General features: G+C 60.1%; 76 protein-coding genes and 7 tRNA genes. 55 read left to right on the top strand and 28 right to left on the bottom strand.

What is annotated here, in order from left to right:
* Window positions 1–1,020, bottom strand: a 1,020-nt coding sequence (locus DKK75_RS06135) for a hypothetical protein (RefSeq protein WP_219997319.1), incomplete at its 3' end; no start/stop codon positions are given.
* A 366-nt stretch (window positions 1,021–1,386) separates the two neighbouring features.
* Here DKK75_RS06135 and DKK75_RS08055 point away from each other — a divergent pair.
* Window positions 1,387–1,596 (top strand): hypothetical protein, encoded by a 210-nt coding sequence (locus DKK75_RS08055; RefSeq protein ID WP_146208622.1) that lies wholly within the window; start codon window positions 1,387–1,389, stop codon window positions 1,594–1,596.
* Window positions 1,597–1,677: 81 nt separating this feature from the next.
* Here DKK75_RS08055 and gdhA read toward each other — a convergent pair whose 3' ends face one another.
* On the bottom strand, window positions 1,678–3,024 hold the full coding sequence (gene gdhA / locus DKK75_RS06130; protein ID WP_110452540.1) for an NADP-specific glutamate dehydrogenase: 1,347 nt from the start codon (window positions 3,022–3,024) through the stop codon (window positions 1,678–1,680).
* Between the two features lie 382 nt (window positions 3,025–3,406).
* On the opposite strand from gdhA, the gene DKK75_RS06125 reads away from it, so the two are divergent.
* The 9 genes from DKK75_RS06125 (at window position 3,407) to DKK75_RS06085 (ending at window position 8,476) form a co-directional block, all read left to right on the top strand.
* A complete protein-coding gene (locus tag DKK75_RS06125) occupies window positions 3,407–3,868 on the top strand; it encodes an Hsp20/alpha crystallin family protein (RefSeq protein ID WP_110452539.1) in 462 nt (153 codons plus the stop codon).
* Between the two features lie 184 nt (window positions 3,869–4,052).
* Window positions 4,053–4,271 carry a translation initiation factor IF-1 gene (infA, locus tag DKK75_RS06120; protein WP_015022331.1) on the top strand — a complete coding sequence of 73 codons (219 nt, stop codon included), beginning with the start codon at window positions 4,053–4,055 and terminating at the stop codon, window positions 4,269–4,271.
* Between the two features lie 25 nt (window positions 4,272–4,296).
* Complete coding sequence (gene rpmJ, locus DKK75_RS06115) at window positions 4,297–4,410, top strand: 50S ribosomal protein L36 (protein WP_015022330.1); 114 nt, start codon at window positions 4,297–4,299, stop codon at window positions 4,408–4,410.
* Between the two features lie 132 nt (window positions 4,411–4,542).
* Window positions 4,543–4,920 carry a 30S ribosomal protein S13 gene (rpsM, locus tag DKK75_RS06110; RefSeq protein ID WP_015022329.1) on the top strand — a complete coding sequence of 126 codons (378 nt, stop codon included), beginning with the start codon at window positions 4,543–4,545 and terminating at the stop codon, window positions 4,918–4,920.
* An 80-nt stretch (window positions 4,921–5,000) separates the two neighbouring features.
* Entirely contained in the window at window positions 5,001–5,399 is a 399-nt protein-coding gene (gene rpsK / locus DKK75_RS06105) for a 30S ribosomal protein S11 (protein ID WP_015022328.1), read from the top strand.
* Between the two features lie 75 nt (window positions 5,400–5,474).
* Window positions 5,475–6,470 (top strand): DNA-directed RNA polymerase subunit alpha, encoded by a 996-nt coding sequence (locus DKK75_RS06100; RefSeq protein WP_110452538.1) that lies wholly within the window; start codon window positions 5,475–5,477, stop codon window positions 6,468–6,470.
* A 126-nt stretch (window positions 6,471–6,596) separates the two neighbouring features.
* Window positions 6,597–7,241, top strand: a complete 645-nt coding sequence (gene rplQ, locus DKK75_RS06095; RefSeq protein WP_110452537.1) for a 50S ribosomal protein L17 — start codon at window positions 6,597–6,599, stop codon at window positions 7,239–7,241.
* A gap of 78 nt (window positions 7,242–7,319) precedes the next feature.
* The gene (locus tag DKK75_RS06090; protein ID WP_110452536.1) at window positions 7,320–8,282 is read left to right on the top strand and encodes a tRNA pseudouridine synthase A; all 963 of its coding nucleotides are present in this window, start codon (window positions 7,320–7,322) and stop codon (window positions 8,280–8,282) included.
* A gap of 108 nt (window positions 8,283–8,390) precedes the next feature.
* A tRNA-Ser gene (locus DKK75_RS06085) sits at window positions 8,391–8,476 on the top strand.
* A gap of 494 nt (window positions 8,477–8,970) precedes the next feature.
* Here DKK75_RS06085 and DKK75_RS06080 read toward each other — a convergent pair.
* Complete coding sequence (locus tag DKK75_RS06080) at window positions 8,971–9,855, bottom strand: hypothetical protein (protein WP_146208621.1); 885 nt, start codon at window positions 9,853–9,855, stop codon at window positions 8,971–8,973.
* Between the two features lie 71 nt (window positions 9,856–9,926).
* On the opposite strand from DKK75_RS06080, the gene nusA reads away from it, so the two are divergent.
* The 5 genes from nusA to ribF all read left to right on the top strand — a co-directional run bounded on the left by nusA (window position 9,927) and on the right by ribF (window position 16,900).
* Window positions 9,927–10,985, top strand: coding sequence for a transcription termination factor NusA (nusA, locus tag DKK75_RS06075; RefSeq protein WP_110452534.1), 1,059 nt, complete (start codon window positions 9,927–9,929; stop codon window positions 10,983–10,985).
* A 183-nt stretch (window positions 10,986–11,168) separates the two neighbouring features.
* Window positions 11,169–13,937: a translation initiation factor IF-2 gene (gene infB, locus DKK75_RS06070; RefSeq protein ID WP_110452533.1), complete on the top strand. Its 2,769-nt coding sequence runs from the start codon at window positions 11,169–11,171 to the stop codon at window positions 13,935–13,937.
* Between the two features lie 129 nt (window positions 13,938–14,066).
* The gene (gene rbfA, locus DKK75_RS06065; protein ID WP_110452573.1) at window positions 14,067–14,570 is read left to right on the top strand and encodes a 30S ribosome-binding factor RbfA; all 504 of its coding nucleotides are present in this window, start codon (window positions 14,067–14,069) and stop codon (window positions 14,568–14,570) included.
* Window positions 14,571–14,607: 37 nt separating this feature from the next.
* Window positions 14,608–15,639, top strand: coding sequence for a tRNA pseudouridine(55) synthase TruB (gene truB, locus DKK75_RS06060; protein ID WP_110452572.1), 1,032 nt, complete (start codon window positions 14,608–14,610; stop codon window positions 15,637–15,639).
* Window positions 15,640–15,757: 118 nt separating this feature from the next.
* On the top strand, window positions 15,758–16,900 hold the full coding sequence (gene ribF / locus DKK75_RS06055; protein WP_110452532.1) for a bifunctional riboflavin kinase/FMN adenylyltransferase: 1,143 nt from the start codon (window positions 15,758–15,760) through the stop codon (window positions 16,898–16,900).
* 12 nt (window positions 16,901–16,912) lie between these two features.
* Here the strand turns inward: ribF and DKK75_RS06050 are convergent, their stop codons facing one another.
* From DKK75_RS06050 to radA, 4 genes are all read right to left on the bottom strand, one after another.
* Window positions 16,913–17,680, bottom strand: coding sequence for an amino acid ABC transporter ATP-binding protein (locus DKK75_RS06050; RefSeq protein ID WP_110452531.1), 768 nt, complete (start codon window positions 17,678–17,680; stop codon window positions 16,913–16,915).
* The gene (locus DKK75_RS06045) at window positions 17,677–18,534 is read right to left on the bottom strand and encodes an amino acid ABC transporter permease (RefSeq protein ID WP_110452530.1); all 858 of its coding nucleotides are present in this window, start codon (window positions 18,532–18,534) and stop codon (window positions 17,677–17,679) included. Before DKK75_RS06045 ends, DKK75_RS06050 begins: the two co-directional genes overlap by 4 nt.
* Before the next feature lie 25 nt (window positions 18,535–18,559).
* Window positions 18,560–19,423, bottom strand: a complete 864-nt coding sequence (locus tag DKK75_RS06040) for an ABC transporter substrate-binding protein (protein ID WP_110452529.1) — start codon at window positions 19,421–19,423, stop codon at window positions 18,560–18,562.
* Between the two features lie 124 nt (window positions 19,424–19,547).
* The gene (gene radA, locus DKK75_RS06035; RefSeq protein WP_110452528.1) at window positions 19,548–20,957 is read right to left on the bottom strand and encodes a DNA repair protein RadA; all 1,410 of its coding nucleotides are present in this window, start codon (window positions 20,955–20,957) and stop codon (window positions 19,548–19,550) included.
* Between the two features lie 90 nt (window positions 20,958–21,047).
* Between radA and DKK75_RS06030 the strand changes: the two genes are divergently transcribed.
* Both DKK75_RS06030 and DKK75_RS06025 read left to right on the top strand, forming a co-directional pair.
* On the top strand, window positions 21,048–21,698 hold the full coding sequence (locus tag DKK75_RS06030; RefSeq protein ID WP_110452527.1) for a hypothetical protein: 651 nt from the start codon (window positions 21,048–21,050) through the stop codon (window positions 21,696–21,698).
* Window positions 21,699–21,765: 67 nt separating this feature from the next.
* A complete protein-coding gene (locus tag DKK75_RS06025; protein WP_004268639.1) occupies window positions 21,766–21,855 on the top strand; it encodes a 30S ribosomal protein bS22 in 90 nt (29 codons plus the stop codon).
* Window positions 21,856–22,010: 155 nt separating this feature from the next.
* On the opposite strand, the gene rpiA is transcribed toward DKK75_RS06025, so the two are convergent.
* From rpiA to DKK75_RS06005, 4 genes are all read right to left on the bottom strand, one after another.
* Window positions 22,011–22,709: a ribose-5-phosphate isomerase RpiA gene (gene rpiA, locus DKK75_RS06020; RefSeq protein ID WP_110452526.1), complete on the bottom strand. Its 699-nt coding sequence runs from the start codon at window positions 22,707–22,709 to the stop codon at window positions 22,011–22,013.
* Window positions 22,710–22,815: 106 nt separating this feature from the next.
* Window positions 22,816–23,922 carry a ribonuclease H family protein gene (locus DKK75_RS06015; RefSeq protein WP_110452525.1) on the bottom strand — a complete coding sequence of 369 codons (1,107 nt, stop codon included), beginning with the start codon at window positions 23,920–23,922 and terminating at the stop codon, window positions 22,816–22,818.
* An 87-nt stretch (window positions 23,923–24,009) separates the two neighbouring features.
* Window positions 24,010–25,683 (bottom strand): phosphoglucomutase (alpha-D-glucose-1,6-bisphosphate-dependent), encoded by a 1,674-nt coding sequence (gene pgm, locus DKK75_RS06010; protein ID WP_110452524.1) that lies wholly within the window; start codon window positions 25,681–25,683, stop codon window positions 24,010–24,012.
* Between the two features lie 65 nt (window positions 25,684–25,748).
* On the bottom strand, window positions 25,749–26,843 hold the full coding sequence (locus DKK75_RS06005; RefSeq protein ID WP_110452523.1) for a diacylglycerol/lipid kinase family protein: 1,095 nt from the start codon (window positions 26,841–26,843) through the stop codon (window positions 25,749–25,751).
* Window positions 26,844–27,063: 220 nt separating this feature from the next.
* On the opposite strand from DKK75_RS06005, the gene DKK75_RS06000 reads away from it, so the two are divergent.
* The 7 genes from DKK75_RS06000 to DKK75_RS05970 all read left to right on the top strand — a co-directional run bounded on the left by DKK75_RS06000 (window position 27,064) and on the right by DKK75_RS05970 (window position 33,246).
* Window positions 27,064–27,741, top strand: coding sequence for a serine dehydratase beta chain (locus tag DKK75_RS06000; protein WP_110452571.1), 678 nt, complete (start codon window positions 27,064–27,066; stop codon window positions 27,739–27,741).
* A gap of 12 nt (window positions 27,742–27,753) precedes the next feature.
* Window positions 27,754–28,629 (top strand): L-serine ammonia-lyase, iron-sulfur-dependent, subunit alpha, encoded by an 876-nt coding sequence (sdaAA, locus tag DKK75_RS05995; RefSeq protein ID WP_110452522.1) that lies wholly within the window; start codon window positions 27,754–27,756, stop codon window positions 28,627–28,629.
* Window positions 28,630–28,798: 169 nt separating this feature from the next.
* On the top strand, window positions 28,799–30,085 hold the full coding sequence (gene serS, locus DKK75_RS05990) for a serine--tRNA ligase (protein WP_110452521.1): 1,287 nt from the start codon (window positions 28,799–28,801) through the stop codon (window positions 30,083–30,085).
* Window positions 30,086–30,178: 93 nt separating this feature from the next.
* Window positions 30,179–30,263, top strand: a tRNA-Ser gene (locus DKK75_RS05985).
* Between the two features lie 189 nt (window positions 30,264–30,452).
* Window positions 30,453–30,950 (top strand): hypothetical protein, encoded by a 498-nt coding sequence (locus tag DKK75_RS05980; RefSeq protein ID WP_110452520.1) that lies wholly within the window; start codon window positions 30,453–30,455, stop codon window positions 30,948–30,950.
* Between the two features lie 10 nt (window positions 30,951–30,960).
* The gene (locus DKK75_RS05975) at window positions 30,961–31,560 is read left to right on the top strand and encodes a YbaK/EbsC family protein (RefSeq protein ID WP_110452519.1); all 600 of its coding nucleotides are present in this window, start codon (window positions 30,961–30,963) and stop codon (window positions 31,558–31,560) included.
* Between the two features lie 192 nt (window positions 31,561–31,752).
* Window positions 31,753–33,246 carry a ClC family H(+)/Cl(-) exchange transporter gene (locus DKK75_RS05970; protein ID WP_258333174.1) on the top strand — a complete coding sequence of 498 codons (1,494 nt, stop codon included), beginning with the start codon at window positions 31,753–31,755 and terminating at the stop codon, window positions 33,244–33,246.
* Window positions 33,247–33,256: 10 nt separating this feature from the next.
* Here the strand turns inward: DKK75_RS05970 and DKK75_RS05965 are convergent, their stop codons facing one another.
* Window positions 33,257–33,868 (bottom strand): Type 1 glutamine amidotransferase-like domain-containing protein, encoded by a 612-nt coding sequence (locus DKK75_RS05965; RefSeq protein WP_110452517.1) that lies wholly within the window; start codon window positions 33,866–33,868, stop codon window positions 33,257–33,259.
* Between the two features lie 172 nt (window positions 33,869–34,040).
* Between DKK75_RS05965 and DKK75_RS05960 the strand changes: the two genes are divergently transcribed.
* The gene (locus tag DKK75_RS05960) at window positions 34,041–34,760 is read left to right on the top strand and encodes a hypothetical protein (protein WP_110452516.1); all 720 of its coding nucleotides are present in this window, start codon (window positions 34,041–34,043) and stop codon (window positions 34,758–34,760) included.
* Window positions 34,761–34,768: 8 nt separating this feature from the next.
* On the opposite strand, the gene DKK75_RS05955 is transcribed toward DKK75_RS05960, so the two are convergent.
* The gene (locus tag DKK75_RS05955) at window positions 34,769–35,491 is read right to left on the bottom strand and encodes a LuxR C-terminal-related transcriptional regulator (RefSeq protein WP_110452515.1); all 723 of its coding nucleotides are present in this window, start codon (window positions 35,489–35,491) and stop codon (window positions 34,769–34,771) included.
* Window positions 35,492–35,590: 99 nt separating this feature from the next.
* Window positions 35,591–36,877 carry an ATP-binding protein gene (locus DKK75_RS05950; RefSeq protein WP_110452570.1) on the bottom strand — a complete coding sequence of 429 codons (1,287 nt, stop codon included), beginning with the start codon at window positions 36,875–36,877 and terminating at the stop codon, window positions 35,591–35,593.
* Between the two features lie 140 nt (window positions 36,878–37,017).
* Between DKK75_RS05950 and DKK75_RS05945 the strand changes: the two genes are divergently transcribed.
* Window positions 37,018–38,922 (top strand): PspC domain-containing protein, encoded by a 1,905-nt coding sequence (locus tag DKK75_RS05945; protein WP_110452514.1) that lies wholly within the window; start codon window positions 37,018–37,020, stop codon window positions 38,920–38,922.
* A gap of 346 nt (window positions 38,923–39,268) precedes the next feature.
* On the opposite strand, the gene DKK75_RS05940 is transcribed toward DKK75_RS05945, so the two are convergent.
* The 4 genes from DKK75_RS05940 to DKK75_RS05925 all read right to left on the bottom strand — a co-directional run bounded on the left by DKK75_RS05940 (window position 39,269) and on the right by DKK75_RS05925 (window position 44,254).
* Complete coding sequence (locus tag DKK75_RS05940; RefSeq protein ID WP_110452513.1) at window positions 39,269–40,825, bottom strand: alpha/beta hydrolase family protein; 1,557 nt, start codon at window positions 40,823–40,825, stop codon at window positions 39,269–39,271.
* Window positions 40,826–40,869: 44 nt separating this feature from the next.
* A complete protein-coding gene (locus tag DKK75_RS05935) occupies window positions 40,870–41,526 on the bottom strand; it encodes a DUF4125 family protein (RefSeq protein ID WP_110452512.1) in 657 nt (218 codons plus the stop codon).
* A 12-nt stretch (window positions 41,527–41,538) separates the two neighbouring features.
* Window positions 41,539–43,578: a DUF4037 domain-containing protein gene (locus DKK75_RS05930; protein ID WP_110452511.1), complete on the bottom strand. Its 2,040-nt coding sequence runs from the start codon at window positions 43,576–43,578 to the stop codon at window positions 41,539–41,541.
* 602 nt (window positions 43,579–44,180) lie between these two features.
* Window positions 44,181–44,254 (bottom strand) — tRNA-Pro (locus DKK75_RS05925).
* A gap of 126 nt (window positions 44,255–44,380) precedes the next feature.
* Here DKK75_RS05925 and lysS point away from each other — a divergent pair.
* The 4 genes from lysS to DKK75_RS05905 all read left to right on the top strand — a co-directional run bounded on the left by lysS (window position 44,381) and on the right by DKK75_RS05905 (window position 48,818).
* Window positions 44,381–46,009 carry a lysine--tRNA ligase gene (gene lysS, locus DKK75_RS05920; protein WP_110452510.1) on the top strand — a complete coding sequence of 543 codons (1,629 nt, stop codon included), beginning with the start codon at window positions 44,381–44,383 and terminating at the stop codon, window positions 46,007–46,009.
* Between the two features lie 24 nt (window positions 46,010–46,033).
* On the top strand, window positions 46,034–47,014 hold the full coding sequence (gene menA / locus DKK75_RS05915) for a 1,4-dihydroxy-2-naphthoate octaprenyltransferase (protein WP_110452509.1): 981 nt from the start codon (window positions 46,034–46,036) through the stop codon (window positions 47,012–47,014).
* A gap of 65 nt (window positions 47,015–47,079) precedes the next feature.
* Entirely contained in the window at window positions 47,080–48,027 is a 948-nt protein-coding gene (menA, locus tag DKK75_RS05910; protein WP_110452508.1) for a 1,4-dihydroxy-2-naphthoate octaprenyltransferase, read from the top strand.
* Between the two features lie 50 nt (window positions 48,028–48,077).
* A complete protein-coding gene (locus DKK75_RS05905) occupies window positions 48,078–48,818 on the top strand; it encodes a phosphoglyceromutase (protein ID WP_110452507.1) in 741 nt (246 codons plus the stop codon).
* Between the two features lie 187 nt (window positions 48,819–49,005).
* Here the strand turns inward: DKK75_RS05905 and phoU are convergent, their stop codons facing one another.
* The gene (gene phoU / locus DKK75_RS05900; protein WP_110452506.1) at window positions 49,006–49,683 is read right to left on the bottom strand and encodes a phosphate signaling complex protein PhoU; all 678 of its coding nucleotides are present in this window, start codon (window positions 49,681–49,683) and stop codon (window positions 49,006–49,008) included.
* Between the two features lie 202 nt (window positions 49,684–49,885).
* On the opposite strand from phoU, the gene DKK75_RS05895 reads away from it, so the two are divergent.
* A complete protein-coding gene (locus tag DKK75_RS05895) occupies window positions 49,886–51,136 on the top strand; it encodes a sensor histidine kinase (protein ID WP_258333172.1) in 1,251 nt (416 codons plus the stop codon).
* On the opposite strand, the gene DKK75_RS05890 is transcribed toward DKK75_RS05895, so the two are convergent.
* Window positions 51,069–51,356: a DUF2530 domain-containing protein gene (locus DKK75_RS05890; protein WP_110452505.1), complete on the bottom strand. Its 288-nt coding sequence runs from the start codon at window positions 51,354–51,356 to the stop codon at window positions 51,069–51,071. The two genes, DKK75_RS05895 and DKK75_RS05890, sit on opposite strands and share 68 nt — an antisense overlap.
* Window positions 51,357–51,531: 175 nt before the next feature.
* On the opposite strand from DKK75_RS05890, the gene manA reads away from it, so the two are divergent.
* The 4 genes from manA to DKK75_RS05870 all read left to right on the top strand — a co-directional run bounded on the left by manA (window position 51,532) and on the right by DKK75_RS05870 (window position 56,134).
* Window positions 51,532–52,917, top strand: coding sequence for a mannose-6-phosphate isomerase, class I (gene manA, locus DKK75_RS05885; RefSeq protein WP_110452504.1), 1,386 nt, complete (start codon window positions 51,532–51,534; stop codon window positions 52,915–52,917).
* A 291-nt stretch (window positions 52,918–53,208) separates the two neighbouring features.
* Window positions 53,209–54,120, top strand: coding sequence for a CHAP domain-containing protein (locus tag DKK75_RS05880; RefSeq protein ID WP_110452503.1), 912 nt, complete (start codon window positions 53,209–53,211; stop codon window positions 54,118–54,120).
* Window positions 54,121–54,191: 71 nt separating this feature from the next.
* Window positions 54,192–54,917, top strand: a complete 726-nt coding sequence (locus DKK75_RS05875) for a C40 family peptidase (protein ID WP_110452502.1) — start codon at window positions 54,192–54,194, stop codon at window positions 54,915–54,917.
* Between the two features lie 170 nt (window positions 54,918–55,087).
* Window positions 55,088–56,134: a universal stress protein gene (locus DKK75_RS05870; protein WP_110452501.1), complete on the top strand. Its 1,047-nt coding sequence runs from the start codon at window positions 55,088–55,090 to the stop codon at window positions 56,132–56,134.
* A gap of 90 nt (window positions 56,135–56,224) precedes the next feature.
* Here the strand turns inward: DKK75_RS05870 and DKK75_RS05865 are convergent, their stop codons facing one another.
* Window positions 56,225–56,638 (bottom strand): OsmC family protein, encoded by a 414-nt coding sequence (locus DKK75_RS05865; protein WP_110452500.1) that lies wholly within the window; start codon window positions 56,636–56,638, stop codon window positions 56,225–56,227.
* A 142-nt stretch (window positions 56,639–56,780) separates the two neighbouring features.
* Between DKK75_RS05865 and DKK75_RS05860 the strand changes: the two genes are divergently transcribed.
* From DKK75_RS05860 to DKK75_RS05850, 3 genes are all read left to right on the top strand, one after another.
* The gene (locus DKK75_RS05860; protein ID WP_110452499.1) at window positions 56,781–57,656 is read left to right on the top strand and encodes a thymidylate synthase; all 876 of its coding nucleotides are present in this window, start codon (window positions 56,781–56,783) and stop codon (window positions 57,654–57,656) included.
* Between the two features lie 89 nt (window positions 57,657–57,745).
* Window positions 57,746–58,414, top strand: coding sequence for a dihydrofolate reductase (locus DKK75_RS05855; RefSeq protein ID WP_110452568.1), 669 nt, complete (start codon window positions 57,746–57,748; stop codon window positions 58,412–58,414).
* Window positions 58,414–58,953 carry a low molecular weight protein-tyrosine-phosphatase gene (locus DKK75_RS05850; protein WP_110452498.1) on the top strand — a complete coding sequence of 180 codons (540 nt, stop codon included), beginning with the start codon at window positions 58,414–58,416 and terminating at the stop codon, window positions 58,951–58,953. The genes DKK75_RS05855 and DKK75_RS05850 overlap by 1 nt, the downstream gene beginning before the upstream one ends.
* 73 nt (window positions 58,954–59,026) lie before the next feature.
* On the opposite strand, the gene DKK75_RS05845 is transcribed toward DKK75_RS05850, so the two are convergent.
* From DKK75_RS05845 to galE, 3 genes are all read right to left on the bottom strand, one after another.
* Window positions 59,027–59,102: transfer RNA gene (locus DKK75_RS05845), tRNA-Phe, on the bottom strand.
* A gap of 46 nt (window positions 59,103–59,148) precedes the next feature.
* Window positions 59,149–59,222, bottom strand: a tRNA-Asp gene (locus DKK75_RS05840).
* Between the two features lie 72 nt (window positions 59,223–59,294).
* Window positions 59,295–60,305 (bottom strand): UDP-glucose 4-epimerase GalE, encoded by a 1,011-nt coding sequence (gene galE, locus DKK75_RS05835; protein WP_110452567.1) that lies wholly within the window; start codon window positions 60,303–60,305, stop codon window positions 59,295–59,297.
* A 149-nt stretch (window positions 60,306–60,454) separates the two neighbouring features.
* On the opposite strand from galE, the gene trmB reads away from it, so the two are divergent.
* The 4 genes from trmB to DKK75_RS05815 all read left to right on the top strand — a co-directional run bounded on the left by trmB (window position 60,455) and on the right by DKK75_RS05815 (window position 65,403).
* Window positions 60,455–61,267, top strand: a complete 813-nt coding sequence (gene trmB / locus DKK75_RS05830; protein WP_110452497.1) for a tRNA (guanosine(46)-N7)-methyltransferase TrmB — start codon at window positions 60,455–60,457, stop codon at window positions 61,265–61,267.
* A gap of 66 nt (window positions 61,268–61,333) precedes the next feature.
* On the top strand, window positions 61,334–63,316 hold the full coding sequence (locus DKK75_RS05825; protein ID WP_110452566.1) for an elongation factor G: 1,983 nt from the start codon (window positions 61,334–61,336) through the stop codon (window positions 63,314–63,316).
* Between the two features lie 113 nt (window positions 63,317–63,429).
* Complete coding sequence (locus DKK75_RS05820) at window positions 63,430–63,816, top strand: VOC family protein (RefSeq protein WP_110452496.1); 387 nt, start codon at window positions 63,430–63,432, stop codon at window positions 63,814–63,816.
* Between the two features lie 66 nt (window positions 63,817–63,882).
* Window positions 63,883–65,403, top strand: a complete 1,521-nt coding sequence (locus DKK75_RS05815; protein WP_181414485.1) for a xylulokinase — start codon at window positions 63,883–63,885, stop codon at window positions 65,401–65,403.
* Window positions 65,404–65,694: 291 nt separating this feature from the next.
* Here the strand turns inward: DKK75_RS05815 and DKK75_RS05810 are convergent.
* Window positions 65,695–65,766 (bottom strand) — tRNA-Glu (locus DKK75_RS05810).
* Window positions 65,767–65,826: 60 nt separating this feature from the next.
* Complete coding sequence (locus DKK75_RS05805; RefSeq protein ID WP_110452565.1) at window positions 65,827–66,720, bottom strand: glycosyltransferase; 894 nt, start codon at window positions 66,718–66,720, stop codon at window positions 65,827–65,829.
* A 90-nt stretch (window positions 66,721–66,810) separates the two neighbouring features.
* Between DKK75_RS05805 and DKK75_RS05800 the strand changes: the two genes are divergently transcribed.
* From DKK75_RS05800 to DKK75_RS05755, 10 genes are all read left to right on the top strand, one after another.
* Window positions 66,811–68,250, top strand: a complete 1,440-nt coding sequence (locus tag DKK75_RS05800; protein WP_110452494.1) for an AI-2E family transporter — start codon at window positions 66,811–66,813, stop codon at window positions 68,248–68,250.
* Window positions 68,250–69,476: a glycosyltransferase family 2 protein gene (locus tag DKK75_RS05795; protein ID WP_110452493.1), complete on the top strand. Its 1,227-nt coding sequence runs from the start codon at window positions 68,250–68,252 to the stop codon at window positions 69,474–69,476. Before DKK75_RS05800 ends, DKK75_RS05795 begins: the two co-directional genes overlap by 1 nt.
* A gap of 78 nt (window positions 69,477–69,554) precedes the next feature.
* A complete protein-coding gene (locus DKK75_RS05790; protein WP_110452492.1) occupies window positions 69,555–70,400 on the top strand; it encodes an ABC transporter ATP-binding protein in 846 nt (281 codons plus the stop codon).
* The gene (locus DKK75_RS05785; RefSeq protein WP_110452491.1) at window positions 70,397–72,028 is read left to right on the top strand and encodes a hypothetical protein; all 1,632 of its coding nucleotides are present in this window, start codon (window positions 70,397–70,399) and stop codon (window positions 72,026–72,028) included. The genes DKK75_RS05790 and DKK75_RS05785 overlap by 4 nt, the downstream gene beginning before the upstream one ends.
* 32 nt (window positions 72,029–72,060) lie before the next feature.
* Window positions 72,061–73,596: a D-alanyl-D-alanine carboxypeptidase/D-alanyl-D-alanine endopeptidase gene (dacB, locus tag DKK75_RS05780; RefSeq protein ID WP_110452490.1), complete on the top strand. Its 1,536-nt coding sequence runs from the start codon at window positions 72,061–72,063 to the stop codon at window positions 73,594–73,596.
* A gap of 19 nt (window positions 73,597–73,615) precedes the next feature.
* A complete protein-coding gene (gene tilS / locus DKK75_RS05775; RefSeq protein ID WP_110452564.1) occupies window positions 73,616–74,725 on the top strand; it encodes a tRNA lysidine(34) synthetase TilS in 1,110 nt (369 codons plus the stop codon).
* Window positions 74,712–75,305, top strand: a complete 594-nt coding sequence (gene hpt, locus DKK75_RS05770; protein WP_110452489.1) for a hypoxanthine phosphoribosyltransferase — start codon at window positions 74,712–74,714, stop codon at window positions 75,303–75,305. Before tilS ends, hpt begins: the two co-directional genes overlap by 14 nt.
* Window positions 75,302–77,416: an ATP-dependent zinc metalloprotease FtsH gene (gene ftsH, locus DKK75_RS05765; protein ID WP_110452488.1), complete on the top strand. Its 2,115-nt coding sequence runs from the start codon at window positions 75,302–75,304 to the stop codon at window positions 77,414–77,416. The genes hpt and ftsH overlap by 4 nt, the downstream gene beginning before the upstream one ends.
* A gap of 82 nt (window positions 77,417–77,498) precedes the next feature.
* The gene (locus DKK75_RS05760; protein ID WP_181414484.1) at window positions 77,499–78,581 is read left to right on the top strand and encodes a dihydroneopterin aldolase; all 1,083 of its coding nucleotides are present in this window, start codon (window positions 77,499–77,501) and stop codon (window positions 78,579–78,581) included.
* Window positions 78,578–79,126, top strand: a complete 549-nt coding sequence (locus DKK75_RS05755) for a DUF3180 domain-containing protein (protein ID WP_110452486.1) — start codon at window positions 78,578–78,580, stop codon at window positions 79,124–79,126. The genes DKK75_RS05760 and DKK75_RS05755 overlap by 4 nt, the downstream gene beginning before the upstream one ends.
* A 120-nt stretch (window positions 79,127–79,246) precedes the next feature.
* Here DKK75_RS05755 and DKK75_RS05750 read toward each other — a convergent pair whose 3' ends face one another.
* Window positions 79,247–80,152 (bottom strand): acyl-CoA thioesterase, encoded by a 906-nt coding sequence (locus tag DKK75_RS05750; protein WP_110452485.1) that lies wholly within the window; start codon window positions 80,150–80,152, stop codon window positions 79,247–79,249.
* Between the two features lie 37 nt (window positions 80,153–80,189).
* The gene (gene ettA, locus DKK75_RS05745) at window positions 80,190–81,866 is read right to left on the bottom strand and encodes an energy-dependent translational throttle protein EttA (protein ID WP_110452484.1); all 1,677 of its coding nucleotides are present in this window, start codon (window positions 81,864–81,866) and stop codon (window positions 80,190–80,192) included.
* 304 nt (window positions 81,867–82,170) lie between these two features.
* Between ettA and DKK75_RS05740 the strand changes: the two genes are divergently transcribed.
* The 3 genes from DKK75_RS05740 (at window position 82,171) to DKK75_RS05730 (ending at window position 84,661) form a co-directional block, all read left to right on the top strand.
* Window positions 82,171–82,797 (top strand): ECF transporter S component, encoded by a 627-nt coding sequence (locus DKK75_RS05740; RefSeq protein ID WP_110452483.1) that lies wholly within the window; start codon window positions 82,171–82,173, stop codon window positions 82,795–82,797.
* A gap of 88 nt (window positions 82,798–82,885) precedes the next feature.
* Window positions 82,886–84,514 (top strand): peptide ABC transporter substrate-binding protein, encoded by a 1,629-nt coding sequence (locus DKK75_RS05735; protein ID WP_110452482.1) that lies wholly within the window; start codon window positions 82,886–82,888, stop codon window positions 84,512–84,514.
* A 70-nt stretch (window positions 84,515–84,584) separates the two neighbouring features.
* Window positions 84,585–84,661: transfer RNA gene (locus DKK75_RS05730), tRNA-Ile, on the top strand.
* Window positions 84,662–85,123 lie beyond the last annotated feature (462 nt).

Raw genomic sequence — 85,123 nt, 5'->3', positions numbered from 1 at the left:
CAGATCGCCGTCCTCGACATCAGTGGCAGTGACCGGGTCCAAAAGCCACTGGGTGAGGTTCATGGTTTCCCCCTGCTTGAGGGCGCGGTCGGGGCCTGCGTTCAGCTGGGGTATGAACCCGAGGTTGCCGAGATTCTGGTAATATCCCTCGAGGTATTTCACCTGCTTCTGGATTTGAGACGACTTGTAGACCATGGTCAGCTTCCCTGCAGCCGTCGCATCGCGTACCTGGACTTTGATGCCCATGACGAACCAGCTCATCTGGAATCCGTCAGGGATGATCACCTCGAGGGTCTGGGGATCGATCTGGCGCGTGGTCCAGCCATGGTCGGCAAGTGGCACATAGTGTGTGAAGGTATTAGGCCACCCGCCCGTGTCTGACAGCATGACGTCATCGGGGGAGATGGATGAGGAGTCTCCCGACGTGCTCAGCGTAATGGTGCGGGACTTCTCCTGATCGGGCTTCGACAGGTAGCCCGGATCGACCACGATGTTGAAATCCATAGTCGTTCTGTCGGGTAGGTAGCATTGCTTGCCCTGAATGGGGCCGATGTAATTGTCTCCCAAGCCTTTGATGCTATAGCTGCCCCATGAAGGGATCATGCGGTTATCGCCATAGCCTCCGCCAGGGTCAGGACTGGGCTTGTCCAAATCGTATTGGTTGGCGCCCTTCAGCTCTATATTTTCACCGTTGAAGGTGGCGCTGACCTTGTTGTTCTTGCTGGGGTTGCCGCTGGGGTGGAAATTGATGATGAATGTGATGTCAGCCTGGGAAATATCCATGGCGAAGGTGAGGGTGGCGGTGCCTTTCTGGGCATCGTAGGACCACTTGCCGTATCTCTCGTCGCCGTTGGGCTGTATGTTTTTCCAATCCAGGGAATCAGGGTTTGAGAACGTCAGAGTGAGCGTGGATCCGCTCTTGATTGAAGCGCTCCGGTCGATCTTGACATTGAAGGCCAGGACCTGACCCCACATGTTGCTGCCCTGATCAAACAGTGAAGTCACCGTGATCCCCTGCATCGATGCAGGTTCAGACCGTGTGGACCGAGCGTTTGACGGCTCTGCATTCAGCCCGTATGCCCCGTTCGCTCCCGCAGCAGTCTCAGGCTTTCCTCCCTGGCTAAGCGCATAGCCAGTGGTAGGCATGGCTAAAATCACCGCTACCGCAAGTCCCAGCGCGGCTTTCATTGGTTTTCGCAATTGCTTCCTCTCAATTTCTACGTCTAGGTGTAGTTACCCCCGCTGAATTCCATGCTAACAAAGGTGGACAAAAGGTGTGTCGGCAGAAGACAGGCATGAGTGGAAGGCGAAAATCATCTCATCGCTTCCCTCCTTGGCGACACCGTCAAGGTCTTTGAAAATAAGGGAGGGAGAACGTAAATCAGGGTGAATGCCGAACGGCAGATTTTAGATCACCAAAAGCTCTACCCGTCATATACGCAAGTGCCAGGAATCACCTGGGTGATCAACTATGGGGAAGCGCCGATCCAAGCCCATCAGGCGCTGGGCCACGACTGCACACGGGTGCCGGGCAGCATCGATGTTCGATTGCTGCAAAAGAGGGAGCGCTCCATCATCGGTCCGATACGACGCTGAGCCGGTGATGGAGCGCTCCCTCAATATGGTTGGATATATAGCGACAATATCCTGCGGCGGATTACCGCGAGGGTGGTTCCTTTACAGGATGCCTTGGGCCACCATGGCATCGGCCACCTTGGTGAAGCCGGCTACGTTGGCGCCCAGCATCAGGTCGCCCTCATGCCCGTATTCCTTGGAGGCCTGGTAGGACTTCTGGAAGATTCCAGTCATGATGTCCTTGAGCCGCTGGTCCACCTCGTCAAAGGTCCACTGCAGGCGAAGGGAGTTCTGGCTCATCTCCAGTCCGGAGACGGCTACGCCGCCGGCATTGGCGGCCTTGGCGGGCCCATAGAGCACCTTGTTGTCCTGGTAGACCTGAATGGCCTCGGGGGTGGAAGGCATGTTGGCGCCCTCGCAGACTACGGTGCATCCGTTGGCGACCAGGGTCCTGGCGGACTCCTCATCGATTTCGTTCTGTGTGGCGCAGGGCAGGGCGATATCGCAAGGCACGGTCCAGACGCCCTTGCAGCCCTCGTGGTATTGTGCGGAATCCACGCGGTCTGCATACTCGCGAATTCGGCCACGGTGCCCCAGTTTGATGTCCTTGACGACATCGAGGTCAATCCCGTTGGGATCATAGACGTATCCGTCGGAGTCGGATGCCGTCACCACCTTGGCGCCCAGCTGTTGGGCCTTTTCGGTGGCGAAGATGGCCACGTTGCCCGAACCGGAGATGACGACGGTCTTGCCCTGGAAAGAGTCCTTGCGCAGCGTCTGCAGGGCCTCCTGAGTGTAGTAGCACAGGCCGTATCCTGTGGCCTCGGTCCGGGCCAGGGAACCGCCGAAGGTCAGATCCTTGCCGGTCAGAACGCCCGAGTACTCGTCCCGCAGTCTCTTGTACTGACCGAACAGGTAGCCGATCTCGCGTGATCCCACATTGATATCGCCGGCGGGCACATCGGTGAACTGTCCGATGTGGCGCTGCAGTTCAGTCATGAAGGCTTGGCAGAAGCGCATGACCTCGGCATCCGAGCGGCCCTTGGGGTCGAAGTCGGACCCGCCCTTGCCTCCTCCCATGGGCAGTCCAGTCAGCGAATTCTTCAGAATCTGCTCGAAGCCCAGGAACTTGATAACCGACTCGGTCACGGTCGGGTGGAAACGCAGGCCTCCCTTGTAGGGGCCGATGGCCGAGTTGAACTGAATCCGGTAGCCGCGGTTGACCTGCACGTGGCCCTGATCGTCGGTCCAGGCCACGCGGAACTTGACTGTACGCTCGGGCTCGACCAGACGCTCCAGCACGCCGTTGGCCTCATACTCGGGATGCCGCTCCACCACGGGCTCCAGGCTGGAGAAAACCTCTCGAACAGCCTGCAGGAATTCCGGCTGGTCGCCGTCGCGCTTCTCAACTTGCTGATATGCGCGCTTGATGTATTCGTTGGTGAGCATCTGAGCTCCTTTGATTAGGGATGGCCGGTCCGTCCGGTCCAAATGCGATTGGGTCCGCCCTCAAGTGCCTGCGGGGCTGGCGGAATCTCATCTTATGGTAAATGTTTCAAAGTCGTGTCACAAGAATTTTGGCTTTTAATGTCTACCATGTGGTCATTCAAGGCCCGAAGAATGAGAGAGCAAGGATGAATAGCATGCCTATTTGACCAAAGTTGAGTCGCTATGGCTCAACTTTTATTCCTTGGGTGAACATTGGGCATGGAACCCGGAGCCTGCGGTTTGGACAAAGTGAAGGGCAGGAAGCCCGGGAGGACAGGTCAGGATGTCCGCCTGGGGTTCCGGTCCACGAAAACTATTGACTTAGAGAATCAGGAGATGCGTTATGGCTATGTTTCCCGCATTGATGAACAATTCGATCTTCAGCGACTTCTTTGATGATCCCTTCTTCAACAACTGGCGTGATGGGCGTCGGCAGGTCCAGGGATCCAAGAACGCGCTGAACAGCCCGCTGATGAACACGGATGTGCGTGAGAAGGACGGGCAGTATCAGCTCTCCATTGATATGCCCGGCTTCGATAAGAACGACATCGGTCTCCGTCTGGAGGATGGCTACCTGATTGTTTCCGCCCAAAAGAACAGTGATCAGGGCGACAAGGACGACCAGGGCCGGTGGATTCGGCGTGAGCGCTACACCGGGTCCTGCTCCCGCAGCTTCTACGTTGGCGACAAGGTCCGCCAGGAGGACATTCATGCCCACTATGCCAACGGCACCCTGGAGGTGACCCTGCCCAAGGCCAGCATCGAACCGGCCGACAATACACAGACCATCGCCATTGAGGACTGACGGATTATTATCCTCTTTCAGACCGCCTGCACGACTGCTATACTGATAAAGCGACAGTCGTTCAGACGGCCCTTTTGTCGTATCAACACGCTATTGCCCAATTTGGGTCCATCAATGCTATACTGATCATTTGGCGTGTCTTTCGGCGCGCTGTGTAACCGGCCGAGGATCGGATAGAAGGTTTATGGCAAAAGATGGTGTGATCGAGGTGGAAGGGCGTGTAGTCGAGGCTCTCCCTAATGCGATGTTCCGCGTCGAGCTCGAGAACAAGCACCTGGTGCTGGCCACCATTTCCGGCAAGATGCGCAAGAACTACATCCGCATTCTGCCTCAGGATCGGGTGGTGCTCGAAATGAGTCCCTATGATCTGAACCGCGGACGGATTACGTACCGGTATAAGTAACAAGGTACACAAGCAAAGGAAAACCATGAAGGTCAGCCCTAGTGTGAAGAGAATCTGCGAGAACTGCCGCGTGATTCGTCGTCACGGCCGCGTCATGGTGATCTGCAAAAACCCACGCCACAAGCAGCGCCAGGGCTGAGCGGATTCCCAGCGGCAACGAACACCAAAGGCGCTGAGTCACAGCCGACAGGCTGAACCCCGGGTGCGCAGGCCCGGGCCGGGAGACCGGAAGACTCGGTGCACGACCTGCGTAGAGCAAAAAGGAATCGCAATGGCACGTCTTGCCGGAGTCGACATCCCCAACGAGAAGCGCATAGAGATAGCCCTCACCTACATCTTCGGTGTGGGGCGTACTCGCGCCAAGGAAACACTTGCCGCGACCGGAGTGAATCCGGACACCCGCGTCAAGGATCTCACGGACGAGCAGCTCATTACGCTGCGTGATTACCTCGAGGGAAACTACAAGATCGAGGGTGATCTGCGTCGTGAGATCGACGCTGATATTCGCCGTAAGATCCAAATCAATTGCTACCAGGGCCAGCGCCACCGCCGGGGCCTGCCCGTGCGCGGCCAGCGGACCAAGACCAACGCCCGCACCCGCAAGGGACCCAAGCGTACCGTCGCCGGAAAGAAGAAGGCGACCAAGTAAGGCCGAATGCGAAGCGGGGATGAGGGTCTCCGATGGTTCGCACTAGCAATCAGTTATTCGTGACAAGGAAACGAGGATCAATGGCAGCAGCAAAGCAGGCCGCGCGCAAGCCTCGTCGTCGGGACCGCAAGTCGGTTCCGGTCGGGCAGGCGCATATCAAGTCAACATTCAACAACACCATCATCTCCATCACCGATCCCTCCGGTGCTGTAGTGGCATGGGCTTCGGGCGGCGACGTAGGCTTCAAGGGCTCCCGCAAGTCCACTCCTTACGCAGCGGGCATGGCTGCTGAATCCGCAGCCCGCAAGGCCATGGAGCATGGGGTCAAGAAGGTGGATGTCTTCGTCAAAGGCCCGGGTTCGGGCCGTGAGACCGCTATCCGTTCCCTGCAGTCCGCAGGCCTGGAGGTCGGTTCCATCTCCGATGTGACCCCACAGGCACACAATGGCGTTCGTCCTCCCAAGCGCCGTCGCGTCTGAGCACTAGAAAACCCATGAATCCACCCGCGAAGACCGGTGAGTGCACCACCGGTCGGAGCTGAAAGGATAGCAACAGTGCTTATTGCACAGCGTCCGACTCTTACTGAAGAAGTCGTCAATGCCCAGCGCTCCCGTTTCACCATCGAGCCCTTGGAACCCGGATTCGGGTACACCCTGGGCAACTCCCTGCGTCGTACCCTGCTGAGCTCCATACCAGGTGCGGCTGTAACCTCGGTCCGCATCTCGGGAGCTCTGCACGAGTTCACCACGCTACCTGGTGTGGAGGAGGACGTCACTGAGATCCTGCTCAACATCAAAGGCATCGTGCTGACCAGCGAATACGACGAGCCAGTGGTCATGTATTTGCGCAAGAGCGGCAAGGGCGAGGCCACCGCCGGAGATATCACTCCGCCGGCTGGCGTCACCGTGGCCAATCCTGATCTGCATATCGCGACCCTGGCTGAGGACGGCGAGCTGGAGATCGAGTTTACAGTGGAGCGTGGTCGTGGATACGTCCAGGCCCAGCTCAACAAGCAGGATAACGATGAGATCGGGCGTATCCCGGTTGATTCCATCTACTCTCCGGTGCTCAAGGTCAGCTACAAGGTCGAGGCCACACGTGTCGAACAGCGTACGGATTTCGACAAGCTGATCCTGGACGTGGAGACCAAGCCGGCTATTTCACCGCGTGACGCGGTGGCGTCAGCTGGGTCGACCCTGGTTGAGCTCTTCGGCCTCTGCCGCGAGCTCAACACCCAGGCTGAGGGCGTGGAGGTCGGACCAGAGCCTGTGGCGGAAGAGACCGATCCGCAGATGTCCGTGCCGATTGAGGATCTGAACCTGACGCAGCGTTCCTATAACTGCCTCAAGCGCGAAGGAATCCATACTATCGGTGAGCTGGTCTCGCATACTGAGCAGGATCTGCTGGATATCCGCAACTTCGGCATGAAGTCCATCGACGAGGTCAAGGAGAAGCTCGAGGGCATGGGGCTGTCGCTGAAGGCCTCACCGCTGGGCTTCGACACCAATAATCTCGAGGGAGGCACCTTCTTCTCGCCCGACGACGAGTGAAGGATCGCAGCCTTCGTATGAGCGGGCGAAGGGGAAGGGTTCCCTCGCTTGCTGACAGCAATTCCGGGAAGTCGGATGTTCGGGCGTATGCCCACCTGTCCTCCCGGGCCGTAAGGAGATAATCCAATGCCAAAACCTAGCAAGGGCCCACGTCTGGCCTCCAGCCCGGCGCACGAGCGGTTGATGCTGGCCAACATGGCCACCAGCCTCTTCGCCAATGGCCGTATTACGACCACTCTGCCCAAGGCCAAGCGTCTGCGTCCGCTGGCTGAGCGGTTGATCACCTTCGCCAAGCGAGGGGATCAGCCCGCCCGTCGCCGTGTCATGCGCGTCATCCGCGACAAGTCTGTGGTCCACATCTTGTTCACGCAGATTGCCGAGCAGATGCAGCAGCGTGAAGGCGGCTACACCCGCATCACCAAGATCGCACCCCGTCGCGGAGACAACTCACCGCAGGCTGTGATCGAGCTTGTCACCGAGCCTCTGTCGGCCAAGAAGGCCGTCGTCAAGGAGGCTGAGTCTGCAGCAAAGGTGGCCGCTAAGGAGGAGAGCGCCGAAGTGGCTGCAGCCACTGATGCCGCTGTCGCAGAAGGCGCTGCCGAGGATGCTGTCGGCCAGGCCGTCGAGGCCAATGAGGCCGATCAGGACGTGGCCCAGGCCGACAAGGCTGCAGAGGATCTGGAGCAGGCCGCTGACAAGGCGGATAAGGCCGAAGCCCAGGCTGAGGAAGATGCCGACGTGGCTGAGGATGCCGAGAAGGCCGCTGAGTAATCGATCATTGCATCAAGTGACGGGGTCGGGGAGCATGGCTCTCCGGCCCCGTCACTCATTTGCATCAGGGAGGCCTTGATGGAGGAAGAGGAGGGGAGGATGTCCCTTACCAGGCTGCGCATGGACCTGGCCTATGATGGTGGAGGCTTCCATGGCTGGGCCCGGCAGCCTGGTCTGCGCACGGTCCAGGGCTGCATCGAAGATGCGCTGACCCTGATCGCAGGAGGTCACGGACAGGCTGGCTGTGCCCACGGTGATAGGAGTCCTTGGCGACCCAGGCTGGCCGTGGCCGGCAGAACCGATACCGGGGTTCATGCGTCCCATCAGGTGACTCACTTGGATATTCCCGAGACTGTGCTCGAATCATGCAAGGGGCACATGGGTGTGGATGGCGTACAGGCCCTGGAGCGTCGCCTACGACACCTGTTGCCTTCCGACATCGTTCTGCAAAGACTCAGCACGGCGCCTGAAGGCTTTGACGCACGTTTTTCAGCACTGGAACGGACATACGTCTATCGGGTCAGCCAGGGCGGTCAGCCAGGTGATCCGCGCATGCGAGGCTATGTGCTGAATCTGGAGGGGAGCTTGAATCTGCAGGCCATGAACGAGGCAGCGGCGCAGTGCGTCGGCTTGCATGACTTCGGGTCCTTTGCTACGCCAAACACTGGCGGCACCACCATACGAAAGGTCCTGGCCGCGCACTGGGACCTGGTTCCGACCGTGAGTTTACCGGGAGTGCAGCCTGGGCAGAATTCAGTCGGATACATTCCGGTCTTCATGGAGTCCGGGCTGACGGTCTTTCGTATTGTGGCTGACGCATTCGCCCATAGCATGGTTCGTTCCCTGGTGGCGGCCTGCATCCAGGTAGGCTTGGGCCGTCGGTCCGTGCAATGGTTTGCCGACAAGGTGGCCCATCCTTTGCGCGAAGGATCAACAGGCCCCATAGCCGCCCATGGGCTGACCCTGGAACATGTGGCCTATCCGCCTGATGAACAGCTTGCAGAACGTGCGCAGGCCATCCGTGCCCGCCGCACCCTGTAAGGTCCCTGGTTATTTGGAGCAGCTGCGGTTGCGCCACGCCGCTTGCCAGGTAGGGACTCTGTGGCATAATAGAAAAGTTGTTGTTCGGCAGTGTCGGGCAACGACCATGGTTGAGTGTCCGAGCGGTCTAAGGAGCACGCCTCGAAAGCGTGTGAGGGCAAATCCCTCCGCGAGTTCGAATCTCGCCTCAACCGCCCTAAGGGTCCCGGCCTGACGGTCGGGACCCTTGTATTTGATTCTGTTGCGGCATTGCAAAGTAGCAGCGCTTCACCCCTTGAGTTGGGTTTCGTGACCGCTTTTTATATGTAGTATTCCCTTATGCCCTCTTTGGCTGTACGGGTTTGACACGGCACTGTGTCTTAATGCTGAGCAAACGCAAATGCCGTGCAATGCAGGAGGCGATGCAGTGGCAAACACTAGGTCGCCTCCTACATTGCACGGGTTCATACCCCCCGCGTTCCAAGGAAATAATCCCGTGGAACACGTTCTATGGTAGCACTGTCCGTGCTTATATCGCCACTCGCAACGTCCTCTTATGGTTGAAGATTTCGATGAATTCGAAATGTTTGATCACTGATAATGTCTGATCGTTGCTGCTGACCTTTGCTAACGCTGTGGGCATCCACTGGCAGGGAACGCTCGCGCATAAGAAAGAGATAACGTCGTGAGAAACGATTCAGGTGAGCTGTCAGTGCTTGGAGGTGTGCAGCAGAGCTGATGAAGCGGTTGGATAGCCAAGGTTCATGGCCATGGATATGTGGGCTACGATCATGTCGACCAGGGCAGATGCGGCTTCCTGGCGGCTTTTTGCGTTCTGGCTGGCGTCGGTGCGTATCGTGCCTGAGGAACCGTTCAGTTTTCTCCCCACATCCAGAAGAGTCCGGGCCGTGTCCATCTCGATAAGAGCGGGAGTAGGGATTTGTATTCCGTTGGCGGGGTCGACTCGATCATCGGGGTGCGCCAGAAGATCAGTGGTGGGATAGACTCCCTGTCGGGGATCGTGTTTGGAGCGGCCGACCAGAATCTGCGCGGCCGTTGTGTGCGCATCGGCTAGGGTCAGCATCCATGTGGCATCAGTTTTGCGGGCTGCGAGGACCGATAAGTAGAACCCGGAACGGTCTTCGCCCGTGACTGCCTGATCGTGCAGTTCGGTGGGCAGCATCCTGGACAGCGGATCTAACCGCTGCGCAGCCTGGACCAGTCTGAGCGTAGCTGCTCGACGATTGGTCTGCCCGCCCTGGGAGGCCGATAAAGCCTGGGCTGCGTGTACTGTAGCTTCATCCAGCTGGGAAGGGCACTCGCGAGCCGCTTGGATCCAGGCCTGGGCCCGGCTGTCTGCCTGATCCTTCTGCTGGAGCTGATCCGACCGCCGGGCTCGGGTCCATGCCTGCTCGCAGGCGGTGGAACGGAGATTGTCGGGGTCGTGCCGACTGACGTGCACCGCTGAAGGCGCGCATCCGGACATGGAGACGGCCAGTAGAAGTGCCCCGATGCCGGCGACCATACGTCGTGCCAGGATCGTCAGTCGACGACGCGCCCGCATTTGGTATTCAGGAACCGGCTGTGTCTGCATGAAAGGTTAGAATAGTAGGCATTGCAGACCAAAAGAAGCGCGGTCTGAATAACTTCATAGGAGGTCTTGACATGGAACTGGACCTGGCTGAAATTCATCAGCTGGCACACGAACAAGGGATTGATGCCGAGACCTTGGATCAAGCACTGAGCGAGGCTCTTCTTCTGGCCTATCAGAAGTCACCTCATGCAGCCAGACACGCACGGGTGGAGCTGGACGAGCGAGCAGGCACTTTTACCATCTGGGCACAGGACGAGATCGCACGTGATCCCACTCCTGAAGAGCCCAATCCGGGATACGATCTGGGCGAGGAATACGACGACACACCGAAGGACTTCGGACGGCTGGCGGCTTCCACTGCCCGCCAGGTCATTCGACAGCTCTTCCGTCAGGCCGACGATGAGCGCGTCTTTGGAGCTTTCTCCGGTCAGAAGGGCCATCTGATCACCGGAGTAGTCCAGCAGGATGCCAGCGATCCAGGCAATGTGCATGTGGCCGTAGATAATGTCGAGGCCATCCTGCCGCGCCGCGAGCAGGTTCCTGGAGAGCATTACCGGCACGGTCAGCGTATCCGCGTCTACGTGGTCAATGTCTCCCGAGGGCTCAAGGGGCCGGAAATCATCGTATCGCGTTCTCATCCGGAGCTGGTTCGCCGCCTCTTCGAGCGGGAGGTGCCCGAGCTGGTCTCGGGCGCAGTGTCCATCATGGCCATCGCCCGTGAGGCCGGGGCCAGAACCAAGATTGCGGTCCGAGCCAACAGCAAGGGGGTCAATCCCAAGGGTGCGCTGATCGGTCCGGGTGGCGCGCGCGTTCGTGCAGTCATGGAAAATCTGGGACCTGAGAAGATCGACATTGTGGACTGGTCCAAGGATCCTGCCGAATTCGTGGCTGCAGCCCTGTCACCGGCCGTGGTCCGGCAGGTGCAGATCGTCAGCGAGTCCAACCGCACGGCCATCGCCTTCATCAAGGACGCTCAGCTCTCCTTGGCAATAGGCAAAGAGGGCCAGAACGCCCGTCTGGCCGCCAAGCTGACGGGCTGGAAGATCGGCATTGAGTCCGAGGAGGCGCATCAACAGAAATTGCGTGAACTGCAGGCGCAATCTGCTTCGGCTGCTGGTGAAGACGACTGAGAGCAAACATCCGACGACGCGAGTATGCTGAATCCGGTATCCCGAGTCCGGTGGTCTATGCCGTCGGCCCCGGCACAGAGACGAGGTAACACGATCATGGTCGCACGATGAGACAGGATATGTTCGCCGTCATGAAAGAGTGATCGCGCCGGTCATATGCGCGGTCCGGTAAGGAGAAAGTAAGTGCCCAAAGCACGCGTGTATGAGCTGGCCAAGGAATTTGGCGTAGACAGCAAGACTGTTCTGGCGAAATTGAAGGACATGGGCGAGTTCGTCAAGTCCGCATCTTCCACTGTCGAAGCCCCAGTGGTTCGTCGACTTAAGAGCGCTTTCCCCCAGACTGGACAGGGTGACGCTGGTCAGGCCGCTGCACGAAATGCACGCCCTGGCAGCCCTAGTCATGGAAGCGGCCAGGGTCAGCATGACCGCCCGCAGTCCGGTAGCAGACAGAAATCCATGCCTGGGCCCAAGCCCGGGCAGAGCCCTCGGCCCTCAGCCGGCGGCAACGTGTCACGGGGGCAGCAGCATCCCGCAAATCACTTCCCCAAGCCCGGTGCCTCCCAGGGTAACCGCAATGAACATGCACAGCGCAGCCAGTCCCGTGGGCCCAAGCCTTCAGTCATGGGCAGGCCCGGCCCCCAGGCATCGCGCAACAACGGTCGTCCCGGAGGCTCCGGCGCTTCGGCGGCACGTCATGGAGCACGGTCGGGAGCTTCAACGCCTCGTCCAGGCAACAATCCTTTCAACCGCAAGCAGGGGATGAAGGCTCCCATGCCTTCAGACATCCCCAGGCCGCACCCCATGGCCAGGCCTACTGTCAACGATTCACGCAGAGGCCGTGGCGGATTCCGCAACGGCAGAGGCGGTCGCTCCGGGCAGCCCGCTCGTCCAGGACAGTGGGGCCATAGCCGCCCCGGTCAGCAGTCGCATCAGGGCGGCAGCAGCCGTTTCGGTGGTACCTCGGCACCCTCAGGCGGTTTCCGCAGCGGTTCGGGCCGTGGCGGTCGTGGTCGTGGCGGTGCTGCTGGAGCTTTCGGCCGCCAGGGGGGCAAGTCCTCCAAGGCTCGCAAGAACCGGATGGCTAAGAGGCATGAATTCCAGGAGATGAAAGCACCCGTCATCGGCGGCGTGCGCATCCCCGCAGGCAACGGCCGTACCGTTCAGCTTCGTCAGGGCGCGACCCTGGCCGATCTGGCTGACAAGATCAACGTCAACCCTGCTGCCCTGGTCACAGTGCTCTTCCACCTGGGTGAGATGGCCACGGCTACTCAGTCCCTGGATGAGGCCACTTTCCAGATCCTGGGCGACGAGATCGGGTGGAAGATCCGCATCGTCTCCGCCGAGGAGGAAGACAAGGAGCTTCTACAGCAGTTCGACATCAATCTGGACGAAGAACGCAATGGCCAGGATGACGAGAACCTGCAGCCCAGGCCTCCGGTGGTCACGGTCATGGGACACGTCGATCACGGCAAGACCCGCTTGCTGGACACCATCCGCAAGACCAACACGACCACCCAGGAGGCCGGCGGCATCACCCAGCGCATCGGTGCCTACCAGGCCACGGTCACCCTTGACGGGGAAGATCGAAAGATCACATTCCTGGACACCCCTGGCCACGAGGCCTTTACGGCCATGCGCGCCCGCGGCGCCGAGCTGACCGATGTGGCCATCCTGGTAGTGGCCGCGGATGACGGCGTCATGCCGCAGACCGTCGAGGCCATCAACCACGCGCAGGCCGCTCATGTGCCCATCGTGGTGGCTGTCAACAAGATTGATGTGGAAGGAGCCAATCCCGAGAAGGTGCGCGGTCAGCTGACCGAATTCGGCCTGGTCTCAGAAGAGTATGGCGGCGATACCATGTTCGTCGATATCTCTGCCAAGCTGGGCACCAACGTGGACAAGCTCCTGGAGGCGGTCCTGCTGACTGCCGATGCTGATCTTGACCTCCGGGCCAACCCCGACATGGACGCTCGCGGCGCCACGGTTGAGGCCCGTCTGGACAAGGGACGCGGAGCTGTGGCCACTGTGCTGGTCCAGCAGGGAACCCTGCATGTGGGCGATGCCATCGTGGCTGGATCGGCTTATGGCCGTGTGCGCGCCATGCTTGACGAGAACGGTCAGCAGATGGATGCCGCCGGTCCTTCCACGCCTGTCCAGGTGCTGGGGCTTACCTCGGTACCCACCGCTGGCGACCTCTTCCTGGTCGCGCCCGACGATCGCACCGCTCGACAGATTGCCGAGAAGCGCGAGGCTTCGGCCCGTGCCGCTCAGCTGGCCAAGCGCCGCAAGGTGGTCTCTCTGGAGAGCCTGAAGGAGCAGTTCGCCAAGTCCGAGGTGGACATGCTCAACATCGTCATCAAGGGCGACTCTTCAGGTTCAGTCGAGGCGCTGGAGGACTCCTTGATGAAGATCGAAGTCTCCGACGAAGTCGGAATTCAGGTCATCCACCGAGGTGTGGGCGCCATCACCCAGAACGACGTCAATCTGGCCACGGTCGACAAGGCCGTCATCATCGGTTTCAACGTCCGGCCCAACAGACAGGTCCAGGATCTGGCCGACCGCGAGGGTGTAGAGATCAAGTACTACTCGGTCATCTACAACGCCATCGAGGATATTGAGGCCGCGCTCAAGGGAATGCTCAAGCCGGAGTACGAGGAGGTCACAACCTCCCACTCCGAGATCCGCGAGATCTTCCGCTCCTCCAAGTTCGGCAACATCGCGGGCGTCATGGTCCAGGACGGCACCGTCAAGCGGGGCACCAAGGCTCGCATCGCCCGCAACGGGGTGGTCACTGTCAACGACCTGGAGATCTCCTCCCTGCGCCGGTTCAAGGACGATGTCAACGAGGTGTCCGAAGGCTACGAGGCTGGCATCAATCTCGGCTCCTTCAACGACATCGAGGTGGGCGACATCATCGAGACCTACGAGATGCAGGAAGTGGAACGCAAGTAAAGCCAGCAGGCCACCTGAGTGCCCGTCAGAGGGCCTGTGGCGATCCGCCCCGGTCCGGGTACTCCCTGACCGGGGCGGATGTTCATGAAGGCGAAGATTGGTCATGGGCGATTCGAGAAAGGAATCATGATGGCAGGAAATCCCCGCGCCGTACGCATAGCGGCCCTGATACAGCGGGTCGTGGCCTCTGCGCTGGAGTCCCAGATGCATGACAAGCGCTTGGCAGGGGTCACCGTCACTGAGGTTCGGGTCACCAACGACCTGCAGATAGCCAAGATCTACTGGACCCAGCTGGGCCGGTCCGGACACGAGGCCGGGGAACGCAAGCGGGCCCAGCAGGCCCTGCGACAGGCATCCGGGCGGCTGCGCAGCCTGGTCGGCGCTCGGGCCGGTCTGCGGCTGACGCCTACCTTGCGCTTCATCTACGATGAGGTGCCTGCCGAGGCGACCGAGATCGAGGATGTACTGACCGCAGCCCGACACCGGGACGAGGCTATGGCCAAGGCCCGGGTCAATGCCAGCTATGCGGGCGACCCCGATCCGTACAGGCATGACGACGAGGAGGAGCCCGAGGAGCCGGACTCCGTTCCTGATGAATCTGCAGCAGAGGATGCGGATGAAGCCGAGCGCTGAGGGCATCAGTGAATCAGCGGCTTCTAAGCCGTCGGACATGATCGATTCTGGTCATGGTGAACCGACTTCGGGCATCATCCTTGTTGACAAGCCGAGCGGTGTGACCAGTCATGACGTGGTGGCAGCTGTTCGGTCAAGTCTCGGCATGCGACGCGTGGGCCACGCCGGGACTCTGGATCCCATGGCCACCGGCCTGCTGGTGATCGGTTTCGGCCAGGCTACACGGCTGCTGACGGTCATCGTCGGTCATGACAAAACATACCGCGCCACCATGCGTCTGGGGCTGGGCACCACCACGGACGACGCGGACGGGGATCTGCTGCCGGTGCGTCCCGGAGCTGCGCCGAGGGCGGACGAGCTGACGGCTCATGGTCTGCAGGGTTTGATCGATCGCTGCTTCACCGGCTGGATCGACCAGGTGCCTGATGCTTTCTCTGCCATCAAGGTCAAGGGCAGGCGAGCCTATGACCTGGCTCGCGCAGGCCAGGAGGTCAGGCTGGAGCCCCGTCGAATACGGATCGCATCTTTCCATCTGCTCGATTTTCGCCGCGTGGTTTTGTCTGACGAGGATATCAGGGTGGTCGATGCAGATGTGGAGGTGACCTGCTCTAGTGGCACCTATATCCGGGCACTGGCCCGCGATCTGGGTGAGCAGCTGGATCTGGGCGGCCACTTGACTGCCTTAAGACGGATTCGCGTGGGCCCGTTCGATTTGGAGAATCCTGACTTGGCGTCTAAAGCTTTGAGCGGCCAGGTGGTTCCTAATACCTACCAGAACCGTCATGGTCAGACGGTAGTTCGCAGTCGTATGGCCCTGGACTGCGACAGACAGGGGATGTTGGACGCCTCTCTCGACCTGGCGCAGGCAGCACGCATGACCATGCCCGTCATGAGCCTGGATGCTGACCAGGCCGCCAGAGTGGCCAACGGCGGATTCTTGGATCTGCCCGTCGTCAGGCCCACAGCCGCTTTGGCTGGGCCTGCAGGCAAGCAGCGTCTGGCTGCTATCCTAGTGCCCGGTCCACGAGGCGGGGCCAAGCCGGATGTGGTCTTCCACCCCGAGGACTGAGTGCGCAGGTGCGGGTTTAGTCTGAGGGTCTTGCCAGAGTGCGACGGGGGGAATACAGTGCTTAAGGAATTTTCGGCGCCCGGGTTCGGGATAGTCGTGACTAAGTGATGGGAAGCGGATGAAGGTCAGTCAGGTCAGCCCGAATGAGTCGGGCATTGTCAGGTGGCCGGGAACCTTGGGCGCCCGGTCCAGCGTGGTCACTGTCGGTGTCTTCGATGGCATGCATCGGGGTCATCAGGCTCTCCTGCACCGGGTGGTCGCACTTGCTGCCAAGGGCAAGGACCGGCCTATGGCCCTGGTTTTCGACCCCAGCCCCAAACTGGTTCACAGCTACGCTGACAGCCATGATATGGATGAACCGTCCTCGGATCTGATTCGCCATGACCCTGATCAGATCATGCCCTTGGAGGAGCGCCTGCGGCTCATGGCCCAGCTGGGGCTGGAACAGGTTGTGGTGGTCCGATACACAGTGGCCTTTGCAGCCAAGTCCTATCGGTTCTTTCTCAAGCAGCTCACCGAACAGCTGGCCATGCGGACTCTGGTTTTGGGCCGCGATGCACAGATGGGTGCGGGGCGAATCGGCGACATCGAAGCCATTGGCGACCTGGCAGACACAGGATTGTTCAATTTGGAAGTAATAGACGACCAGGGCCCCGGCGACTGCACGCTGCCTGACGCTGACGGCCTTGAGCGACATCAGGTAAGGGTTTGGAGCAGTTCTCATCTTCGACAACTGATCCAGGACGGTGACGTGGATGCGGCTCTGGATATTTTGGGCCGACCGCATATGGTTCAAGGTACAGTGGTTCATGGGGAGCAGCGGGGCCGCCGCTTGGGATTTCCGACTGCCAATCTTGCGCCCGACAGCCAGGGAATGATGCCTGCGGATGGAGTCTATGCGGGCTGGCTGGTCGACCTGGGACTGCCTACGGATCCCATGGCGACTCCGGAGGGACAGGAGGGTCGGCTGGCCCAGGGTTCGCCCTGGCGGATGCCTGCTGCTATCTCCATAGGCACCAAGGAGACCTTCTTGGCCCCGGGCGAGCATATGCCCAAAGTCCTGGAGGCCAATGCAGTTCGGAAGGATTGGGTGGACCTGTACGGTCACCGGGTCCGGGTGGAGTTTCTCAGCCGTCTGCGCGGTCAGAAGCGGTATGCGGGCGAGGAACCCCTCAAACGACAGCTGGCTCTGGATGCCGAGCGAACCTTGGATTTGACCAAGGCCGCAGAAAAGGGCTCCTCGTCAGCTGAAGGCTTGTAGGGATTATGGAACTCACAGCCCTCGGAAGTGGCTGAAGAACTCCCTGGTGCGCGGATTCTCCGACTCGTCCATAACCTCTTGCGGCGTTCCATTCTCGGCGATGACGCCGTCCAGCAGCAGGACGACCCGGTTGGCTGCGTGATGGGCGAAGCTCATTTCGTGGGTGGCCATGAGGATGGTGGTGCCTCCAGCGGTCAGCTCGGAGACCATGGCCAGGACCTCGCCCACCAGCATGGGGTCCAAGGCTGACGTGATCTCATCCAGCAAGAGCAGTTCCGGGTCGGTCATCAGGGCGCGCACAATGGCCACCCGTTGCTGCTGGCCGCCGGAGAGCTGGTCGGGGTACGCTCCTGCCTTCTTCCTCATGCCGATTCGATCAAGCAGTTCCAAGGCCCGCTCCCTGGCCTGGTCCTTGGGCATGCCGTGGACCTTGATGGCTCCCAGGGTAACGTTTTTCAGGACGTTCATGTGGGGGAAGAGGTTGAACTGCTGGAAGACCACGCCGATTCTGGCCCGGCAGACATCCTGGTCGATCCTGGGATCGGTGATGTCGGTGCCGCCCAGCCAGATCCTTCCGTCGTTGACGGTCTCCAGCAGGTTGATGCACTTCATCAAAGTGGATTTGCCCGACCCGGATGGGCCCAGCAGGGCCACGGTCTCATGAGGCATGATGGTCATGGAGATGTCACGCAGGACCTGGTTGCCCCCAGGGTAGGTCTTTCGAACATTCTCCAGACGGAGCACCGGCTGGTCCTGTTCGGCCCCTGCCTGTTCGCTCATACCATGCCTCCGCTCTGTTCGCGCTTGCGCAGCCGGTTGGAATACCAGTCGTTGAGAAGAATGAAGGGGACCGATGTGGCGATGAAGAGCACCGAGGCCACCACGTATGGAGTGAAGTTGTAGGAGGTGGCCACGATGATCTGGGCCGCTCTGACAGCGTCAACGGCTCCCAGAACCGAGATCAGTCCTACGTCCTTCTGCATGGAGATGAAGTCGTTCATCAGCGCCGGAGCCACTTTGCGCAAAGCCTGAGGGATGACGACCAAACGCATGGTCTGCCCCGAGGTCAGGCCAAGCGAGCGTGCTGATGCCCTCTGAGAGGGGCCGACGTCCTGGAATCCTGCCCTCAGCACCTCGGCGATGTAGGCCGAATAGGAGAGGATGATCGCCACAGTGCCTAGCAGGGCTGCCGGAATCCGGTTGAAGATAGCCAGTCCGGGAATGCCGAAGCCGATCAGGTAGAGAACCACAATCATGGGGATGCCTCTCATGATCGTTGTGTAGACCTGGGCCAGCACCCGCAGGGGGAAGAACAGCGGGTTTCGGCTGGTGCGGATCATGGCCAGGAGGGTGCCCAGCAGCGCTACGCCGATGACTGCAAAGAAAAGGACCTCCAGATTGAGCCAGAGTCCCTGGAGGACCTTGGGGAAGGATTGAGCGAAGTAGGCACCGGAGAAAAACGACTGCTTGACTCGGGGCCAGCCAGGTGAGGCGTGCAGCCCCAGAGCGATCAGCAGGGCCAGCACCAGCGTGCTGGCGATGCTGACCGCCACGGAGCGCAGATTCTGTCGACGGCCGTAGCGTTCCCGTTCCCGTTGGATATCGCTGACCGCGTCCTGTGCCGAGGTGGCCATGAACGACAAGGTTTCCTTTCTTTTCTCAGCCCAGCGTAGGCAGAGAGGTGTAGACGTGCAGCCATTGCTTTTGCAGCTTGTCCAAGGTTCCATCCTTCTTCAGGGCCGTGACAGCCTTGGAAGCGGCCGGGGTCAGTTTGGATCCCTTGGGCAGGACCATGCCCATGCCCTCCGGGTCCTGTGAACCCTTGATCTGCCCGAGGATTTTGGCGTTCTTGACCTGCCCGGAATCGACCATGGTCACGGCTGAGGGAGTGTCCACGACAAGCGCGTCGATCTGATTGGCATCCAAGGCTTGGGATGAAGCCACGTCGTCGTTGAAGGTGTCGATGTCAGGCTTGACCAGCTTGTGGGCCATCTCGTAGGAGGTGGAGCCGACCATAGCTCCTATCTTGGCGTCCTTGATCTGGGCCAGAGAGGTTGCGGAAGCATATGGAGAGCTGCTTTTGACGACTAACGACTGGGTGGAGTTGTAATAGCTGGGAGTGAAGTCCACAGCCTGTCGGCGCTCCGAGGTGATGGAGAACTGCTGGATGTTCAGGTCGTAGTCCTTGCTTCCCGGAGCGATGGCGGCATCGAAGGTGGTCCTGGTCCAGGTGACGTGCGCCGTGTCAAAGCCCATTTTCTCTGCCACTGCGTAGGCCACGGCTGCCTCGTAGCCCTTGCCGGATTCAGGCTTGTTGCCCACCACGTAGGGGGCGTAAGCCGGGTCTCCGGTGGCAATGGTCAGGGTGCCGGGATGGATGGTCTGCTGAGTGATGTCCTGTTTGGTTGCTGACTGCCCGCCGCTGCTCGATGAGGAGCCGCAGGCTGCGCCGGCCATGAGCGTGACTGCTGTGAGTGCGGCCGCCGTTAGCCTGCGTATGGTTTTCCTAGTGAAGATGGTCATGCTGATCTGCTCCTCGCGATGATGATGGGTGTCGGTCTTCCGGCGACTCCATCCTAGTCCGGCAGGTTAACGAGTCGGCAGGATGGCGCCGTATTGTGCGACATGGGACGAGCCGTCGCTGGGCTCAGCCCAGTCCCAGAGCAGCCAGGGCCTCGGATAGATTGGTGGTCTCGACCACTTCCAGGCCCTGGATGGGCTTTCGGTCTCTTGAGCGCCGATCAGGCGGGATCAGCGCTCGGGTGAATCCCAGCCGAGCCGCCTCCTGCAGCCGGTGGTTGAGTTGCGGCACCGGCCTGACCTGCCCGGTCAGAGATATCTCGCCCATGGCACAGGTCGTGCGCAGGATGGGCCGGGACTTGGCTGCACTGGCCAGGGCGGCCACGATGGCCAGATCACATCCGGGCTCCTTGGCCAGCCCGCCGGCGATGGTGGATACATACAGATCCTTTGTCAGCAGGTTGACGCGGCCGTGGCGATAGAGCACTGCAGCCAGCATGGCCAGGCGGTTGGCGTCGATCCCGTTGGTGTTGCGACGGGGAGTGGGCAGAACAGAGGAGGTGACCAGAGCCTGGATTTCGATGGGCAGGCTGCGGTGGCCGTCCAATGTAAAGGTCACGCAGGTGCCCTCCACCTCCTGTCCAGCCGTGGACAGGAAGAGCCCGGTGGGATCGCTGACCTCCTCAATGCCCTGTTCGCTCATGTCGAAGCAGCCCACCTCGTCGGTGGGGCCGAACCGATTCTTGACGGCTCTCAGCAGGCGCAGGGCGGTTTGGGGATCGCCCTCGAACTGGCAGACCACATCAACCAGATGCTCCAGGGTCCGCGGCCCGGCTATGGAGCCGTCCTTGGTTACGTGGCCTACCAAGAGGATGGGGATATCGTGCGACTTGGCCATGTCGATCAGGCTGATGGCTACCTCGCGTACCTGCGTGGAGCCTCCGGCGATGCCGTCGACCTGGCTGGAGACGATGGTCTGGGCGGAGTCCACAATGGCCAGTGCCGGCTTTTCGCGCTCAATCAGCCCCAGCACCGTGGCCAGGTCGGTAGTTGAAGCCAGCAGCAATGAATCCTTGAGCGCATCCACTCGGCTGGCCCTCATCCGCACCTGGGCCTGGGACTCCTCGCCCGACAGGTAGAGCACCTTGCCTCTTTCGCCGCCCCGGTCGGCCACACGGCCGGCGGTCTCCAGCAGGAGGGTGGACTTGCCGATGCCTGGCTCGCCGGCCAAGAGGATGACCGACCCGGGTACGATCCCCCCGCCCAGGACTCGGTCGAACTCCTCGAATCCTGTGGGAATGCGCTTTACCTGATCCGTGCTTACACGGGTGATGGGCCGGGCCAGCCCGGTCTTCGGGGGCGCAGGTGCCGTATGGCTGCCGCCAGAGGAGGACAGACCCCCGCCTGCGCCTACGACACGTGCCTCGTGAAATTCCTCGATGGTTCCCCACTGGCCGCATTCCGGGCAGCGTCCGAACCACTTGCCGCCGGTCCACCCGCACTCCGTGCACACGTATTGCGTTGTCGTCTTGGCCATACCTGCACGCTATCGGGATTCAGGGACGAGAAGCCAGGCTTTTACGCCATCTTCGCAGTGCCGACACCCTGCTCATGAGAGAATGGGATCATGGCTGAGAATCCTTCTGCACCCCTGTCCTCTTCATCCGACTCCTCTGCGCATGCCAGGAAGCGTCGTCAACGGATCGGTCTGGTTATTGCCCTGGCGGCGGCGGTGGTCCTGGTGCTCTTATCGGCCTTCGTCTGGCCTCACTGGGCGGTGCGCAGCCAAGAGCCCGGTGCTCAGACTTCGGCCTCCGCTTCCTCCCGACCCTCGCAAGCCAGTCCCAAGGCCACGGCCGTTCCTCTGCCCGATTCGGCTTCCGAGCTGCTCAAGGCCATGCCTGATACGGTGGGCGATTTCGCCCGTGTCAAAGCGGATTCCGACAGCGAGTGGAGCACCCATACACCTATCGAGGAGTACAACCTGGTCTACTCCTCCGGCAAGTCCGGCGGGGATGTGACCCTCCACCTGGCTCAGTGGTCCAGGAGTGAAGATGCCAAGGCGCTCTATGACAGTCTGTCCACGGGCATGTCCGGCAAGGAGCTGGCCTCAGGCAAGGTTCGCAGCGGCGGCACGGTCACCGGATCCTACTTGGAAAAGGCTGACGGCGACGATGCGCACACAGCCTTGGTCATCTGGCAGAATGATACGGTGGTCTTCCGCGCCCAAGGTCAGCGGACGGCGCTGGAGGCTTTCTACAAGGCCTTCCCGCTCTGATCGTCCCGCAACCGGTGTACGATAAGCAAGTTGGACACTTCCAGGTAACTAAGGATCGGAGGCTCGGATGGGTTCTGTCATCAAGAAGCGCCGCAAGCGGATGAGCAAGAAGAAGCACCGCAAGCTGCTGCGCAAGACTCGTCACCAGCGCAAGTAGCTTTATGACTTATGGGCCTGCTAAGGCCAATGAAGCCTCCCGCACCGGATGGATGCGGGAGGCTTCATATATATCATCGCCAGTCATCGAGGCCAGTAATGCTCTCGACCTGTTTTAGCGTGCCGCCAGCTGAGAGGCTGGATGATCGCTGATCATCACTTGTTGGCGTTGGTCATGACTCGGGGGCCATTGGGATCGCCCACGATGACCGTGTCAACCATGTTGAGGAAGAGGCCGTGTTCCACGACGCCCACGGTGGTGATCAGGTCCTGAGCCAGATCCTGCGGGTGTTCAATCCGGTCCAAATGAAGATCGATGATGTGGTTGTGCTCGTCGGTCAGAACCGGATGTCCCTGGCCGTCCAGCCGCAGTACCGGGTTATAGCCGCGCTCCTTGAAGCGGTCCAGGACGTGGCGCTCGCCGAAGGGGATGACCTCTACTGGCAGGGGGAAGCGGCCGATGGTGTCGACCACCTTGGACTCGTCCACGATCCAGACGATCCTTTGAGAATTGACGGCCACGATTTTCTCCCAGAGCAGGGCTGCGCCTCCGCCCTTGATGCCGTTGAAGTCCTTGTCAACCTCGTCGGCGCCATCGATGGTGATATCGATATGGTCCGCCTGGTCGATGTCGACGATGCGAATTCCATAGCTCTCGGCCTGTTCCTTGGTCCGCCGTGAGGTAGTCACCCCGGTGAACTCCAAACCCTCTTCCTTGACGCGCCGTCCCAGTTCATCCACGAAGAACCGGACCGTCGATCCGGTGCCCAGCCCGGCGGTCATGCCGTTCTCGACCAGTTTGGCTGCCTCGATGCCGGCGGCTTTCTTCAGTCTGTCCTGCTCGGTCTTGTCCATACACGCTCCTTTATGCCCGCATGCGTTTAACCGCTGGTGTCTGCGGGTTTTGTTGGTTCAGGTTCACTCCAGTGTAGATGATGGCCCCTGACGGTTCATGAGTCGCTCAATCCTCCACTTCGATGGCGTGCAGACGGAAAGGCGCCTCCCGTATGGTCACGTAGCCGTCAGGGTCAATGGCCGCGTCCAGATCGATGCTGCCGACGATATGCAGGTCGTGCCCCGTGAACATGCTGCTGCCGGACGGGGGCGGCGTGATGCGGATGCGGCCGCTGGCTCTCAGTCCTCGAGCGCCTGAATTTTTGGCCTCCCGGGCAACCGGGTCGGTGTCCGAAGTGTTGTCGAAAGCAGATGAGACTTCGTCCTCCTGACCATCGGGTAGGTCAGGGGCGGGTGTGCCATCGACTGCCTCAGGTGTCGCATCATCTTCTGCGTCCGCTGTCTGCTGGTAATCCGACGGCTCCGATCCTGTCGCTGCTGTGATTTGGCTCTCTTCGACGTCCTGTGCCTTTGGCGACCCTGGGAATGTTTCTTTCACCGACTCGGCCTGATCGGCATCCACAGCCTCGGACTCGATGGCGGTTTCGGCCAGGTCTTTCTGCTCTTCCTGGTCCAGGCCAGCCTTCTTGCGACCCAGCTTGTCCAGAACTTGGAGTCCTCCGTCCAGTTCAGCCTTGACTGCGGACGGCACCTGCGTGCCCTTAGCATAGGGGGAGGCCAGCAGCGAGCGCCAGCCCTCGATGGGCATACATCCTTCTCGGTCGCCCCTGCCTGCTGCCGTAGCATAGCCACGGGCCAGAGTGTCCACTTTCTCGTTGAAGACGTCGCCGGCATGACCCTTGACCCAGACAAACCTGACTGATCCCGGCCGGATCTGGATCTCCCGGTCGATGGCTTCGATCAGGGGCCTGTTTTTGACAGGCCTGCCTTGGGAGTTCTTCCAGCCTTTCTTCTTCCACCCGGGCACCCAGGTTGTGGAGCAGTTGATAGCGTACTGGGAGTCGGTTTCGATGACCAGCGGGCGCTCGCCTGGGTGGGCTCGCAGCGCCTGCAGCACGGCGCACAGTTCGCCGATCTGATTTGTGCCGTTGCTCGCGCCTCCTGCATCCGCGTCGCCGTCCTCATGATCGGCCCAGGCCCAGCCCATGGGGCCGTTGGGATTGCTCAGTGCGCTGCCATCGGTCGAGACGACCAGATTCTTGCCATTGGTCATGGCTTCCAGCCTAGACAGGGAGATAGAGAACCCCGCGTCAGTGATGACTGATGCGGGGGAGGGAGGGCAGGCGGTCTTGTCTGCAGATCAGCCCAAGGCCTTGGCGACCACCTGGCCGGCCTCGTCCAGGACCTGGTCCAGGGCCTCAGGGGAGACGAAGGATTCGGCGTAGACCTTGTATATGTTCTCGGTGCCGGAGGGGCGGGCAGCGAACCAATTGTTCTGGGTGGTTACCTTGATGCCACCGATTTTGGCGCCATTGCCCGGGGCTTCGGTCAGCTTGGCAGTGATGGGCTCGCCAGCCAGGGTGGAGGCCGCCACATCGTCGCCGTTCAGCTGGGTGAACTTCTGCTTCTGCTCCAAGGTGGTCGGGGTGTCCACCCGCTTGTACCAGCTTTGGCCGAAGCGATCCACCTGCTCCTGGTGGAGCTGGGCCGGGTTCTTTCCGGTCTTGGCTGTAATCTCGGCAGCCAAGAGGTCGGGGATCAGCCCGTCCTTGTCCGTCGTCCAGACATGACCGTCCCGGCGCAGAAAGCTCATCCCGGAACTCTCTTCGCCGCCGAAGGCCACTTCGCCCTTGAAGAGGGGGTCGACGAACCATTTGAAGCCCACAGGCACCTCGATCAGCCTGGCGCCGATGGAAGCGGCCACGCGGTCGATCAGCGAGGAGGACACCAGGGTCTTGCCTATGCCGGAGCCCTGGGGCCATCCGGGTCGGTTGCCCGAGAAGAGGTATTCCACGCAGACGGCGATGTAGTGATTGGGATTCATGACCCCGGTTCCTGGGCAGACGATGCCATGCCTGTCAGCATCCGGATCCGTGCCTCCGACCAGGTCATAGGAGCCCCAGGCTCCTGCATTGAGACGATCCACCAGGCCTTTCATGGCATAGGGGGAGCTGGGATCCATGCGGATCTTCCCATCGTGGTCGATGGTCATGAACCGCCAGGTCGGATCCACCTCAGGGTTGATGACACCGATGTTCAGACCGTACTTTTCATTGATCAGCGGCCAGTAATTGACCGAGGCTCCGCCCAGAGGATCAATGCCCAGGCGGACCCCCGAGGATCTGATCAGGTCGAAGTCGATGACATTGCCCAGGTCGGCCACATAATGTTCCCGGTAGTCGAAGCGCTCCACAAGGTCGGACTTGACGGCATCTTCGAAGGGTATCCGCTTGACCTGCCTATAGCTGCCCAGGAGCTCATTGGCCCGTCGCGCTATGGCGTTGGTGGTTTCGGCCGGAGCCGGACCGCCAGTGGGCGGGTCGTACTTGAACCCGCCATCGGTGGGCGGGTTGTGGGAAGGGGTGACCACAATGCCGTCAGCCAGGTCCTTGCCGGAGAAGCGCTGGGTTCCATCGGCCGCCCGGTTGTGTGTCAGGATGGCCTGGGAGACGGTGGGCGTGGGGGTGTAGTCATCGTTGGCGTCGATGCGCACCCGTACGCCGTTTGCGGTCAGGACCTCGATGGCCGTCTTCCAGGCCGGCAGGGAGAGGGCATGCGTGTCGCGGCCCAAATAGAGAGGTCCAGTGACCCCATCCTTGGTTCTCTGTTCGGCTATGGCCTGGCTGATAGCCACGATGTGGGCCTCGTTGAAGGAGGTAGTCAGAGCGGAGCCACGATGTCCGGAGGTGCCGAAGGACACCCGCTGGGAGGGAGTTGAAGGGTCGGGGATGAGATCGTAGTACTTGCCGATCAGATCGTCGACGTTGATCAGATCTTCTGGGCTGGCGGGCCTGCCCGCGTTCTGTGCTGTCATGGCTCCCATCATGCCACCCCGGCATGAGAAAGATGGCGGGCGAGGGGGGAGGCGGTCGTCCGGTTTCAGTCTGATCGGGGCACGCGAACATTCAGGGCCCGGTGCTCCACGCTGATCGCCAGATGGCGGGTCTCGCCCAGAATGTCGCCGTCCACCTGGGCCAGGGCGGGCTTCTCCAGGCGGATCTCCGCCTTGGATCCCTGCAGCTGAACGATGGTGGAGTTGGTCGACAAAGGGCTCTGGCTGGCCTTGCGGGTGATGGTCTGATGCATCACATCACCAAAGAGGTTGGCCCAGCCGATCAGGCCTGCTGAGGTGTCGATGATCTCGAAGTCCAGGATGCCGTCTTTGTAGGAGGCGTCGGGCATCAGGGAGAATCCTGGGATCTCCCCGCAGTTGCCGGCCATGAAGGTGCGGAAGGTCACTGAGGTGTTGGTCTGTGTGACCTGATCGGGTCGTGTGATGGTGATGTCGGCCGTGTATTTGGGCGCAAACAAATGTTTGGCGCCGCTGATGAAGTAGGCCAGCCAGCTGACTGTCTTCTTCAGATTGGGATCGGTGTCGTCGATCATCAGGGCGTCGAAGCCGATGCCGGCGATGATCAGGAAGGCATGGCCGCGCCGACGCTCCTGATCCTTCTCGTCCAGCAGGGCCATGCGGCCTACGTCGACCTGAGTGGATCCGTGCGAGGTAGCCACGGCCAGGGCGGCGTCCAGATCGCCCACAGGTATGCCCATGTTACGTGCGAAGAGGTTGCCGGTCCCAATGGGGATGATGCCCATGACATGGTCGCTGGATGCCATGGCGCTGGCCACTGTGCGCACGGTTCCGTCCCCGCCGACGGCTACGACTACGTTGACTCCACGGTCCAATGCCATGCGGGCGCAAGCTCTCCCGTCCCTGTCCAGCCGGGTTTCGATGAAACTGAATTCGCGGATGCCCTTGTCGTGGCAGTATTGCTGGATGCGCTCGCGGGCAGCGGCGGCCTGGGGTTTGGAGGGGTTGATGACGAAAGCATAGCTGAGTTGGTCGTCGTCCCGAGCCAGGATCTGCATGGCGAACCTATGCCGCCTTTGGGCACGGACAATCAGCACCACCGCCGTGACGACAATGGCCGCCACCGCTAGGATGCCGAGGATGACGACCGCTGGAATTGGCATGCCTCCATTGTGCGCGCGGTGCCGACCCGATTTTCCTGGGTGTGTCCGACGTGAACGAACCCTCTACAGCAATCACGCTGACAGTATGAGCTGATTGAGTTATGGAAACTGCAAAGTTATGATGTCATTCGGTCCATGTGGTCCCTTCGGTCTGGAGCTGCAACGGCTTCGCGCGCTGGAAGTCTGGGAAAGCCCGGGGGTATGGGAAGAGGAGGCAGGCATGGATAAGTACAAGAGCGTGTTCGACATCATAGGTCCCATCATGATTGGACCCTCCAGCTCGCATACGGCTGGGGCAGTGGCCATTGGCAGGGTTGGCCACATCCTTGCTGGGGGTGTTCCAAGCCGTGCTGATATCCATTATTATGATTCCTTCGCTCGCACGCACAGCGGCCACGGTACCGACTATGCCATCATCAGCGGCCTTCTAGGTTTTGCCCCGGATGACCCTCGGGTGCCTGATGCTATCGGCATCGCCCGCAGGCAGGGCATGGATCTGACCTTCCACGAGGAGGATGAGCCCAGCCCCATCGACCATCCGAACACCGCCGTCCTGGATTTGCAGGGCCCAGCCGGTCGAGTGATCTATGCGGCTTGTTCCATCGGGGGCGGGACCATTGAGGTGCGACGCATCAACTTGGATGGATGTCTGATCACTCCTCCAGGGCTTCTGCCCATCCTGCTGGTGGAATCGGATGAATCCGAAAACGTCGCCGGTCGGCGATTGGAGCGCATACGAGATCTGCTTCGCGAAGAGGGCGTGACCAAGGAGACCAGATACGAGCCTGAAGGTCCGGCCGGCATGGCGGTCTACGAGTTCGATTTGGACAACCCGCTGTCTACGCAGCGGCATAAGCAGATCGCGGGTCACTCGTCCCGCATGATTTATATCGACTAGGAGGCATGGCGCATGTTCGCTTCGATCGCTGAACTCGTGAGTATGGCCGAAGAGCGCGGCTCGTCGATATCTGAAGTGGCCATCGACGAGGAGGTGCGGCGTTCCCGCCAGACTCGTGAGCAGATCTGGGCAAGAATGGCCAAGAACCTGCAGGTCATGCAGGCTGCCGTGGCCAAGGGGTCCCAGGGAGATGGCGTGTTTTCCAAGACCGGGCTGAGCGGTGGACAGGCTGCTCAGTTGGAGCATTACCGGAAGACAGGAACCAGCCTGAGCGGCGATGCCATGTTGCAGGCCGTTGAGGCCGCCATGGCTACCAATGAGGTGAACGCGGCCATGGGCATCATCTGCGCGACGCCTACAGCCGGCTCCTCGGGAACTCTGCCCGGAGTGCTCACCGTGCTCAAGAACCGACTGGGGCTGGATGACGATGGGCTGATCCGTTGCCTGTTCACGGCAGGGGCTTTCGGGCTGATTACGGCCAACAAGGCGATGATCTCCGGAGCTACAGGAGGCTGTCAGGCCGAGGTGGGCAGCGCATCCGGCATGGCCGCTGCTGCAGCGGTTGAGGGTGCAGGAGGCGATCCTGATGCCAGTGCCCAGGCCTTCGCCATAGCCCTGAGCAATCTGCTAGGACTTGTCTGCGATCCTGTGGCCGGCCTGGTGGAGGTCCCTTGCGTAAACCGCAACGCCATCGGTACTGCCAATGCTTTGATTGCTGCTGATATCGCTTTGTCAGGCGGCGTCAGCAGGATTCCGCCCGATGAGGTCATCGCAGCCATGAGATCCATAGGCGAAAGCATGCCCTCATCACTGAGGGAGACCGGCATGGGCGGGCTTGCAGGCACTCCCACCGGTAAGCGGTTCCGCAAGACGGTATTCGGCAAGTGATGTCTGGCAGACGCATATAAGGGACGGATGGTCCCTGGCCGCCTTCCATCGTGGTTGCTCTTCCTGGCTGGTCGGCGGCGGCCGGGCCGGTTGGGGCCGAGGCCATAACGCTCGGAAAGAGGTATGCGAGGCCGGTTTCCGTGTCTCCTGAAAGTCATACAATTCAAATATGTTAGATATCAGGTTCATTCAGGAGCATCCGGATGTTGTCCGTGAATCACAGCGCAAACGCGGCGAATCGGTGGAACTCGTCGACGAGGTGCTGAAGGCGGACAGCGAGCGCAGGGCTGCGCTCCAGGATTACGAGAGCTGCAGGGCTGAGCAGAAGTCGCTCGGCAAGCGCATGGGCTCGGCGTCTCCTGATGAGAAAGCCGACCTTCTGGCCCGGACCAAGGACCTGTCCGAGAAGGTGAACGCCTGCAAGTCAGCCTCCGACGAGGCCAACGCCAGGTACACCGATTTGATGTGGAGGTTCAGCAACGTAGTGGAGCCCGAAGCGCCCGAGGGCGGCGAGGACGATTACGTGGTGGTCAAGAAGGTCGGCACCCCGCGCGATTTCGCCAAGGAGGGTTTCGAACCCAAGAACCACTTGGACCTGGGCGTGGGCGTGGCCGGCATCGACATGCGTAGGGGCGTCAAGATTTCCGGTTCCCGCTTCTACTTCCTGCGCGGGGATGTGGCCCGGCTGGAAATCGCCATGCTGACCATGGCCGTGGACCAGGCCATGGAGCATGGATTCATTCCTACCATTACACCCACCTTGGTGCGGCCCGAGGTCATGGCTGGCACCGGCTTCCTGAACGCTCATGCCGACGAGATCTATCGTCTGCGTGAGCCCGACGACCAGTATCTGGTGGGCACTTCCGAGGTCCCTCTGGCCGGCATGCACGAGGACGAGATTCTGGACCTGAGCCAAGGTCCGCTGCGCTACTGCGGCTGGTCCAGCTGCTACCGGCGCGAGGCTGGCTCCGCAGGCAAGGACACCATGGGCATTATCCGCGTCCACCAGTTCGACAAGGTGGAGATGTTCGTCTACTGCAAGCAGGAAGACTCCCGTGACCAGCACAAGCAGCTGCTGGCCATGGAGCAGGAGATGCTGGCCAAGGTGGACGTGCCTTACAGGATCATCGACACCGCTGCAGGAGACCTGGGGTCCTCGGCAGCGCGCAAGTTCGACTGCGAGGCCTGGGTGCCCACCCAGGGTCGCTACCGCGAGCTGACGTCAACCTCCAACTGCACCGAGTACCAGGCCCGCCGCCTCAACGAGCGCGAACGGCTGGATGACGGCTCTACCCGTCCTGTCAGCACCCTGAACGGGACCCTGGCCACCACTCGCTGGCTGGTCGCCATCCTGGAAAACCATCAGAACGCCGACGGATCCATCGTCATCCCCGAGGCCATGCGCTCCTATGTAGGCGGCAAGGAGGTCATCGAGCCTAAGACCTGGGAGGCCTGAGCCTTCTCTGACGGGCTTGGCCGACATTCCGCTGGTGGTTGGACGAACCTTGATGTCGTATGATGAGTGACGTGCCTGTTTGGCACGTCTTATGGACAGGTGTCTGAGCGGCCGAAAGAGACGGTCTTGAAAACCGTTGTGGCGCAAGCCACCGCGGGTTCGAATCCCGCCCTGTCCGCCTGATTGATGCCCCGGAGCTGTATCCGGGGCATTCTTGTATTGGCTGAATCTTAATGCTCTCGGCCCCAAGGTCAGTGGTTGCACACGGATTGGGCTGAAACTTGGTGTCTACAATGATGGATGGTAGCCATGCTTAATCACGTGAGCCGGCCCTTGGGTGCCGACTCTGCAAGGGAAAGGTCGGGTCGTGGATCAATTCATCGCCATTGTCTCTCTGATCGGGGATTGGTTGCTTTTCACATTTCCACTCTTCCAGGGGCTTATGGAACTGCAGGAATATCAGGAGCTCCTGGATGATTTTGATCAGCTCAGCAAGAATTGGGATGAGGTTTCGCCATGGTGGTGGCTGGCCCCCATCGTCAAGATCCACTTGGAACGCAAACGCGGGCATGAAATCCTTCGCCAGGCTACGAGAACCAGGTCCGAGCGCCGACGGGCGCTAAGCTTTCTTGACCAGGCGACTGCTTGGTACTTCGTGTCAGTTGCAGGTTGGCTGAAGATGATCTCATCCTCTTATGAACTGCTTGAAACATATGATGCCGCGGAGAATATATGGATGCTGGTTCTCCTTGTCTTCCTGCTGACCTCCGGCGGCCTCTTCAATGCTTACTACCGCATAGACAGGAAGAGGATAGGCCAGAAGGAGGAGGAGCTGAAGCCCGACTCGGAAGTGGCCAACGACTGAAAAGGCGCCCATGAGTTTCAGGAATGGCGGTACTGAATCAGTAGTCAGAGCACCCCTTGGCGCTCCGGACGATAGGGATAAAAGATCAATTGGCACGGGGAACCGGGTTGTCCCCATGGCTGTGCGAGAGCTTCTGGACGGAGTAGGAGCGGACTGGCGCGTCGTTCAGCATCCGCCTTTGGACACCATCGACCAGGGCTTGGAACTGGGCATTGCCGACATTCTGGGGCTGCCTGTTGAAAACCTGTCCAAATTCCTGGTGCTGGAGGATGCTGGAGGCCTGCTGATACTCCTGGTGGCCAAGGGCATAACGCGTCCTGATCTGCGCCAGGTGCGAGCACTGGTCGGATGCCGGAGGCTGCACATGGCTTCGGCTGCCACCCTGCGTGACTGTCTGGGTACGGTGCCGGGCCGAGTCTCGCTGCTGGATCTTGTGGATCATCACGGCCAGGTGGACACTGTCGTCCTGGTTGGTAGCCTGACGGCAACTGATGAACAGACGGCTCTGCCGTTGGGCGCTGATGACGTGTCAGTCTGCCTGCCTGGTTCCTGCCTGCCGGATCTTGCCCGCAAGCTGGTATCACAGGTGTTCATACTGCCAGAGAGGTGAAATCGTCTATTCAGTCATTGCTCCTGGTCTCTGCCCCAGGGGATGCTGAAATCGTTGTTTGAGCAGGAGAGAAGGAGCAGGCCGGTGCGGCTGAATCTGTCTTGGAGACGACCATCGGCAGATAAGGCGGATCAAGCCGGCTCTGCCGACCCGATGCAGGCGATCAGACCGGGTCGAGCAGGCTGGTGGCTTGTGGCACTCAGGGCTGCTTGTTGCGGACTGTTGGTGGGAGTGCTGGTAGTGCTCTACCGGCAGGGCATCGGCTATGCCACCAGGTTCGCTCGATGGGTCTATGCGCAGATGCATGACCAGCCACTGATGATTCTTCCTTGGCTGCTGGCCGCCCTGCTGGTAGGTCTGGTTCTGGCCTGGATGATCAATCGGGTTCCCATGGCTTCGGGCTCCGGCATTCCGCAGGTGGAGGGAGTGGTCATCCGCGGCATGCGCATGCCTGCTCTGCCTGTGCTGGGTGTGCGATTCCTGGGTGGTCTGGCCTGCGGCATGTTCGGGCTTTCTCTGGGGCGGGAGGGACCCTCAGTGCAGATCGGCGCGGCCGGTTCCCAGCTGGTTTCCCGCGGACTGCGCCGAGACCGTGTGGAGGAGACCTGCCTGGTGACCTCCGGCGCTGCTGCCGGTCTGTCTGCAGCATTCAATGCGCCGCTTTCGGGGATGGTCTTCGCTCTGGAGGAGATTCACAGGTCTTTTTCTCCCATGATCCTCCTTTCGGCGGCCATGGCCTGTCTGAGCGCCGATTTCATCGCCAAGAACCGCTTCGGTCTGCGTCCTGTCCTGGACTTCACTGCTATGCCACAGCTGACCATCGCCCAGTATCTGCTGATGATCCCCCTTGGGCTGGTGGCCGGCCTTGTGGGAGCTGCCATGAACCGCCTGCTGCTGGGTGCGCAGAGCCTTTACAGTCATCTGCCCTCGAAGCTGGGACCGGTGATCTCTCTCTTCCTCGCCCTGCCGGTCGGATTGTTGCTGCCTGCCGTCCTGGGTGGCGGCGAGGACCTGATCGGCAGGGCGGAAGGCGTTCGCGAGCTGGCCTGGTCGGGGGCCGTCAACCTGTTGATTCTGCTTCTGGTCAAGATGCTCTTTACGGCTAGTTCCTTCGGCAGCGGCGCACCCGGTGGCATCTTCATGCCCATCCTGGCAGTTGGCACGCTGACTGGGTCCCTGTGCGGTATGGGCGCAGCCGCCCTGGGAATGCCCGTCCGGATTATTCCGGTCTGTGCGGTCTGCGCCATGGCAGGCACCCTGACCGCCTCGGTCAAGGCTCCCATAACCTCCATCCTGCTGACGGTGGAGATGTCTGGATCCCTGGTTCATATGCTCCCCGTGGCCCTATGTGCCTTCACTGCCCTGATGGTGTCCGATTTGCTGGGTGTCGAACCTGTTTACGAGGCTCTGCTGGAGCGTTATCGACGCGGACATGCTCCCGACGCACAGGTTCCTGACAGGGTCACTGTGGAGTTTCCCATAGAGCATGGCAGTCCGGCGGCTGGTCGTCTGTTGGGGCAGGTCCCTTGGCCGCATGGATGCGCCGTAATCGGTCTTCGCCGGGGCGAGCATAGGCTGATTCCTGCTGGCGATCTGCGGCTGCTCGCCGGAGACGGTGTCATCCTGCTCTGTCCGGGTGATCGTCTGGATCAGGCCCGCCAGGTCATGGAAGGCCTCTGCCGCTGATTGGCGTTCTCTAAAGAATGGTCAGGCACTGCCCACAGACCGCCACGGCCTGGGTGTTGTCGATGGCCACCATGGGCCTGTCGTCGCCGTAGCGGTTCAGAATTTTTCTGGTCACCTCGGTGAAGGGCTCGGAATCAAGGTGGGGCAGGAGGCGGAAGTCCACCAGGGCCAGCCCGGCGGTTGAGTCCAGATCCGGGGCGGCCGAGCGCGGATCCATGGCATCCAGGAAGCCGATATCGGGACCGGTTACCACAGCGCCTGCTGATTCACCGATATAGGGTTTGCCTTGATCCACCTGTTGCCTGATCAGATCAGCAGCACCTGAGCGACGCAGCTCCTGCAGCAGGAAGAAGGTGTTGCCGCCGGACAGATAGATCAGGTCGTCCTCCTGCAGGCTCTGGCGTATGGTTTCCGGATCGGCGGTCGAGACTTCCAGGTTGTCGATCCGGCAGCCCATGTCGGTGAAAGCCTGACGAGCCTCCTGGACATAACTATCTGAACGTTGTGGAAGGTTGGCTGTGGGGATGAAGGCCACCGTATGATTCTTGGGCGAGCCCTCGAGGAAAGCGGGCAGCTTGCCTGCGGTAGCGGAGAATGAGGATGTGAGCAGCAGCCGACGCATAACGGCTCCTTTCGTGCCAGGCGGGACTTCCGCCCTGGGCAGGTCGCAAAATGTAAAATTCGACCATTGCTGGCTTCAATATATCCATTCCGCGGCCTTCACCTAGTGATTGATCACGTGCCGACTTGATTCTGCCGTAGGCCCTGTAGGTCCAGATGTTTATTCTGGGGGCATGGCAAGGCAGCATCAGGAGTTCCAGCAGGGATTAAGCCAAGGCGTATCGGGCGACCTGCCAGGTGAAGAGCTGTTCAGCGAGGACCGCCCAGATCCAGTGGCCCCAGGCGGTAGCATTCTCTTCGCTCTGCCTGGGATCCTAGTGGACTGGGACCTGCGCCGAGCCCTGATCGGGCAGTACCCTGACGGGGTGGTCGATATGGTGCTGGATCCGGACGACCCTTGGGGCTTCGCCTGTGTCAGCAAACAGATCAATCTGGGCGTGGATCCGCAGCAGGCGTTGGCCGATTATGAAACAACTCACGGGCCTGCGGTCGCTTGGGTGGTTCGCGTCTGTCTGGAAAACTACACCTTAGCAGTAAAGGGCCTGCTCCCTGGAGCATCGGATCTGCTGAAGAATCTGCGGCGAGCTGGCCTGACTCTTTGGGGCTTGGCGGCAACGACCAGTCAGCTGACCGAAGCGGTGTCAGAGGCCCTTTTGCCCCTCTCTGCTCTGAAAGGCGTGCTGATCTCATCCCAGGAGCATCTGGATCTTTCCGATCCGCTCTTCTATCGTCTGGCTCTGCGTCGTTTCGCCATCAGCCCTGGGCATACGATTTTTGTTGATATGGACTCTGAGCATGTGGCTATGGCAGACAGACTAGGTATGGAGGGGATTGTTGCCCGTGACATCAGCAGTCTGCGTCAGCTTCTTCGTCAGCGCGGCATCGCCTGTTGAGCGGACTCTCAGACGATGCGGCGGTCTGCGGCCCAGCGGGTCAGTTCGGTTCGGTTGGATAGCTGGAGCTTACGCAGGACGTTGGAGACGTGGGTCTCAACCGTCTTGATGGAGATGAACAGCTCGGAGGCTACCTCGCGGTAGGTGTAGCCGCGGGCGATCAGGCGCATGACCTCCTGCTCGCGCGCGGAGAGCCGATCCAGTTCGTCGTTTTCTGCCAGACCGGCATCTGCTGCCTCGTCCTCCTGGAAGGCGGCGAGCACGAATCCTGCCAGCTTGGGGGAGAAGACTGCGTACCCCTCGTGAACCTGGCGGATTGAGGAGACCAGGTCCTTGGCGGAGATGGTCTTGGTGACGTAACCGCGGGCTCCGGCGCGGATGACCGAACCCACATCCCTGGGCGAGTCGGATACGGAAAGAGCCAGAAAGACCGACCTGGGGGATAAGGGATGGGAGCGGCTGAGAATTTCTGCGCCTCCCCCGCCTTGGCCGCCGGGCACGTGCACATCCAGCAGGACCACATCGGGACGGGTCTGCCTGACCATGAGAATGGATGACTCCACGTCTGCCGCTTGCCCCACGACGTGGAAATGCGGCTGCAGGGTGGTGATGACGCCGGTGCGGAACATCTCATGGTCGTCGACGACGGCCACGCGGATGATTGCAGACCCGCTGTCACGGGATTCAGGGGCATCCTTGGCTTGATGGGACTCTTTTGCAGTCGTGGTCATGGGCGTGGTTCAGCCCGCCTTTCCCGACGTGGGGTCCTCAAGTGTGGCTGGGATCGGACCGGCATGCGTCTGTGAATGAATGGTTCATCATGCATCCTATCATTGCTGAGCCTTGGTCCCTTTTTCAGCCTGATCAACCTTGCCCTCCTGGTGTTGGCTGGCCTCGGACAGCGGCATGTGCATCCTGACTTCGGTGCCCCAGCCAGGACGGGAGACGATCTCGACTCTGCCGCCACGCCGCTGAATCCGGCCCATGATGGACTCGCGGATTCCCAGGCGATCAGCTGGAATTGCATCCATATCGAAGCCCGAACCGTGGTCGCGCACATAGACTTCAACCTGATTCCTGCGGGCCTCGCAATATACGGATATGGGTTCACCACCGTGGGTTACGGCATTGACCAGGGCCTGTCGGGCCGCGTTGAGCAGGGCATCAGTTTGGGCGCAGGGCATGGCGTCGCCCACGGTGACCACCTCGATCGGCTTGCCGGATTCGTCCTCCACCTGTGCGGCTATCTGGCTCAGTCCGGTGCTGACGGATCGGTCTGAGGGCGTGCGTTCCTGGTAGAGCCAGTTGCGCAGATCGCGCTCCTGGGATCGGGCCAGAGAGAAGACGGTATGCGAATCGTCGGCATGCAACTGGATCAGGGCCAGGGTCTGCAGGACGCCATCGTGCAGGTGGGCCGCCATATCGGCCCGCTCTTCCTCGCGTTCCTTCATGGCTCGTTCATCGCCCAGCTGGCTGAGGATCGAGCCTACCCAGGGCACGACCACTGCGGTCACGCCCACAAGAAGCAGGCCGGCCAGGACTATCAGGGTCAGGGCCCAATGCAATTCCTGGGTGGAGAGCAGGAAGATCACCGCAGCAGACAGGATCAGGGCCAGGCTGCCTATCAGGGTCGGCAGGTGATAGCCGGTCCCTTGGTTTTCCGGCCTCAGCCAGGCCAGAACCAGTCCTGCGCAGAAAAGCAGACAGGGGACGACAAAGGCGGGACGCATACCGCTGTTGAGCAGAAAGACCGCAGTCAGCAGGAGGATGATGCCCAGGCCAGCCAGCAGTCTGGTTATCCTCCCAGGACCGATGCCGTGGCCCTCCTTCTGATCTGGCTGTTCAGTAAGGATGCTGGGCGCCAGCGGAGCTGACTTCGGGTCATTCGGTTGGACTGCCTGGGTGGGATCGCCCTGGGGGAGCGTCAACCAAAGAAAGCAGTAGATCACGCAGGTGATCATTTTGGGAGCCATAAGCACCATGACCAGGCGTATCCAGAAGACGGGAATGCCCAGGTGCAGGCTGACGCCCTTGCAGACTCCGCACAGGATCCTGCCCTTGTGCGGCCTCATCAGGGGCATTCGCGCAGGGTGCAGAGGAGGTGGTTCCTTCAGCATTTGCTGTTCCTGCATGGGTGCGTTCATGTTTCCATTATCGTTTTTGGAAGGTGCCGACAAGGCAATAAGCGGAAGAAATCAGGGTCGAATCAGGGTGTTCCCCCATAAGATTTACGCTCGTAGGGTGTTGTAATGAAGATATGAGCAGCGATATGAACGGCAATGTCCCTGATAACGGCTGGCAGCGGAAGTCCGACAAGTTCTTCCGCGCCTGCAGGGAGTCCTACCTGATCCGCGACCAGGGATGGATCGGAGGCGTCTGTGTAGCCTTGGCCCGTCGGCTGGGCTGGAGCGTGACCCTGGTCAGAGCGCTGATGATTTTGGCGGTCTTTCTCTTCGGCACCGGTGCCGCCTTCTACGGTTTTGCCTGGTTCGTTTTGCCGGACCGGCGTGGAGTCATTATCGCACAGGAGCTGATTCACGGGATTTGGCACGCTTCCATGGTGGGCATCATCATTTATTGGTTGCTGGCCATCCTGATTCCTGGAGTCGGAATCTTTTCACTGGCATTTGGCGCCCTGATCCTGTATCTCTTCATCCGGTGGAGTCGCAATAAGGCCCTGGAGTACCAAAGAGGGTACTGGGCTGGGCCGGATGCCGGCAGGCCGGTTTCGGGCGATCCTTGGGTGATGGGACCTCAGTATTCGGAACGGCCGAGTGGCGCAGGTTCGCAATGGCGTCCGAATCAGCCTGGGTACCCAAGTTTTTCAGGGTATGAGGGGTACCAGGATTACACAGGGACACGAAGCAATACGCAGACAGACAGCAATGCGAGCACAGAAGGATACAAGGACCAGCCAGGGCATTCCGATTCGTATGGAACTTTGGAGCAACAGGGGGAGGTAACCTCTCTCGGGCCCATCGCCAAGACAGAGTATTCGGCAAACGCCGGCAGCGATTCGAATAATACGCAAGATGGGGGCAATCCCATCGCTGGTGCAGCTCCCGGAGGCTGGACGGAGGCAGAAGGCCCTGCAGAACCTGCGGGGAGCATGAATCAGTCGTATGGATTCAGTGCCTGGCCGGGCTATGGCACAGCCAGATCATTCTCGACAGGGCCGGGAATAGCCCGCAAGGCTCCGTCGGTTCCGCCCCGGCTGCGACGTCGCCCCGCCGGACCTGTGCTGGTCAGTCTTCTGTCAGGACTGATCCTGGTCTCCGGAGCAGGGGTCTGGTGGATGGCCACGAACCCTTATCGCGGATTGAATGCGACCTTGACCTATGCTCTGGTCTGGGCTGGAGGCGTCACGCTGATACTTGGCGTGGTCATATTGATCCTGGGCTTGATGGGCCGCAGGTCAGGAGGATTGACCCCCATTGCCTTGATGGCCTGTCTGGTCGTCCTGATTCTGGCTACCGGTTCGGCCATACCAGGCATTGAGCAAACCCAGAACCGCAGGATCTTGGCCGACTACTCCACAGTTCAAGTTAACGGCAACAACTATGGGCGCTTGTTGGGGGCGAACAGTGCAGACATGAGGCGTTACCGCCGCGGCACCGCGCTTGTCGGAGACCCGCAGGATCGGGGAAGTGCCGTCATTGACCTGACTGGTTATGAGCAGGAACACGGCACCCATCGCGTTCAGATTATGGATGATGCGGTGAGCACAGTCTCAGGCTGCCCGACGGGCACCGTCCGCCTGGCTGTGGCCTATGCTGACGTTCGCCTGCTCATTCCCAAGGGATGCAGTTTGTCCTATAGGGAACACACCGACCTCTACAGGGTCTTGGGATCGGGCGCGGCTGACTGGATAACCGAGACGGAACAGGGAAACCGGATGTGGTGGGGCAATACGTCGTCATCAGCTGAACGACGCAATTGGGAGGAAGCTCTGCGAGCGTCCAAGGAGGATCAGTGGCATATGCCCGACGATCCCGAATTGATCGTCGAAGCCAATCTCATGGCCGGTGCACGGGTCACCGTGCAAGCCCAGGGGAGTGCCACCCAGCCGAAGCGGGCGCAGCTCTACAGCGGCTTGATCAATGAATATTGGGATTATAGCTACAATCCATGGCAGTTTGGGGAGGATCAGGAAGATGACTGATATGCAGCAACCAGAAGGAGGCCAGCCGCTGGATCGCCAAGAGCGCACCACCAAGGTCATGCCGGTTGAATCCCCACCCCCGATATACCAGGTTCGGATGCAGCCGCCGGAGCCGGTCCGTCCTAGCGGCCCCAGCCTGCCTACCATCATATTTGGCGCCCTGGTTGGACTTTTGGCTCTGACCATGTTGGCTCTAGGATTGGTCTTTCTGCGTTACGGTACGGATCTGACCATAGTCATACCCTGGCAGCGGATTATTCCATTGATTTTTGCCGGCCTGGGCGTGGTGCTGATTGGCGCGTCTGTAGTAGCCTGGCTGGCATCAGCAAGGCGCATCCGATCTGTCTCAAAAGACCAGGATATTCCAGAAGATCAGGCTGCCAAGGATGGCCAGAGACCCCAGCAGGGTCAGGGTCAGGGTCAGCCAGTGGCCAGCCCCGGCAACAGCCGGCTTGCCGTCAGATCGGCTGAAGATAGAGGTCAGGATGATCGCCAAGAGCAGGATGAGTACCAGACACAGGACGGACAACAGGGACCAGCATGATGCCATCATCGAGGACAGATGCATAAGGCCAAGCGCCCGGCGGACCACAGTGAAGGCATAGGCCAGCAGGGCAGCCATAAGTCCTGCGGCTAGCAGGCCTAGCGACCAGAGCCGTCCGGTCAGGCCTTTGCTGAAACCTGACTGTCGGTGGTCATTGCCTGGAGTCCGCCGATGTGAGCTCAAAGCTCCAATCAGGGCAGATAGAAGGGCGGCAGCCAGCAGAATGGGGCCACTGGCCATCAGGGTCAACAGGGCGGTCAGTGAAGGCATCAACCCGGTATTCGTGTGCTCGGGCACCTGATTGAGCTGGTGGGGCTGGCTGCCGGCAATCATAGGGGTTGACCATTGATCGGCTTTGGTGTCCAGCGCTACGGCGTTGATCCAGTCTTCCAAATTATGCGTATACCGGGGTTCCAGGGGCAACCCGGCCTTGGCCAGCCGACTGCCGGTGCGGATCTGATGGTTGGTGGGGTAGTAGCGCAGGGTCACGTTGTCGTTGCCGATTGCATGAGTTCTGCGGATGATCTCGCGCGCACCCTGCTCGACTGGCATGGAGACATCCATGGTGCCGAAGTTGATCATGACCGGCATCCGCAGCCGATCCAGATAGGGCAGGGAGGGAAAGTCGGCGTACTCCAGGCCCAGCATGGACAGGTCCATGCCCATGAGCCGTGGTATCACGTTGCGGATTCCCCTAGGTGCGCCGATCAGATCCAAGTAGCTGGTGGCCGCCATGGCCATCTGCCGTCGTCCCGGGTAGACCGGAGGCGACGTCAGAACTGAGAAGGCGATGCTGGGGTCCTTGGCGGTCATGATGGTCGATATCCAGGTGCCCTCGGACTCGGCGTACAGACCCGTTTTGGTTGGATCCACACCCGGCCAGGAACGCAGACGATCAAGGGATCGTCCATAGTCGGCAGCCATGGCCTGATAGTCGCGGTGGAAGGTGGTGTAGGTGTCCAAACGCTTGTCAGGCACCAGGGTGGTGATGCCTGCCGAGGCCATAGCTGAAGCCAGATCGCCGTATACCTCTGCGGATTTGCCTGTTCCGGCGCCATGAATGAACAGGCAGGCTGGGCCAGTGCCCTTTCGGTCGCTTGGCTCTCTGACAATGGCCTGGATGCGAACTCCGCCATCCAGAGTGATGCTGATTTTCTGTTCCCTGACCGGGTGAGTGCCCTCAGGGGTGGTGGTTCCCAGACTCGTGGCGATGGCAGTGGACCGGGTCGAAACCTGCAGATGGTCGCGGTAGGGTTCCACCTGCCAGTCCGGCGTCATGGCCTGGCCCAAAAAGAGCATGACCAGAAGGATGACCACAAAGGAGGAGGCGGTGAGACCCGCCCGTTTCAGCTTTTGCACCCGTCAACTCTACCCGACCGCTCGACTGGTTGCAGAGATCGACCTCATAATTGTGGTTCAGGTGGTCGGTCCTGGGCCTGCTCGGCTTCGTCCAGGGTCTCAAAGCCATTCATCTGCACCGTGGCCAGAATGGTTTCCTCGGTAAGGTTGCCGCCCCGAGCCGCGATCTGGTCCACCATGAACTGGTAAAGATCCAGAGTCCTGGCCGAATAGGTGCCAAGTTCGCCACGCAGATAGGTCTCAAAGGAGGTGGTCTCCGGCGTGTCCTCGCTGGTGCGCAGGAGCCGCATCTCCTGGCCTAAACGGGGGTAGCGCTCGCGGAAGTCCTTGGCCCAGGCCACCTGCCGGTCGATGATGCGTTCCTGCTGCTCTTGTCGATCCAGGCCCAGCCTGGGCAGGTATGGGGCGATCTTGCTGTGGTACTGGTCCGGCGCCGTGGACTCCATCATGCGCCCGTACTTCTCGGTCAACAGGTTGCGTCCCTCCTTGTCGGCCTGATCCAGGTCATTCGCATAACTGGTCAACAGGGGATGCGGCCAGGTCAGAAACTGGCTTAGGCGCATCTGGTGAAACATGGGCCAGTTGCCCTGACAGTTGGCTGGGCCGCCCTCGTTGTTGACCTGCTGAAACTGCTTCCATTCGTGGCGGACGATCCGCTCGCGCAGGGATTCCTCATCCTGACATTGCTCGTCGTTTGCCATCTTTGGCTCCTTTCAGATGCTGTGAAGCACCGGGTCGTTGCTGGAGATGTGGGCCTCGACATAGGGGCGCTGCCACTCCAGGAAGGTTTCGGGGCTGTTGGTCAATCCCTCCGCCTGCAGCTCTTCTACGATTCTTGCGCAGATTGACTCTACAAGTTTGGTGATGCGTTCGGCAGCCGGTCGGGCTCCCTTGCCGCCTTCGCCAAAGCCCTGCCCCCCATAGCAGGCAGCCGAGGCCAGGCGCAGGATGTTCTCCAGCTGTTCGGTCAGGTCGGACAGTCTGGTGGCCATTCGTCCGCTCAGCCGCCGCAGGGCCGCGAACGTCCACTTGTAGTAGGGCAGATAACCGACCGTCAAAGGATTGTTGAGCAGAAAGATCAGGGAGGCGCAGGCTTTGATGAATTCGTTGATTGACAGCATTGCCGCAGCCCCATCGCCCCGCTGCAGGCTCCGCGGCAGATTGTACTGGCCTGCCTGGGCGATCATGCCCAAGCGACGGGAGATCAGACAGAAGCGCACATCGTCGGGCATGGCCTTGAACCCTTGCCGGGTGGCCAGCATCCGTCCCAGCGGATCTGCGAAAATCTTGCCATTGGTGGCCGCCGCCAGCGTGGCTTCGTCCAGGAGCAGCCACTCATGGGGGTGATCTTCCGGGGGCGCCTGCCGGTAGCCGGTCAGGGTTTCGAAGAAGGCGCCGATCTCGAAGACGCCCACGCGTCGGTTAGCCCCCTTGGCTCTGACGCTGTCGGTTCGTGACCCGAACCCCATGAATTCGGCGGGAAGGGCCTCATAGTCCTTCTGCAGCTGGTCGCCGATGGCCTGGTAATCCTCGCTGGTCAACCATAGGCAGAAGCCGGGGCCGAAGTCGTGATCCCGGGAGATGGCGTCGTCAAAGCCGTAGCAATCCGAGCCATGGCCCATCAATCCCGCGGCGATCCGACCGCGATACTGGGGATAACGTTCTTCAAGCATGGGGCGGCCCACCTGCTCCCAGTAAGCCTTGGCCAGGTCCAGTCCTTGAATATCCGGATGGGAATCAAGCGGATCATTGTCACTGTTGTGATTCTCGGCAGGTGGCCGGTCTGAGCTGGTCTTCATCTGGCTGGATGCGGCTTCGTCGTTCTGGTTGGATTTGTCCCTGTCCCTGGCTTCTGCGGCGGCAGTCTGCGCCTGGTCCAGATTGGCTTTGGTGATCCGGTAGTAGTCGCTGCCTTTGCCGTATCGATCTTCAATGATGGCCAGGGCCTTGCGATAGGTATCTGCCGATTGGCTGAAGCGCCCGGCTATATAGCAGACTTGGGCAAAGCCTGCCAGTGCTGAGGCGTAGTGTGCGCTATTTTCCAGGTGGCCGGTTCGGTAGATGTCCAGGGCTGTGCGAGCCTGATCCCAAGCCTCCTGCAGAGTCTGCGGGCTGTCGCTGCGCTGCATGAGCAGGAGCGCCAGGTTGGTATGGGTGGTGGCCAGATCCAGATCCCGCGAAGGATCGGTGCTGGAATTTTCCAGGATGTCCATGGCTTGGCGCAGCTCCTGTTCGGCCTGGTCGTGCCGGTCGGTTTCGCTGTAGAGCATGGACAGGTTGTTGTGCAGGGCCGCCAGCCGCCGGTCCTTGGGGCCAAGGGTTTTGGCTGCAGAGACAAGTGCCTGCCGGTAGAGATCTTCGGCCTGGTCGTACTTCTTGGCCGCTCGCAGTCCTGTGGCCGCATTGATCAGGGTGGTCGTCCAGGCCTCGGACCCCTCGATGCGCATGCGTGAGGCCAGCTCGATGGCGCGCTGGATCATCCACATGTTCTCCTGATGGCGGCCCTGGGACCGGTAGAATCCCATGGCTTCGTTGAGCACGGTCAACAGTCCGGCATCGTCGCCTGCATTCTCCGCATCCACCAGTGCTTGTTGCAGGTAGAGTTCGGCCTGGTCGCGGGCCTTGCCGGCGCTGAAGATGGCATCCAGACCATCCAGAAAGGCTTGGGTGTCGAAGCTGCCGTCCGGTTGCATATAGGACTGTTGAGGCTCTTTCTGCTTGCTGCCTGTGATCGGTGTCTGGTCCTGGCTCATTTGGCTCCCTTGCTGTCAGAGTATCTGAAGGTGCGGGTTCCTCATGGAGCCCTAGCGCCGAGGTCGCTACTATTACCAGTCTAGACTGGTGGCTTTTGACGGATTCCGATCGGCGATGTCATCTAGGTCACGTCTAGTGTCGTTGCCTTTGGGAAGGACTTCTTCACTGGTGAGCAATATCGGAGTTGCGTGGATCAGGATTCAGTATCGTCAAATCTGACAGTAATTTAGCGATTGCCTACCCCTGTTAGGCTTTTCAAGAGTTCTGGGCCGCGCGTCGAAAGCTGGCGCTGACGCCCTGTGGTATGGAATCGCCAGGAGAACAGCGGCATGCATAGTGCAATTTATTGCGATAGAAGATCGTTGAGTATCGAAGCCGAGTTTTCCATCAGGCTCTTTTGGATAATGTAGATAATGTAATTGCTTGAATGTGCAACACGGATCTGGATCGTTTCCGCACGCTATCCAAACCATAGTATTGATATCGCCATGGATCATGTAATCATCGTTGAAAGCAGTCGTGCCGGTCTTCTTGATGCATGCATTCCCATCCAACAGCTGTGGGAAACAGAAACCCCGATCCATATGGACCGGAATGCTTGTCGGGGTAGGGGGATTTGAACCCCCGGCCTCTTCGTCCCGAACGAAGCGCGCTACCAAGCTGCGCTATACCCCGTGACAACGTTCTATATAGTACACGTACCGTCGGCCAAACGCCATCGTCTGCGCGGCGCGGCCATTCAGCCACTTGCCATTAGGGGAACCGGCGCCTAGTACCGGCTCATGCGTAAAATAGCGATTTATGAATGACTCATCGGAAGAAACCCCTCGTCTGACGCCGGTCGAGCGTGCTCAGGCACTGCTTGACCAGGATATGGCCATCACGAAGAAGATTGATCAGGGCGCCCAGCTGGATGACGCCATTGATCCTGGCAACTTGGAGGATGGCCCTGAAAGTCATCCTGAGCAGGTGCGCATGCGTGTGGCAAAAAGGGCGCTCATGCTCAAGGAAGGCATTGAGCCCTACCCGGTCCATCTGGATGTGACCGACCGCATCGAGGATGTGCGCCGCAAATATCAGGACCGCCTTGAGCCAGGCCAGGAGACTGAGGATGTGGTCGGCATCGCTGGAAGGGTCCTCTTCCTGCGCAACGGCGGCGGTCTCTGCTTCGTCCAGCTGGCGGCAGGCGACGGCACCCGCATCCAGGGCATGATCTCCAAGCGTGAGATTGGCGCTGATTCCCTTAAGCGGTTCAAGCAGCTGGTCGACTTGGGTGATCACCTCTACCTGCGCGGCCGCGTGGTTGCCTCCAAGACCGGTGAGCTCTCCGTCTTTGCTACCGAGTGGAACATCGCGGCTAAGGCTTTGCAGCCGCTGCCGGCCCTTCATAAGGAGCTGACCGAGGAGCAGCGCACCCGCAAGCCCTATTTGGCAATGATCGCCGATGAGGATGTGCGGGCCATGGTCCGTCGTCGTTCCAAGGCCGTCTCCTCGCTGAGACGCACCTTCGAGGACCACGACTTCATGGAGGTCGAGACCCCTATGCTGCAGACAGTGCATGGCGGCGCTGCGGCCCGGCCATTCACCACGCATATGAATGCCTTCGACATCGACCTCTACCTGCGCATCGCCCCTGAGCTCTTCCTCAAGCGCTGTCTGGTCGGCGGCATTGAGCGGGTCTTCGAGATCAACCGGGACTTCCGCAATGAGGGCGTGGATGCCACTCATGCGCCGGAGTTCACTATGCTGGAGGCCTATCAGGCTTACGGCACCTACGACACCATCGGGGAGCTGACCAAGGAGCTGATTCAGCAGGCAGCACTGGCCACGTCGGGGTCGCTGAAGGTGACCCTGCAGGATGGCAGCCAGTACGACTTCGGCGGCGATTGGCATCAGATCAGCATGTACGAGTCCCTTTCCGAGTCCCTAGGCGAAGAGATTACCCCGCAGACCAGCGTTGGCCATCTGCGGACCATCGCCGACAAACTGGGTCTGGAGGAGGAGCCGGCCGAAAACCACGGTAAGCTGATCGAGCACCTCTGGGAGCACTTCTGGCAGGACAAGCTGTATGAGCCGACCTTCGTGCGTGATTTTCCGGTTGAAACATCCCCCCTGGTCAAGGCTCATCGCACCAAGCCGGGCGTGGTCGAGAAGTGGGACCTCTATGTTCGCGGATTCGAGTTGGCCACGGGTTACTCGGAGCTCAACGATCCAGTGGTCCAGCGGCAGCGGTTCGTCGAGCAGGCCAAGATGGCCAGCCGGGGCGACGACGAGGCCATGGACATTGACGAGGACTTCCTGGAAGCCCTGGGCGTGGGTATGCCTCCCGCTGGCGGCATGGGCATGGGCATAGATCGTCTGTTGATCGCCCTTACCGGCGCATCCATCCGAGAGACCATCACCTTCCCCCTGGTCAAGCCGCTGGTTTGACATGATGTCAGAGGAGCAGCGGTCATGAATATCAGACTGTGGATGGACGGCATGCGTCCCCGGACGCTGCCTGCTTCGGTGGCGCCTGTCTGCGTGGGCGCTTCGGCTGCGGTCCTGAAGAGGTCACGGCTCTTGGAGCAATGCACCAGCTCCTGCTCGCCCTCGCCCGTCGATCCTGCTCTGAAAGCGGCCACGCCGGGGCGCTTGGCCCTGATCGTGCTTTTATTGGTCTTGCTTGCTTTGTCCATGCAGATCGCAGCCAACTTTGCCAATGACTATGCCGATGGTGTTCGCGGCACCGATTCCGGCCGCGGAGGCGAGGAGGCCGCATCCGGCAGGCCTAGACGTCTGGTGGCCGCAGGCGTACCGCCCAGGCAGGTGCTGTACGCCACCATGATCTCGGCGGCCTTCACCTGTCTGATGGGTCTGGCCGTCATGGCGCTGACCGGTCACTGGTGGATGATCCTGGTCGGGGTCTGCTGTCTGATTGCCGGCTGGTGCTACGTGGGCGGACCTCATCCATACGGCTACCACGGGCTGGGCGAGGTCAGCGTCTTCATCTTCTTCGGACTGGTGGCCACCCTGGGCACCGAATACTTCTTGATTGACAGGATCGACTTCGTCGGCCTTCTGGGTGCTTGCGTCTGCGGGCTCAATGCCGTGGGCCTGCTCATGCTCAACAATTACCGGGACTTGGACGACGACCGCCTATCAGGCAAGCACACATACGCGGTTCTGGTGGGTGCGCGCGCAGCAGCCATCTCCATTTATCTGGTCTACATTCTGAGCCTGGTCCTGAGCCTGATACAGTTCGTTCCGGCTGTCATGAGACATGGCCTGCCAGGCTTCCCTCTGGTGCTGATCCTTGTGCCGGTGGCTGCCGTCTTTCTATTGATCTGTCGGGCCTTTGCCCGCGGCCAGCTGCCCAAGGCCTTCGGCATGGCTGGCAAAGGCACTCTGGTCTCTGCCCTATGCTGGTCGGCGGGCCTGCTCCTGCAACTGTGAGGATCTTGGTACTCTGATGGACGGGCATTCCGACTCTCAAGCGATTGGTGGATAATCAGGCAATCATGTTCATCACACTTCAGGAATACAAGGACGCACTGCGACCTTCGGCCTTGCTCTGCTCGCCCACTCCGGTTCTGATTGGCGCGGCGGTGGCTCTCCGACAGCGGTTCAGCCAAGGACTGGGGCCGGATGCGCGCTTCTGGGTTATTGCCCTTCTTTGCTGTCTGACGGCTGTGTTCGTTCACAGTACCTGCAATCTGGCCAATGACTACTTCGATGGCATCAGGGGTACTGACGAGGGTCGGAGCAGCCTTTCGGGCGCGGGCGCTGACGGCTCGTTGCCTGATCTGCCCAGAAGGGGAGTGGCCGGTGGCGTGGAACCTCGCAAGGTCCTGCTGTCCGCCTATCTCAACATCCTTATGGCCTGCCTGTCCGGTCTGATTTTGTGCTGGGTTACAGGCCATTGGTGGATGATCCTGGTAGGCATCTTCTGTCTGCTGGGAGCCTGGTTTTACACGGGGGGCAAACACCCTTACGGCTATATGGCCATGGGCGAGCTGAGCATCATGATCTTCTTCGGCCTGGTCGGCGTGCTGGCCACCCAGTACCTGGAGACTGGCAGCATCGACCGTCACGGGTTCATCGGCGCCCTGGTTGGCGGTCTTGTCTGCATTCCCGTTCTGGAGATCAACAACTATCGTGACATCGATGCGGATCCTCTGGCTGGCAAGTACACGCTGTCTTCCTTCATCGGAGCCAGAGGCACGCTGATGCTGATGGGATCCTCTTATGCCCTTGCTGTGATCCTGGGCATCGTCGAGTCATGGTCACTGTCCGGCGGCTCCCTTGCAGCCGCCTGGCCCCGCCTGCTCTGCCTGCTGCCTGTTCTGGCGATGGCCGTTGCCACCACGGTGGCCAGCTGTCGGAATCGGTTCAGCAGAGCTTTCGCGTTGTCGGGCTACACCGATTTACTGACCGGGTTCTGCTGGCTGGGTGTCTGCCTGCTTTAAGCCGAGTGAAGTCCGCCAAACAGTCCCTCTTAGGCTTTAGAATTTTCACTATGACCTACAAACTAGTATTGCTCAGGCACGGCCAGAGCGCATGGAACAACACCAATCAGTTCACCGGCTGGGTGGACGTCCCGCTGACCGAGCAGGGCGAGCAGGAAGCCCGCAAGGGCGGCAAGCTGCTCAAGGATAAGGGTGTTCTGCCGGACATCGTCTTCACCTCCCTGCTGCGCCGTGCCATCAACACCGCCAACATCGCCCTGGACGAGGCCGACCGCCTTTGGATCCCCGTCAGGCGGGACTGGAGGCTGAACGAGCGTCACTACGGAGCTCTGCAGGGCAAGAACAAGACCGAGATCCGCGAGAAGTACGGTGACGAGAAGTTCATGCTCTGGCGTCGCTCCTATGCCACCCCGCCGCCTGAAATCGATCCTGACGACGAATACTCGCAGTCCCATGATCCTCGATATGCCGGAGCCCCCGTGCCCCGCGCAGAGGCGCTGGCCAACGTGGTCAAGCGCGTCACTCCCTACTGGCAGAGCGACATTGTTCCTGAGCTCAAGACCGGCAAGACCGTTCTGATCGCTGCCCATGGCAACTCTCTGAGGGCCATTGTCAAGATGCTCGACAACCTGACTGAGGACGAGATCGCCAAGGTCAACATCCCCACGGCCATTCCCCTGGTCTACGAGCTGGATGAGAGCTTCAAGCCCATCAAGCCTCGCGGCGAGTACCTGGATCCGGAGGCGGCCGCAGCCGGTGCTGCTGCTGTTGCGGCCCAAGGCCAGAAGTGAGTTCCATCAGGCAGATCTATCTGATGCTCTGAAATCGGCTTTTGGGCGCAGAGAGTCAAAGCTGTTCAGGTGGTGTCTTCTCTATTCGTGGAGGGCACCACCTTTCGCGTTCTTAGCGGTTGGGAAAGCAAGAACGGCTCGTCACCCGACCAGCTGTCAGGTGATGGGCCGCCCCTTTGCCGTCCGGTCAGTCCAGATCGAGGTCCAGATCCTTGGGGTCCTTAGAGGGGTCGAAGCCCGAGACGATGTAGACCACGCGCCGGGCCGCAGAGACGCCATGGTCTCCCAGTCGCTCCATGAACCGTGCCACCAGGACCAGGTCGATCAGCTGCTGCCTGGTTCCCGTCCAGTCGTCTGAGAGAGCATAGCCAAATGTCTGCTGGTGGAGCTTGTCCATCTGGTCATCGCTGACGATGATCTGTTCGGCTATGGTCGTGTCCCTGTCGGAGAGCATTTCGACCAGACGATCGGCCATGACATCCAGAAAGTCCTGCATCTGTTTGAACAGGGGGATGACCTCGGCAGGCAGGGTCGGCTCGGGGTAGGAGCGTCTTGCCGTCTCGGCAATGTGCCTGGCCAGGTCTCCCATGCGTTCAAAGGTGGCTGACAGGCTCAGCGTGGAGACCACCACCCGCAGATCAGTGGCCACTGGGCTCTGCTTGGCCAGAAGCCTGATGCATTGATCGATGATGCTGGCCTGAAGGTCGTCTATATCGGCATCACCGTCGATGACCTCCTGGGCCGTTTCCAGTTCGCAGTCCATCAGGGACCTTCCGGCTTTTTTGATGGCATCGCGAACCTTGGCGGCCATCCGATCGAGATCGTCGGCCACCAGTCCCAGCTCCTCGTTGAAAATTACGCGCATGTCTCTTCCCTTTCGGCCTCGATCAACGATATGACTTCAGTCTATGTGACCATGTTGGCAAGAAAAAGCCAGACTCGAAGAATGTCGGTCCATCGTATCGGCAATCCAATGTCGGATATGCGAGAATAAAGCCGGAACAGCCGATGAGATTTGGTTGATGTCGGAGCGTCCGGGGTCGGCGCCGGACTGGAGGGAAGTCCTTATGAGACGGTTCGTGGACCGCCTGCGCAGCCTTATGGGCAACCGGAGCAAGGACGGTGAACATGCCGACGGCGAAGCTTTGGATGGCTCGGCTCAGGCCTTGCTGGCGCTCATCCCTGCCGCCACGGTTGTGGTCGGTGGCGATGACGAGGTTGTCCGCTCCAGTCCGGATGCCTACAGGCTGGGAATCGTCAGCAACGACGAAATCGCGGATCCGAAGATTGTTGAAGCCATTGCGCAGGTGCGCCGTTCAGGCGGCAGACGAAGCTTCAGTCTGACTACGCGAACGCCTGCTGAATTCGCTCTGGATGCCGCAGCCGAGAGCTCTGAATCCGATGGCTGGGATATTGGTGAGACCGAGGATTCTGGTGATGCAACCCGCACTCAGGCGCAGGCGGTATCCAGGAGAAACTGGCTCAAGGTCACTCTGGGACGTATTAGCAAGTCCCTAGTCGTAGTGCTCGTCGATGACGTGAGCGATTCGGTGAGGTTCATTCGCACCAGAGATGCCTTCATGACCAATGTATCCGAGCAGATGCTCAAGCCGGTCCAGGCCCTGGAAGAGCTTGCTGCGCAACTCAAGATCACTTCCCATCTGGAGGGGGATGACCCAGACCTGCTTCGCAGCCATCTGCGCAGCATCTCCAAGGATGCTTCCTCGGTCCAGCGCTACAGCGCCTATCTGGGGCATGTGCTCAAGGATCTCCTTCTGCTGATCCGGGCTCAGGAGCGGATCAAGCCCAGCAGGGAGAACACGCTCGACGTGGCTGAGCAGATAAGGACAGTGGTGCAGGATGAACGGAACGGGGCTGATCAAGCCCATGTGACCCTGCGATGGCGGTGCGACCAGCCGATGACGATTCATGGCGACGGGCAGCAGATCAGAGTTGCTCTGGCCAAGCTGGTGGAGAACGCTATCGCCTACTCGTCTCCCGGCTGTACTGTCTCCCTGGTGGCTGAGGCGTCGGGTGACGGGCACTATGCAAAAATCAGGGTGGTCGATCACGGCCGAGGCATATCCAAGGCGGACCAGGACAGGATCTTCGAGCGCTTCTACCGCGCCGATAACCAGAATGAAGAGACTGCAGTAGGCATAGGTCTGGGTCTGGCCATCGTCAAGCATGTAGCTCTGACCCACCACGGCTCGGTCACTGTCTGGAGCGCACCAGGAGAGGGAAGCACCTTTACGCTGATGCTTCCCCTGGCTCAGGATCCGGTTGCTGGGCAAGACGGCGATAATCCCAACGATTGAAATACTCCCAGATCATCAGCAGGATGCCGACGCCAACCCCGGACAGGCATACGATCAAAGGCTTGGTGACCGTCATTCCGGTTAGGGCCAGGATGCCCACCAGTACCAGGGCCACAATCCAGAAACCGGTGCCGAGCAGGAAGATGCGTCGCAGATCCACCTGCATGGGCCGCGGTGATGGTCTGCGGGCGTCCGGGTCGAAAATGGGGGCCAGCTTCATACCCCCACTGTACCGTTCGCAATGACATGCCTGACAACCTGGCGTGCAGACCCGAAGCTGACATGCGGGGACCCCCACGCCTTGCCCAGGACTTGGCCCTTGTCTTATCATGACGGGGATTGGTGGGTTCGTATGCACCGGCCCATGGAGGGATTTCCCGTGGAAAGGGGAGTGCGTGTATCCGATCCAAGCTGTGGAGAAGCACTACGCCTGGGGCTCGCACGACCGACTGCAGCACATGTTTCACCTGCATGAGTCAGACGGACGCCAGGGGGATACCTTGGCGGAGATGTGGTTCAGTGGGCACACCGAATCACCTTCGCCTCTGATCCTGCCCGACGGGTCGCGGCTGCCTCTGACCGCGGCTATTCGCCGCAACCCCATGGCCATGCTGGGGGAGCGCGACTCCCGTCTCTTCGGCCCCACCCTGCCCTACCTGTTCAAAATCATCTCGGCCCGCATTCCTCTGTCCTTGCAGGTGCATCCCTTGGATTTCGAGGCTCGTGCCGGCTTCAACCGGGAGAATGCTCAGGGGGTGCCCGACGACGATCCGAGTCGCTCCTTTCATGACAGTCTGGCCAAGAACGAGATGGTGGTTGCCCTGGAGCCCTTCCAGGCCTGTGTAGGCTTCGCAACCATCTCCACGCAGCTGACCATTCTGCGTGCCGTGGATCATCCTCTGGCTGAGCTGATGACCCAGGCGCTGACCGCCCGTACCTTCCACCTGGGAGTTCCTCCTGCCCGCTTCGCTTCGGCCGATGCCATGATGCCGGTCTCCTCGCTGATCTGGCCGGACTCCCGCAGACGTATCTTCAGGGCTTTCCACACCGCCGTGACTGCTGAACCAGAGGCGGCCCGGGGCCTGGAGGAAGCCTTGGAGGCTGCTGCTGGGCGGCTGCGGTCGAAACGGGCGGGAGCCATACTGAGGCATGCCCTGTGCGCTGTGCGGGCCTTTCCGGGGGACCCAGCCGTGCTCTGTCTGCTCATGCTCAATCCTGTAGATCTGGAGGAGGGCGATTCGGTCTATATCCCCGCCGGGACTCCTCACGCATACATTCACGGCACTGCGGCAGAGATCATGACCAACTCCGACAACGTGCTCAGGGCCGGCATGACTCCCAAGCATCGAGATATTCCCAACCTGCTGCACAGCCTGGACTGCCAGCCTTCGGCTCCTATCGATCCATCCAGCTCCATGATTGCTACCCTGATCATGCACAATATGGTGACCTACCGGCCCAAGATCAACGAATACATGCTGGTCTACGGACATGTGGAGGAGGGCGGAGCCACTTGGCCCCTGCTCAACAGGCTTCAGCAGCGCTACGGGGATTTGATAGAGCGCCTGGGGCCTCGTCATCTGATGATTCCCCGCAGCGGACCGCGCATCATCGTCTGCACTGATGGCCGGATCCGTTGCTCAGCCGCTGGCCAGTCCTGTGTGCTGGGCCAGGGCCGGGCTCTCTTCATTCCCTCCGAGGATGGCCGTGTCGACATCACCATGCCCGAGGATTCCGACGATATAGGCGGATCCTTCCTCCTGGCTTCGACACCGGTTTGACCTCATATGAGCCTGGTTCGCTCAGGGTGGACCAGGCAGGGTTCAAAACCGTGGGACACGCCGTGGCGGGCGGCACGCATGCTGGTTTGCTCATGTCGGCCTCATGTCCGTATAATCCTAGCGTATTCCGTGGTTGTCGAAGATGAGCGACCACCAGCCATGCTTGAGTACACCAGTATGGACAATTCAGGTCATTTGGCCTGGGTTCTCGCTTGCGTTATGGTGTTCCCTTGTGATGGTTCGTGATACGGCACGAAAGTCGCGTCGGAACATAAACGGGAGTGATTCTAGATGAAGCATGCTGCGCACAGGGCTTCGGGCACGCGGCGCGCACGTGTCGGCAGTTCGCCGACCAGCCGATCGGCTGGCGTAACCCAGACAGCGGGCATTGAAGGCATTGATGATGCCTTGGCGGCCAAGCTCAACGAGGTAGCTCCTCGAACCCGTCGCTCCATTCGGTTGGCGGCCAAGGCCTCCGCCCGTCGCTCCCATATCATGACTGGCTCGGCCCTGACTGTCCTGGTCGGTGCCGCGGCTTCCTCCATGGCCGTTTGCCAGGCTCGGGACGACTGGTCCCTTCCTCTGGCTGACAGCGTTGCGATCGATTTGGTCTCTCCCTCTCCCTCCGCTGGCCCCTCCGGAGCGAATGGAAGCGCAAGGGTCTCTCGTTCTGATTACCGTCAGCACCTGACTGCGGCGTCACAGCGCAATGAGGGCAGTTGGGAGCTAGGCGAGTCTGCGCTCGATGCCGGACGGATGTCTAAATCATCGGCCGACAACCCGGTCGTAGCTGTGCTGATGGATGCCAACCGATCGGTTCTGCCGGCAGGGTTCAATCCCAACCATGCCACTGGAGATGCGGGCAACGCCTACGAGTTCAGCCAGTGCACCTGGTGGGCCTACGTCCGTCGTCATCAGCTGGGTCTGCCGGTGGGCTCCCAGATGGGCAATGCCAAGGACTGGTCTGTTTCAGCCCGCTCTTTGGGCTATTGGGTGGACAATACGCCACGCAATGTCGGCGACATCGTGGTCTTCCAGGCTGGCCAGGAGGGTTCGGATTCCGCCTATGGCCATGTGGCCATCGTCGAGAAGATCAATCCCGACGGCTCCATCGTCACTTCTGAGTGTGGTGCTGTCATGAATGGAAAGACCTACTCCCGTACCTTGTCCAACGTGCACGCGCTGAGCTACATCCATTACTGATTCTCGGCTGAGCGAATAGTGTCACACTTTTCGTCAGACCTTGTTCTCGACACGTGATAGAATTGTGCACGATGAAAAACGCACGTAAGTATGTGAGCCTGATGGCAGCGGCCACGATCTGTGGCATGCTCTCCATCGGTATACCCGCCGTGGCCCAGGCCAGTGGAGGCAGTGAAGCCGCAGTCACTTCGTCTCGTTCATTCACCCCGGGCAGCAAGGTGCGCGCCGATCTGCTGACCGAGTCGACAGCGACCACCGTCGAAAAGGACAGCAATTGGGGTGGCATTGAGTCTTTAAACGTTCCTGCGACCAAGTCTCAGTCCGAGAAGGACGCCGAGGCCAGGGCCCAGCAGGCTCGCGAGCAGGCCCAGGCTGCGGCTAGTCAGCGTCAATCCGCCCAGGTCAGCCGTTCGGCTGCCCGCGGTAGCACCGGCGGTACAGTCGCTGATGTGCCGGCAACTGGCAAGGGCGCAGAGGTGGTCAACTACGCTCTTCAGTTCCAGGGGATTCCTTATGTGCTTGGCGGGACTGATCCTGCCAAGGGCTTCGATTGCTCTGGGTTCACCCAGTATGTGTTCGCCAATTTCGGCATCAGTCTTCCTCGTATTGCCGCTGCCCAGGGTTCGGCTGGCGTGCCGGTCACGGATCCGGCGCCTGGCGACCTGATGGTGGCCCCCGATGGCAGCCATGTGGGCATCTACGTCGGTGGCGGACGCATGATCCACGCCCCGTCTCCAGGTAACTGCGTCAGGGTTCAGGCGGTCTATCAGACTTTCTACTATCGTCGTCTGGTCTGAGGCATAGTTCTCAAGCAGACCTAACGCCCCTACGGGGGCGTTTTGCATATTCAGAGTTGATGTTCCTCGCGTGTTGGTCCCCGCCAGCTTATTGATCAGGTCCGCATGCGATATTCTGACAGAAGGAGCGGTGTCGGTTTGTCACCGCCAAGTTTAAAGGAGGTCGTCGGATGAGCAACGACAAGGCTGTTCTGGTAGGCGTCGATGGCTCGGACGCCAGTTACAAGGCGGCATGGTGGGCCGCCAACTACGCTAAGCATGCAGGGTTGACCCTGCAGATTGTCTGCGCCTATTCCCTTCCCTCATATGCGGCCGTCTCCTTCGATGCGACGTACACGACCATGGGGGACGACGTAGCGGCTCACAACGATGCCCAGGAGATACTTTCCAAGGCCAAGGCCATCGCCGATGAACAGGGTGTCGGTGCAGCCACGCTGATCGTGACCGGGGATCCCTCTTCGGTCTTCGTGGAGCTGAGCCGCAATTACCGGCTGATAGTCATCGGCAACCGGGGCAAGGGCGGCCTGGCCGAGCGTCTGCTGGGAACCACCAGCTCCAGCCTGCCTGCCTATGCCTACTGCCCTATCGTGGTTGTTCCCTACACCGACGACGATGGCAATCTGATGCATCTGAGCAACGATATTCAGCGGGTAGCCGTGGGTTCCGACGAGTCCAAGTGGGGTCTTAAGGCCCTGCAGATCGCGGCCGCCTTCGCCGACAGCTGGAATGCTGAACTTGATGTCATGTCGGCAGTGCCGAACATCTCCGGACTGACTGGCACAGGTTCAGCTGAGGAGCGCAGCGTCATGGACTCCTATCTGGATGACCTCAATACCCGGATCGCTCCGCTCATGAAAACCTACCCGGATCTGCGCATCAATAAGACCGTGGTGCCAGGGTCTGCCGTAGAGGCCTTGACCCAGGCCAGCAAGACCCATGACGTGGTCGTGGTCGGCTCGCGCGGCCGCGGTGGCTTCACCGGACTCTTGCTGGGCTCTACCAGCCAGGGTCTCCTGCAGCATGCAGTCAGCCCTGTTTACGTGGTGCCGCGCAAGTATGTGGAGGCCGAGGAGTCCGGCCTCAAGGCCGCAGCCGACGCGGCTGAAAGCACGGATGTGGCCGAGATCACCGGAGTGGAGCAGATCTCTGTGGATTTGGCCAAGCCCGAGCAGCTGGCTGACCTGGAGTCGACCATCGATCCCGAGCACAAGGAGTAAGGCGTTCGATTCAACGACGGCATCGACGAAGAGCGGGGACCCTCGAAGTTCAGCGAACCCGGGAATCCCCGCTCTTTTATCACCGTCAGGTCAGTGGCGAACTTTGACGGAGATCCTGACTGGGGTCTCCCGCTGATAGGTGTGGGCCACAGTGCATGACTTGGCAATATGGCGGCGGACCCGCTCCTCCAGCTTGTCTGCATCCTCCTGGGCCAACCTGGCCGAAGTGGCATCGACATCCACCTGTTCGTCGAAGCTCAAGTAGGCATCGTCGTCGGCGTCATAAGCGCCGTCCACCACGATTTTCGCCCCCTTGCCCTTGCCTAGGGCACTTTCCACGGCGAACTGGCTGGAGAGCGCTCCGCAGGCGGCCAGAGCGATCTTCATCAGATCGCCTGGGTTGAACTGATCCTCGCCCTTGCCGAAGGTGATGTGGGCTCCATTATCGCCGTAGGCGTTCCAGGTGCCGTCCTTGTCGCGTTCGACCCAAAGTCTCTTGCTCATCTGTTCCTCCTTGTCCGGCACCCGTCGGGTGCGTCATCCGGGTCCGAGCCTGTGGCCGGACCTGCTCCTCCAATCTAACCCGGAGTGTGCAATTCGTCACCGGGGCACGCTCAGCTGGCGGCGGACTTGATAGTATGGCCGCATGGCCTTGACTCGCGAAGAACTGCAGCGTATTCGTACACGTATCCCTGAGCGTCCCGATTCGGATATTCCCACCCCCTATGAGGATCTAGTGCGCACCATCCTGCGCGAAGGCACTCTCAAATCCGACAGGACGGGCACCGGCACCATATCCCTGTTCGGGCGGCAGATGCGCTTCGATCTGTCGCATTCCTTCCCTCTGATCACCACCAAGAAGGTCTACTTCCGTGGAATTGCCTATGAGTTGCTTTGGTTCCTGAAGGGATCGCAGAATGTGCGCTGGCTGCAGGAGAACCGCGTGCATATTTGGGACGAATGGGCCGACCCGGAAACCGGGGATCTGGGCCCGGTCTATGGAGTCCAGTGGCGCAGCTGGCCCGCTCCGACGCCAGAGGACCCCCACCGCACCATCGACCAGATCGCCAAGGTGCTGGATCTGATACGCACCCACCCGGACTCCCGTCGCATGATCGTCACCGCTTGGAATCCGGCTCAGGTTGACAGCATGGCTCTGCCCCCCTGTCATGCGCTCTTCCAGTTCTATGTGGCCGACGGCAGGCTGAGCTGCCAGCTCTACCAGCGCTCCTGCGACATGTTCCTTGGGGTGCCTTTCAACATCGCCTCCTATGCTCTACTGACCATGATGATGGCCCAGCAGGCAGGTCTTGCGCCAGGGGAGTTCGTATGGACCGGCGGCGACTGCCACATCTACGACAACCACGTGGAGCAGGTTCTGGAGCAGCTGTCGCGCAAACCCTATCCCTACCCGACCATGCGCATCCGCAAGGCTGACTCCATCTTCTCCTATCAGTATGAAGACTTCGAGGTGGCGGACTACCAATGCCACCCCGCCATCAAGGCCCCGGTAGCGGTCTGATGGTGCGCTGAGCCGAATACGGGCACCGTCGGATCCGAAGATTAGAATGTACTCGTATATCTACTCACCATGAGGAGTGAATGCAACAGATGGAGCATGACAATAGTCGAAGCGGCTATCACGAACCCGAGCCCGGTCAGGCCGGGCTTCTAGGCGATGAGGATTGGCGGCATCAGGAAGAAGAGATAGGCCGCCGCTCATCGGTCAATATGATCTGGGCGCAGGCGCAGGCCATGGACGGTCGGCGCGGCGCCATCGGTTACCACAATGCGCTGCCTTGGCATCTGAGCGAGGATATGCGGCACTTCAAGGAGCTGACCGTATCCCATCCTGTCATCATGGGGCGGCGGACCTGGGTCTCCATGGGGGAGCGGCCCCTGCCCAAGAGGGACAACATCGTTCTGTCCGGTGACCCAGGGTTCCATGCGCCAGGCGCCACTGTGGTATCTGCGGCCGACGATGCTCTGGAGCTGGCCAGACAGGAAGCCATTCCTGATGATGGGATGGATCGCAGCGAAATCTGGATCATCGGCGGCGCAGGGGTTTTCAGTACTTTCTTTCCGCTGGCTGATGCGGCCTATGTGACTGACCTGGATCTGCAGACTCCAGCCGACGTCTTCGTGCCTGATATGGAGGAGCTGGTCAGCAAGCGGTTCTGGCAGGTGCGGGACAAGAGCCAATGGATGACCCCTGCGAAACCAGACCAGGCGGATGCCATCCGGCGCTTTCGGTATATCACCTATGGGAAGGTGCGTTGATGGCCCAGAATTCTGGAGGAAAGGCTTCACGGGTCCCCTACAGCGTCATGACCGTCTGCACCGGCAACATCTGCCGATCGCCCATGGCTGAGATCATCCTGCGCAAGTTCTTCCAAGAGCGCGGACTGAATGAGGACCAGGTCAGAGTGGAATCCAGCGGGGTCAGCGACGAAGAGTTCGGCAACCCCATAGATCGGCGTGCTCAGAAAGTTTTGCGCGAGCGGGGCTACGAGGTTCCGTCCGATCACTTCGCCCACCGGATCACCCGGGAGGAGGCCGAAGACGCCGACCTGCTCCTGCCTATGACGGCTGACCATATGCGCGCCCTGTTGCGTCTGCTGCCCTCAGGCAAGCGATCTGCCGTTCACCTGTACCGCAGCTTCGATCCGAATCTGCCTAAGCCAGCGCCGGGCCGGGAGAGCCAAATCGATCTGGTAGACCCCTGGTATGGCGGCCCTCGTGAGTTCGATGTGGCCATCAATCAGATCGAGCATACCGCGCCCTACATCGTCGACTGGGTGGCGCGACAGCTGTCCTGAACGATAGAAGCATGTAAATATTAAATATCAATTAAGCCCCTGGATTCCTCATGAATCTTAGGGGCTTAATGGCTGGTGGCTCCGAGCGGGATCGAACCGTTGACCTAGCGATTTTCAGTCGCTCGCTCTACCAACTGAGCTACAGAGCCATGAACAGTCAAAAAGACCCGGAAAACCGGGCCAGACCATTCCCAGCGACTCCGGCCGGACTTGAACCGGTGACCTCCGCCGTGACAGGGCGGCGCTCTAACCAACTGAGCTACGGAGCCGAGGCTGCTCGAACAGCCAAGAGGAAAGTTTACATGAGCGCCTGAGGAATGCAAGCTCCGGCGCGTCGTTGCTTAGTCCTGCTGTTGCCAGCCATCGGTGTCGATGTGGTGGGTCGGGTTGGCCTGCCAGGCCTTCCAGGCTGATTCGACTATCTCCTCGACGCCATACTTGGCATGCCAGCCCATCTCAGTGTTGATCCGGGTGGGGTCGCCGATCAGGTGCGGCGGGTCTCCAGCGCGGCGGGGCTTGATGGTTGCGGTGAAGGGCAGGCCCGTCACCTTCTTGACTTCGTCCACGATCTGTCGAACGGATGTGCCCTGGCCGGTGCCTACATTGAAGGCATCATAGCGACGCTGGTCGCGATCCAGATAGTCCAGGGCAGCGATGTGGGCGTCAGCCAGGTCGGAGACGTGGATGTAGTCACGCACGCAGGTGCCGTCGGGGGTGGGATAGTCGTCCCCGAAGATTGCGGGTGCCTTGCCCTGTCTCAGCCTGTCAAAGAGCATAGGGATGAGATTAAGGACCGCAGGGTCCTCCAGGCTGACTGGTCCGCAGCCAGCCACGTTGAAGTAGCGCAGGGCGCAGAAGCGGATGTCGTAGGGCTGCTCGCAAGCACGGGCCATCCACTCGCCGATCAGCTTGGTCTGGCCGTAGGGGTTGATGGGGACCATGGGCTGCACGTCCTCGGGGACCACGTCGACTGGAGGTTCGCCGTATGTTGCAGCCGAGCTGGAGAAGACCAGCTTCTTGGCATCGGTCCTTGCCATGGCAGACAGGACGTTGAGCATGCCGTTCAGATTCTGCTGGTAGTACCAGATGGGCTTCTCCACTGACTCGCCCACCTGCTTGCGGGCAGCGAAGTGAATGACCGAGTCGACCTTGTTCTCCTTGATGATCTCAGCCAGGCGCTGATCAGCGCCTGGCGCGGCCACGTCAGCGCCGTAAAGACGAGCATTGCCGATTCGACTGGGCTTGCCATAGCTGAGATCATCAACTACAACGACTTCCTTGCCGGCCTCCTGCAGAGCGTGGACCACATGGGCACCGATGTACCCGCAGCCGCCTGTAACCAAAACTGACATCTGCATGCCTTTCCTGTCGAAAACCGGACGTAGGAGCTTGTTCGGTTTTGCAATAATATGTTGTATTTTGTTCTAGATTGAGTATATCACGGGCACATGTGCCCACTATGCCCGCTTGTATCTACTTTCTAGGATATATATGAGCTGTGATGAGTGAAAAAAGACAGAGCAAGGCCCCTATGCGGTCCATCGTCTCCTATGTGAGGCGATCCGAGAAGCTCAGTGACCGGCTGGCGAGGGCATGGGCTCAGTATTCCTCCAGATACCTGCTCAATGCAGGTCAGGTTGAGGGTTCGTTGACTGTTGCCGAGGATCTGCGTTGCGATGCAGCAATGATCAGGTCGGCCTGGGGGCGGGATGCCCCGCTGATTGTCGAGATCGGATCCGGACAGGGAGAGAATGTCGTGGCCTCGGCCCGGGAGCATCCTGATTGGAACTACCTGGCCGTGGATGTCTATCAGCCGGGGTTGGCCCATACCATGCTGATGGCCGGTAAATCCGGCCTGAATAATCTGCGTCTGGCCCAGGTCAACGCCCCGGACCTCCTGGCACGTATGGATCCTGGACTGATCAGGGAAGTCTGGACTTTCTTTCCCGACCCCTGGCCTAAGATGAAGCACCACAAGCGTCGTCTGGTCCAGCCGGCTCTGGCTGAAGATCTGGCGAGGTGCCTGGTGCCAGGCGGTGTCTGGCGAATTGCAACCGACATTGAGGATTACGCTCTGCATGTGCATGAGGTGATGGACGGGAATCCGAGATTCAAAAATCTGGGCAACCTGCGAGTCAGTCTGGCCACTCAGCATGTCGGCAAGGGAACGGCTGATCAAGCCAAATCCCTGCCCCATGCCATTTTCATGGAGTCTGAGCGGTTTGGCGGCAGAATTGTAACGAACTTCGAGCGCAAGGGGATCCAGGCCGGCCGGGTCATCCACGATCTGACTTATCAGGCTTCAGCAGACTGACCATAGTGTGTGCATGGATAGGGTATTCGTCTGATCCCTGTAGGCATGAAGAGCAAGGGGGCCGTGATGGTCAAGAGGATAGTGGTGGGGATGCTGGCCCATGTGGACGCCGGCAAGACCACGCTCTCGGAAGCCATGCTCTACCGGGGCGGGGGAATTCGCCGTCTGGGCAGGGTGGATCATGGCGATGCCTATCTGGATACCAACGAACTGGAGCGACAGCGTGGCATCACCATCTTCTCCAAGCCAGCTCGGCTGACTTATCGGGATGTGGATCTGACCCTCATCGACACACCCGGCCACGTGGATTTCTCAGCCGAGATGGAGCGGGCCCTGTCAGTCTTGGATTATGCGCTTCTGGTCGTCGATGCAACCGCTGGATTGGAAGGGTATGCTGATACGCTCTGGCGGCTTCTGGCACGCTACAGAGTGCCCACCTTCATTTTCATCAACAAGTCGGATTCCCCTGGAGCTGATGCCGCCCGCCTTTTTGAAAGCTGCAAGCAGCGCTGGTCTTCGGGCTGCTTCAATCTGAGCCGTGGACTTGAGCATGGCGATATGGAGGATGTGGCCCTGCTCGGCAACAACGTCATGGATGAGTATTTCAAGACCGATGGGATATCGGATGAGAGTCTGGCAAAGCTGGTGGCTGATCGTCGTCTCTTCCCTTGTTTCCTCGGGTCTGCCCTGCGCTTGGATGGGGTTGATGCCCTCCTGGAGGGGCTGGATCGATACACCCTTTCGCCTGCGTACGGCAAACAGTTCAGCGCAAGGGTGTTTAAGATCTCACATGATGACAAGGGTGTCAGGTTGACCTGGCTCAAGGTGACCGGCGGCGAACTGCCGGTCAAATCGTCTGTGGTTACCGATTCCCGGAATGGATCCGAAGGCCAAGCGGATTCCAGGAAGACCGGATATAAGGAGACCAGCGAGACGATTGACCAGCTTCGACTCTATTCAGGAGCTGCTTATAGGCTGACGGACTGCGCCCAGGCCGGGATCGTCGTGGCTGCGACCGGGCTGGAGCTGACACATCCAGGACAGGGGCTTGGCTGCGAGCGGAAGGACTTGGAGCCTGTGCTGGAGCCGGTGTTGACCTACGCAGTAACTGCTGAGGGGCTGGATTCGCACCAGATATTGAAGGCCTTACGCATCATGGAGGACGAGGATCCTCTGTTGCATGTGGTCTGGCAGGAGCCGCTCCAGGAGATTCGCTTGCGTCTGATGGGACAGGTTCAGTTGGAGGTAATTCAGGAGGAGCTGGAGCGGCGGTTCGGTATGCGGGTCTCTTTCAGTCAGGGCGGAATTCTGTATAGGGAGACCATCGCGGCCCCCGTCGAAGGCGTTGGACATTTCGAGCCCCTCAGGCATTATGCCGAAGTCCATCTGCTCCTGGAACCTGCGGAGCCGGGCAGCGGTCTCAGTTTTGCGTCGACATGCAGCCTGGACCGCTTGGACGGCAACTGGCAGCGGCTCATCATGACCCATCTGGCGGAGAAGGAGCATCTGGGCGTTCTGACAGGTTCGCCCATCACTGACATGCGCATCACTCTGCTGGACGGCCGCGGTCATATCAAGCACACCGAAGGCGGAGACTTCCGCCAGGCCACCTACCGGGCTGTCCGGCAGGGGCTGATGAAGGCAAGCAATATCCTGCTGGAGCCCTGGTACCACTTCAGGCTCGCACTTCCACAGGAGAATCTGGGCAGAGCCATGTCTGACATTTACAGAATGAAGGGCCGTTTCTCAGAACCGCAAGCAGACGGGGACACGGTTGAGCTGGAGGGAGATGCTCCGGTATCACAGATGCGCGATTACGCCATGGAGATCAGCGCCTACAGTCATGGCCGCGGACATCTGACATGCTTCTTCAGCGGATATCGTCCCTGCCAGGACCAGGATGCTCTTGTGGATTCCATCGGATACGATCCGCAGTCCGATCCGGAGAACACCCCTGACTCGGTCTTTTGCGCCCATGGGGCTGGATATCCGGTCAAATGGAATAAGGTGGAGGACTTCATGCACCTGCCCGGCGGCCGGTACATCTGAGACACAGTCCTGAGGATTGGGTGTGATTCGTCGCTGGCATCGAGTGGCATGCGGAAAAGATCATCCTGTGCTGTCGGCCACTGTTGGTTGATGGTTCACTTAGAATTACGGACATGATTGATCATCTGACGCTGAAGGTTAGGGACATCCACGCTTCCGTCGATTTCTATAGCAAGGCCTTGGCGCCGTTGGGATACGTGGCCAAGGTCCGCCATGAGCCCACCATTGGGTTCGGTGCAGAGAACGATGGGGCCCACTCGGACTTCTACCTGACGCCGAGCGAGGACGGGACCGGTTCACCGGTGACGCACCTAGCCTTCAGGGCCGCCGATGCAGCAACGGTGGATGCCTTCTACAGGGAAGCGCTCGCTGCCGGTGGCCGTGACAATGGTGCTCCGGGGCTGCGTGACTACCATCCCAAGTACTACTCGGCTTTCGTCTTGGATCCGGACGGGAACAATGTCGAAGCAGTGGTGGACTGGTCAGGACCTCAGAGATGACTGCGGCAGTCCACATAGGGGATTATGTCGGCATCCGGGCAGTTGGGAAGGCCTAGGATGACCGCTATGACCTATACAGCCGCATTCGACGTGGGCACCACGCAGGTCAAGGCCGTTCTTGTGGGTGATGGGGGATCTGCCAGGGTGTGCGCATCCAGTGGTCTTCTGCCCATTGACACCGGTGACGGGCGTATTGAGCAGAATCCCGAGGATTGGCTGCAGGCCTTCATCGAGGTGTCCCGTGACCTTTTGGCCAGGGCCGGGCGGGACATTGAGCACTTCAAGAGCGACCAGATCACAGGCATCATCATGAGCGGGCAGATGCAGGATCTGATTGCTTTGGATGCGCAGGGGCAGCCAGTCGGACCGGCGATCCTGTACGCGGACGGCAGGGCCGAAGACGAGTCTGCTGAGCTGACTGGAACCTATGGGGATGAGTCCTTCCGCACCGTAGTGGGGAATCCGTGCGATGGGTCCCTGCCGCTGGTCAAACTGATGTGGATGTCCAGGCATCAGCCCGACCGTTATGCGCAGGTCCGCCATGTGCTCATCGATGCCAAGGATTATCTGATTTGGTGGCTGACTGGTGCCTACTGCGGCGATATGACAGCCTGCTCCACAGCAGGCGCCATGGATCTGCGTTCGCGAAAGTGGAGAAGAAACATTCTGGAGGCTGCAGGCGTGGATGCCGCGATCTTCCCGGAACTCTATTTTCCATGGGATATCGTCGGCACCAGCACGCCGGGTGCATCCGCTGCCACGGGGTTTGCTCCGGGAACCATAGTCTATGCGGGAATGGGGGATGCCGGGGCATCTACCCTGGCTGGCGGGGTGTTCCACCCTGGTCAGTTCAATATCAACTTGGGCACATCCGGGTGGATCGCCACCGTGACAGATCGAGCTGTAACTGACCGCCCTGGAATGATCAATCTGGCCTATCTGGGCGCCGGCAGCATCATCAATACAGTGCCCTTCCTCAATGCCGGCAATGTGCATGCTTGGGCCACCGGAGTCTTTGCAGGGAGCAGTCCGGCCGAGAACGACGACCCTTATCAACGCATGGGGCACTTGGTGGAATCCAGTCCAGCAGGAGCACGCGGCGTAATTTGCCTGCCCTATCTGGTGGGGGAGCGCTTCCCGATGATGAACCCTTCAATTCGTGGAGCCTATGTCGGCATTTCTTCCGAGACCGAGGCATGCGACCTTGCCCGAGCCGCGCTGGAAGGCGTGTCCTATTCGATTCGCCAGGGGCTCGACCTGCTGGGTACCCCTATCGAGCGGGTCACCCTGATTGGTGGCGGCGCTCGCGAACCTCAATGGTGCCAAATGCTGGCAGATATACTTGACGCGCCCGTTCAGGCGCTTGATGATGCCCATGTCATGCCTGCGGTGGCCCTGGCTGAACTGGTCTCTGTCGGCAAGGTGACCAGCTCTTCTTCACAACCCGATCTGCAGGCCTTGGAGAAGCTGGTGGAGGCGAACCTCGCTGGAGGCGTCTATTCTCCCGATGACGCAAATCGTCATGTGTACGATGCCGGTTACAGTCGGTTCAGGCTGCTATATCCAGCTTTGGACCCCCTCCGGTAAGCGTCCTTCGGATGCAGTTGTTCCTCATGGCTGATGAGGACGATTCAGACTGGCGTAATAATGGCAACAGGTTTTGATTGCTTTCGCACGCTCGCAGACTGTGCTATGCAAAGCTGCAGAAATTCGAAGGACTGAGTCTTTACCATGCTAGTGATTTTCCTTGTTGATGATCTGCAGGCGTGTGCTGGCATGGACCCTGCACTGATTGAAGCAACTGTATTCAGGATTTGCCGAGAAATATGAAATTACCGCATATCCCTGTCTGGCATCCGTCCTGCACCTTGCGTCTTGTACCCCCGGAGAGAGTCGAACTCTCGCTGTCAGATTGAAAGTCTGGTGTCCTAACCGTTAGACGACGGGGGCGAACGTGCCCATGATACCCGCCCCCTATGGACCAGGCAAGCCTGGTGTGCCGTCTGCTCCTCAGTGAACCTCCTGGTCCAGCTCCTGGTCGCGTCGGTGGAAGAGCTCCATCTGCTCCTGGATCCAGACGCGTTCCGCGGGGTTGATGTCGGCGGATTCCAGGTATTTCTGATAGACAGGATAGAAGGCTCTGAGTATGGGGTAGATGGCGTATAGGGTGTGCTCGGGCTTCTGCTCCCTGGTGTGCTGCGGGTGAGCGTCGAAGGTGTTCTTGAAGCGCTGCATGTAATGGCGGAAGGATGTGAAGGAGGTGTCCATCCGGCGGGCGCTGATGCCCGCGTTCATGTCCTTGCAGTAGACCGTCTTGAACCCTTGATCAATCAGATGCAGAGAGATATCGACATCCTCGTGCATGATGTCTTCCTTATCCCTGCAGACCTGGTTGCGTATGGCCTGCCAGGCTGTGGCGCGCAGGGCCATGTTCGAGCCATAGAGCAGGTATTGCCCATCGTCGGCCCGATAGATGGCCCGGCGGATGGTGTTGTCCCCCTTGAGTCCGATCCTCTTGCCCGGCATGTCGTAGTATGCCACGGGACCAGTGGCGCCCATGGCCTCCGGGTCCCGGGTGAAGATACCGGAGACCACCTCGACCCAGTTGGGCCGGAGCATGCAGTCGGCGTCGATTCGGCCCAGCACGTCGCCAGTTGCCCGGTCAAGTCCGTAATTTCTGGTGGGGATCAATCCCTGTTCGCTGTCCTGATGCAGGAGTCTGACATGCTGGTCAGGATTCTCGTCGATGAAGTGCTGGACGATGGAGGCCGTCGCGTCCGTGGAGTGGTTGTCGACTACCAGCACCTCCTTGGGGGCCTGACTCTGCCTAGTGGCATTCAGGAGGCAGTCCTCAATGCGTTCTTCCTCATTCCAGGCGGGTATGACTATGGAAACGGTCAACATACCCATCAGGATACGTGTGCCCGGATACACCGTCGGCTCAACCTGCGCTCCATAGCCCGCCATGTCAGCCATCCTGCGATAATGGAACATATGGCCAACGAGCAAAAGCAGCGCTTCGATTTCGCGACGGTCTTCCCGCCCAAGGGGGATCCGCGCCGACCTCCTGAGTGGTTCGGACGCGCCCTTCTCTATGTGGTGATAGCCGTCTTTCTGGCTTGGTTCGCCTACTCCTCCTGGTGGAAGATCGAATTCCTGGTGCTGGACGTGGTGATCGCCATCTTCGTCTCCCTGGCCATGGAGCCTCTGGTGCTCAGGCTGGTCAGGCATGGTTGGCGGCGGGGCGCAGCATCGGTGGTCACCCTGATAGGCCTGATCATCATTGTGATCGTCCTTATGGGCTTGTTCGGCAATCTGCTGGTCCAGCAGGTCATCGGCATGGCCAACGGGTTGCCGGCCTTCTATGAGCAGTTGGCCGAATTCATCGCCAGTCGCACCCCCTGGCACCTGCCGGCCATGCAGGATCTGGGCGGGGAGATCGTCAAGAACATCCAGACCTCCTGGGTGACGGACTTCGCCGGGCAGGCCTTGACCACCACCGTGGGGCTGGCAGGGTCCTTCATCAATATCATGACTGTCCTGCTGGTCATCTACTACATCTCCGCGGCAGGCCCCAAGCTGCGCCGCAGCCTCTGCCAGTGGCTGGCCCCCAGGAGCCAGCGCCGATTCCTCTTCGTCTGGACCATCGCCCAGGACCAGATCTCCAGCTTCCTGTTCAGCAGGACCATTCTGGCGCTCATTTCCGCAGCCTGCATGTCGGTCTTCCTGGTCATCCTCAAGGTGCCCTACTGGCTGCCGCTGGCCCTCTTCTGCGGGCTGGTATCCCAGTTCGTGCCTACGATCGGCACCTACATAGGCGGGGCCGTTCCCATAGTGGTGGCCTGGGGGAGCCGCGGACTGCTGATGGCTGTGATCGTGCTGGTCTACATCATCATCTACCAGCAGATCGAAAACATGATTCTGGCTCCCAAGATCTCCCAACGGACCATGGACCTCAACCCGGCCATCGCCTTCCTCTCCGTACTGGCACTGGGTGCAGTCTTCGGAGCTCTGGGCGCCTTCCTGGCCCTGCCTCTGGCGGCCAGCTTCCAGGCCATCTTCTCGGCCTCGGTCAAGCATTACGAGCTGATCGACTCCCCGCTCATGCAGGATCCCAAGCCGGTCGGCAAGTCCAAGGTTGTCGAGGGCGTCGAGGCCTTCAACGAGCACGTGGTCCAGCCGATGGCCAGCCATGTTGGCAGCCGGTCCGCCAAGGGGACCAGTGCCAGGGTCCGGATGGACGATCCTGTCATGACCATTGCCAGCCAGCTCTACCCGACATCCTCGCCGACGGCCAAGGATCTGGACGAGTCGGCCACGGTGCCCATACCCAAGTCCGCCTCGGCCCCCGTAAGGCACAGGCCGCTCAAAGGCGCCGAGACATCCGACGAGGCCTCAGAAGGGGAGGACAACCCTCGCAAGGAGTGGCGCTGATGGCCCTGCTCAAAGTGCTGGACGTCCTGATGCTGCTGCTGGGCGGGGTGGGCATCGTCTACCAGGCCATCTGCATCGTCATTTCCTTCGTCTCCAAGCCGGTGGTCTTTCCTGAGGCTCCCTTCGACAAGCGGTTCGCCGTCCTTATTTCCGCCCGCAACGAGGAGCAGGTGGTCGGTCATCTGATTAACTCCATCAAGGAACAGACCTATCCATCCTCCATGATCGATATATGGCTGGTGGCCGACAACTGCACCGATGACACTGCCGGACTAGCCAGATCCCTGGGCTGTCATGTGGTCGAACGGCAGGACCCGAACCAGGTGGGCAAGGGCTACGCTCTGACCTTTCTGCTGGACCGGATTCTTGAGCGGGGCCTTGCCTCCCGCTACGATGCCTACTTCGTCTTCGATGCGGACAATCTCCTGGACCGCCATTACATCGAAGAGATGAACAAGGCCTTCCAGTCCGGCTTCCGCATACTGACCAGCTACCGCAACTCAGTCAACTTCTCTGACAACTGGGTTTCCTCCGGCTCGGCGCTATGGTTCATCCGGGAATCCCGGTTCCTCAACACCTCGAGGATGGTCATCGGGTCCAGCTGCCATGTGGGAGGAACCGGGTTCATGTTCTCCAGGGAAGTCATGGAGCGCAACAACGGCTGGAAGTTCCATCTGCTGACCGAAGACCTGGAGTTCACTATGGATTCCGTCCTGCATGGCGAACGCATCGGCTATTGCGGCACGGCAATCCTTTATGACGAGCAGCCCGTCACCTTCAAACAGAGCTGGCGGCAACGGTTGCGTTGGAGCAAGGGCTTTCTTCAGGTCTTTCGCTACTACGGGCCTGCTCTGATCTCTCGGGCCTTCCGCGAACGCGACTTCTCGGCCGTGGACCTGACCATTCTCATCTGTCCGCTGACCGTCCTAGGCCTGGTCCGTTGCTTCTTCGGCCTGCTCTTCCCTGCTCTGGGTTTCGTGACCTGGACCAGCCAGGTAACCGCACTGGTAGATGGCATCGCCGCTGGAGTTCTTGGTGTCCTGGCCCTGATGGGCCTGGCTGCTTTGACTGTGCTGGCCGAGCGGGACAAGATCGGCGCATCCAACAAGGAGCTTTTCGCGTACTGTCTGAGCTTCCCCATCTTCATGCTGAGTTACCTGCCCATCTCCTTCCAGGCTATTTTCGCCAATCCTGGATGGAAGCCCATCGAGCACTCCGGGCACTGAGACCGGGCATCCGCCGACATGCGAACTAGATTATGGAGGCGGCCAGGAGCGGGATAGTGATGGGATAGACTTAAGGCCATGTCCGATGAAGCCCGATCAGCCAGCATGACCGTCCAGACGGCAGTGGCTCCTCCGCCCGATCCACAGGCAGCGGTCTCTATTCGCGCCCTGGTCAAGTGCTACCAGGGCCGGCCTGCTGTCAACGCTCTCTCTCTGGACATTCCCAGGGGGTCCTTCTATGGGATAGTCGGCCCCAACGGCGCGGGAAAGACCACCACGCTGAACATGGTGACCGGCCTCCTGGCGCCTGACTCCGGAAAGGTCATGATTCTGGGCAGGGACGTATGGTCTGACGTGGATACGGCCAAGCGGATCATCGGCGTCATGCCCCAGGGTGACCAGATCTTTGACAGGCTGACCGGTCTGCAATTGCTGGTCTACTCGGGCATGCTGCGTCGAATGCCGCGCGAGGAGGCGCTGAGCAGGGCCAGGGACCTGCTGGAGGCTTTCGACCTGACCGATGCCGCAGGCAAGCGGATCTGCGATTATTCATCCGGTATGGCCAAGAAGATCTGCCTGGCCACTGCAATGATCCATTCCCCTAGACTTCTGGTACTGGATGAGCCTTTCGAGTCGGTCGACCCAGTCTCCAGCGCCAATCTCAAGGACATCCTTGTCGAGTATGTCGATACTGGAGGAACCGTGGTCATTTCCTCGCATGTCATGGCCCTGGTGGAGCGGATGTGCACTCATGTAGCCATCATCAATCATGGTCTGGTTCGGGCTGATGGCACAGTGGCTCAGGTCGCAGCAGGGGAGGACCTGGAGGATCGTTTCCTGGATCTCGTCGGCGGCCGTCATCAGGCCCGCCGGATCGCTTGGCTGAACGGTTCCGGGTCTGAGGAAGACCAGGAGACGGAATGAGCACGACAACCACCATCATCGCCATGCGTTGGTCCATTACCTGGGGAACGATCAAGCACTCCTCCTGGCAGATGGTCGGTGCCATTGTCAGTTTGCTCATGGCCATAGGCATCTGTCTGGCCTCTTGGCAGACTGCGCTGACGCTAGGGGGCTGGCTGCCCGGCGCCGGTCCGAGCGACCGCCGGCGTATGGGGACTGTATTGATCCTGCTCCTGGTCGGGCTTACCTTGGGAGTGATCCTGATACAACTGATCTTTTTGGGCCAGGGGTCGATCCTGAGTCCTTCGCGATTCGTTCTTTACGGGATTCCTGACGGTCAGTTGCAATTGGGGCTCTACCTGGCCGGGTTGACCGGGCCTGCGGGATTGACCGGTCTTGTCTGCTTTCTGGCTCTGACGGCCATCTATGCCCGCATGGGTGTCGGAGCTGCGATCATGGCTTTGGTTGCGGCTCTGCTGGCTGTCATGGTAATGCTGGCCTTGTCCCGTGCCGTTTTGGACCTGGTCGGCACGCTGATGGTTGCTCGGCGCACCCGATCCGGGCTCTATCTGCTGGTCACCATGGTGATCATGGTTTTGTGCATGCTGCCCTCTCTGTTGAGCAGTGAGATTATGAATGGCATGGCAGTGGACGCCGACTCCATGAAGTCCGTGGCCGACTTGCTGGCTTGGACGCCGCTGGGCGCCGCTGTCCGTCTGCCTGAGGATCTTCTTGCGGGATCATGGTGGGCTCTGGCTGGACGTCTGTGTATGGAGCTGGCCACGCTGACTCTCTGTTTCATGATCGGCATGCTGTGTCTGCGTCATGACCGTTTGCACACTGGGGCGAGCGCTGAGCGGTCGACTGCCTCCAAGGGACTGGGGATGCTGGGCCGGTCCCGGAACGCTGTGGATGCAATGACCGCACGGCTTCTGATCTATCTGCGTCAGGATTCTCGCAAGCTGTCTATCTATCCGCTTTTGCTGGTCCTGATGGTTCTGTACGCAATAATCTTCCGTCAGATGCCCATGCTGATATGGCTGGGACCGGTTTTAGGCGCCCTGATACTGGAGATTCCCGAGGGCAACGCCTTGGCCTACGATGGGCTCGCCCTGCGCATGGAGATAGCTGCGGGAGTAAAGGGTCGTGAGGACCGGCTGTCCCGTGTCCGCAGCCATCTGATTGTGGCTATGCCCTGCATGTTCCTCCTCGGGCTGGTGACTTTGGCGCTCTCCGGGGCAATGAAGGGCGGACGAGACTTGGTCATCTCCCTGGATCTGCTGGCTGCGACCATAGGATTGCTTCTGTCTGGGCTGGGAGTTGCCCAGATTTTTTCGGCCCTGCTGATCTATCCGGTACCCTCTATGGACCTGCCCTTCACATCGCCGCAGGGACGTGCTGTTGCCCAGGGCTTCCTGCCAATGCTGCAATTGCTGGCTAGCCTGGTGATTATGCTGCCCACCATATTGGTGGCATTGCCGACTATGACCAAGGGCGGGATTCTTCCGCTCTGGCTGCCTGTGCCGGTCGCATTGGCGAACGGTCTGATTGTGCTTGCCGCAGGTATAGTTTTGGGATCCCGGATCTTCGATCGTCGACAGTCGGCCATTCTGCTGACTCTGGATCGATACGATTCCCTGCAGTCCTGATGTCGTCTCGGGACGAGTACTAGGCTAGTGGGATGATGTCGACCGATCCGAAGTCCATGAGTGCCGCCGGGCCTCCGTTGAATTCGGTCGGCGGGCGCAAGTTCGGGAGAGAGCAATTGGGTGACAGACATCAGCAGCGCATAACGCGCCGTCGTCGGACCAAGCGCCGCTGGCGTGTGGTCTTGACTGCGCTTGCAGCGATCATGCTGGTTGTCAGCTACGCCTGCATGGACCTGGCTGACTTGGCGCCCGGTCCGCTGACCTTGGCTAAGACCAGCCATTCGTCGATTCCCGCTGCGGTCATGATGGGCGAGTCGTCAACTGCAGCCGTGGACCGGCCTGGACCCGCAGTGGATGTCGGCCAGGTCCAGCAGCTGGTCAATGCTTTCGCCGATACGCCTGGCTTAGGCAATGCATACTCCTTGGTCGTGCGGCAGGCTGATGGACGGGTGCTGGCTCAGAAGAACGCCGACCAGGCGCGCCAGCCGGCCTCTACCATGAAGACCTTGACCGCCGCAGCTGCCGCCTCAGTTCTGGACATGTCGTCCCAGCTGGATACTGAGGTGCTGCTGAATTCCTCTTCTTCCTCGTCGGCAACGCTGACCCTGCGCGGTAATGGCGACATGCTTCTAGGCGCCGGCAAGGATGATCCTCTGCACGTCAATGGTCGGGCCGGGCTGGGAACCCTGGCCGAGCGGACGGCCCAGGCCCTGCGCAAGCAGGGGATCGACCGCGTGGCATTGGCCTACCAGGATACGCTCTTCGGCGATGATCGGATGCCTAAGGGCATCGAAGACAACAATCCTGATGGCATCTACTTCCAGGAGTCTGTTTCCATGGCCGTGGATGAGGCCCGGCAGGGACGGACCGAGCCTGACGCTGATCCGGACGCAGGCGGGGTCTATCTTCCCAGGGTCGAGAATCCGGCAGGAGCCGCTGCGGCTGTCTTTGCCAACAGCCTGACGCAGTCCGGAATCCATGTGGATAATGCACAGGCGCCAGACCGTATCGATCATGCTCAGGGTAGGGTTCTGGCCCGTGTCCGCTCGGCTCGGCTCAGCGAGGTCATGTCGCTGATGCTACGCAACTCGGATAACAGCCTGGCTGAGCTTTTCGGTCGTCTGACCGCCTTGGCCTTGGACATGCCCAACAGCCCAGCCGGGGCGGTGAAAGCCGTTACCAGCACGCTGAGCAAGCTGGGCGTGGACACTGCGGGCCTCAACATGGCCGATTGCTCTGGACTGACTCCTGGTTCCACCCTAAAGGTGGGCACCTTGGCGGACATTCAGCAGCTGGCCCTGTCCAAGAAGGGCCTGACCCCTCTGGTCAAGGGTCTGTCGGTGGTGGGGCTGACCGGCACGGCAGCCAGACGGAAAATAGACAATCAGGCCGACGGGCTGATCCGGGCCAAGACCGGAACCTTGGATCATGTGACTTCGCTGGCAGGCAATGTGATTCGACGCTCCGGCGGCGTTCTGGTCTTTGCTGTAGTCGTCAACGACCCCGAGGATGCGGCTGCTGCCAGGCATGCTGTGGACACCCTGGTCGGATCCTTGGATCGGCTCTGAGCGGGAAACGGCTTGGACTATGGTCTATTCAGCGGAGATGAAAAAGGCGGTGGGGCTCCTGCGCTCAACCCTGGACCGGGAGGGCCTGGGCTTGCAGGATCGACGGTTTGCCCATCACGGGGTGCATCAGCCTGATCCGGATGCTCCTCTGATTCTGGTGGCCTGCTCAGGAGGTCGGGACTCCTTGGCCTTGGCCTGTGTAGCCCACCTGGCGGCCGATATGAACGGGCTGCGGTGCGGTGCCCTGCTGATTGATCACGGCCTGGCGCCTGATTCGGATCGGATCGCCGAGCGCGCGGCTGGAACCTGCCGGAAGCTGGGGTTGAATCCGGTCCGCGTCACCAGAGTGGATGTGCCTGTCACTTCGGCTGGCACTGAGGCCGATGCCCGTGTGGTCCGCTACCAGGCCCTCTCCGAGCAGGCCCTCGAACTGGGTGCCAGGGCCGTCCTTCTGGCGCACACCCGTGACGATCAGGCCGAGACGGTGCTGATCGGCCTGATCCGTTCCCAGGGGCTGGAGGCCATCACTGGCATGGCTCGGCGTGTGGAGCGTGGAGGGATGCGCTACCTTCGCCCATTCCTTGACCTGGACCGGAAGGATACCACGGCCATTTGCCGCCAGCAGGGGATCAGCTGGTGGGACGACCCCACCAACGGCGATGATCAGCCGGCTGACCGTACGCTTCCCAAGACGATGCCGCTGCGCTCGCGAATCCGTCACGACCTGCTGCCCGAGTTGAATCGCTTCGCTAGCCGGGACATGGTGCGCCGTCTTGCCCTGGGGGCGGACATGGCACGTCTGGATCAGGAGTATTTGGATACCCAGGTGGATGAGTTGTTCCGGCGACTGGTTACCCGCCCTGATTCGGATCAGAGGGCTAAAGGGGTTCTGGCTCGCTTGGATGCCCACGGGTTGTCCGACTGTCATCCGGCCCTGCGCACCCGCCTGCTGGCTCAGGTGCTGACCAGGCTGGGCATTCGTTTCACAGCTGTGCAGGTTCGGGCTCTGGATGACTTGGTCTGTCGATGGCACGGCCAGCAGGGTCCCCGATTTCCCAGCTCCCATACAGCAATCCGCAAGGGTCAAGTCATTCTCATATGCAATGATGGGGACCATGCGCATCGCTGATATTCAATCCCATATCGACCATGAACTGGTGTCCAAGGAACGGATAAAGGAGCTGATCAACCGGACGGCCGAGCAGGTCAGCCGGGATTACCGGGACAAGAACCCGATCATGCTGGCCGTGCTCAAGGGGGCCTTCAACACGCTTGCCGCCCTCTCACAGGCTGTTACCATTCCGGTTCAGATCGAGTTCATGAGCATCTCCAGCTATCCGGCTGGCAAAACCAGCGTCTCCGAGGGCGACTTGGACATCAGGATGGATTTGGACTGTGATGTGCGCGGTCGGCATATTCTGATTGTTGAGGATATTATCGATTCCGGCTACACCTTGCACTGGTTGGTTGAGCGTCTCAAGGAGCGAGGAGCTGCATCTGTGGAGATCTTCACCCTGCTGGACAAGACCTCTCGGCACGAGGTTGAGGTGAATGTCAAGTATCCGGGATTCGCCATACCCGACGAATTCGTTGTCGGCTTCGGGCTGGATTACGACGAGCAGTACCGTAATCTGGACTCGATAGCCGTACTGAGGTCCGAAGAATATGCGGACCCGACTCAGGAACAGGATCAGAGGGGGCAGTCATGAGCTACTCGCAGGGACCGCAGCAGGGTCCGCCCAATGGAGACAGGGACAACCGGGATAAGGGCAACAACCCCTTCAACTTTAATTTGGGCAGCAACGGTTCTGGATCCAACGGGGGCAACCGTTCCTTCTGGCATTCCCCTTGGCTTTGGGGAATCCTGGCCGTGGTCATCATTCTGGCCATCTTCGGTTTCTTCAGCAGTCAGAACGGCGCCCAGACCATCGACACGCAGGACGGCCTGGAGCTGCTGAACGACCGCAGCAGCATGGTCAGGAAGGCCGAGATCACCGAGAAGATGCAGGTTGTCGAGCTCAAGCTCAATACCGACTTCGTCAAGGATGTGCCCGGTTTCCGCGGTAACCGCACCTCTAAGAACTTCGGCAAGGACGTACAGTTCTACTACGTGGAGGCCCAGGGGGAGCAGGTGGTCAAGGCCGTCGAGAAGGCCAAGCCCTCCGAGGGGTACAACTCGGTGGTGCCGCAGACCAGCATGATGAGCTACCTGATCTCCTCCATTCTTCCCATGCTGATCATTCTGGGAGTCTTCTGGTTCCTGCTCTCGCGCATGTCCTCGGCGGCCGGCGGCGGCATGTTCGGGATGGGTGGCAAGAAGAACTCCGCCAGGCTGAACGACGGGCAGACCCCTAAGACCAAGTTCTCGGACGTGGCCGGTGAGGAGGCCGCCGTCCAGGAGGTTGAGGAGATCAAGGAATTCCTTAAGGATCCGTCCAAGTACAAGGCTTTGGGTGCTCGCATACCCCGAGGGGTTCTGCTCTATGGTCCGCCTGGAACCGGCAAGACCCTGTTGGCCAGGGCCATCGCTGGCGAGGCAAGCGTGCCCTTCTACTCCATGGCAGGATCCGACTTCGTCGAGATGTTTGTTGGTCTGGGAGCGTCCCGAGTGCGTGACCTGTTCGACGAGGCCAAGAAGAATGCCCCGGCCATCATCTTCATCGACGAGATCGACGCAGTGGGCGGCAAGCGCGGATCCGGCATGAGCGGCGGTCACGATGAGCGCGAGCAGACTCTGAACCAGCTCCTGGTCGAGATGGACGGCTTCGACAACGACACCAACCTGATCATCATCGCAGCCACCAACCGCCCCGATATTCTGGATCCTGCACTGCTCAGGCCCGGTCGGTTCGACCGCCAGGTGGCCGTGGAGGCTCCGGATCTGGAGGGGCGTGAGGCCATCCTCAAGGTCCATGCCAAGGGCAAGCCCTTCGTGCCTGATGTGGATCTGCATACCGTGGCCGTGCGCACGCCCGGCTTCACCGGCGCCGACCTGGCCAACGTGCTCAACGAGGCGGCCCTGCTGACTGCGCGTTCCGATGCTCAGCTGATCGATAACCGAGCCATCGACGAGGCCATCGACCGTGTGCTGAGCGGACCTCGTCGGCGGACCAAGGGCATGGCTCTGGCTGAAATGCGCAACACTGCCTACCATGAGGGCGGCCACGCCATGGTGGCGGCGGCCCTGCACCACACAGACCCGGTCACTAAGGTGACTATTTTGCCGCGCGGGCGGGCCCTGGGCTATACCGCAGTCATGCCCACCACAGACCGCTATTCGCAGTCTCGCAACGAGTTGCTGGATCAGATGGCCTACGCCATGGGCGGCCGCGTGGCAGAAGAGGTGGTCTTCCATGACCCGACTACCGGCGCATCCAATGACATCGAGAAGGCCACCAGCATTGCCCGGCAGATGGTGCTGCAGTATGGCTTCTCATCCAAGCTGGGAGCCATCAAGTGGGCCGATGAGAACGACCAGGATTCCGGGCTTGATGCTTTGAAGCCTCACAACTATTCGGAGAAAACGGCCGAAGCCATCGATGAGGAAGTCCACGATCTTATCGAGACGGCCCACCAAGAGGCCTGGCGGATCATCACCGAGAACCGTGACGTGCTCGACGAGCTCGTTCGACAATTGCTGGTCAAAGAGACTCTGAACAAGGATGAGCTGGCTGCTGTCTTCGCTGGTCTGCGCAAGGCTCCTGAGCGTCAGCTCTGGCTGTCCGCACCGGATCGGCCGGACTCTGAGCAGCCTCCTGTGGAGATTCCTGAGGAGCTCAGACGCAGCGTAAACGGGTCGTCTGCAGAAGACCAGCGCTGAATTCGGAATTGGCCCGGCGCCTTGTATATGGTTTCGGGCTTTTCTGCAGTGAATGTTCCAAGGCAAGGGAGGGGCGTACAACATGGATTCCATCCGTCTGAGCTCCATCAAGGCTGCACCCCTGCATGACGATCAAGGGTCTGGATCCGGCTACCAGGTCGATGCCGTGCTCTACCTGGATTTGAGTGAGGCAGGCAGACTCAACGACGGCACTCAGACCGTTGACTATGTGCAGATCGTTCGCAGGATCGTCAATCTGATTCGCAAGGAGCCGATTGACGAGATTCTGGAATCCCTGACCGCCAAGGTGGCTGATGCCATCCTGCTCTCCCACCAGATCCGCCGCACCCGGGTCACAGTCACTCGTTTGGGCGCTGATCAGGGAACAGGTGTCGATTTTCAGGTGGCGGTCACCCTGGAGCGGGCGGCTGCCGATCAGATACAAGGCAATCCGGGCAGCATGGAGTCTGGACGCGTAAACGGCGACGGGCATGCTGTGCTAGGACACCCCTCGCTCCTGCTGTCTGGTCAGGACGATCCAGGTCAAGCGGCACGGGCGCGGCTGCGTCATCCTGTTACCGCGTCCAGACAGGACGTCCTGTCCTCATATCCTGAAAATGAGGATGAAGCTTCCAGCCAGCTGGCTACTGAGGAATCCAAAGCACAGGGTCTTCTGATGCGTGATGTGATTGCGCTGGAAGGGGCATCAGGAACCGACCGATTGGTCATGCTTCGGGCTCTTGCAGCCCTGGATGGGATCCCTGGCAGCCAGCTGGTCGGCATCTCGCCCCTGTATTCCTACCGGGATGAACAGGGAGACCAGCGTCTATCGGCCGTGGTGATCCTGCAGACGCCGCTGGATCTGGAGGGGCTGCGGTCAGCTCTGGATATGGTGGCCGCCCCTATCAGAAAGATTGGCGGACTGGATGCAGACGTGGTGGAGGTGGAGACCTCGGACGGCTCGCTTCCCTCTGCTCAGGACCGCCCGCCTCTACTGACCTCTGACGCCCCATCGCGCATTCTAGTGCCTTGGGCTTATTTGGAGCCTGAGCATTGCCTGCCCGGAGCTGGCGGATCCTGTCTGGCGAGTCTGGCCAACCGTGCTCCTGACCGTGATCGCATCAGCATGGTTTCGGAGGACTGGATTCTGGACGGACTGTCATGAAAGCTCGCCGCACCCCGCTTGTGCACTATCTGGTCGCCCTGGTCCTAGGCCTGATGGGAGGCGCTGGAATCTCGGAACTGGGCATGTCCACTAGGACGGACCTCATGGGGGTTCCCTGGCTGGTCATCCTGTTGCTCTTCCTGTTGGGGTTGGCAATCCTGATCATGGCCTTCCAAGTGCATCGTTACGCCAAGGGAGACCGCAAGGAGATGGATTTGCGCTTCGCGGTCAACGTGCTGATCATGAGCAAGGCCTTGGGAATTGCCTGTGCTGCCCTTTTGGGCTGGTATGGCAGTCAGGCACTGATCAGCATGGGCCATGCAGCCGCGCCTTATTACGCGCGGGTCATGCAGGAGTGCCTGGTCGCATCCCTGGTCTGTCTGATTGATGTGGCGGCCGGAGCAGTGGGGGAGTGGCTCTGCCAGTTGCCCCCGAACGACGGTCCTGAAAAACCTGACGGACGCAAGTCCACGCGCAGACCCATGGCTGATGCGGCTGATGCTGCCGAGAAGCAGGCTGACTCGGTGGATGATCGGCGCAGTTGAACCAGCTGGTGACGGTGCTGAGAAATTTCCTGGTTCGTCGGGACAATTATCGCTGAAGCTTTTACCGGTTGCTGCGGCAAAAGCTTCAGCAAGGGATCAGTAGATCAGTAGATCAGTAGATCAGTCCTTAGGCACCCTGATCATGGCTTCCTGAACCATGAAGGCTGCTAGATCACCCTGACGGGTGTAGACCTTGGCTATGCACAGGCTGCGGCCGTGGGCGGCCACAGGGGACTCCTGAATGAAGCAGTGCCAGTCACAAGGGTCTAGATCCTGATACCACCACATAGCATGGTCGATGGAGGCGAAGGAAATCCCCGGAGTGGTCATGCTCAGCCCAGCACGACGCAGGGCGGGTTCCATCATGATCTGATCGCATTCCATGGCCAGCAGGGCCCGGCGCATCAGCGGGTCCAGGTCGGCTTTTCCCTGGGTGCGGCTCCAAACGGCCTGGCGACTTCTGCCGTCATCCCCGGAATCACTGTTTTCTGCATCGTCCAACAGGACCGTACCGCCCACATGACGGAGGTCGAAGGGGCTCTGATGAGCATAGTAGTCAGCGAAGGGGGACTGGTCGGCATAGGGTTCCATCTGTTCCCGGGAGCCAGGCAGATCCTCCGGATTTGGCAGACCGGTCGGCATGGGATCGCCATAGTGGATACCCTCCTGGCCGACCTGCTGATAGGAGAGGAGGGCGTTCAGGATGGTCCGCTCCCCCTGACGCAGATCAACTCGCCTGGAGGAGAAGGAGTGCCCGTCGCGAATGGTCTCAACTTCCGCTTGGATGTCCTGCTTCAGGAGTCCCGTACGCAGGTAATAGGCATGCATCGAGTGGGGCAGTCGACCTCCGGGCACAGTCCGTCCGCCAGCCATGATGGCCTGGCCCAGCAGCTGGCCCCCGTAGAGGCGACCAGTGGGAAAGTCCAGCGATTCGCCCCGAAAGCGGGAACGGCCATCGACAGGCTGCTGTTCTTGTACATCCAGAGCAGCGATGGCTCGGACCAGTGATTCATCTGCCGTGCTCATACTTCTCCTTGGCCCTCCCTCTCTTGTGATGTTTTGCTCAGCGGGTCAACTTGCGGTGGATGCGGTGGGGTCTGGAGGCCTCCTCACCCAGACGCTTGACCTTGTTCTCTTGATATGCCTGGAAGTTGCCCTCGAACCAGTACCAGGAGGCCGGGTTTTCGTCTGTGCCTTCCCAGGCCAGGATATGGGTGGCGATCCTGTCCAGGAACCAGCGGTCGTGCGAGATGACCACAGCGCAGCCGGGGAAGGCCAGCAGGGCGTTTTCCAGACTTTCCAGGGTCTCCACATCCAAGTCGTTGGTTGGCTCGTCCAGCAGAAGGAGGTTGCCGCCCTGCTTGAGAGTGAGTGCCAGGTTCAGTCTGTTGCGCTCGCCGCCGGAAAGGACACCGGCCTGTTTCTGCTGATCCGAGCCTTTGAAGCCGAAGGATGCCACGTAGGCGCGGGTGGGCACCTCGACGCCACCGACCTCGATGAAGTCCAGCCCCCCGGATACCACCTCCCAGAGGTTCTTGTTAGGATCGATGCCCTCGCGGTTCTGATCCACATAGGAGATCTTGACCGTGTCGCCGACCTCCAAGGAGCCCGATGTCAGCGGCTCCAGGCCCACGATGGTCTTGAAGAGCGTGGACTTGCCCACGCCATTGGGGCCGATGACGCCCACTATGCCGTTTCTGGGCAGAGTGAAGCTCAGATCGTCGATCAGAACGCGGTCGCCGAAGGCCTTATGGATGTGCTCGGCCTCCAACACCTTGGAGCCCAGACGGGGCCCCGGCGGAATCTGGATCTCGGAGAAGTCCAGCTTCTTGTTGTTCCGGGCCTCGTTCTCCATCTGCTCGTAACGCTCAAGACGGGCCTTGTTCTTGGCCTGACGGGCCTTGGGCGAGGAACGGACCCATTCCAGTTCGGTATTGAGCCGTTTGGCCAGCTTGGCATCCTTCTGCCCCTGGACCTCCAGACGCTTGGCCTTGGTCTCCAAGTATGTGGAGTAGTTGCCCTGGTAGGGGTAGAGGTGGCCGCGATCGACCTCGCAGATCCACTCAGCTACGTTGTCCAGGAAGTACCGGTCGTGGGTCACGGCCAGGACGGCGCCCTTGTAGGTGTGCAGGTACTGTTCCAGCCAGAGGATGGACTCGGCATCCAGGTGGTTGGTGGGCTCGTCCAACAGAAGCAGGTCAGGTGCTTCCAGCAGCAGGCGGCATAGAGCCACCCGGCGGCGCTCGCCTCCAGAGATGACCGAGACCGGGGTGTCCGGGTCGGGGCACTGCAGGGCATCCATGGCCTGATCCAGCTGGGAGTCAAGATCCCAGCCATTGGCGGCATCGATCTGCTCTTGAAGCTGGCCCATCTCGGTCATGAGAGCATCATAATTGGCGTTGGGGTCGGCCATCTGCTCGCCGATCTGATTGAATCGGTCCACCTTGCTCATGATGTCGCCGAAGGCCATACGAATATTCTCGCCCACGGTCTTGTCCTCGTCCAGGGGCGGCTCCTGCTGGAGAATGCCTACCGTATAGCCGGGGGTGAGCTGTGCTTCGCCGTTGCTGACCGTGTCCAGGCCGGCCATGATCCGCAGGAGGGTGGATTTGCCCATGCCATTGGGGCCCACCACGCCAATCTTGGCGCCGGGCAGGAAACTCAGGGTTACATCGTCCAGGATGACGCGGTCGCCGAAGGACTTGCGCGCCTTGATCATCTGATAAATGAATTCGGCCAAGAAGCTACCTCACAGTACCATAGAGAGACAGTGCAAACTGCATTCATGGTAGTGGGAACTTCTGACTTATGCGCCGGGCTGATAAGCAAGGTGGAGTGGGCGGATGGCCGCTTATAAACAAGACCTATGACCCGGCCCTGGTTCTGCAGCTGTGGTCGGGGTAGCCTTGAGTCGACGTTCCCGCCCGGCATGCGCAGGTCAAGGAACGCCGGACGGGCCTTTGTCGGCATGGGCAGGCTGCGTCATATCGCTGTGCGCATGAGGAACGGGCCGTCCGCTCTATGACGGCCGTAAGGGAGTCTCAATGACGGCGAAACAGCAGCAGGGTCGGATTTCCGCAGCTCATCGGTTGCGCTGGAGACCGCTTGACATTGCGGTCGGCGCCGGACTGGGCGCGGTGTCAGGGCTGATCTACTGGTTGGCCAGCCTGCTCGCCTCGTGGATATTCCCGCTGATGACGGCCCTTCTTCCCGGTATGGCCGCCCTTTTGCATGGGATCTTCTATTTTCCCTGCACTCTGTCCCTGCTGATATTGCGCAAGCCTGGCGCGGCCGTCTATGTTGGCATCATCAGCGTCCTGGTCGAGATTTTGCCAGGCAACGCCTATAACGTGCCGATGATTTTTGTGGAGGCCATCGTCGAGGCCCTCTGCGCGGAGTTGGCCTTCGGAATATTCCGCTACCGCCGGTGGACCCTGGGAACTACCGTTCTGGGTGGAATTCTGATAGCGCTGGTGTATAACGCTTTTCTCCTGGCCTTCTACTATCAGGGGGTCTCCCTCCTCAGCCCGAGAGGGATCATCGGCACCATCTGCGAACTGATCAGCGGAGTGGTCCTGGCTGGACTGACCAGCTGGTTCCTCTTCCGGGCCATCGGCAGCACCGGTGCGCTGGATCGGCTGGCATCCGGGCGGGATGTCAGGCAGGTCTGAACATCGGCATCCTCGCCAAACCGACTGCATTGACTATAGGTTTGTTGTGCAGCTGTGACAGCCCGTACCGGGCAGGAAGGGTCCTCCTATGACCAAGCTTCGTTCCTACCTCGCAGCAGCGGTGTTGCCCCTTATCCTGGCAGCGGGCGCTTGCGGCACCTCCCAGGCTTCCCACGAAGACAGAATCGACCCCCATGCTGCCATCAGCGTCAACAATGCCGAACCTGCGGCTCCTCTGATTCCCTCCAGCACCAACGACACCGCGGGCTGGAAGGTGGTGACCCAGCTATTCGATGGGTTGGTCACCTTCGACGCCAAAGGCGGGATGACCCTGGTCGAGGCCGAATCGATTACTCCCAATGAGGATGCAAGCCGGTACACGATCGTCCTCAAACCAGGACTCACGTTCAGCAATGGGGAGAAGATCACCGCCAAGACCTACGCGGATTCGTGGTCTTTTGCCGCGAATGCAGCCAATGGGCAGCTGGGGGCCTCGGCTTTTTCGACCATTGCCGGGTACGAGCAGGTGCAGGATGAGCATGGCGACCCCAAGACCCCTCTGTCTGGTCTTCGGGTGGTTGACGACCTGACTCTGGAGGTGACCATGAGCAAGCCGGATTCCTCCTTCCCCTACAAGGTGGGAGATGTAGCCTTCCTTCCCCTGCCCGCGTCCGCCTACAAGGACATCAAAGCCTTCGGCAAGAAACCGATCGGGAATGGGCCCTACCGCTTCAAATCATGGGTGCCCAATCAGGCAATCAGGCTGGAGAAGGATCCTGCATACAAAGGGCCGCGCAAGGTTCGGAACGGAAGCCTGGAGTTCAGGGACTACCAGAGCCTTGATGCCGCCTATGCCGATGTTGAAGCCGGCCACCTGGACTTGCTTGATACGGTTCCGGTCTCCCGCCTGAAAACCTTCCGTGCCGATTCGGACCTGCAGCCCCTGATCAAGCCGGGGCCGGCCTTCCGATCCCTGACCATCCCGCAAGGCTTGGAGCATTTCCAGGGGCAGGAAGGCGCCCTTCGCCGGGCGGCCCTGTCATATGCCCTGGATCGCGCGGAAATAGCAGACAAGGTCTTCGCCGGTTCGGTGACACCGGCTACTGATTTTCTTGCCCCCACCATCAAGGGGAATGCCGCCGGCCTCAAAGGCAATGAGGTGCTGAGCCACGATCCGGACCAGGCTCGTAAACTTTGGAAGGAGGCTGACGCCATATCTTCCTGGAAGGGCACGCTTCGCATCGCGTACAGCGCCGACGGGACCGACAAGGACTGGGTAGATGCGGTTCTGCATGAGTACGCCCAGGTTCTGGGGATCAAGACGGAACCGAATATCTTCCCGACCGGCAAGGAATTCAATACGGCGGTTCATAACCGTCAGATCAACAGCATTTTCAATTCGGGCATCACCTCGGACTATCCCCATCCCGAGGGCTACTTGGTTCAGGGTTATGCCTCCAGCCAGGCTGATGGCAAGGGGCTGAACAACGGGGATTACAAAAGTGCAGAATATGATGCCATCCTCTCTCGAGCTGCCTCCAAGTCCGACCAGGACGAAGCCATGCAGGATTACCGCCAGGCCGAGGCTGTGCTCTTCAAGGATCTTCCAGTGCTGCCGCTCTGGTACAGGAAGGTCTCGGCAGTGGCCGGCAAACAGGTCCGCCAGGCTCCTTTCGGGTACATGGGTCTGCCTGTCTACAATCAGGTCGCCAAATAGGTTCGACAACCCGGATCTGGTTGATGACGAGTCGTTTTGATACCATGACTCTGGCCGGTACGATCGGCGTGGGGCCTTAGCTCAGTCGGTTAGAGCAAACGACTCATAATCGTTCGGTCCAGGGTTCAAGCCCCTGAGGCCCCACCAGACGAAACCCCTACGAGCACCAAGCCTGCAGGGGTTTTCTTATGCTTGCTGACATGGGGGCTTAGACTCAAAATGTATACTAAATGCATACTGTCCTGCATGGGGAAATAGATTGGCATCATCTTCACTGCCGACTTCGGTCGAGCGCTCGCACCACCTGTATGGGTGCCTTGCATTTGAGTGTGCAGGCATCCGCTCGATCTTCTTGTGCCGGGCTTCGAGGAGCTTACTGCCCTGCTGAGATTCGGCGGAGCGTCGAAGATCGCATCTTTACCTTGCTCGGGGAGTGTACGGATGCGCTGGTTGCGTTCCTGGCTGGTATCGCTATGCTGCTGCCGCCACGCTTTCGGACGGGTGGTCGCATCGTCGCGATCGCTGAAATCGGGCATATCTCAGAAGACATAATACACAGATCAGATGGGACCATAGCCACATGTAAGAATGAAAAAAATACTTACATGT

The sequence above is a fragment of the Bifidobacterium asteroides genome (genome assembly GCF_003202695.1).
In the GTDB taxonomy this organism is placed as follows: Bacteria; Actinomycetota; Actinomycetes; order Actinomycetales; family Bifidobacteriaceae; genus Bombiscardovia; species Bombiscardovia asteroides_G.
The sequence above is the reverse complement of the archived record's forward strand: the minus strand, read 5'-3'. Positions and strand labels throughout refer to the sequence as shown.

Excerpts from the sequence above, each read along its gene's own strand:
- gdhA (WP_110452540.1), bottom strand. The coding sequence starts at position 3,024 with ATGCTCACCAACGAATACATCAAGCGCGCATATCAGCAAGTTGAGAAG.
- DKK75_RS06125 (WP_110452539.1), top strand. The coding sequence starts at position 3,407 with ATGGCTATGTTTCCCGCATTGATGAACAATTCGATCTTCAGCGACTTC.
- infA (WP_015022331.1), top strand. The coding sequence starts at position 4,053 with ATGGCAAAAGATGGTGTGATCGAGGTGGAAGGGCGTGTAGTCGAGGCT.
- rpmJ (WP_015022330.1), top strand. The coding sequence starts at position 4,297 with ATGAAGGTCAGCCCTAGTGTGAAGAGAATCTGCGAGAACTGCCGCGTG.
- rpsM (WP_015022329.1), top strand. The coding sequence starts at position 4,543 with ATGGCACGTCTTGCCGGAGTCGACATCCCCAACGAGAAGCGCATAGAG.
- rpsK (WP_015022328.1), top strand. The coding sequence starts at position 5,001 with ATGGCAGCAGCAAAGCAGGCCGCGCGCAAGCCTCGTCGTCGGGACCGC.
- rplQ (WP_110452537.1), top strand. The coding sequence starts at position 6,597 with ATGCCAAAACCTAGCAAGGGCCCACGTCTGGCCTCCAGCCCGGCGCAC.
- DKK75_RS06090 (WP_110452536.1), top strand. The coding sequence starts at position 7,320 with ATGGAGGAAGAGGAGGGGAGGATGTCCCTTACCAGGCTGCGCATGGAC.
- DKK75_RS06080 (WP_146208621.1), bottom strand. The coding sequence starts at position 9,855 with ATGCAGACACAGCCGGTTCCTGAATACCAAATGCGGGCGCGTCGTCGA.
- nusA (WP_110452534.1), top strand. The coding sequence starts at position 9,927 with ATGGAACTGGACCTGGCTGAAATTCATCAGCTGGCACACGAACAAGGG.
- rbfA (WP_110452573.1), top strand. The coding sequence starts at position 14,067 with ATGGCAGGAAATCCCCGCGCCGTACGCATAGCGGCCCTGATACAGCGG.
- truB (WP_110452572.1), top strand. The coding sequence starts at position 14,608 with ATGATCGATTCTGGTCATGGTGAACCGACTTCGGGCATCATCCTTGTT.
- ribF (WP_110452532.1), top strand. The coding sequence starts at position 15,758 with ATGAAGGTCAGTCAGGTCAGCCCGAATGAGTCGGGCATTGTCAGGTGG.
- DKK75_RS06050 (WP_110452531.1), bottom strand. The coding sequence starts at position 17,680 with ATGAGCGAACAGGCAGGGGCCGAACAGGACCAGCCGGTGCTCCGTCTG.
- DKK75_RS06045 (WP_110452530.1), bottom strand. The coding sequence starts at position 18,534 with ATGGCCACCTCGGCACAGGACGCGGTCAGCGATATCCAACGGGAACGG.
- DKK75_RS06040 (WP_110452529.1), bottom strand. The coding sequence starts at position 19,423 with ATGACCATCTTCACTAGGAAAACCATACGCAGGCTAACGGCGGCCGCA.
- radA (WP_110452528.1), bottom strand. The coding sequence starts at position 20,957 with ATGGCCAAGACGACAACGCAATACGTGTGCACGGAGTGCGGGTGGACC.
- DKK75_RS06030 (WP_110452527.1), top strand. The coding sequence starts at position 21,048 with ATGGCTGAGAATCCTTCTGCACCCCTGTCCTCTTCATCCGACTCCTCT.
- DKK75_RS06025 (WP_004268639.1), top strand. The coding sequence starts at position 21,766 with ATGGGTTCTGTCATCAAGAAGCGCCGCAAGCGGATGAGCAAGAAGAAG.
- rpiA (WP_110452526.1), bottom strand. The coding sequence starts at position 22,709 with ATGGACAAGACCGAGCAGGACAGACTGAAGAAAGCCGCCGGCATCGAG.
- DKK75_RS06015 (WP_110452525.1), bottom strand. The coding sequence starts at position 23,922 with ATGACCAATGGCAAGAATCTGGTCGTCTCGACCGATGGCAGCGCACTG.
- pgm (WP_110452524.1), bottom strand. The coding sequence starts at position 25,683 with ATGACAGCACAGAACGCGGGCAGGCCCGCCAGCCCAGAAGATCTGATC.
- DKK75_RS06005 (WP_110452523.1), bottom strand. The coding sequence starts at position 26,843 with ATGCCAATTCCAGCGGTCGTCATCCTCGGCATCCTAGCGGTGGCGGCC.
- DKK75_RS06000 (WP_110452571.1), top strand. The coding sequence starts at position 27,064 with ATGGATAAGTACAAGAGCGTGTTCGACATCATAGGTCCCATCATGATT.
- sdaAA (WP_110452522.1), top strand. The coding sequence starts at position 27,754 with ATGTTCGCTTCGATCGCTGAACTCGTGAGTATGGCCGAAGAGCGCGGC.
- serS (WP_110452521.1), top strand. The coding sequence starts at position 28,799 with ATGTTAGATATCAGGTTCATTCAGGAGCATCCGGATGTTGTCCGTGAA.
- DKK75_RS05975 (WP_110452519.1), top strand. The coding sequence starts at position 30,961 with ATGAGTTTCAGGAATGGCGGTACTGAATCAGTAGTCAGAGCACCCCTT.
- DKK75_RS05965 (WP_110452517.1), bottom strand. The coding sequence starts at position 33,868 with ATGCGTCGGCTGCTGCTCACATCCTCATTCTCCGCTACCGCAGGCAAG.
- DKK75_RS05960 (WP_110452516.1), top strand. The coding sequence starts at position 34,041 with ATGGCAAGGCAGCATCAGGAGTTCCAGCAGGGATTAAGCCAAGGCGTA.
- DKK75_RS05955 (WP_110452515.1), bottom strand. The coding sequence starts at position 35,491 with ATGACCACGACTGCAAAAGAGTCCCATCAAGCCAAGGATGCCCCTGAA.
- DKK75_RS05950 (WP_110452570.1), bottom strand. The coding sequence starts at position 36,877 with ATGCTGAAGGAACCACCTCCTCTGCACCCTGCGCGAATGCCCCTGATG.
- DKK75_RS05945 (WP_110452514.1), top strand. The coding sequence starts at position 37,018 with ATGAGCAGCGATATGAACGGCAATGTCCCTGATAACGGCTGGCAGCGG.
- DKK75_RS05935 (WP_110452512.1), bottom strand. The coding sequence starts at position 41,526 with ATGGCAAACGACGAGCAATGTCAGGATGAGGAATCCCTGCGCGAGCGG.
- DKK75_RS05930 (WP_110452511.1), bottom strand. The coding sequence starts at position 43,578 with ATGAGCCAGGACCAGACACCGATCACAGGCAGCAAGCAGAAAGAGCCT.
- lysS (WP_110452510.1), top strand. The coding sequence starts at position 44,381 with ATGAATGACTCATCGGAAGAAACCCCTCGTCTGACGCCGGTCGAGCGT.
- menA (WP_110452509.1), top strand. The coding sequence starts at position 46,034 with ATGAATATCAGACTGTGGATGGACGGCATGCGTCCCCGGACGCTGCCT.
- menA (WP_110452508.1), top strand. The coding sequence starts at position 47,080 with ATGTTCATCACACTTCAGGAATACAAGGACGCACTGCGACCTTCGGCC.
- DKK75_RS05905 (WP_110452507.1), top strand. The coding sequence starts at position 48,078 with ATGACCTACAAACTAGTATTGCTCAGGCACGGCCAGAGCGCATGGAAC.
- phoU (WP_110452506.1), bottom strand. The coding sequence starts at position 49,683 with ATGCGCGTAATTTTCAACGAGGAGCTGGGACTGGTGGCCGACGATCTC.
- DKK75_RS05895 (WP_258333172.1), top strand. The coding sequence starts at position 49,886 with ATGAGACGGTTCGTGGACCGCCTGCGCAGCCTTATGGGCAACCGGAGC.
- DKK75_RS05890 (WP_110452505.1), bottom strand. The coding sequence starts at position 51,356 with ATGAAGCTGGCCCCCATTTTCGACCCGGACGCCCGCAGACCATCACCG.
- DKK75_RS05880 (WP_110452503.1), top strand. The coding sequence starts at position 53,209 with ATGAAGCATGCTGCGCACAGGGCTTCGGGCACGCGGCGCGCACGTGTC.
- DKK75_RS05875 (WP_110452502.1), top strand. The coding sequence starts at position 54,192 with ATGAAAAACGCACGTAAGTATGTGAGCCTGATGGCAGCGGCCACGATC.
- DKK75_RS05870 (WP_110452501.1), top strand. The coding sequence starts at position 55,088 with ATGAGCAACGACAAGGCTGTTCTGGTAGGCGTCGATGGCTCGGACGCC.
- DKK75_RS05865 (WP_110452500.1), bottom strand. The coding sequence starts at position 56,638 with ATGAGCAAGAGACTTTGGGTCGAACGCGACAAGGACGGCACCTGGAAC.
- DKK75_RS05860 (WP_110452499.1), top strand. The coding sequence starts at position 56,781 with ATGGCCTTGACTCGCGAAGAACTGCAGCGTATTCGTACACGTATCCCT.
- DKK75_RS05855 (WP_110452568.1), top strand. The coding sequence starts at position 57,746 with ATGGAGCATGACAATAGTCGAAGCGGCTATCACGAACCCGAGCCCGGT.
- DKK75_RS05850 (WP_110452498.1), top strand. The coding sequence starts at position 58,414 with ATGGCCCAGAATTCTGGAGGAAAGGCTTCACGGGTCCCCTACAGCGTC.
- galE (WP_110452567.1), bottom strand. The coding sequence starts at position 60,305 with ATGTCAGTTTTGGTTACAGGCGGCTGCGGGTACATCGGTGCCCATGTG.
- trmB (WP_110452497.1), top strand. The coding sequence starts at position 60,455 with ATGAGTGAAAAAAGACAGAGCAAGGCCCCTATGCGGTCCATCGTCTCC.
- DKK75_RS05825 (WP_110452566.1), top strand. The coding sequence starts at position 61,334 with ATGGTCAAGAGGATAGTGGTGGGGATGCTGGCCCATGTGGACGCCGGC.
- DKK75_RS05820 (WP_110452496.1), top strand. The coding sequence starts at position 63,430 with ATGATTGATCATCTGACGCTGAAGGTTAGGGACATCCACGCTTCCGTC.
- DKK75_RS05815 (WP_181414485.1), top strand. The coding sequence starts at position 63,883 with ATGACCTATACAGCCGCATTCGACGTGGGCACCACGCAGGTCAAGGCC.
- DKK75_RS05805 (WP_110452565.1), bottom strand. The coding sequence starts at position 66,720 with ATGTTGACCGTTTCCATAGTCATACCCGCCTGGAATGAGGAAGAACGC.
- DKK75_RS05800 (WP_110452494.1), top strand. The coding sequence starts at position 66,811 with ATGGCCAACGAGCAAAAGCAGCGCTTCGATTTCGCGACGGTCTTCCCG.
- DKK75_RS05795 (WP_110452493.1), top strand. The coding sequence starts at position 68,250 with ATGGCCCTGCTCAAAGTGCTGGACGTCCTGATGCTGCTGCTGGGCGGG.
- DKK75_RS05790 (WP_110452492.1), top strand. The coding sequence starts at position 69,555 with ATGTCCGATGAAGCCCGATCAGCCAGCATGACCGTCCAGACGGCAGTG.
- DKK75_RS05785 (WP_110452491.1), top strand. The coding sequence starts at position 70,397 with ATGAGCACGACAACCACCATCATCGCCATGCGTTGGTCCATTACCTGG.
- dacB (WP_110452490.1), top strand. The coding sequence starts at position 72,061 with ATGATGTCGACCGATCCGAAGTCCATGAGTGCCGCCGGGCCTCCGTTG.
- tilS (WP_110452564.1), top strand. The coding sequence starts at position 73,616 with ATGGTCTATTCAGCGGAGATGAAAAAGGCGGTGGGGCTCCTGCGCTCA.
- hpt (WP_110452489.1), top strand. The coding sequence starts at position 74,712 with ATGCGCATCGCTGATATTCAATCCCATATCGACCATGAACTGGTGTCC.
- ftsH (WP_110452488.1), top strand. The coding sequence starts at position 75,302 with ATGAGCTACTCGCAGGGACCGCAGCAGGGTCCGCCCAATGGAGACAGG.
- DKK75_RS05760 (WP_181414484.1), top strand. The coding sequence starts at position 77,499 with ATGGATTCCATCCGTCTGAGCTCCATCAAGGCTGCACCCCTGCATGAC.
- DKK75_RS05755 (WP_110452486.1), top strand. The coding sequence starts at position 78,578 with ATGAAAGCTCGCCGCACCCCGCTTGTGCACTATCTGGTCGCCCTGGTC.
- DKK75_RS05750 (WP_110452485.1), bottom strand. The coding sequence starts at position 80,152 with ATGAGCACGGCAGATGAATCACTGGTCCGAGCCATCGCTGCTCTGGAT.
- DKK75_RS05740 (WP_110452483.1), top strand. The coding sequence starts at position 82,171 with ATGACGGCGAAACAGCAGCAGGGTCGGATTTCCGCAGCTCATCGGTTG.
- DKK75_RS05735 (WP_110452482.1), top strand. The coding sequence starts at position 82,886 with ATGACCAAGCTTCGTTCCTACCTCGCAGCAGCGGTGTTGCCCCTTATC.